This is a genomic window from Actinopolyspora alba, assembly GCF_900112765.1.
GTDB lineage: Bacteria > Actinomycetota > Actinomycetes > Mycobacteriales > Pseudonocardiaceae > Actinopolyspora > Actinopolyspora alba.
This window is the reverse complement of record NZ_FOMZ01000002.1, coordinates 287646-402988: the sequence shown is the minus strand read 5'-3', so window position 1 is coordinate 402988 and position 115343 is coordinate 287646. Positions and strand designations below refer to the sequence as shown.

General features: G+C 68.2%; 102 protein-coding genes, 2 pseudogenes and 2 riboswitches (2 of these 106 cut by a window edge). Of the genes and pseudogenes, 42 read left to right on the top strand and 62 right to left on the bottom strand.

The window, feature by feature from the left end:
* Positions 1-860: the 3' portion of an imidazolonepropionase gene (gene hutI, locus BM150_RS04420; RefSeq protein WP_092924211.1), read on the top strand. The gene continues 301 nt to the left of window position 1, outside the view; the window shows 860 of its 1161 coding nt (coding positions 302-1161); its start codon lies beyond the left edge, outside the window; its stop codon occupies positions 858-860.
* Positions 861-982: 122 nt separating this feature from the next.
* Here the strand turns inward: hutI and BM150_RS04415 are convergent, their stop codons facing one another.
* From BM150_RS04415 to BM150_RS04375, 9 genes are all read right to left on the bottom strand, one after another.
* A complete protein-coding gene (locus BM150_RS04415) occupies positions 983-2446 on the bottom strand; it encodes an aldehyde dehydrogenase family protein (RefSeq protein ID WP_092924208.1) in 1464 nt (487 codons plus the stop codon).
* A 135-nt stretch (positions 2447-2581) separates the two neighbouring features.
* Positions 2582-3055, bottom strand: coding sequence for an Asp23/Gls24 family envelope stress response protein (locus BM150_RS04410; RefSeq protein ID WP_092924205.1), 474 nt, complete (start codon positions 3053-3055; stop codon positions 2582-2584).
* Between the two features lie 366 nt (positions 3056-3421).
* Positions 3422-4321 (bottom strand): LysR family transcriptional regulator, encoded by a 900-nt coding sequence (locus BM150_RS04405; protein ID WP_092924202.1) that lies wholly within the window; start codon positions 4319-4321, stop codon positions 3422-3424.
* Complete coding sequence (locus BM150_RS04400; protein ID WP_092924199.1) at positions 4318-5520, bottom strand: glycine C-acetyltransferase; 1203 nt, start codon at positions 5518-5520, stop codon at positions 4318-4320. Before BM150_RS04400 ends, BM150_RS04405 begins: the two co-directional genes overlap by 4 nt.
* Before the next feature lie 3 nt (positions 5521-5523).
* Positions 5524-6555, bottom strand: a complete 1032-nt coding sequence (gene tdh, locus BM150_RS04395; RefSeq protein ID WP_092924196.1) for an L-threonine 3-dehydrogenase — start codon at positions 6553-6555, stop codon at positions 5524-5526.
* A gap of 193 nt (positions 6556-6748) precedes the next feature.
* The gene (locus BM150_RS04390; RefSeq protein ID WP_092629793.1) at positions 6749-6964 is read right to left on the bottom strand and encodes a DUF6104 family protein; all 216 of its coding nucleotides are present in this window, start codon (positions 6962-6964) and stop codon (positions 6749-6751) included.
* 309 nt (positions 6965-7273) lie between these two features.
* Positions 7274-11092 carry a multifunctional oxoglutarate decarboxylase/oxoglutarate dehydrogenase thiamine pyrophosphate-binding subunit/dihydrolipoyllysine-residue succinyltransferase subunit gene (locus BM150_RS04385; protein WP_092924193.1) on the bottom strand — a complete coding sequence of 1273 codons (3819 nt, stop codon included), beginning with the start codon at positions 11090-11092 and terminating at the stop codon, positions 7274-7276.
* Between the two features lie 468 nt (positions 11093-11560).
* On the bottom strand, positions 11561-12271 hold the full coding sequence (locus BM150_RS04380; protein WP_217641352.1) for a hypothetical protein: 711 nt from the start codon (positions 12269-12271) through the stop codon (positions 11561-11563).
* A 102-nt stretch (positions 12272-12373) separates the two neighbouring features.
* Positions 12374-16291 carry an ABC transporter ATP-binding protein gene (locus tag BM150_RS04375; protein WP_092924189.1) on the bottom strand — a complete coding sequence of 1306 codons (3918 nt, stop codon included), beginning with the start codon at positions 16289-16291 and terminating at the stop codon, positions 12374-12376.
* 548 nt (positions 16292-16839) lie between these two features.
* Here BM150_RS04375 and BM150_RS04370 point away from each other — a divergent pair.
* Positions 16840-17055: a hypothetical protein gene (locus tag BM150_RS04370; protein WP_092924186.1), complete on the top strand. Its 216-nt coding sequence runs from the start codon at positions 16840-16842 to the stop codon at positions 17053-17055.
* A gap of 120 nt (positions 17056-17175) precedes the next feature.
* On the opposite strand, the gene BM150_RS04365 is transcribed toward BM150_RS04370, so the two are convergent.
* The 17 genes from BM150_RS04365 to BM150_RS04285 form a co-directional block, all read right to left on the bottom strand.
* A complete protein-coding gene (locus BM150_RS04365) occupies positions 17176-18039 on the bottom strand; it encodes a phosphatase PAP2 family protein (RefSeq protein ID WP_092924183.1) in 864 nt (287 codons plus the stop codon).
* Positions 18040-18409: 370 nt separating this feature from the next.
* Positions 18410-18727 carry a hypothetical protein gene (locus BM150_RS04360; RefSeq protein WP_139219447.1) on the bottom strand — a complete coding sequence of 106 codons (318 nt, stop codon included), beginning with the start codon at positions 18725-18727 and terminating at the stop codon, positions 18410-18412.
* Positions 18708-19160 (bottom strand): MerR family transcriptional regulator, encoded by a 453-nt coding sequence (locus tag BM150_RS04355; protein ID WP_092924177.1) that lies wholly within the window; start codon positions 19158-19160, stop codon positions 18708-18710. Before BM150_RS04355 ends, BM150_RS04360 begins: the two co-directional genes overlap by 20 nt.
* Positions 19157-19627, bottom strand: coding sequence for a hypothetical protein (locus tag BM150_RS04350; protein ID WP_217641351.1), 471 nt, complete (start codon positions 19625-19627; stop codon positions 19157-19159). The genes BM150_RS04355 and BM150_RS04350 overlap by 4 nt, the downstream gene beginning before the upstream one ends.
* On the bottom strand, positions 19624-20139 hold the full coding sequence (locus tag BM150_RS04345; RefSeq protein ID WP_092924174.1) for a DUF6789 family protein: 516 nt from the start codon (positions 20137-20139) through the stop codon (positions 19624-19626). Before BM150_RS04345 ends, BM150_RS04350 begins: the two co-directional genes overlap by 4 nt.
* 120 nt (positions 20140-20259) lie before the next feature.
* The gene (locus BM150_RS04340; protein ID WP_092924171.1) at positions 20260-21228 is read right to left on the bottom strand and encodes an arsenic resistance protein; all 969 of its coding nucleotides are present in this window, start codon (positions 21226-21228) and stop codon (positions 20260-20262) included.
* 63 nt (positions 21229-21291) lie between these two features.
* A complete protein-coding gene (locus BM150_RS04335; protein ID WP_092924168.1) occupies positions 21292-22119 on the bottom strand; it encodes a hypothetical protein in 828 nt (275 codons plus the stop codon).
* On the bottom strand, positions 22119-23018 hold the full coding sequence (locus BM150_RS04330) for an ABC transporter ATP-binding protein (protein WP_092924165.1): 900 nt from the start codon (positions 23016-23018) through the stop codon (positions 22119-22121). Before BM150_RS04330 ends, BM150_RS04335 begins: the two co-directional genes overlap by 1 nt.
* A gap of 13 nt (positions 23019-23031) precedes the next feature.
* On the bottom strand, positions 23032-23790 hold the full coding sequence (locus BM150_RS04325; protein WP_245755249.1) for a hypothetical protein: 759 nt from the start codon (positions 23788-23790) through the stop codon (positions 23032-23034).
* A gap of 68 nt (positions 23791-23858) precedes the next feature.
* Positions 23859-24644 (bottom strand): ESX secretion-associated protein EspG, encoded by a 786-nt coding sequence (locus BM150_RS04320; protein WP_092924161.1) that lies wholly within the window; start codon positions 24642-24644, stop codon positions 23859-23861.
* Positions 24644-26182: a hypothetical protein gene (locus tag BM150_RS04315; RefSeq protein WP_092924158.1), complete on the bottom strand. Its 1539-nt coding sequence runs from the start codon at positions 26180-26182 to the stop codon at positions 24644-24646. The genes BM150_RS04320 and BM150_RS04315 overlap by 1 nt, the downstream gene beginning before the upstream one ends.
* A 16-nt stretch (positions 26183-26198) precedes the next feature.
* Entirely contained in the window at positions 26199-26687 is a 489-nt protein-coding gene (locus BM150_RS04310) for a DUF3558 family protein (RefSeq protein ID WP_217641350.1), read from the bottom strand.
* A 50-nt stretch (positions 26688-26737) separates the two neighbouring features.
* The gene (locus BM150_RS04305; RefSeq protein ID WP_092924152.1) at positions 26738-27133 is read right to left on the bottom strand and encodes a hypothetical protein; all 396 of its coding nucleotides are present in this window, start codon (positions 27131-27133) and stop codon (positions 26738-26740) included.
* A 117-nt stretch (positions 27134-27250) separates the two neighbouring features.
* Entirely contained in the window at positions 27251-27457 is a 207-nt protein-coding gene (locus BM150_RS04300; protein ID WP_092924149.1) for a DUF397 domain-containing protein, read from the bottom strand.
* Positions 27458-27737: 280 nt separating this feature from the next.
* Entirely contained in the window at positions 27738-27944 is a 207-nt protein-coding gene (locus BM150_RS04295; RefSeq protein ID WP_092924461.1) for a DUF397 domain-containing protein, read from the bottom strand.
* 113 nt (positions 27945-28057) lie between these two features.
* Positions 28058-28180, bottom strand: a complete 123-nt coding sequence (locus BM150_RS04290; RefSeq protein ID WP_245755248.1) for a DUF397 domain-containing protein — start codon at positions 28178-28180, stop codon at positions 28058-28060.
* A 31-nt stretch (positions 28181-28211) separates the two neighbouring features.
* Positions 28212-29084, bottom strand: a complete 873-nt coding sequence (locus BM150_RS04285) for a helix-turn-helix domain-containing protein (RefSeq protein ID WP_092924143.1) — start codon at positions 29082-29084, stop codon at positions 28212-28214.
* Positions 29085-29202: 118 nt separating this feature from the next.
* Between BM150_RS04285 and BM150_RS23615 the strand changes: the two genes are divergently transcribed.
* The 3 genes from BM150_RS23615 (at position 29203) to BM150_RS04275 (ending at position 30375) form a co-directional block, all read left to right on the top strand.
* A complete protein-coding gene (locus BM150_RS23615; protein WP_139219446.1) occupies positions 29203-29403 on the top strand; it encodes a hypothetical protein in 201 nt (66 codons plus the stop codon).
* A gap of 172 nt (positions 29404-29575) precedes the next feature.
* Positions 29576-29854: an HC3 family zinc finger protein gene (locus BM150_RS04280; RefSeq protein WP_092924140.1), complete on the top strand. Its 279-nt coding sequence runs from the start codon at positions 29576-29578 to the stop codon at positions 29852-29854.
* Positions 29854-30375: a hypothetical protein gene (locus tag BM150_RS04275; RefSeq protein WP_092924137.1), complete on the top strand. Its 522-nt coding sequence runs from the start codon at positions 29854-29856 to the stop codon at positions 30373-30375. The genes BM150_RS04280 and BM150_RS04275 overlap by 1 nt, the downstream gene beginning before the upstream one ends.
* A gap of 144 nt (positions 30376-30519) precedes the next feature.
* On the opposite strand, the gene BM150_RS04270 is transcribed toward BM150_RS04275, so the two are convergent.
* A complete protein-coding gene (locus BM150_RS04270) occupies positions 30520-31017 on the bottom strand; it encodes a GNAT family N-acetyltransferase (protein ID WP_092924459.1) in 498 nt (165 codons plus the stop codon).
* Positions 31018-31197: 180 nt separating this feature from the next.
* Between BM150_RS04270 and BM150_RS04265 the strand changes: the two genes are divergently transcribed.
* Positions 31198-31674 (top strand): hypothetical protein, encoded by a 477-nt coding sequence (locus BM150_RS04265; RefSeq protein ID WP_092924134.1) that lies wholly within the window; start codon positions 31198-31200, stop codon positions 31672-31674.
* A 126-nt stretch (positions 31675-31800) separates the two neighbouring features.
* Here the strand turns inward: BM150_RS04265 and BM150_RS04260 are convergent, their stop codons facing one another.
* From BM150_RS04260 to BM150_RS04220, 9 genes are all read right to left on the bottom strand, one after another.
* Entirely contained in the window at positions 31801-32565 is a 765-nt protein-coding gene (locus BM150_RS04260) for an aminoglycoside adenylyltransferase family protein (protein WP_092924457.1), read from the bottom strand.
* 108 nt (positions 32566-32673) lie between these two features.
* Positions 32674-33192, bottom strand: coding sequence for a GNAT family N-acetyltransferase (locus tag BM150_RS04255; protein ID WP_092924131.1), 519 nt, complete (start codon positions 33190-33192; stop codon positions 32674-32676).
* Positions 33193-33341: 149 nt separating this feature from the next.
* Entirely contained in the window at positions 33342-34139 is a 798-nt protein-coding gene (locus BM150_RS04250; protein WP_092924128.1) for an alpha/beta hydrolase family protein, read from the bottom strand.
* A 202-nt stretch (positions 34140-34341) separates the two neighbouring features.
* On the bottom strand, positions 34342-35775 hold the full coding sequence (locus BM150_RS04245) for an acyl-CoA carboxylase subunit beta (RefSeq protein ID WP_092924125.1): 1434 nt from the start codon (positions 35773-35775) through the stop codon (positions 34342-34344).
* A gap of 33 nt (positions 35776-35808) precedes the next feature.
* On the bottom strand, positions 35809-37029 hold the full coding sequence (locus BM150_RS04240; protein WP_092924122.1) for a beta-ketoacyl-[acyl-carrier-protein] synthase family protein: 1221 nt from the start codon (positions 37027-37029) through the stop codon (positions 35809-35811).
* Positions 37026-37268, bottom strand: a complete 243-nt coding sequence (locus BM150_RS04235) for an acyl carrier protein (RefSeq protein ID WP_092924119.1) — start codon at positions 37266-37268, stop codon at positions 37026-37028. The genes BM150_RS04240 and BM150_RS04235 overlap by 4 nt, the downstream gene beginning before the upstream one ends.
* Positions 37265-38296, bottom strand: coding sequence for a beta-ketoacyl-ACP synthase III (locus BM150_RS04230; RefSeq protein ID WP_092924116.1), 1032 nt, complete (start codon positions 38294-38296; stop codon positions 37265-37267). Before BM150_RS04230 ends, BM150_RS04235 begins: the two co-directional genes overlap by 4 nt.
* Entirely contained in the window at positions 38293-40158 is a 1866-nt protein-coding gene (locus tag BM150_RS04225) for an acyl-CoA dehydrogenase (RefSeq protein ID WP_092924113.1), read from the bottom strand. Before BM150_RS04225 ends, BM150_RS04230 begins: the two co-directional genes overlap by 4 nt.
* Before the next feature lie 48 nt (positions 40159-40206).
* Positions 40207-40413 carry a DUF5988 family protein gene (locus BM150_RS04220; RefSeq protein WP_139219445.1) on the bottom strand — a complete coding sequence of 69 codons (207 nt, stop codon included), beginning with the start codon at positions 40411-40413 and terminating at the stop codon, positions 40207-40209.
* 280 nt (positions 40414-40693) lie between these two features.
* Here BM150_RS04220 and BM150_RS04215 point away from each other — a divergent pair, with 280 nt between their 5' ends.
* Positions 40694-41209, top strand: a complete 516-nt coding sequence (locus tag BM150_RS04215; RefSeq protein ID WP_175496677.1) for a hypothetical protein — start codon at positions 40694-40696, stop codon at positions 41207-41209.
* Positions 41210-41340: 131 nt separating this feature from the next.
* On the opposite strand, the gene BM150_RS04210 is transcribed toward BM150_RS04215, so the two are convergent.
* A complete protein-coding gene (locus BM150_RS04210; protein WP_092924107.1) occupies positions 41341-42633 on the bottom strand; it encodes an erythromycin esterase family protein in 1293 nt (430 codons plus the stop codon).
* A 572-nt stretch (positions 42634-43205) separates the two neighbouring features.
* Here BM150_RS04210 and BM150_RS25220 point away from each other — a divergent pair.
* Positions 43206-43322: pseudogene (locus tag BM150_RS25220) on the top strand (DUF6653 family protein); the annotation flags it as partial.
* 69 nt (positions 43323-43391) lie between these two features.
* Here the strand turns inward: BM150_RS25220 and BM150_RS04200 are convergent.
* Positions 43392-44360, bottom strand: coding sequence for an alpha/beta hydrolase (locus BM150_RS04200; protein ID WP_217641348.1), 969 nt, complete (start codon positions 44358-44360; stop codon positions 43392-43394).
* A 607-nt stretch (positions 44361-44967) separates the two neighbouring features.
* Between BM150_RS04200 and BM150_RS04195 the strand changes: the two genes are divergently transcribed.
* The gene (locus tag BM150_RS04195) at positions 44968-45351 is read left to right on the top strand and encodes a helix-turn-helix domain-containing protein (RefSeq protein WP_092924101.1); all 384 of its coding nucleotides are present in this window, start codon (positions 44968-44970) and stop codon (positions 45349-45351) included.
* A 102-nt stretch (positions 45352-45453) separates the two neighbouring features.
* On the opposite strand, the gene BM150_RS04190 is transcribed toward BM150_RS04195, so the two are convergent.
* Positions 45454-45903, bottom strand: coding sequence for an Hsp20/alpha crystallin family protein (locus tag BM150_RS04190; protein WP_092924451.1), 450 nt, complete (start codon positions 45901-45903; stop codon positions 45454-45456).
* Positions 45904-46061: 158 nt separating this feature from the next.
* Between BM150_RS04190 and BM150_RS04185 the strand changes: the two genes are divergently transcribed.
* On the top strand, positions 46062-46703 hold the full coding sequence (locus tag BM150_RS04185; protein ID WP_092924098.1) for a hypothetical protein: 642 nt from the start codon (positions 46062-46064) through the stop codon (positions 46701-46703).
* A gap of 174 nt (positions 46704-46877) precedes the next feature.
* On the opposite strand, the gene BM150_RS04180 is transcribed toward BM150_RS04185, so the two are convergent.
* The 5 genes from BM150_RS04180 to BM150_RS04160 all read right to left on the bottom strand — a co-directional run bounded on the left by BM150_RS04180 (position 46878) and on the right by BM150_RS04160 (position 53331).
* Complete coding sequence (locus tag BM150_RS04180) at positions 46878-47738, bottom strand: ABC transporter permease (RefSeq protein WP_092924095.1); 861 nt, start codon at positions 47736-47738, stop codon at positions 46878-46880.
* Entirely contained in the window at positions 47735-49084 is a 1350-nt protein-coding gene (locus tag BM150_RS04175) for an ABC transporter ATP-binding protein (protein ID WP_092924092.1), read from the bottom strand. The genes BM150_RS04180 and BM150_RS04175 overlap by 4 nt, the downstream gene beginning before the upstream one ends.
* Positions 49085-49315: 231 nt before the next feature.
* A complete protein-coding gene (locus tag BM150_RS04170; protein ID WP_217641347.1) occupies positions 49316-50035 on the bottom strand; it encodes a hypothetical protein in 720 nt (239 codons plus the stop codon).
* Positions 50036-50405: 370 nt separating this feature from the next.
* Positions 50406-51524: an alanine dehydrogenase gene (ald, locus tag BM150_RS04165; protein WP_092924447.1), complete on the bottom strand. Its 1119-nt coding sequence runs from the start codon at positions 51522-51524 to the stop codon at positions 50406-50408.
* 220 nt (positions 51525-51744) lie between these two features.
* Positions 51745-53331, bottom strand: a complete 1587-nt coding sequence (locus BM150_RS04160) for a PucR family transcriptional regulator (protein ID WP_092924089.1) — start codon at positions 53329-53331, stop codon at positions 51745-51747.
* A gap of 222 nt (positions 53332-53553) precedes the next feature.
* A riboswitch (glycine riboswitch) is annotated at positions 53554-53668 on the top strand.
* Positions 53669-53905: 237 nt separating this feature from the next.
* Here BM150_RS04160 and gcvH point away from each other — a divergent pair.
* Positions 53906-54277, top strand: coding sequence for a glycine cleavage system protein GcvH (gene gcvH / locus BM150_RS04155; RefSeq protein WP_092924086.1), 372 nt, complete (start codon positions 53906-53908; stop codon positions 54275-54277).
* 105 nt (positions 54278-54382) lie between these two features.
* Positions 54383-55738 (top strand): L-serine ammonia-lyase, encoded by a 1356-nt coding sequence (locus BM150_RS04150; protein ID WP_092924083.1) that lies wholly within the window; start codon positions 54383-54385, stop codon positions 55736-55738.
* Positions 55739-56096: 358 nt separating this feature from the next.
* On the opposite strand, the gene BM150_RS04145 is transcribed toward BM150_RS04150, so the two are convergent.
* Together BM150_RS04145 and BM150_RS04140 are read right to left on the bottom strand one after the other, a co-directional pair.
* Positions 56097-56546 (bottom strand): SSI family serine proteinase inhibitor, encoded by a 450-nt coding sequence (locus tag BM150_RS04145; RefSeq protein WP_092924080.1) that lies wholly within the window; start codon positions 56544-56546, stop codon positions 56097-56099.
* Positions 56547-56837: 291 nt separating this feature from the next.
* Positions 56838-57572, bottom strand: a complete 735-nt coding sequence (locus tag BM150_RS04140) for a MerR family transcriptional regulator (RefSeq protein ID WP_092924076.1) — start codon at positions 57570-57572, stop codon at positions 56838-56840.
* A 110-nt stretch (positions 57573-57682) separates the two neighbouring features.
* On the opposite strand from BM150_RS04140, the gene BM150_RS04135 reads away from it, so the two are divergent.
* The 4 genes from BM150_RS04135 (at position 57683) to BM150_RS04120 (ending at position 62297) form a co-directional block, all read left to right on the top strand.
* Positions 57683-58849: a CaiB/BaiF CoA transferase family protein gene (locus tag BM150_RS04135; protein WP_092924073.1), complete on the top strand. Its 1167-nt coding sequence runs from the start codon at positions 57683-57685 to the stop codon at positions 58847-58849.
* Between the two features lie 64 nt (positions 58850-58913).
* Entirely contained in the window at positions 58914-60056 is a 1143-nt protein-coding gene (locus BM150_RS04130) for an acyl-CoA dehydrogenase family protein (protein WP_092924069.1), read from the top strand.
* Between the two features lie 198 nt (positions 60057-60254).
* Entirely contained in the window at positions 60255-61406 is a 1152-nt protein-coding gene (locus BM150_RS04125) for an alkaline phosphatase family protein (protein ID WP_092924066.1), read from the top strand.
* A gap of 6 nt (positions 61407-61412) precedes the next feature.
* Complete coding sequence (locus tag BM150_RS04120) at positions 61413-62297, top strand: oxygenase MpaB family protein (protein WP_217641346.1); 885 nt, start codon at positions 61413-61415, stop codon at positions 62295-62297.
* A 3-nt stretch (positions 62298-62300) separates the two neighbouring features.
* On the opposite strand, the gene BM150_RS04115 is transcribed toward BM150_RS04120, so the two are convergent.
* The 3 genes from BM150_RS04115 to BM150_RS04105 are packed head-to-tail and all read right to left on the bottom strand — an operon-like array spanning position 62301 to position 64544.
* Positions 62301-62897, bottom strand: coding sequence for a hypothetical protein (locus tag BM150_RS04115; RefSeq protein WP_139219444.1), 597 nt, complete (start codon positions 62895-62897; stop codon positions 62301-62303).
* Positions 62898-62938: 41 nt separating this feature from the next.
* Positions 62939-64036, bottom strand: coding sequence for a WXG100 family type VII secretion target (locus BM150_RS04110; RefSeq protein WP_092924060.1), 1098 nt, complete (start codon positions 64034-64036; stop codon positions 62939-62941).
* Between the two features lie 7 nt (positions 64037-64043).
* Positions 64044-64544, bottom strand: a complete 501-nt coding sequence (locus tag BM150_RS04105) for a YbaB/EbfC family nucleoid-associated protein (RefSeq protein WP_217641345.1) — start codon at positions 64542-64544, stop codon at positions 64044-64046.
* A gap of 229 nt (positions 64545-64773) precedes the next feature.
* On the opposite strand from BM150_RS04105, the gene BM150_RS04100 reads away from it, so the two are divergent.
* From BM150_RS04100 to BM150_RS25005, 6 genes and pseudogenes are all read left to right on the top strand, one after another.
* The gene (locus BM150_RS04100) at positions 64774-66297 is read left to right on the top strand and encodes an FAD-linked oxidase C-terminal domain-containing protein (RefSeq protein WP_092924057.1); all 1524 of its coding nucleotides are present in this window, start codon (positions 64774-64776) and stop codon (positions 66295-66297) included.
* Positions 66297-67583 carry an FAD-binding oxidoreductase gene (locus BM150_RS04095; protein ID WP_092924054.1) on the top strand — a complete coding sequence of 429 codons (1287 nt, stop codon included), beginning with the start codon at positions 66297-66299 and terminating at the stop codon, positions 67581-67583. Before BM150_RS04100 ends, BM150_RS04095 begins: the two co-directional genes overlap by 1 nt.
* A gap of 243 nt (positions 67584-67826) precedes the next feature.
* Positions 67827-69161, top strand: a complete 1335-nt coding sequence (locus BM150_RS04090) for a (Fe-S)-binding protein (protein ID WP_092924051.1) — start codon at positions 67827-67829, stop codon at positions 69159-69161.
* 186 nt (positions 69162-69347) lie between these two features.
* The gene (locus BM150_RS04085) at positions 69348-70565 is read left to right on the top strand and encodes an acetyl-CoA C-acetyltransferase (protein WP_092924048.1); all 1218 of its coding nucleotides are present in this window, start codon (positions 69348-69350) and stop codon (positions 70563-70565) included.
* 156 nt (positions 70566-70721) lie between these two features.
* Complete coding sequence (locus BM150_RS04080; protein WP_092924045.1) at positions 70722-72944, top strand: 3-hydroxyacyl-CoA dehydrogenase NAD-binding domain-containing protein; 2223 nt, start codon at positions 70722-70724, stop codon at positions 72942-72944.
* Between the two features lie 531 nt (positions 72945-73475).
* Positions 73476-74356: pseudogene (locus tag BM150_RS25005) on the top strand (DUF1996 domain-containing protein).
* A gap of 156 nt (positions 74357-74512) precedes the next feature.
* On the opposite strand, the gene BM150_RS04070 reads toward BM150_RS25005, so the two are convergent.
* Positions 74513-75358, bottom strand: a complete 846-nt coding sequence (locus BM150_RS04070) for a hypothetical protein (protein WP_245755246.1) — start codon at positions 75356-75358, stop codon at positions 74513-74515.
* A 171-nt stretch (positions 75359-75529) separates the two neighbouring features.
* On the bottom strand, positions 75530-76258 hold the full coding sequence (locus tag BM150_RS04065; RefSeq protein WP_245755245.1) for a TetR/AcrR family transcriptional regulator: 729 nt from the start codon (positions 76256-76258) through the stop codon (positions 75530-75532).
* Between the two features lie 85 nt (positions 76259-76343).
* Here BM150_RS04065 and BM150_RS04060 point away from each other — a divergent pair, with 85 nt between their 5' ends.
* The 3 genes from BM150_RS04060 to BM150_RS04050 all read left to right on the top strand — a co-directional run bounded on the left by BM150_RS04060 (position 76344) and on the right by BM150_RS04050 (position 79477).
* Positions 76344-77840: a flavin-containing monooxygenase gene (locus BM150_RS04060; RefSeq protein WP_092924039.1), complete on the top strand. Its 1497-nt coding sequence runs from the start codon at positions 76344-76346 to the stop codon at positions 77838-77840.
* A gap of 175 nt (positions 77841-78015) precedes the next feature.
* Complete coding sequence (locus BM150_RS04055) at positions 78016-78843, top strand: DUF6319 family protein (RefSeq protein ID WP_092924036.1); 828 nt, start codon at positions 78016-78018, stop codon at positions 78841-78843.
* Positions 78844-78994: 151 nt separating this feature from the next.
* Positions 78995-79477, top strand: coding sequence for a hypothetical protein (locus tag BM150_RS04050; protein WP_092924439.1), 483 nt, complete (start codon positions 78995-78997; stop codon positions 79475-79477).
* Between the two features lie 443 nt (positions 79478-79920).
* On the opposite strand, the gene BM150_RS04045 is transcribed toward BM150_RS04050, so the two are convergent.
* On the bottom strand, positions 79921-80301 hold the full coding sequence (locus BM150_RS04045) for a hypothetical protein (protein WP_092924034.1): 381 nt from the start codon (positions 80299-80301) through the stop codon (positions 79921-79923).
* 531 nt (positions 80302-80832) lie between these two features.
* Here BM150_RS04045 and BM150_RS04040 point away from each other — a divergent pair.
* A complete protein-coding gene (locus BM150_RS04040; protein ID WP_245755244.1) occupies positions 80833-82854 on the top strand; it encodes a transglycosylase domain-containing protein in 2022 nt (673 codons plus the stop codon).
* A 132-nt stretch (positions 82855-82986) separates the two neighbouring features.
* Here BM150_RS04040 and BM150_RS04035 read toward each other — a convergent pair whose 3' ends face one another.
* On the bottom strand, positions 82987-83949 hold the full coding sequence (locus BM150_RS04035) for a CPBP family intramembrane glutamic endopeptidase (RefSeq protein WP_175496676.1): 963 nt from the start codon (positions 83947-83949) through the stop codon (positions 82987-82989).
* Between the two features lie 276 nt (positions 83950-84225).
* On the bottom strand, positions 84226-86517 hold the full coding sequence (gene metE, locus BM150_RS04030) for a 5-methyltetrahydropteroyltriglutamate--homocysteine S-methyltransferase (protein WP_092924028.1): 2292 nt from the start codon (positions 86515-86517) through the stop codon (positions 84226-84228).
* Between the two features lie 139 nt (positions 86518-86656).
* Positions 86657-86913, bottom strand: a riboswitch (cobalamin riboswitch).
* 170 nt (positions 86914-87083) lie between these two features.
* Between metE and BM150_RS04025 the strand changes: the two genes are divergently transcribed.
* The 3 genes from BM150_RS04025 (at position 87084) to BM150_RS04015 (ending at position 91244) form a co-directional block, all read left to right on the top strand.
* Positions 87084-88436 (top strand): serine hydrolase domain-containing protein, encoded by a 1353-nt coding sequence (locus tag BM150_RS04025; protein ID WP_092924025.1) that lies wholly within the window; start codon positions 87084-87086, stop codon positions 88434-88436.
* A 526-nt stretch (positions 88437-88962) separates the two neighbouring features.
* Positions 88963-90630: a sodium:solute symporter family protein gene (locus tag BM150_RS04020; RefSeq protein ID WP_092924023.1), complete on the top strand. Its 1668-nt coding sequence runs from the start codon at positions 88963-88965 to the stop codon at positions 90628-90630.
* A gap of 326 nt (positions 90631-90956) precedes the next feature.
* The gene (locus BM150_RS04015) at positions 90957-91244 is read left to right on the top strand and encodes a hypothetical protein (protein ID WP_092924020.1); all 288 of its coding nucleotides are present in this window, start codon (positions 90957-90959) and stop codon (positions 91242-91244) included.
* Positions 91245-91306: 62 nt separating this feature from the next.
* On the opposite strand, the gene BM150_RS04010 is transcribed toward BM150_RS04015, so the two are convergent.
* Positions 91307-92068, bottom strand: a complete 762-nt coding sequence (locus BM150_RS04010) for an IclR family transcriptional regulator (protein ID WP_092924017.1) — start codon at positions 92066-92068, stop codon at positions 91307-91309.
* Positions 92069-92304: 236 nt separating this feature from the next.
* Here BM150_RS04010 and BM150_RS04005 point away from each other — a divergent pair, with 236 nt between their 5' ends.
* From BM150_RS04005 to BM150_RS03985, 5 genes are all read left to right on the top strand, one after another.
* On the top strand, positions 92305-93213 hold the full coding sequence (locus tag BM150_RS04005) for a U32 family peptidase (RefSeq protein WP_245755243.1): 909 nt from the start codon (positions 92305-92307) through the stop codon (positions 93211-93213).
* Positions 93210-94373 (top strand): galactonate dehydratase, encoded by a 1164-nt coding sequence (gene dgoD, locus BM150_RS04000; RefSeq protein ID WP_092924010.1) that lies wholly within the window; start codon positions 93210-93212, stop codon positions 94371-94373. The genes BM150_RS04005 and dgoD overlap by 4 nt, the downstream gene beginning before the upstream one ends.
* Complete coding sequence (locus BM150_RS03995) at positions 94370-95383, top strand: zinc-dependent alcohol dehydrogenase (RefSeq protein WP_092924007.1); 1014 nt, start codon at positions 94370-94372, stop codon at positions 95381-95383. Before dgoD ends, BM150_RS03995 begins: the two co-directional genes overlap by 4 nt.
* A gap of 50 nt (positions 95384-95433) precedes the next feature.
* Complete coding sequence (locus tag BM150_RS03990; RefSeq protein ID WP_092924004.1) at positions 95434-96915, top strand: aldehyde dehydrogenase (NADP(+)); 1482 nt, start codon at positions 95434-95436, stop codon at positions 96913-96915.
* Positions 96916-97132: 217 nt separating this feature from the next.
* Positions 97133-99436 carry a beta propeller repeat protein gene (locus tag BM150_RS03985; protein WP_092924001.1) on the top strand — a complete coding sequence of 768 codons (2304 nt, stop codon included), beginning with the start codon at positions 97133-97135 and terminating at the stop codon, positions 99434-99436.
* A gap of 483 nt (positions 99437-99919) precedes the next feature.
* On the opposite strand, the gene BM150_RS03980 is transcribed toward BM150_RS03985, so the two are convergent.
* Entirely contained in the window at positions 99920-101149 is a 1230-nt protein-coding gene (locus tag BM150_RS03980; protein ID WP_092923998.1) for a PQQ-dependent sugar dehydrogenase, read from the bottom strand.
* A 297-nt stretch (positions 101150-101446) separates the two neighbouring features.
* Between BM150_RS03980 and BM150_RS03975 the strand changes: the two genes are divergently transcribed.
* From BM150_RS03975 to BM150_RS03945, 7 genes are all read left to right on the top strand, one after another.
* On the top strand, positions 101447-102388 hold the full coding sequence (locus BM150_RS03975) for a patatin-like phospholipase family protein (protein WP_245755242.1): 942 nt from the start codon (positions 101447-101449) through the stop codon (positions 102386-102388).
* A 176-nt stretch (positions 102389-102564) separates the two neighbouring features.
* Complete coding sequence (locus tag BM150_RS03970; protein ID WP_092923995.1) at positions 102565-102867, top strand: urease subunit gamma; 303 nt, start codon at positions 102565-102567, stop codon at positions 102865-102867.
* A 28-nt stretch (positions 102868-102895) separates the two neighbouring features.
* On the top strand, positions 102896-103318 hold the full coding sequence (locus tag BM150_RS03965) for an urease subunit beta (RefSeq protein WP_092923992.1): 423 nt from the start codon (positions 102896-102898) through the stop codon (positions 103316-103318).
* Positions 103311-105050, top strand: coding sequence for an urease subunit alpha (locus tag BM150_RS03960; RefSeq protein WP_092923989.1), 1740 nt, complete (start codon positions 103311-103313; stop codon positions 105048-105050). Before BM150_RS03965 ends, BM150_RS03960 begins: the two co-directional genes overlap by 8 nt.
* 8 nt (positions 105051-105058) lie before the next feature.
* A complete protein-coding gene (locus BM150_RS03955; protein ID WP_092924433.1) occupies positions 105059-105757 on the top strand; it encodes an urease accessory protein UreF in 699 nt (232 codons plus the stop codon).
* Positions 105747-106487 carry an urease accessory protein UreG gene (ureG, locus tag BM150_RS03950; protein WP_092923987.1) on the top strand — a complete coding sequence of 247 codons (741 nt, stop codon included), beginning with the start codon at positions 105747-105749 and terminating at the stop codon, positions 106485-106487. The genes BM150_RS03955 and ureG overlap by 11 nt, the downstream gene beginning before the upstream one ends.
* Complete coding sequence (locus tag BM150_RS03945) at positions 106484-107251, top strand: urease accessory protein UreD (protein ID WP_092923984.1); 768 nt, start codon at positions 106484-106486, stop codon at positions 107249-107251. The genes ureG and BM150_RS03945 overlap by 4 nt, the downstream gene beginning before the upstream one ends.
* Before the next feature lie 11 nt (positions 107252-107262).
* On the opposite strand, the gene BM150_RS03940 is transcribed toward BM150_RS03945, so the two are convergent.
* Positions 107263-107859, bottom strand: a complete 597-nt coding sequence (locus tag BM150_RS03940; protein WP_175496675.1) for a DUF1707 SHOCT-like domain-containing protein — start codon at positions 107857-107859, stop codon at positions 107263-107265.
* A 135-nt stretch (positions 107860-107994) separates the two neighbouring features.
* Between BM150_RS03940 and BM150_RS03935 the strand changes: the two genes are divergently transcribed.
* On the top strand, positions 107995-108924 hold the full coding sequence (locus tag BM150_RS03935; RefSeq protein ID WP_175496674.1) for an exonuclease/endonuclease/phosphatase family protein: 930 nt from the start codon (positions 107995-107997) through the stop codon (positions 108922-108924).
* Positions 108925-109321: 397 nt separating this feature from the next.
* On the opposite strand, the gene BM150_RS03930 is transcribed toward BM150_RS03935, so the two are convergent.
* The 5 genes in view from BM150_RS03930 to BM150_RS03910 are tightly spaced (each overlapping or abutting the next) and all read right to left on the bottom strand, a layout consistent with a single transcriptional unit that may run on beyond the window.
* Positions 109322-110881 (bottom strand): ABC transporter ATP-binding protein, encoded by a 1560-nt coding sequence (locus BM150_RS03930; RefSeq protein WP_175496673.1) that lies wholly within the window; start codon positions 110879-110881, stop codon positions 109322-109324.
* Positions 110878-111690 carry an ABC transporter permease subunit gene (locus BM150_RS03925; protein ID WP_217641342.1) on the bottom strand — a complete coding sequence of 271 codons (813 nt, stop codon included), beginning with the start codon at positions 111688-111690 and terminating at the stop codon, positions 110878-110880. Before BM150_RS03925 ends, BM150_RS03930 begins: the two co-directional genes overlap by 4 nt.
* Entirely contained in the window at positions 111687-112637 is a 951-nt protein-coding gene (locus BM150_RS03920; protein WP_217641341.1) for an ABC transporter permease, read from the bottom strand. The genes BM150_RS03925 and BM150_RS03920 overlap by 4 nt, the downstream gene beginning before the upstream one ends.
* The gene (locus BM150_RS03915) at positions 112634-114166 is read right to left on the bottom strand and encodes an ABC transporter substrate-binding protein (protein WP_175496656.1); all 1533 of its coding nucleotides are present in this window, start codon (positions 114164-114166) and stop codon (positions 112634-112636) included. Before BM150_RS03915 ends, BM150_RS03920 begins: the two co-directional genes overlap by 4 nt.
* Positions 114163-115343: the 3' portion of an MFS transporter gene (locus tag BM150_RS03910; protein ID WP_217641340.1), read on the bottom strand. 106 nt of this gene lie beyond the right edge of the window; 1181 of the gene's 1287 nt are visible here — the last part of the coding sequence; its start codon lies beyond the right edge, outside the window — the gene reads right to left on this strand; it ends in the stop codon at positions 114163-114165. The genes BM150_RS03915 and BM150_RS03910 overlap by 4 nt, the downstream gene beginning before the upstream one ends.

The following is a 115343-nucleotide window of genomic DNA, read 5'->3' as shown; positions in this document are numbered from 1 at the left end:
CGGCCGACGACGAGCGGCTCGCCGCGAACCTGCGTGCCCACATCGCCGAGGCGGCCGCGCAGGGCACGACCTCGCTGGAGACCAAGACCGGCTACGGGCTGACCGTCGAGGACGAGCTGCGTGCCGCCCGCATCGCGGCGGCCGAGGTGGACGAGGTCACCTACCTCGGCGCTCATCTCGTGCCCCCCGAACGGGACGCCGAGGACTACCTGGACCTGGTGTGCGGGCCGATGCTCGACGCGGTCGCCGAGCACGTGTCCTGGTGTGACGTGTTCTGCGAACGCGGGGCGTTCGACGCCGAGCAGTCCCGCCGCGTGCTGCTGGCCGCTCGGGAACGCGGTCTCGGGCTGCGGGTGCACGGCAATCAGCTCGAACCCGGCCCGGGCGTGGCACTGGCGGTGGAGCTGGGAGCGGCCAGCGTGGACCACTGCACGCACCTCACCGGTTCCGACATCGCCGCGCTCGCCGGGTCGGGGACCGTGGCGACCCTGCTGCCCGCCTGCGACCTGTCCACGCGGCAACCGCTGCCGCCCGCGAGGGAGCTGCTCGACGCCGGGGCCACGGTGGCGCTGGCCACCAACTGCAACCCCGGCTCGTCCTACACCTCCTCCATGGCGTTCTGCGTCGCCACGGCGGTGCTGCAACTGCGGATGACCGTGTCCGAGGCGGTGTACGCGGCCACGCGGGGAGGTGCCCGGGCGCTGCGGCGTGACACCGGTTCGGGAGCGCTCGGCGTGCTGCGTCCGGGTGCCCGTGCCGATGTGCACGCGCTGGACGCCCCCGCCGCGTCCTGGCTGGCCTATCGTCCCGGGGTTCCACTGACCCACCGGGTGTGGCGGGCCGGACAGCCGGTACGTTGAGCGGACGCGCACCACTCGACCTCGGAGTGGGGAGGAGCGCTACTCAAGAGCGGGCCCAACGCGGCAGGGCGCCGACTCACGTGACGGCTATCCGGCCGGCTACGCGAAGTTCTCCCACAAGCCTAGAACGGGTACCGCGCCTGCCGTTCCCGGAAGGTGACCCAGCGGGTGTCGGTGAACGCCTCGACGCCGCTGCGCCCGCCGAAGTGGCCGAAACCGGAGTCCTTGATCCCGCCGAACGGCGCCTGCGGCTGATCGCCGACCGACTGGTCGTTGATGTGGAAGATGCCGGTCTCGACCCGCCGCGCGATCTCCCAGCCCTTCCGGGTGTCGGTGGTGATCACGCCACCGGTCAGCCCGTACGGCGTGTCGTTGACGATCCCGATCGCCTCCTCGACGGACTCGTACCCGAGCACCGTGGTGACCGGGCCGAAGATCTCCTCGGAGTGGATCCGGTGTTCCGGTGTGACCTCGCTCAGCACGGTCGGCCGGTACATCGCCCCCTCCGGCGGTTGCCCGCCGCAGTGCGCCACGGCTCCCCGAGCCAGTGCGTCGTCGACCAGCGAGGCGATCCGCCGCGCGGCCGGTTCGTCGATCACCGGGCCGATCACGGTGTCCCGCTCCCGGGGATCGCCGAAGGGGAGTCCGGCTACCTTCTTGCCCAGGCGTTCGCCGAACTCCGCCCGCATCGTCTCGGGCACCAGCACCCGGTCGGCCGACATGCAGATCTGGCCCGCGTTCATGAACGCGCCGAAGGTCACCGCGTCCACCGCGTAGTCCAGGTCGGCGTCGTCGAGCACCAGCACCGAGTTCTTGCCGCCCAGTTCCAGCACCGCGGGTTTGAGGTGGCGGGCGGCCTCGATACCGATGGAACGCCCGACCTCGGTGGATCCGGTGAAGTTGACCCGCCGGACCCTGCGGTCGGCGATCAGGGCGTTGCCGATCTCGGCGCCGTCCGCGCTGTCGTTGGTGACCACGTTGAGCACGCCGTCCGGCAGCCCGGCCTCCCGCAGGATCCCGGCCAGCCAGAGACCGGCCGCCAGCGGAGCCTGTTCGCTCGGTTTGAGCACCACCGTGTTGCCCATGGCCAGTGCGGTGGCGAACGAGCGGGTGCCGAGGATCAGCGGTGCGTTCCACGGCGCGAAGGCGGCGACCACTCCGGCGGGTTGACGCAGCGCGAAACTCCACTCGTCGGGGTCGGATGAGGTGAGCACCTCGCCGCGCGGTCCGGTGGTGGACGCGGCGGCCTCGCGCAGGATGTCGGCGGCCAGCTCCACGTTGAACATCGCCCACGGCCGGGTGCCGCCGACCTCGCCTGCCATCAGCTCGACGGCCTGTTCGGTGTACTGCCCCAGCAGGTCCGCGGCCCGCAGCAGGATCTCCCTGCGCCGCAGAGCCCCGGTGCGCGACCACTCGTCGAACGCGGCCGCGGCCGCGTCGACCGCCTCGGTGACATCGGAGACCGAGGCCGCCGCGACGGTGGCGAACACCTCGCCGGTCAGGGGGTCGTTGTCGGTGGTCCTTCGGCCGTCGGCCGCTTCCCGGAAGCCACCCCCGATGATCAGCTGTCGTTCCACAGGCGCCATTGCCGCTCGCTTTCGTCGAATCCTTCCTCCGCATCACACCACCGGTGGGCACCCGTGCGCATGCCCGGAGGTGGTATCGCTCCTCATTCGCAGCACGGTGTGCGCGCTCCGGCCGTGCTCACCGGGGTGCTCGACTCACTCGACCCGGGAGGACGCCGGTTCCGCCTCCTCGTCCTCGGAGGGCAGGTGGATGTCGTTGACGTCGATGTTGACCTCGATGACCTCCAGCCCGGTCATGCGTTCCACGGACTCGATCACGTTCCGCCGCACACTCCTGGTCAGCTCCACGATGGGCAGGCCGTACTCCACCACCACGTCCAGATCCACCGCCGTCTGCTTCTCGCCGACCTCGACCCGCACGCCCGAGACGGTCGAGGTGCCGCTGCCGCCGGGAATGCGTTCCCGCAGCGCGCCGAAAGCGCGGGAAACGCCGCCTCCCATCGCGTGAACCCCGGAGATCTCGCGCGCCGCGATCGCCGCGATCTTCTGCACCACCGTGGCGGCGATGCTGGTCCTGCCTTCCGAGGATTCGGCCGAAGTGCCCACCCGGACGGGCTGCCGGGACTCGGAGGAGTCGTTGTCGGCCCGCTCGCTGTCCTGCTGTGCCATGTGCCGTTCCTTTCGAGCCTGGCGTGATTCGCGGCTGCTCGCCGTCCTCCGCCGTGTGTCGGACGCCGGTCGTCGGACGTTTCCCCGACCCGCGGGTGTTCCGCGAGTATGCCGCATCTCACGCGCCGACGGCGCCGAACCGCCCCGCGCCGAACCGCCCCGCGCCGAACCACCCCGAGGGGGGATCCCCAACGCCTCGCTCCGAACCCCACCGCTCCCGCGGTCGGCACCGCCGTTCGGCTTCGGGGCGGCGTCGATTTCTCGCGAAATCGCCGCGCCGAAGCGACCGGCCCAACAACGCGGCGAGAGTCGGGTGAGAGGTTCCACCAGGCGACTACCCACGGAGACCGGGATGGCGAAATCCCGTCAGAGCTCTTCGGAGCAGGTGAGCAGGGCATCCAGCACCCGCCGGAGCAGCGGGTGCTCCTCCCTGCCGCGTCGCACGGCCGCGAAGACCCGCCTGGTGGGGACCCGGTCGCGCAACGGCCGCACCTCGGCGCCGTGCTCGGCGGGTATGGCGCTGCGCGGTACCAGCGCCATGCCCGTCCCGGCGGCCACCAGGGCCACCACCGCGTGGAAGTCGTCCGAGGTGTGGGTGATGGGTGGGGCGAATCCCGCGTCGGCGAAACAGGTCTGCGCCACCTCCCGGCAGGGGTTGCCCGGCAGCGGCGCGATCCAGTCGGACTCGCCGAGTTCGGTCACCGGCAGGCTCTCCCGCTCGCAGAGCGGATGGCGTGGTGGCAGCACCGCGTCGAACGGTTCGGCGTAGAGCGGATACCTGGTGAGCCGGTCCTCGTCGGACCGGACGGTCGCGCCGTACTCCATCGAGATCGCGATGTCGGTCTCGCCGGCCAGCAGCATGAGCAGGCTGTTGTGCGCCTCGGCGTCGCGCACCAGCACCGTCACCCCGGGCGCGGTGGCACGCAGCGCGGTGATGGACGGCGCCACCACGCGCGTGATGGCGGAGGCGAACGAGGCCACCTCGACGCGTCCGACGGTGCCCGCGGCGCAGGCCGCCATGCTGGCCTCGGCACGTTCCACCTCGGCCAGCACGGCCTTCGCGTGCTCGGTGAGCAGCTCCCCGGCCGCGGTCAGCTCGACCCGCCTGCCCCGGCGGATCAGCAGTGCCTGTCCCGCCTCCTGCTCCAGGGCGGTGAGCTGCTGCGAGACCGCGGACGGGGTGAGGTACAGCGTCTCGGCCGCCGCGCGCACCGTGCCGTGGTCGGCCAGTGCGCGCAGCACGGTCAGTCGACGCGGGTCAATCACCCGGCCAGCTTACCCGCCTTCTCCCGGGCACGGATGAACGCCGTGACGGCGTTCTCCACGTCCTCCGAGGTCAGCGCCGCGGACATCTGGGTGCGGATACGTGCCTTGCCGTGCGGCACGACCGGGTAGGAGAACCCGATCACGTAGACGCCCTCCTCCAGCAGCAGATCCGCCATCCGGCTGGCCTCGGCCGCGTCGCCGATCATCACCGGGATGATCGGGTGTTCCCCCGGGAGCAGGTCGAAACCCGCCTCGGTCATCCTGCGGCGGAACAACTCGCTGTTGGAGCGCAGCTGTTCCCGCATGCCCGGCTCCGAGGCCACCAGATCCAGCGCGGCCAGCGCGGAGGCCACGATCGGCGGGGCCAGCGAGTTGGAGAACAGGTAGGGCCGGGACCGCTGCCGCAGCAGCTCCACGATCTCCGGCCACGCCGCCACGTAACCACCGCTGGCGCCGCCCAGCGCCTTGCCGAGCGTGCCGGTGACGATGTCCACCCGATCGGTGACGCCGAACAGTTCGGGGGTTCCCGCGCCGTTGGGCCCGAGGAAGCCGACCGCGTGCGAGTCGTCGACCATGACCATCGCGTCGTGGCGCTCGGCCAGCTCGCAGATCTCGTCCAGCGGGGCCAGGTAGCCGTCCATGGAGAACACGCCGTCGGTGACGATCAACCGGTAGCGGGCGTCGGCGTGCTCGACCAGCTTTCGTTCCAGGTCGGCGGTGTCCCGGTTGCCGTAGCGCGCACGTCGCGCCTTGCACAGCCGGACACCGTCGATGATGCTCGCGTGGTTGAGCTCGTCGGAGATGATCACGTCCTGCTCGTCGAGCAGGCTCTCGAACAGCCCGGTGTTGGCGTCGAAGCACGAGCTGTACAGGATGGTGTCGCCGGTGCCCAGGAAGTCCGACAGGCGCCGTTCCAGCTCTTTGTGCGGGGCCTGGGTGCCGCAGATGAACCGCACCGAGGCCATCCCCAGTCCCCACTCGTCCAGGGAGTTCTTGGCGGCCTCGATCAGCTTCGGGTGATCGGCCAGCCCGAGGTAGTTGTTGGCGCAGAGGTTGAGCACCTCGCCGCTGCCCGCTTCCGAATCGACTCCCACGCGTGCCCGCTGCGGCGTTTCGAGGACGCGTTCCCGCTTGTACAGCCCGGCCGACCGGATCTCGTCCAGCCTGCCACGCAGTTCCTCGGCAGCTTTGCCGAACATCGGCTACTCCACCGTCCAATCCAGGATGATCTTGCCGCACTGGCCCTGTCGGGCAGTGTCGAAGGCTTTCTGGTAATCGCCGCTGGCGAAGCGGTGTGTGATCACCGGGCTCAGGTCCAGCCCCGATTCCAGCAGAACCGACATCGAGTACCAGGTCTCGAACATCTCCCTGCCGTAGATGCCCTTGATGGTCAGCATCTTCAGCACCACGGAGCTCCAGTCGATCCCGAAGCCCTCGGAGGGCAGGCCGAGCATGGCGATGTGACCACCGTGGGCCATGTTCGCGATCATGTCACGCAGCGCGACGGGCTGCCCGCACATCTCCATGCCGACGTCGAAACCCTCGGTCATGTCCAGCCGTTCCTGCACCTCGGTGAGGTCGTGCTCGGCGATGTTCATGGCGAGGTCGACGCCGATCCGGCGTGCCAGGTCCAGCCGGTACTCGCTGGCGTCGGTGATCACGATGTGCCGGGCGCCCGCGTGCCGGGCCACGCTCGCGGCCATCAGCCCGATGGGGCCCGCACCGGTGATGAGCACGTCCTCGCCCACAACGGGAAAGCTCAGCGCCGTGTGCACGGCGTTGCCGAACGGGTCGAAGATCGCGGCGACCTCGTGGTCGATGTGCTGGTGGTGCACCCAGCAGTTCGACTCGGGCAGCACGGCGTACTCGGCGAACGCGCCGTCGTAGTGCACGCCCAGGCCCTTGGTGTTGGCGCACAGGTGGCGCCTGCCCGCCAGGCAGTTGCGGCACCGGCCGCACACCACGTGCCCCTCGCCGCTGACCAGGTCGCCGACCTCCACCTGCCGCACACCGGCCCCGATCTCGACGACCTCGCCCACGAACTCGTGGCCCGCGATCAGCGGCGGGGTGATGTTCGCGGCGGCCCAGTCGTCCCAGCCGTCGATGTGCAGGTCGGTCCCGCAGATGCCGGTGCGCAGCACCCTGAGGACCACGTCTCGTGCGCCCGGCCTCGGGTCGGGGACATCGGTCATCTCGAGTCCCGGCCCGGCGGTGGGTTTCACCAGTGCTCGCACGGTTCCTCCAATTCCGCTGGCGATCCGGCGGGCTGTTGGCCCGTGGTTTGCCGCGGTCTGCCGCCGAAGCGCCGGTGAGCGCATCGGGATCGCCGATCCGGATTGTCTCCCCGTGTTCGGCGGCGGTCCAGCAGGACTTTCCGCACAGGCTGATAAGCGGGGCTGCACAGCGCGGTTCGGGAGCTGGGCGGGATCAGCTCTCCACGGCCTCGCTGACCTCTTCTTCCTCCGAATCGGCTTCGTCGCCCTCGTCCCTGGCGAGGAAGGTGGCCAGCCGGTCCACCGCGTCCTCGAACTCCGGGTTCGTGTCGACGAAGGCGCGCATCCTGTCGGCGAGCCAGGCCAGGTTCACCCGCTCGTCGCCGCGCTGTTCCTCCAGCTCCTCGAGACCACGATCGGTGAAATACACGTCGTCTCTCCTAACCGCTTCGCGTTCCCGATTTCGGGGTTCTCCGGCAGCGTAGGCAACCCGAGGTGGTTCGGCCCCACGGGGCGCTCGGGGTTCCTCCGGATTCCGCCGGAAGGGGGAAGGCGACCCGCCGCCCGAGCGAGCGGCCCTGCCGGTGTGCGGTACCGGGAACGGAAGCGGGCCGCCGATCCGTGTACGGATCGACGGCCCGCTCGAACTAACTACCCGATGTCGGGTCTCCCCGCGGCGAGAGCCGTGCGAGAGGTTCCGCCAAGCGACCAGCCGAGAAACCCGACCGGGAACGCCCGGTCAGTCGGCGAAGGCGTTGGTGATGACCTCCGCCTGCTCCACGTCGTGCACCTTCTTCAACCCGGTGGCCGGTGCGGCCATCGGACGGCGTCCGACGACCTTGAGCTTGCTCGCGAACTCGGGACCGAACTCGCGCGGCAGCGCCAGCCCGAGGAACGGCCAGGCACCCTGGTTGCGCGGCTCCTCCTGGGTCCAGCGGATCTCCTCGACGTTGGGGTAGCGCTCCAGCAGCCTGCCGAGCTTGCGGTGCGGCAGCGGGTAGAGCTGCTCCAGTCGGACCACGGCCGTGTCCTTCGCCTCCCGCTTGGCCTGCTCGGCCGCCAGCTCGTAGTACAGCTTGCCGGTGCACAGCACGAGCTTGCGAACCCCGGACGGGTCCGGCTCGCTCGGGTCGTCGATCACCGAGGCGAACTTGCCGTTGGTGAAGTGCTCGATCGGGCTGGTGGCCTCCTTGAGCCGCAGCATCGACTTGGGCGTGAACACCACCAGCGGCCGGTCGATGCCGTCCATCGCGTGCCTGCGCAGCAGGTGGAAGTAGTTCGCGGGAGTGGAGGGCATCGCCACCGTCATCGACCCCTCGGCGCACAGCTGCAACCACCGCTCGATGCGGGCCGAGCTGTGGTCCGGGCCCTGCCCCTCGTGGCCGTGCGGCAGCAGCATCACCACGTCGGAGCGCTGGCCCCACTTGGCCTCGCCGGAGGAGATGAACTCGTCGATGATCGACTGGGCGCCGTTGAAGAAGTCACCGAACTGCGCCTCCCACAGCACCATGGCGTCCTGGTGCGCCACCGAGTAGCCGTACTCGAAGCCCACCGCCGCGAACTCGGACAGCGCCGAGTCGTAGGTCAGGAACTTGGCCTGGTCGGGGGAGAGGTGCTGCAGCGGGGTGTACTCCGCACCGCTCTTGCGGTCGATGACCACCGCGTGCCGCTGGCCGAACGTCCCGCGCCTGGTGTCCTGCCCGGTCAACCGCACCGGGTAGCCCGAGGTGGTCAGCGACCCGAGCGCCAGCAGCTCGCCGAACGCCCAGTCGATGCCGCCTTCCTTGCCCATCTTGGCGCGCCGCTCCAGCACCGGCTTCACGCGCGAGTGCGGGGTGAAGCCCTCCGGCAGGTCGATCTGCGCCTCGGCGATCCTGCGCAGCTCGTCCTCGGATATGCCGGTCTCCAGCTTGGCCGGGATCTGCTGCTCCGACTCCACCGAGGGGCTCGGCTCGGGCGGGTGGTTCTCCAGCTCGCGCACCTCGTTGAACACGTGCTCCAGCTGGTTGGCGTAGTCCTTGAGCGCCTTCTCCGCCTCGTCGACGGTGATGTCGCCGCGTCCGATCAGCGACTCGGTGTAGGTCTTGCGGACGCTGCGCATCTTGTCGATCGCGTCGTACATCGCCGGCTGCGTCATCGACGGGTCGTCACCCTCGTTGTGCCCGCGGCGGCGGTAGCACACCATGTCGATGACCACGTCCTTGCCGAAGGTGTTGCGGTACTCCACGGCCAGCTTGGCGACCCAGACGCACGCCTCGGGGTCGTCGCCGTTGACGTGGAACACCGGCGAACCGGTCATCTTCGCCACGTCGGTGGAGTACTTGCTCGACCGCCCCGACTCGGGGGTGGTGGTGTAGCCGACCTGGTTGTTGATGATGACGTGCACGGTGCCGCCGGTGCGGTAGCCGCGCAGCTGCGAGAGGTTCAGGGTCTCGGCGACCACGCCCTGCCCGGCGAACGCGGCGTCGCCGTGCAGCAGCACCGGCAGCACGGTGAAGCCCTCCTGACCCTTGTCCAGGATGTCCTGCTTGGCGCGGACGATGCCCTCGAGCACCGGGTCCACCGCCTCCAGGTGGGAGGGGTTGGAGGTCAGCGACACCTTGGTCTCGCCGTCGCCGAACATGCGGAAGTACTTGCCCTCGGCGCCGAGGTGGTACTTCACGTCGCCGGAGCCGTGCGCCTGGCCCGGGTCGAGGTTGCCCTCGAACTCCTGGAAGATCTGCGCGATCGGCTTGCCGACGATGTTGGCCAGCACGTTGAGCCTGCCGCGGTGCGGCATGCCGATGACGACCTCGTCCAGCTCGGAGGTCGCCGAGGAGTCCAGCACCGCGTCCAGCAGCGGGACCACCGTCTCGGCGCCCTCCAGCGAGAACCGCTTCTGGCCGACGTACTTGGTCTGCAGGAAGGTCTCGAACGCCTCGGCGGCGTTGAGCTTGGACAGGATGTACTTCTGCTCGGACTGGACCGGCTTCTCGTGCGGCTTCTCGACCCGGTGCTGCAGCCACTCGCGCTCGTCCGGCTCGAGGATGTGCATGTACTCCACGCCGACCGTGCGGCAGTAGGAGTCCCGCAGGACCCCGAGCACGTCGCGCAGCGACATGTGCTCCTGGCCCGCGAAGCCGCCGACCGGGAACTCCCGGTCCAGGTCCCACAGCGTGAGGCTGTGCGAGAGGACGTCGAGGTCCTCGTGGCGCCGCTGCCGGTAGTTCAGCGGGTCGATGTCGGCCATCAGGTGACCGCGGGTGCGGTAGGCGTCGATGAGCTCCAGCACCCGGGCGGTCTTGTCGACCGCGCCCTCCGGGATGTCGGTCGACCAGCGGACCGGCTCGTAGGGGATGCGCAGCGAGGAGAAGATGTCGTCGAAGAAGTTGTCCTCGCCCAGCAGCAGCTGGTGCACCTTGCGCAGGAACTCGCCGGACTCCGCGCCCTGGATGACCCGGTGGTCGTAGGTGGAGGTCAGCGTGACGATCTTGCTGACGCCCATCTCGGTCAGGGCCTTCTCACTGGCCCCCTGGAACTCGGCCGGGTACTCCATGGCGCCGACGCCGATGATGGCGCTCTGGCCCTGGGTGAGCCGCGGCACCGAGTGGTTCGTCCCGCTGGGACCGGGGTTGGTCAGCGAGATCGTGGTGCCGGCGAAGTCCTCGGCGGTGAGCGCGTTGTTGCGCGCCTTGCGGATGATGTCCTCGTACGCCTGCCAGAACTGGTAGAAGTTCATGTTCTCGCAGGCCTTGATGGAGGCAACCACAAGATTGCGGGAGCCGTCCTTGCCGGGCAGGTCGATGGCCAGCCCGAGGTTGATGTGCTCCGGCGTCACCACGGCGGGCTTGCCCTTGGCGTCCTCGCCGTAGTGGCGGTTCATGCCGGGGAAGTCCCGCAGCGCCCGAACGAGGGCGTACCCGATCAGGTGGGTGAACGAGATCTTGCCGCCCTTGTTCCGCTTCAGGTGATTGTTGATCACGATGCGGTTGTCGAACAGCAGTTTGGCCGGGACCGCGCGGACGCTGGTGGCGGTCGGCACGGTCAGCGACTGCTCCATGTTCTTGGCGATCGCAGCGGCGGGCCCGCGCAGCGTCTTGGTCTCCTCGCCGCCGGACTCCTCCTTGACGGGAGCGGCCTTGGCTGCCTCCTGCGGGGAGGGCTTGGCGGACTGCTGCGCCCCGGACGGTTGTGAAGTGGCCGAGCGGCCGCCTCCGTCCTGCTGCGTTCCCGCCTGCCCGGAGGTGGTGCGCTGCTGGTCTCCGTTCGCTCCCTGCCGGGTGGCGGTCTGCTGCGCGTCACTCGCCGGTGGAGTCGTCGTGGTCGTGCGGGCACCATCGTCGTGCACCTGACCATTTCGCTCACCGGACTTGGTGGCGGTCGCGGTCTTCTGGCCTGTTGTTGCGCCTGTCGCCGCAGCGGCGGACTCGGTTGCCGAGTGCCCCGCCGGACGGTAGTCCGCGAAGAACTCGTGCCAGGCGGAGTCTACCGATGAGGGGTCGTTGAGGTACTGCTCGTACATTTCCTCGATCAACCACTCGTTGGGGCCGAACTGTGACGCAGGGCTGCTGCTGGACACGGCTGGCGTTCGCCTCGATCCATCTGCTCGTGGTTTTTCAACGCTCGCAACCCAGGCTAACGCTTCCGGGGTGTTCGGTTGGGTATGTCCCGTGCACTCCGGTCGGGTTCCGTGCCGTTCCGAATCGATCAGGTCGTTAATGCGGCTGCTTTTCCGGCGCGTTTTCCGGCGGACGAGCTCAACGGTTTCCGGTAGTATGTGGGGTTTTGGTTTTTGTGATCTTGCTTTCTCGGAGGTTCGGGACGTCGAAACGGAACCCGAATGTGAGGTTTCACGCAAAAGTGAACAATCCCGTATCCTGAGCCGTTCGGACCACATCACGGGAAATTGTGCGGAGCTCGAGCAACGCGCCCCACACCGTTGGCAGCCCGGTGCCAACTCGGCCGCGTTCCGGGTGGTCGAGCGCTGCCGTCCGTGGCGTGGAGCGCCCCGGTACTCCGGGAGGGTGCGCACCGGGTCCGGGCCCGCTCAGGTGACACCCGCGGGGTCGGCGTCACCGCTCCTGCCGGAGTGTGCTCGCGTGTCGCGGCGGAGACGGCGGGACCGTGCTATCGGGTAGGCGAGCACAAGCAGCAGCGAGCCCAACGGGAACGGGAACCCGAGGACCCCGATGCTCAGGGCGTACTCCGCGATCGGGACCAGTGTCGCCACGAGGAACAGCCATCCCGGGCCGGACGGGACCCTGCGCGGGGCGCGGGCTGAGCGCGTCCACGGCGTTCGCCCCCAAGGTTTCGCCACCGAAGCCCAGGTCTGGAAGGCCATGGCCGAAGCCATCAGCAGCGCACCCGCGGCCACACCGGGCGGGAGGGCTCTTCCTTGCTCAGCCGTCCGCACCGCCGCCTGCAGGTTCGGGCCGAGGACGAGGATTCCCGCGTACAGCTGGACGATCGTGATGACGAACTTGGTGAGTACCCACCAGTGCCGGAAATAGCCCCACGGGGTCAGCGCCGACAGCATCAACCCGGTGAACGCCGAGGCGTTGGCCAGGTACAGCAGCAGGTGTTCGTCGAGCACCTCAGCCATCGTCACCGCGCTCAGCCGCGCCTCCGGATCACCGGTGCTCAGCCCGAACGTGAGCAGTGTGGCCAACGCCAGGGCCTGGCTCATCCACCCCACGGAGGTGAGGACGTGCATCCAGACGAGCAGGTCGCGGGAGCGTGGGGAACCGCGCTTGGACATGTTCGTCAAGTTCGCACGGTTTCGGCTCCGGGAACTCCGGCGGCGCCCCGGATACGTCCCTGAATCCGCGAACGCTCTCCCCGGATCTGCGGGAACCTTCGCTCATCGGTTGGCCGGAGCCGAGTCGGGCTCCTCGCGCCCGGCCCCGAGCTCGCCCCCCGCGCCGGGCACCGCCACGTCCGCGTCGTCGGCGGAACCACCGTTGGCCCAGAGCCGCGCGTAGACCCCGCCCGCGGCCAGCAGCTCCCCGTGCTCGCCCTGCTCGACGATGCTGCCGCCGCCCAGCACCACGATCCGGTCCGCACGGGCGGCCGTGGCCAGCCGGTGCGCCACCACGAACGTCGTCCGGTTCCGGGCCAGCTCGGCGTGTGCCGCGGCCACCATCGCCTCGGTCGCCGGATCCAGCGCGGCCGTCGCCTCGTCCAGCAGCAGGATGTCCGGGTCAACCAGCTCCGCGCGGGCCAGCGCCACCAGCTGCCGCTGCCCGGCCGACAGCGACTTGCCGCCTTCCCCGGTCCGCTGCCGGAAACCGTCCGGCAGCGCGGCGATACCCGGCAGCGCACCCACCCGGCGAGCGGCCCGCTCGATCTCGGCCGGACCGGCACCGGGGCTGCCGTAGGCGATGTTGTCCGCCACGTCCCCCGCGAACAGGTGCCCCTCCTGCGGCACGACGGCCAGGTGGGAGTGGTACTCGGCCAGCGGGTAGTCGCGCACGTCCACCCCGTCCACCAGCACGCAGCCGCCCGAGACGTCGTAGAACCGCGCCAGCAGCTTGACCAGGGTCGACTTGCCCGCACCCGTGGCGCCCACCAGGGCGACCGTCTCACCCGGGGCGACGCGCAGCGACACCTCGGACAACGCGGGATCGTCTGTGGCCGGGTAGCTGAACGACACCGAGCGCAGCTCCACCTCGCCGTCGAGTTCGCTCGGCACCGTGGCCGGGCGATCGGTCTCCGGCACCGAGGTGCGGGTACGCAGCAGTTCCCCGATCCGGCGCAGCCCGACCCTGGCCTGCTGGTAGGCGTCGAACACGCCGGAGAGCTGCTGCACCGGGCTGAAGAACAGCCCCAGGTACAGCAGGAACGCCGCCAGCACGCCCGCGGTGAGCTCCCCCTGGGCCACCCGCAGCGCGCCGACGCCGAGCACCACCGCCTGCGCCACTTCGGACAGCAGCGACACGAACGGGAAGTAGGTGGCGATGTAGCGCTGCGCCCGCAGCCGGGAACGCCGGTAGGCGTCGCTGCGCGCCGCGAACTTCTCGGCCGCCAGCCGCTCCCTGCGGTTGGCCTGCGACACGCGCAACCCGGAGACGTTCTCCTGCATCTCGGCGTTGACGGTGCTGACCCGTTCCCTGGCCTCGGCGTAGGCGCTCGACGAGACCCTGCGGAAGATCATCGTCGCCACCACCAGCAGCGGCGTCACCGACAGCGCCACCAGCGCCAGCGAGAGATCGGTGATCAGCAGCGCCACCGCCACGCCGATGATGGTGGACACGCTGACCACCGCCGTGGCCAACCCCGTCTGCAGGAACGAGGACAGCGCGTCCACATCGGTGGTCATCCGGGTCATGATCCGGCCCGCGCGTTCGCGCTCGTAGTAGTCCAACCCCAGCCGCTGCAGCTGGGCGAAGCTGCGCAGCCGCAGCAGGTACAGCAGTGTCTCGCCCGTGCGCGCGGCGATCACCGTCTGCCAGCGCATGGTGACCCAGCCGATCAGCACCGTGCCCGCGCCCACCGCCGTGGCGGTGAACAGCGCGTCGGGGTCGCCCGCTCCCACCCCGCCGTCCACGCCCCAGCGGATCAGCGACGGCATGCTCACCGACACGGCCGCGGTCGCCGCGACCAGCAGCACCGTCAGCGCCACGCCCCACCGGATCGGGCGGAACAGTTTCGCCAGCCGGAAGCCCGGGTCCGGTGCGGTGGGGTCGGTGCCGTTGAGCTCGGGTTCGTCCTCGGCGGGCGGTAGCCGGTCGATCGCGGTGGTCAGCTCCTCGCTCGGCGGGGTGGCGGCCACGGTCGAACCTTTCGGGCGCCCCGCGCCCGCCGTGCCAGGGGCCCCGGCAGCCGGTTTCGCCGTGCCCGCGCTCCGGCTCGCCGCCCCCACGGCCGCGAACGAGCTCTCGGTGCTCGTGGCGGTACCGGTCCAGTAGCCGTGCCGCTGTCCGCGCTCCTCTCCCGGCCACAGCTCCGGGGTGGGTTCCTCGCCGGGTTCGCACACCGGGTGCCCGCCGGGGTGCTCGGACGTTCCGGAGGTGTCCGGCAGCAGTTCACGGAACAGCTCGGAGCGCCGCTCCAGCTCCCGCTGCGTGCCGATGTCGACGACCTCGCCCTCGTCCAGCAGCGCGACCCGGTCCGCGAGTGCGAGGGTGGAGCGGCGGTGCGCCACCAGCAGCGTGGTCCGCTCGGCGGTGACCGAGTCCAGCGTGGCGTGGATCGCGGCCTCGGTGCTCGGGTCCACCGCGGAGGTCGCGTCGTCCAGCACCAGAATGCGGGGGTCGGTCAGCAGCGCGCGGGCCAGCGCGATCCGCTGCCGCTGGCCGCCCGACAGGGTCAGGCCACGTTCGCCCACCAGCGTGTCGTAGCCCTGCGAGAGCTCGGTGATGAACTCGTGGGCCTCGGCCGCGCGGGCGGCGGCGACGATCTCCTCCTCGGAGGCGTTCGGGTGCCCGTAGGCGATGTTGCCGCGCACGGTGTCGGAGAACAGGAACGCCTCCTCGAACACCACCCCCACGGCCGAACGCAGCGAGTCCAGCCGCACACCCCGGATGTCCAGGGCACCGTCCCCGTCGGCCCCCTCGTCACCGCCGTCGGGGGCGATCCGGACGCTGCCGGAGTGCACGTCGTAGAACCGGGGCAGCAGCAGCGAGATCGTGGACTTGCCCGAGCCCGCCGAGCCCACCAGGGCCAGCGTCTCGCCGGAACGCACCTCCAGGGAGGTGCCCCGCAGCACCGGCTGTTCGCCGCCGTAGCCGAACCGCACGTCGTCCAGCTCCACCCGCAGCGGCCCCTCGGGCAGGCTCACCGCGTCCGGCGCGTCGGTGACCTCCGGCTGCGAGTCGATCACGTCGTAAAGCCGCTCCAGCCCCGCACGGGCGTGCTGGGCCTGGATCAGCACGTTGGACAGCATTCGCGCCGGGGCGGCGAGCATGGTCAGATAGCTCGCGAAGGCGATGAACGTGCCCACGCTGACCTGGCCCCGCAGCGCGAGCCAACCGCCCAGCCCCAGCACGCAGACCTGGCCCGCCAGCGGCAGCGCCGTGAGGTGCGCGGTCGGCGGGGCCGTGACCCGTGCCGCCCGCATCCGTTCGGCGAACAGCCTGCGGGCGCGGCCGATCATCCCGCTGACCTCCCGGGACTCCTGCCCGAAGCCCTTGACCACGCGGACACCGCTGATCGTTTCCTCGACCTGCTCGGCCACGTCGGCGGCGCGCTGCTGCGCGCTCCAGGTCGCCGGGAACAGCTTCTTGCGGCTGCGGGCGGTGACCACCCCGATCAGTGGCCCCACGACCAGCGCGATCACGGTCAGCAGCGGGGACAGCCACAGCATCGCCGCCAGCGAGAACACCGCCAGCATCAGCGTGCCCGCCGCCATCGGCAGCATGGACAGCAGCCCGTTGACCAGCTGCAGGTCGCTGATCGAGCGCGAGACCACCTGGCCGGTGCGCAGCGAGTCCTGCTTGCCGCCGTCGAGGCGCTGCACCGAGCCGAACACGGCGCGGCGCAGGTCGTGCTGCACGTTCACGGCGAGCTTGCCCGCGGTGTAGCGGCGGACGAACGCGGCGCCGAACCGGAACAGGCCCAGCCCGAGCATCGCCGCGACGATCCAGCCGAGCCCCTCGGTGCTGCCCGCCATCGCGTCGTCCACCGCCACCTTGGTGAACACCGGCACGGCCGCCTCCATCCCGACCGCCGTGACGGCGGCCCCCATGGACAGCAGCACGGCGGCGGGATGCCGCCAGCACGCGGCGCTCAGGCGGCGGATCCAGCCGGGTTTGGTACGAGCTTCTCCGGATTCGGGCACCCCGTCAGGTTAGGACCCCACTCCGACGCCTCGCTTTCCTGACGCGGCTTTCCTGACGCGGGTGCTCGGCTCGGGTTGTGCGGGTGCTCACTCGGCGGAACATCCGGCACGGCTCTCGCCCCGGGAGGGCGCGGCGATTTCGCGAGAAATTGACGCCAGCCGAAGGCCGCCCCGCCGCATTGGGGCATCGATTTCGCGAGAAATTGACGTTGCCGCGACGAGGCTTCGCGGCGGGAAGAAGCTGTCGCGGCTTTCGAGGTCACCTTCCGGGTGAAGGGTGAGTGACGGAGCGGCGCAGACGTGGACAACGTTGTGTGACTCCCGGACGACCTCGCTGGTCGTCACGGGTGACGGGGGTGCTGTTTCCGAGTGCCGTGCCGTTAGGATCGCTGGTCGCGCGTACTGGGTTCGTGGTTCCCTGGGGTGTCTGGTTCTCGTGCAGTTCGCAGCTGGCCGACCGCTGTCGGCCGCCACAACCGTCCGACCGAGTACAACAGCGGAATTTCCATGTCTGAGGTGTTTTCCTAGCGGCGTTATCGGAGAGTGCCATGAAGTACGTTTGGTTCGGCGTGCTGCTTCTGCTGGGCCAGCTGGTGCCGGAACTGCTGTTCCCACCGGAGGGCGTCACGGTGGAGATGGGCCGCTTCGCGGCCATGGCGGGTACCGCGGTGTTGGCCGCGGTGATTCTTTACACCTGGGAGCGATGGTCACTGGGGCACAGCCTCTGGCCGCGTCGAACCCGAGCGTACGAAACCGAGGCGTGATCGGCACTCGATCCGTCGAGCCGCGAGCCTTTCCGAGTCGGCTCCCGTACGTCGCCGCGATGCCGCGTCGGCCACGGGAGCCGCTCCGGTCCGCCTTCGTGGCAGTGCGTCGCCGCTGAATCAGCGCGTGCTGTTCGAGTAGGTCTCCTGTCGCCGTTCGGTGGTTCGCTGTCCTGCGATTCGCTGCTCGGCGTTCCGCTGGACGGCGATGGGCTGTGTCGGGAGCTCGACGGGTTGCGTCGGCGGGTCGACGGGCTGCGTCTCGATGGGCTGTGTCAGGAGCTCCGGGGACGAATCCACCGTCCGGTGCTCGATCCGATCCCCCTTGGTCAGCAGCTTCCCTATCCTCGGGGTCTCCCGCAGTTTCTCGACCGCCCGGGTCGCCGGGTACACACCGAGCGGCATCACCAGCAGCACCACGCTCGCTCCGACCAGGAATCCCACGACCACGTCGTGCGGGAAGTGCGCTCCCACGAACACTCGGGAGGCCGCGGTCGAGATCCCGACCAGCAGTGCCGGAACACCGAGCCTGCGCCACGCGAACACGATCGCGACGGCCGTGGCCCCCGCGACGGCGGAGTGGTTGCTGGGGAAGGACCAGTCACCGGGCGGGTCGCACACCGCTATCGTGTTGATGTCGGATAACAACCGGCACGGTCGTCCCACCTCGAACAGTCCCTTGATGGTGTCGTTGACGAGGTAGGCCGCGATCATGCCGAACGGCGCCAGCAGCGCGAACGCCATCGCGCGCGCTGGGAGGCCGCGTGCCCGCCACATGCCCCAGGCGAGGACGGCGGCCATGACGAACAGCGAGCCGTCGGTGAACAGGATCGCCAGCAGGTGCACGAAATCCGGCGTCGAGTTCGCGAACTCTATGATGTGGAGGTACCAGTTGGCGCTGACGTCCGGGACGTCCTCGATGCCCGAGACCGCCAGGTTGGCCGTTGACGTGGTCAGTTCGTCCGTCGGGCCCGTTTCGTGCATGCGGTCCTCGTCAGGGGTCGTGTCTCACGAGATCACCGGACTCCCTCGGGGAGTGGCGAGCACTCCACTGTGGGAGGTGGGGATCCCGACTCGGTTCGGGTGGTCGTCCTGCGGTGGGGAATCCGGCACGTGCGCGACGAACACCCGCTTCGGCGAGAGCTGTTCACGCTCGGTACCGCCAAGGTTTCTCCACTGTTTACCATGAGGACACCCGTTGTTCCCGACGAGACCTTTCGCTTCCGACGAGCCCGAGTCCCCGAACGATCCCGGAGTCGAGTGGACCGCGACCGACCGCCGCGCGGGTAAGGCGAGCCGGATTCGCGGCCCGGTGATCTGTTCCGGGCCGCGCGGTGTGGCCGCTCGGCCGTGGTCACTCGGCTCGGTGTGACCTGCGGCGCGGCGTTGTGAGGTGGGCGGCGCAACCAGCTGCCGAGTCGCGGGTCTCGTCGCAGCCACACCGGTGCGCGCGGGACCGGTGTGCTTTCCACGTCACGACCGCCGACAGCACCAGTACCGCGGCGACCGCGGGTAGCCAGGCCACCAGACCGGCGGCGAGGGCACCACCGAGCAGGCCGGCAGTGATGAGTGCGGGCAGGAGGCAGCAGGCCAGGCAGGCCGCTCCGGCCAGCCCGGCCAAACCGACCGATGTTCGGCTCCGACGAGCGGGGTCAGCAGCAGGGTCGGTCATGGTGGTCCTCTTCGGCGATGTCGGCGAACGGCAGTGGACAGTCCGAGCTGGTGGCGCAGGAGGCCAGGTCGTCACAGCCTGCCTCGACCGCTTCGAGCAGCGTGGCGCGAATGGTCCGCAGGTCGGCGATGCGGGCCTCGACCTCGGCCAGCTTGGCCCGGGCACGCTCCCGCAATCCCGGATCGGAGCTGCCTGCCCGGCGCGGGCGTCCCGCTTCGAGCAGGTCGGCTACCTCGTCGAGGGTGAAGCCCAACCGTTGTGCGGCCTTGATGACCCGCAGCGTGGTTACCGCCGCCGGTGGATACAGACGATGGCCGCCCAGGCTGCGCTCGGGCTGGGCCAGCAGCCCGCGCCGCTCGTAGTAGCGCAGGGTCTGCGGATTCACCCCGGCGGCTTCGGCGACCTGCCCACTGCGCAGCCTCGTGTCGCTCATGGGGATCCCTCCGGCGTGGTCGCTGCCGCGTGCCGGGCCAGCGCCTCCAGCACCGGTCGCTGGTCCGCGGGAACCGTGATGTCGAGCCACAGCTCGTCGTCGCGCTGTTGGAGGACGAAGGTGAACAACGAGCAGCACTGGTTTTCCCGTTCCGCCAGGTCCCGCGCGGTGTCTCGCCAGGCCGGATCCAACACCAGTCGCAGCCGGGTCGGTTCCGGTTCGTGGAAGCTCCGCAGTGCGGCGGTGAACAGCGCATCGAACTCGGCCGCTCGCTCCGGCTGCCGCGACGGCGGCAACTCACACGATGGCGGGACCCACCCGAGCAGCGAGTCACTGCCCTCGGTGCTGCCGGTCTCCGCTCCCTCGTGACGGGGCTCCAGAACCACGCTGTCCGTGCGTGCCGGAGGCGTGTTGTCTCCTACGGTTGGGCCGCGGCAGGCGCACCCGACGCTCTCGTCGTTCCTCATCGCGCTTCCCCTCCGATTCCAGTGGTACGCCGCCGCGGCGCGTGATGTCGGTCGAGCACGAGCCCCAGCGTGAGGCCGTAGACCAGGTGCGGGAGCAACGTCGCCACCGCGATGCGCGGTGTCACGGCGATCCCGAACAAACCCCAGGACAGGTAGGGCAGCCACACCAGCCCGAGCAACCCCCACAGCAGCACGCCGTAGCCGAGCCCGATCCATACCGAAACCCGGCGAACCAACCCGGCCAACACCGCCGCGGCCACGGCCCCGTAAGCCAGATGGGCCAGCACCGCCAGTCCCACCAGCACCGGCTGCGGCAGCGCCCCCACGGTCCGGGCCACCAGTGCTACCGGGACGGGGTTCGGCAACGGTGCCACGCCTGTGAGCATGCCGAAGAGCATCACCACGCTCATGAGCACCGTCGCGACCGCACCCCAGCCCGCCCCGGACACCAACCGGCCCGGGACGACTCCCGTCCCACCGGTACGGGCCGGTCCGTCCGAATCCACCGCCATCGTGAGTACCTCTCAACCGCGCCGTACGCGCTGCGACAACCTCGTGCCGTCGACGGTAAGCCCGTACCCAGGTACAGGATGCAACCACGATTCGGCCGATCGGCGGCCGAGCCGTACGCCTCAGCTCTGCGGTCGTGACCGGACCAGTCGGGGGATGGTGTGGACGTAGCCGATCATGCCGAGCAGCTCCACCAGCGTCTGGGTGACCACGATCACCGGGGTGATCGCGTAACCGGCAGGCAGGGCCAGCGCCAGCGGCAGCACGACCAGGGAGTTGCGGGTGGCACCGCTGAAGATCAGCGCGCGAGAGCGACCCGGGTCGAGCCGGAACCCTCGCGCCACCCCGTAACCGACTCCGGCCATGATGACCAGGAAGGCGACGTACAGCGGAACCACGGCCACGACCCGGCCGAGCCGGTGGCTGATCGCGGGAACCTGGCCCGCGACGACCACCAGCAACGTCGCCGCCATGAGCGGCACCATCGCCGCGCCGACGGCCGAGGAGAGCACCTGACCGGTGCGGTGCCGGGCGGCCAGCGCCTCGGTGGCCCAGGCCAGCCCCAGCGGGGCGACGATCAGGATTCCGAAGGCTTCCAGGAACGGCCCCACCGCGACGATGTCGGCCAGCCCCGGACCGAGGAACAGCCACAGCAGCGGCGGCAGCGCCGCCATCTGGGCCAACATCAGCAGCGGCGAGGCGGCCAGCAGGCGGTGACTGTCCCCGCCCGCCAGCCCGGTGAACACGATCACGTAGTCGATGCACGGGGTCAGCAGCACCAGCAGCACCCCGAGCAGCACCGCCCGCGGCAAGGCCACCACGGCGGTCAACGCGGCCACGATCAGCGGCACCACCGCGAAGTTCAGCAGCAGCGCCGCCGCCAGGAACCGTCCGTCGCGGAACGCACGGGTCAGCCGGGTGAAGGGAACCCGCAGAAACGTCGCGTACAGCAGCGTTCCCAGCACCGGGTAGATCGAGCGCTCCCAGATGGGCGCGCTCGCGGGCAGCGCCAGGCCCACGACGGCACCGGCGGCCAGCCCGCCGAGGTAGATCGGGATCTGGTGGCGTTCCAGCCACTGGGTCGCGGACACGCGCGTGCGGTCTCCTTTCCGTGCGCGCCGGTCCTTCTCCGAGCGGGGAGGGCTGATCACCACTCAGCTCGGTGCGGCCAGCAGCGCGGCGTTGTGGCGCGGGCGGCGCAGCAGCCACCCGCACAACCCACCCCACACCAGCAGGTTCGCGGCGAGTTTCACCGCGAGCACGGTGCCGCTCTGGGCGTAGAGCACAGGGTATGCCGTGAGCACCAGGAACGGATCGGCCAGTTCGACCCAGCGCAGCCCGATGCCGGTCGAGGTGAGCGGCACCTGGACCAGCAGCGCCCCGGCGATCAGCAGGGTGGCCGTCCGCTGGTTCCGCAGCCCGTTGACGACGGCGGCCGTGAGCAGTCCGGTCAGCACCAGCGCGGCCCAGTCGAGCAGCAGCGCCAGCAGCACGAAACCGATCCCCGGTTGGATCACCGGGGCCAGTCCTTCCACGGCCTGGGCGGTGAGCAGCAGGCTTCGCGGGCCGGAACCGAACTGGTAGGTCATGTAGACCAACAGCAGCAGCCAGGCCGCGAGGAAGGCCGTGGCGGTGAGCACCACGGAGCCGATCACCGAAGTGATCCAGCGCCCGGAGCCGAGCACCAGCTGCGCGTGGGTGTGCAGGCCGTTCGAGCGGGAGGCCGCCTGCGTTACCGCCGTCAGCAGCGCGTAGAAAATCACCAGTTCCATCGCCAGGGTCCGTGGCTCCAGCGAGGACAGCACGATCCAGTCCCCGTAGGTCGGCTCGTGAGGCAGACCGGCCGGGGTGGAGCTGGTGCCGACGAGGAACCAGGCCAGCAGGATCACCGGGGTGGCCCAGCGCAGCGCGGGCAGCGTGGCCAGCAGCACCGCCAGCCGTGCCGTGCCGCCGCGCCGAACCGGATTCGGGTGTCGTGGCATCACCAGCTGTCCAATCCGCGGAAGGGTTGTTCGATGTCGCGGCCCAGGTCCTCGACGTTTCCCAGCGGCAGCTCCGCCCGCGAGAGCAGCGCCAGCAGTTCGTGCAGCGGCGCGGACTGCTCGGCGAGCACCCCGATGTAGGGGTCGATCCGGTGTGTCCAGTCGTGTTCCTTCAGCACCGTGGCGGCGGCGTGCCGGGTGGCTTCCGCGTCCTCGTCCTCGGCCGCGAAGCGCAGTCGCCACCAGCGGGGGCTGTCCTCGGGCCAGCGGGTGACGACCTCACCGCCGGAGATGTAGACGATCTCGTCGCTCATCTCGTCGACGTCGGCGATCGAGTGGCTGCTGAAGATCACCCCGGTTCCGGCACGTGCCCGCTCGCCGATCAGCTCCTTGAGCCGGATGATCCCGGCGGGGTCCAACCCGTTGCCGGGCTCGTCGAGCACCAGCACCTCGGGATCGCCCAGCAGCGCCCGCGCCAGGCACAACCGGCGCCGCATTCCCAGCGAGTAGGTGCCGACCCGCTTGCGCGCCGCCTGGCGCATCCCCACCGCGTCGAGGCACTCGTCCACCTCGTTCGACGTGACGCCGCCCAGCATCCCGGCCCACTGGTCGAGGTTGCGGCGCCCGGAGACGCTGTTGATCAGTCCGTCCTGGTCGAGCACCGCGCCGAAGCTCGGCCGCGTGCCCCCTACGGTGTGGTGGTGCAGCTTTCCCGCGCTCGGTTCGATCAGGCCGAGCAGCGCGGCCAGCAGCGTGGTCTTGCCCGCGCCGTTGGGGCCGACGATGCCGACGGTTCGGCCACTTCGGACGGCGAGGTCGACGTCGCTGACCGCCCAGTGGTTGCCGAAGCGTTTGCCCAGTTTCTCGGTTTCCAGCAGTGCCCGGTTCGGGGTTTCCATGTGGTTGTGCGACCTAGCGTTCGGCTCGGGGGGCGAGTAGGGCGATGACGGTGATCAGTGCCGCGTCGACGAGCAGCCACAGCGCGGGACCGATCGTCCAGTTCAGCGGGTTGTGCGGGAAAAGGTGGGCCCCGTGTCCTGGGGTGAGCATCAGCCTTATCGGCGTGAGCCCGAGCTCATCGCCCACAAGGGCACCGAGCAGCACCGCCAGCGGCGCGCAGACCAGCGCGACCAGCCGGGGCGTGCGGTAGACGGCGAGCAGGTGCGCCACCAGCAGCACGCCCACCGAGACCAGGCAGCACCACAGCAGCATGACCAGGTCCACGACCGGCCCCATGGCGTGCATCCCGGGCCACAGCAGCACGCTTTCATCGACGGTGCGCAGCGGGTAGACGAACAGCGCCAGCACGTCGACGAAGACCACCATCGTGGCCGTCGTCACCACTGTCCGACCCGCCGCCACGCGTATCGAGCCGAGCACGTGCTCGCGCGGCCCGACTCCCGCGATCCGCAGGTACGGACTGCGTCCGGTCTCCTGGTCGGTCACGAACACCGGCGCGGTGGCCAGCACTCCGACGAACAGCGCGAGGATCACGGGTATCGGATCCGAGTACGCGAAGTAGCCGATCGCTGCTTCCTTCAGCGAGATCCGGTGCTGCAGTTCCACGACGAACAGCGCGATTCCGAGCAGCAGCCCGGCACCGATGTTCACCAACGGTTGGCCGGGCCAGTACCCGGCCGAACGATGCGCGATGGATGAATCCCGTTGCATGAACGAATTTCCTGTATTAGCCGGACAGTCATTTTCGTGGGTTACAACCTCGTTGTGTCTGACCGGGATCATCCACTCCCCAGCGCGTTGAGCTGTTCGGTGAGGTAACCGGCGAGTCGCTGCTTGTCGGCGGGGGCGAAGGTGTTCCAGTCGGCACCGTCGTTGTTGCGCCGGGACGTGATGCTGTAGCGACCGTCCTCGGTGTCGCGCCAGCCGATCGCCGGTAGTCGTGGCGTCTCGCCGTTGTCCGGGCTGCCGCTGACGAAGAAGTAGCCGATCCGCTCGGTGGGCAGCGTCAGGATCCGCTGCGCCGCCCGCAGCTGCCGATCGCTGCTCCGTGCGGGTGGTTTGTGCTCCGCACCGGTCAGCCACGAGTCCCCGCCGGTTTCCGAGCCGCCGCCGGGTCCTGCGGTGGTGTTGACGGTGGCAGTCTCCAGCGTGCCCGCCGCAACTTCGGGCAGCAGGTCGGTGCAACCACGGACCAGGCTCCGGGTGTCGACGAACCGGACCCGGAGACCGTCGGTGCCCTGCACCGCCTGCGCACCGAGCCTGCCGGAAACCGCCGTGCGAGCGCGGAACACCTCCTCGGTGGCGGTTTCCAGCCAGGTGACCGCGATGTCCACCTTCGGGGAGTGCAGCAGCCGCAGGGCCGCTTCCACGTCCTGGTCCGGCTCCCGATCATCGGCCAGCCCACGGTTGGCGAGCTCCCGCCACACCTCCTGGCGGACGCGGGAGCGCTCGTCGGTGGTTCCGCCGTGGTAATCCAGCTCGAACGGGAATCTCCGGAGGTCGACACCGAGGTCCTCGCAGAGGATGTCGGCCGCACGTGTCGAGAGCGTGAACGATCTCGGCATCAGTTACGGCCGCCCTCCTCTGCCGGCGTGGCGCCGATGACCGGGGGAGCCACCCGGGGCAGTCCGAGGTCGTCGCCGACCTCGTCGGTTTCGAGCACGTACTTGCGCTCGTGCTCCTCCTCGTCCTCGCCCTGGCCTCGGCCCGCGCCCGCTCCGGCACCGCCCATCGGCATCCTGCCGCCGCCGCGTCCCGAGGAGTTCGCGGGCGTGCCGCTGGTGGGACCACCGGTCGGTGCGCCACCGACCCCGGCGCGTCCGCCGGAGCCCAGTCCCGAGCCTGAACCGCCGGCACCGTAACCACCGGAGCCGTAACCTCCCGCGCCGTAGCCACCGGCTCGGCCGCCGGAGTAACCCCCTCGTCCGCCGGTCATGCCGCCCGCGCGGCCACCGCCAGGCACCTGCTGGCCGGGCGGGACGGGTGCCCACCTGCCGTTGGCGGAGTTCTGCCGCTGCCACTGGCCGGTCCTGGGGTCCTGCCGGTAGTTCGTGCCGTCCGGGCCACGCACCGCTCCCGGTGACAGGCCGGAGTTGCCCGCGCTGCCGCCGGAGTTCCAGGCGGGCGCGGTGGTGGAGGGCTGCTGCGATTGACCGTAGTAGCCGCCCGGCGCGTTCGACACGCCCGAGGAGGGCGGTGCCGTGGTGCCGCTCGGGGTGGAGGCCGCGTAGGTGCTCGACGGGGTGGTGCCACCGACGGTCGCGAAACCGCTGCCGCCGGATCCGGTGCCGTTGTAGCCGGTGCCGGAGTCACCCGCGTTCTCGTCGGTGGACTGCGGGGGAGGGGCGAAGCGCGGGGTGTTCTCGGCGGCACCGCCGAAGTCGTTCTCCATCGTGGACACCACACGGGCGGCTTCCTGGTGGGCCTGCTTGGCCTCGTCGGCGCGCTGGCGGATCTCAGCCGCGCGCTGCACGATCGTGGCCGGGTTCGGGTCCGAGGCCAGCGCGGACAGCTCATGCATCAGGCTGAACTGCGGGTCCTCCGGCATCGAGTTGCGGGCCTGCTCACCGGCCTCGGCCTGCAAGCCGATCTGGTTCGCCGTCAGCTGCGCTGCCTCGCCGGAATGTCCCATGTGCTCGGAGACGGTGTTCATCTGCGCGCGCATGGCGTCACCCGCGCGGCCCTGCCAGTTCTGCTCCGTCTTCGCGGCGGCCCGCTTGATGCGGTCGGAGAAGTCGACGAAGTCCGTGCCGACCTGGTGGTAGTAGCGGCCCATGTCGTGTACCGACACCGGGTCGAACTTGTCCCGCACGAACTTCTCGAGTTCCGCGTGCGGGTAGGACTCGTAAGCGGTGCACCCCAGTGCGGTGGGGCGACCGCGCAGCGACTGGTCGCCCGACATGGCCTTGGCCTGCTGGGTGCCGTAGTGCTCGGCGGCGTTCGCGGCGACTTCCTTCGCGCGTTGCACGCTCATGTCGCCGTTGCCGACCGGCACGTGTCCGCCGCCCTGGTACTCGAAGTCACCCCTGGCGCGGTTGTACGCCTCGCGTTCCCGGTCGGCGATGTATTCGTGGCTGCGGTAGCCCTGGTCCCCCTCGGACACGAAATCCCCCTGGTTCTCAGCTGTCCGAAATGTTCTGCTCTACCATCGGTGCGGCCTTCTTCACGAGGTCGCAAGCCGTCTCGGTGTCTCCTGGCGTATCGGCCATACTGTTCACGGATATCGACGAACTGTCAGTTACCGCGAAGGCCAGCGAGCACATTCCTGACCCGGTATTATTTTTGACCAGAAGTGCTTCGCGGTTGTTGACTTCGGTTTTATTTTTTTCTTCGGCGTCGGAAAATTTTATTTCTTTTAGGGGTTTGTCGCTATATACGGATATTCCGAAGTCGCTGCCGTTTGCTTTCCAGTCGCATGACTGGTCATCCAGTTCGTTTGTTTCGCCTGGAGTTGTTATGTTGAGTTGTTTCTTTTGTTGCTCGTTCAGACTGGAGCAGGGTTTGAAGTCGGCCAGGGGGGCGTTGCTTTTTTCTTCGGATTCTTGCGACTGTGTCTGCCCTGCCCCTGGGGAGCAAGACATCACAGGGAAGGCGCAGATAGCTGCCACTATACCAATGATAGTGCGGCTCTGGGTTTCGGTTAAAATTTTCATGTTAATCACTCAATGTTATCCAAGTTTTGCTTGCTTTGGTTGTCAGATTCTTGGTAAGAATCTATACCTTTGCGAATTGCTTCGACCACTTTGGGGGCTTGCTGGCGCATCGTACTGAGTAAATGTTCGAATGATTCTTCGTCGCCGCTGGCTACCTGTTTGTTGAAGGCTGAGATGGATTCTCCGGCTGGGCTGTGTCCAAGCGGGGTGTCACGCTTTACGTAGTCGATGTTGTACAGCTTCTCGCCGAGATAGTCTTCCAGCTCCTGGAAGATCTGTATGAGTTCGTCGCCCGCGTTAGGCGTGATGACGAACTGGCCGTTGTTGGCGGCGGTGATGATGCCCTGCATGGCGTCGTTGGTGGCCGACAGGTTGCCGGTCAGATTTTGCTCGTCGCTCATGGTGACTCGTTGATTCCCCCATCGTTGGCGTGTGCCCTACGAAATTGCGAGCCTACTGATCTTGCTCGATGAGGGTCAACGGCGTTGCGCTGACGGGGTATACGTCACCCCGATGGTTCACCCGGATGTCGGAGTGCTGCCTTTGAGGGTGCTGAGGAAGCTCTGCCAGGCGGTGGGAGTGAGGGCGAGCGTGCCGCCTTCGCGATCCTTGGTGTCGCGCACCAGCACGGTCGATGTTGCGAAACCAACTTCTACGCAGGTGCCGTTGTTTCCGCTGTAGCTGCTCGTATGCCAGATAACCGGATTCTTGTCGCGGAATAACATGGGTACTCCTGGGGCTAAGCTTTCAGCATGTCTTCGATCAGATCTCCCGAGTGGTCCGGGATGAGCGCGACCTGTTGAAGACTCTCCGCAGCCATCGTATACGAGTCAACCTCTTGGCTGTCCTGCATGTGCAACTTTCGCCCTGTAGTTCGTTGTGGCCTATCGAGCTAACCTGCTCGAAATCGAGCACAATGAACTACCAGGCTGATGCCATGTGCAGGCCATCCTCAGGACGAACGATCTGCAAGGGGTGCTCCGTTTTTCGGAAATTCGAGAAAGTTCACCCGGATGTCGGAGCACTGCCTTTGAGGGTGCTGAGGAAGCTCTGCCAGGTGGTGGGAGTGAGGGCGAGCGTGCCGCCTTCGCGGTTCTTGGTGTCGCGGACCAGCACGGTCGAGGTGGAGAAACCGACCTCGATGCAGTTGTTCGCACCCCCACTGCTGCGAGTGCTTTTCCGCCACTCGATGGATGCTGGGCTATCGCTCATAGTGATGTTGTTCCCCATCATCGGCGTGTGCCTGCGAACCACCAAATCTACCGATTTTGTTCGCTGTAGGCAACGCTTGACGATGAGAGGGGGAACGTCACCTTACCTCGATATCAGGTGCTTTTCAGGGTGGTGAGGAAGCTTTGCCAGGCTGTGGGGGAAACAGTGATGGCCCCCCTGTGGCGGTTCTTGGTGTCGCGGATCAGCACGGTCGAGGTGGCGAAACCGACCTCCACACAGTTACCTCCGCCAGTGCTACGCGAAGACTTACGCCATTGGAGTTCCCGCATGCTCAGCTCTCCCGTCGGCTCGGGTCTGTAGTACCCGTAGTGATTCTGCCGGATCGAGCGCGTGAGCACGAAGATGATCCATGACACGAGAGTATCGTGCTGTCTGGTGTGGCTCTTCCAAGTAGTGTCCTCCGACCTGGGACTCCAGGTACACCACCTCGGGATGCTGCACTTGTGGAAAGCCAAGGATGGTGAATGAGCCCGTAGCGGGATGCTCGCCGGCTTCCAGCGGCATGATCTGAACGGTTACATCGCTCCTTTCGGCCAGTTTGGCGATGTGTTGAAGCTGTTCGCGCATCACGTGGTGACCGCCTACCGGGCGTCTGACAGCCGCTTCGCCTACCACCGCCCACAGGGATAACGGCGACTCGTCGTACAGCCGTCGTTGTCGTTGCAAGCGCAGTTCCACTCGTTGCTCAAGGTTCTCCTCGGTCTCGTCGAGGACCGTGGCACGAGTGTCCGCGCGAGCGTATGCCTCGGTCTGCAACAAGCCCGGAACAACGTCCACTTCGTAAGTGCGGATGGTGTCCGCTTCGGCCTCCAGGCCGACATATGTCTCGAACCAGGACGGAAGTGCATCGGCGTACGAGTGCCACCAGCCTTTTCGACTTGCCTGCCTGGCCAGGTTGGTCAACAGCTCTCTCGTCGCGGAATCCGCGTCGTAGATGGTGAGCATGGCGAGTAGGTCCGAGACGCGGACTCCTTGATGGCAGTCCTCGATACGACTGATTTTGCTCTGCTTCCAATCGAGCGAACGAGCTGTCTCGGTCTGAGTGAGCTCCGCCTGCTCACGTAGTTCACGCAGCTTCCTCGCCAGTATGCGTCGTCGCACTGTCGGACTGATCGCCATGTGACCAGTTTTCACGAGCGCATAGTGCTCTCACAAGATCCTCACCTGATCGTGTACTTACAAAATCGCATTATGCGATGGCAGCCTATGCTTAATGATCTCACCGGAGAGGAGCCAAATGTCCTGGTGGTGGTTTCGGTGGCGGGAGGGTGTGGCGGCCGAGTCCGAGCGGTTGGCGCACGCCGTGGACGTCGCGGTGGGGCGCGACTACCTGATCTCGCCGTGCGGCGGCAGTTCTCCCGCCGCGACACCGAGTGGGTCACCGATCCACGGCACGCCCCACGCGGCGCGGCGGGTGAGCCCTGCGCGGCGTGCGTGATGCGGGTGCTGCTGAGCGCGCCCGCCGGTGGCGGACCCGGTGGTGGACAACGCCATTCGCGCGAGCAACGTCCTCCGTACGGGTGAGCGCAGCGCGCTCGCCGTCGACTCCGAACCCCTACTCGTCTCGAACCCCGAGTTCGAGCTTTCGTCCCGATGGAAGGGAGACCCACGTGTTCAGCATTGGTTGGCGCGGTCCGGTGGTGTGGTGGAACCCGATCGCCGGATACCGACACGCCTTCGGTCCCGACACCCCGCCGCGCCCCGAACAGCACCGCGACACCCTGTGCGGCGTCTCGGTGACGCTCACCGAATCGTCCGATGCGGACTGGCTGCTGCCCACCTGCGACTCCTGCATGAGCGAAGCCCTCATCCGCAGTGAGAACCGCGAACAACGCCACCGCGACGCCCGCCGCAGACTGCACGACCAATTCGGCACGGAGTTCCTGTGATGCCACTCCACGAACCGTTCGGCCCGCTCTGGCTCCTCGGAGCCGTGCTCGCTGTGGTGCTCTGCGCCTTCCTGCCGCTGCGCGGCGGCAACGGGCAGCACGCCGACGCCGGGCCGGGCGCGCTCACCGTACGCGATCTCATCGAACGCGGCCTCACCGAGCACCACGCACTCGCCGCGCCGTCGTCCCCGCCGGAAGCCCGGGAATTCGCACCCCGGCTCGTGCCCGAACCACGAACACCGCCGACCCGCACGGTGCCCGAACACCCCGAAGTGACCACCGAGCGAACCACCGAGATTCACTCGCCACTGGACGACCCGGACCATTCGCGGTGGTTCTCCGCGTGCGAGGTTCCCCGCGAGCCCAAGCCGTTTCCGCCGGTCAGCCCCGGCAGGCACCGCAACGGCCCCAGCCTGGTGGAGCAGGACATCGCCGAACTGCTCGGCTGCCGCCCGCATCCCGACAGCCTCGGACCGGAGTCCGGCTACATCGGACGCCATCGACTCCTGGCACCCGGCTGACCGTTGCCACGGAGTCGGACTGCTGCGTACTCATTAATAATAGCGAGAGATGCGCCGCTGGTGACCGTTCCGGCTCGGTGCCGAATCGAGAACGAATGGCAGGGTCGACGGCCACCGGCGGATCCGGCATCGGCATCGAGCGTGTCAGGAGACGCGTGGCAGTGCGAGCCACTCCTGCCAGGTGATGTCACGCCCCAGCAACCGGGGGTTTCGGAAGGGCCATTCGGTGGCGATCCACCGCGGCACCAGTGCGTCGAGCGCCTCTTCGGGCTCACTGTCGACGAGTTCGTCCACCACCCACCAGGACACCTCGCCGTCGGCACCGATGCGTTCGGGAGGATCGACGTAGACGCAACCGAGGATCGCCGTCTCCGCCTCGTCCAGCAGCGCGTAGTTGAACGAGCGGTGCGCGGCTGCCTCGTTCTCGTGCCGCAGCAGTTCGACGCGGTCCTCCTCGTACGTCATCGTCTCCCGGGGCCAACCCCAGGCCGGGCCGAAGATTTCCCACAAGCGCTCCTGGGAGCCCATCACTGCGGGGTAGTCGAGGGCGGTGTCCGCCTCCCGGATCGGCCGCAGGTGAAGCGCGGTGCCGGGCACGGGCGTGTAGCCAGGGTGGACGAAGTCGTCGGGTAACCAACTCACGATGACCGAGCTTACAGTCGCTCCCACGGGCGAGCCGCGAATGCGCTGCGGTATCCCGCTGCTGTCGCCGCTGGAGTGGTGATCGCTACGCTGCCGAGGCATCGCGAACGGTTGAGCACGACGGCAGGCGCACTCCTCGGGGAGTTTCGCGCCGTTTTTCTCCGCTGCCACCCTGTTCCCGTGGACACCGAGGAAGTGCGGCGCTTGGCCGAGTTGGAGAACGCCGAGTGGGGCGCCCAACCGGAGCGCGACCCCGCCGAGGTTCCCCGTCCCACGCCGCCGCTGCCGTCCGAGGTCGTGGACGAGGCACTGCGGTCGGGAAGGGGAGAGTGGGTGGCCTACGCCCCGCTGGGCTCGGATCCGAACGAGGTGGCCGAGCGTGCCGGTGTGCTGGACAACATCGTCGGGTTCCACGCCGTAGCAGTGGGCAGCGTTCTCGTGGTGCGGTTCCGCTGGCTCGCCGACACAGAACCGCACTACTACCTGCTGCACCTCGATCTCACCGATCTCACCGACGAGGAACCGGGCAACCTCCTCGGTGCGTCCACGCTGCTGCTGGAGCGACTGCACGGCCTGGCCCACCGCTGGCCCGAGTGCGAAACCACCCCGCTGTCCGGGAACGTGTCCATCGTGCGGCCACCCCGGACATCGCGTTGAACTCGGACGGCCACCCGAAACCGGCTGGACATCCGGCCACCCGGCGATCCTTTCCGCGCCCGGTAGGTCGCGTCCGGCACCCATCGGCCTGTCCGCCCGCTTCGAGGGTTTCCACAGCACCGCTCGTCATCCGGCATCCGCTCGGATCGCCGCCGCCATGCGTGCGGCGAAATCGTCGAGCTCGGGAAGCTCAGCGGGCAGCGCCTCCTGCTCGCCCGCGTGCACGGCGCGGGCGTGTGCCAGGACGTTCCCGTCGCCGTCGGAGAGTCGTGGAAGTACCAGCTCGGCCGCTTCCGGCTTCGGCACGATCCGCCCGGTCCGTACGGTCACCAGCATTCGGGCCAGGGTCAGCACCACGTTGCGGGTGTCGGTGCGCAGCTCGGCGAGCAGTCCCGGCAGCCCGTCGAGCACGGCCCGCACCAAATCTTCGTGCGGCATCGGGTCCAGCAGCTCCGTGGCTAACGGTCCTGCCAGTGCGACACCACGCTCGCGTACCGATGCCAGCAGCACCGCCAGGTCGGGATCCGGGCCCGAGGGCGGTTCGGCGCCGGTGGACAACTCGGCGCGCAACCACTCGCCGTACTGCAGATCCACGCGGGGCGGATATCGCCAGGGCCGCACCTCACCGGCGACCACGGCGGTCAGCTCCACCGGGCGTGGCCGCGCACCGGGATCGGGCCCGGAAATCCGGAGCAAACCCTCCACCAGCGCCCGCCGTCGAACAGGCCCGATCGTTCGCCGGGTGACGACGAGCAGGTCGAGATCGCTGAAACGTCGCAGCCCGCCGTGCACCGCCGATCCGTAACGCTGTACGCCGATCACGTCCTCGTCGAGTACCGACCGCACCAGCTCGACCACCGCGGCTTCCTGCGCCGCGTCCGAAGCAGACATGGACACGGCGTCAGCCTGCCGCACGCCTCCGGCGAACAGCCACTGGAAATCCTCCGATGGAGTGCGGTCCCGCATCGGCCGGCCGGGCGGTGTCGCACCGACGATCGTTCAGCGCGGCAGGTCGGTGACAACCCGGCGCATGGCGACGCGCGGCCAGTTGGCCAAGCCCCGCGCGGACTCCTCCTCACGGATGGCCCGCAGTCCGCTCGTGAGCTGCTCGTCGGGCAGGACGTGAAAGCCGAGTCGTTCGTAGTAGGGCGCGTTCCAGGGCACCCGGGCGAAGCTGGTCAACGTCACCCCGGGCAGACCACGGCCGCGTGCCCACCCGACGACGACCTCGATCATCGCCCGCCCCAGCCCTCGGCGCGCGTGGTCGGGGTGGACCGACACCTGGTCGATGTGGGCGTCGCCGTCCACGAGGCTCACCAGCAGATAACCGACGGGACGATCCGTGGCGTCGACGGCGACCCACGCGCGACCGTCCGCTTGGAAGGCGGCGAGCTCGACGGTAGTGGGTGGTTCGTCGTCGGCGATCTCGTGCATACAGATCTCACGAAAGGCCGTCCCCGCGGCGGTCTCGATCTCACGGAGCTTCGGAAGCTCATCGGCTCGCGCGTTGCGGATCATGTCCAACTTATACCGACCCTGTACCTCTCGCCGCTCCGAAGCCACGCTCCTGCCACGACTTCCTACCGCGTCCTCTCCGCAGGCGCCCGACTGGCTTCACGGGCACGGCTCACAGCCGGGCCTCGCTTTCAAGAGGTGAGCCGTCTTACCTAGCCCCGATCCGGAAGGTGGCGTCGAAACCACGCGGTCAGGCCGAGGTCCACCTCACGCGCCAGCGGTTGCTGCGGGGCGGGTTCGATGCCGGGTTCCTCGGCGAGCGGGTGGGCCAGCTCGGGAACCGACAGCAGTTCGGCCCGTTGCCCCGCGGTGTCGACCAGGTCCAACGCGTCGGCACGCAGCGCCGGGTGGTCCCGCTCGCCGCTGACGACCAGCAGCGGCGCGCGATCGGCGATCCTGTCCGCCTTGGTGACGAAGTCCAGCTCGTCGGCGATCTCGTTGGACTCGGCGTCATAGAGGTAGTCGCCGGGGAACAGCTCCACTGCGGACCTTATCCGGATGGCGGCGTTCACCACGGCCCCGGCGAAGACCGGTGTGTCGGTGTCGGCCAGTATCCGCAGCGCGACGGCCCCACCCAGCGAGCCACCGAGCACCCCTATGGGGCCGTCCTCCACCGGAAGTCGCGCACGGATCGACCTCAGCGCTGCCGGAAACTCCTCGCTCGCCTTCCGGACGAACGGGTGCAGAAAGGACATCAGCGCGTCCTCGCGGGCGAGCTCCACGACGGCGTCGGTGCTGCCGTCGACCATGCGCGCCCCGCACATCGGCATGCCCAGGTGCACCCGCCAGGCGGGCAGGTCGTTCATCGGCAACGCGGCGGCGAACGCGGCGTCCGACCTCGGCGCGTCCAGCATGTGCCAGGTGACGATCAGCGGCGCGAAGCCCTCGTCCACCGGTGGCAGGGCGGTGAACGGCACCCCGGCGGCCGTGCCCGTGATCGGTGAGTTCATGCGGCCACGGTAGGCCCACGGCCGTACGCGCGGAATCGGTTACGCCGGTGGCGGAATCGACCCGAAAGTGTCCCCCGTATTTCTCCTGCGGTGGGGACGAGACGCTCTACCGAATGATTCTTACCGAGTGGTTCTCATCGACCCCGCACCGGTCATCGTCGACCCCGAGCAAGAACTCACACGAACAGGTGGCGACGAACCGTCACAACGGAATGTTGGAGTGGGTGCCGCTGCGCTCGGGGACCGCGGCCAGTACCTCGGCCAGCCTGCGTCGGCTCTCGGCCGGATCGACGATCTCGTCCACGAACCCGAGCTCCACCGCGCGCTCCACGCCGCCGGAGGCGCGTTCGTGCTCCGCTGCCAGTTCGTCCCGCAGTGCCTCGCGCTCCTCCTCGGGTGCGGCGGCCAGCCGCTTCCGATGCAGGACGCCCACCGCCGCCTTCGCTCCCATCACGGCGATCTCCGCCTCGGGCCAAGCGAGAACGTGATCCGCTCCGAGCGCACGGGAGTTCATCGCGATGTAAGCGCCGCCGTAGGACTTGCGCAGTACCAGGGTGGCGCGTGGCACCACGGCCTCCCCGAAGGCGTGCAGCAGCTTGGCACCACGACGTACCACCCCGTTCCACTCCTGGCTGACTCCCGGCAGATACCCGGGTACATCGACCAGCACCACCAGCGGAACGCCGAAGCAGTCGCACAGCCGCACGAAACGGGCGGCCTTCTCCGCCGAGAGCGAGTCCAGGCAACCTCCCAACCTGATCGGGTTGTTGGCCAGCACCCCGACCGAACGTCCGGCCAGCCTCCCCAGCCCCGTGATCATGTTCGGCGCCCACCGGGGCTGGAACTCCTCGAAGCCGTTCCGCCCCGTCCCATCGTCGTCCAGGATGTGACTGATGATCGGATGCGTGTCGTAGGCCCGCTGTGGCCGGTCCGGCAGCAGCGCTTTCAACTCCGGCCGTTCGGCAGTGGTTCGAGGCGCGAACTCGCCCGGCCGGGCTAGTAGCCCGGTCACCCGACGGGCGCGAGCGTAGGCGTCGGATTCGTCATCGGCGACGAGGTGGACCACACCGGACTTTCCGCCGTGCGCGTCGGTCCCGCCGAGCCCCTCCATGTCGATTTCTTCCCCGGTGACGCTTCTGACCACTTCCGGACCGGTGACGAACATCTTGCCCGAAGGGCTCATGACGACCACGTCGGTCAGCGCGGGCCCGTAGACCGCGCCTCCGGCCGCCGGGCCCACTATCACCGAGATCTGCGGAACACGACCGGAAGCACGGATCATGGCGGAGAACATCCTCCCCATACCGTCGAGGGAGAGCACACCCTCCGGCAACCGCGCTCCACCGGAGTGCCACACGCCGATCACGGGGCAGCGCTCGCGCACCGCCAGGTCGATCGCTTCCACGATGCGCCCGCAACCCGCCGAGCCCATCGCCCCGCCCATCCTCGTCCCGTCGGAGCAGTAGGTCACCACCCGAGTGCCGTCCACTCGTCCGCGCGCGGTGAGCACGCCGCTGTCGTCCCGCTCGTGCAACGGGTCCAGCGTTCCCGGATCGACCAGACGTTCCAACCGCGCGCTCGGATCCCTCGGATCCGTATCCGACGGGTTCTCCCGCTGATCGGTGGCAGTGCTCATCGAACGCTCCTCTCACTCGCGATCGTCCGAGCATCACGGGCATGTGAGCACGAGTGCTGTGTTGTGTCCGCCGAAACCGAAGGAGTTGCTGAGGGCGGCTCGACCCGGGGCGGAGCGGGCTGTGGTCGCGAGTTCGGTGCCGATTCCCGGATCAGGTTCCGTCAGGTTGGCCGTGGGCGGGACCGTGCCGTGCTGGAGAGCCAGTGCGGTGTAGGCGGCCTCCAGCGCGCCCGCGGCGCCGAGGGTGTGGCCGGTGACCCCCTTGGTGGAGGTGACCAGGGCCTCGTCCCCCAGCACCCGTTGAACGACATCGGCTTCGAGGGCGTCGTTGAGCCGCGTCGATGTGCCGTGTGCGTTGACGTGGGAGATGTCCGCCCCGGCGATGTCGGCGTCGGTCAGGGCCGCGCGCATCGCGGCTTCGGCTCCTGCGCCGTCGGGAGCGGGGGCGGTCGGGTGATGCGCGTCCGCGGTCGCTCCGTAACCGGCGAGGTGCGCCCACCTCGGAGCGTCCCGGCCGCGAGCGTGCTCGCTCCGTTCCAGCACGAGCATCCCCGCTCCCTCACCGATGACGAATCCGTCCCGCCCGACGGAGAACGGGCGGGAGGCCTCCCGCGGCTCGTGGATGTGCCGCGAGAGGGCCCTGATGCGGTGGAACCCGGTCACGAACAGCGGTGTGATGACGGCTTCGGTACCACCGGCCAGGGCGAGGTCGACCGTTCCCGAACGCAGCAGATCCCGCGCGACACCGATGGCCGTGGCGCCCGAAGCGCAGGCGGTGGAGGTCGTGAGCACGGGGCCCCGGAAGCCGAACTCGATCGCGATCTCCCCCGACGCCATGTTGGGCAGCCCCATCGGCAGTGTGCGGGGTGAGACCGCACCCGCACCGTCCCGCGTCAACGCGGTTTGCTGGTTCTCCATGGTGGTCGTGCCGCCGGCGCCGGTGCCGAGCACCACGGCCACTCGCGCCGGATCGACCTCACCCGGGATTACCCCCGCTGTTTCGAGGGCTTCCTTCGCGGCGACGAGTGCCAGCTGGGCATAGCGATCCAGCCGCCATGCGCGGTGCTGTCCCAACAGGGCGTCCGGATCGAACTCCGGGACCCGGCAGGAGATGTCGACGGGCAGACCGGCCAGCACCGGATCGTGCGCGGTGGCCGGTACCGCCTCCGTGATCCGCTGCCAGTTCCGGTCCACGCCGATTCCCGCCGGGCTGACCAACCCGATTCCGGTGACCAGGGGAGCGGTATCGCTCATCGCGGGCTCCCGACTCGTTCGGCGATGAGGGCTGTGATGTCGTCGAAGCTGTTGAGATCGAGCATCTCCTCATCGGTCAGAGCGACCCCGAAGCGCTCGTTGATCAACTCACCCAGTTCGACCTGGGCCAACGAGTCCAGTTCGAGATCCTCGAACGAGGCTTCGCCTCGCACGGCTTCAGCGGCGACGTTGAACTTGTTCGTCAGGATCTCGGTGAGTGTTTCCGCGATCCGGTTCATGTGGTTTCCTCCTCTGCGGATAGATCAACCGGCTGAACGAAAAGATCAGGCCAGGTCAGCAGCGTCGAACCCCAGGAGAGACCGGCGCCGAAGGCGGTGATGAGCACACGGTCGCCAGGGATCAGATTTCCGTTGGTCGCGGTGTCCAGCAGCAGTGGTATCGAGGCAGCCAGGGTGTTGCCGACACGGTCGATGTTGCTGACAATCCGATCCCCGGGAAGGCCGAGCCGTTCCGCGAGCGCCTCCAGAATCCTGATGTTGGCCTGATGCCCGGCCAGGACGTCGACGTCGGATGCCGAACACCCGGTTCGTTCCAGCACCCGCCGCGTCGAGTCCCGCATTCTGGCGACGGCTTGCTGATAGACCGCCCGGCCGGCCATGTGCAGGTACCAGTCGGCCTCGTCTCCGTGTCCGAGGCCCGTAGCCGAGCGTTGCCGCGAGCCCCCGGCGGGAATCGCGAGCAGGTCACTGTGCTCCCCGTCCGCGCCGAGGTCGAACGCATCCAGTGAGCCGGGCTCGTCCGGGCGGCCCCGTCGCAGCACGAGAGCTCCGGCGCCGTCACCGAAGACCGTGGCGGTCGTGCGATCGGCCGGATTGACCAGCGTGGAGAACGCTTCCGCGCCGATGAGCAGCACACTGTCGCTGACACCGGCCGAGATCAGTCCGACGCCGGTGGCCAGTCCGTACACGAAACCACTGCACGCCGAGTCCACGTCGAAAGCCGGGGTTTCGACAAGCCCCAGGCGAGTGGCGACTTCCGGCCCGCTCGCCGGGCACAGTCTGTCGGGCGAGGTGGTCGCGAGTACCACCGCTCCAACGGTGGAGAACCCCGCGGATCGCAGTGCCCGGCGCCCCGCTTCCACGGCGAGGTCGCTCGTGGCGGTACCCGACGAGACGACGCGACGTTCGATTATCCCCGTGCGACTCCGGATCCACTCCGGGGTGGTGTCCAGCCGGTCGCACAGTTCCTCGTTCGTCACGATGGTCGGTGGAAGCCACCCACCCAGACCGCAAACCACCGCGCTCATACCCGCTCCTCTTCGGGTGCTTCCGTGCCGTCCGTCGCACCGCGCTTCTCCGAGGCGAACCGTTGCATCGCGGCGATGTGGTCATCGCCGGCGATGGGGGCGCGCAACAGCTCTGCCGGAATCGCGAATCCTTCGGTGAGCAGCTCGGCATCCGGTGCGATGCGGGAGCACAGGCCGTCCACCATGTCGGGCAGGGCATCGGTCTGCTCCGGCGTGAGTGCCCGGTTGGCCAGGTACCAGTCGGCGTTCCCGCGTACCGTGAGCAGTCCGTACAGGCTCGCCAAGCGCCGCAGCGCCGCACGTGCTCGCGGGTGCGGCGACGCGTCGGCGGCGTCGTGGAAGCATTCCAACGCGATACGTGCGGCGCGGGTGTGGGCCATGTCGATCGCGAGGGTGGAACTGTCGTTCCAGGCTTCCAGCAGAGTCGCCTCACCGCGCAGCCGGTCGCGCATCCGCTCACGTGCGCGCTGCCGCAGTCGTCGTTCCCGGAACCGCAACAGCCGGATGTGCCAGGACGGATCTTCCGAATCCCGAGGCGGCGCGGGAGTGGATTCCTCCGCTTGTTCCTCGTGTTGCAGAAGCTGATAGGCCGTGGTGGACAGCAGCGGCAGATTGTCCCCCTCGGCGGTCACCACCCCCTGGGCCATCGCCACGTAGTCGGGGATCCGGTTGATCCGCAACATGCCCTGTGCACCGCAGCGTTCCCGGCACGCATGGAGGACTTCCGACATCTCGGAGCCGCACAGCGCCTTGGTCAGCGCTACGAGTCGTTGCAGCTCGGCATCCGCTTCTCCGCCGGCGTCGAACCAGCGTTTGACGTGGTTCACCAGGAAGGTGGTGGCATACACCTTGGCGAGGGAGGTCAGGACCTCGCGCTGATGACTTCGGTAGGCCATGACGGCAACGGAGCCGTGCCCCGGTGCCGCGGTCAGTCGTCGTTGTCCGTACGTGACGGTCAGGCTGATCGCCGCTCGACCGGCGGCGACAACCGCTCCTGCCAGACACAACCGTCCGAGATGTACGCGTTCCAACGCGCGCAGGAAACGTGCCCGTTTGCCGGTGATCGCGGCTCGAAACGTCCCGTCCGCTTCCAGCGTCGCCATGTCGCCTGCCAGCAGATTGCGCCGCGGGATCCGCACGTGGTCGAACCAGGTGATGCCGTTGTCCAGAGCGAGTCCGGCTTTCTCCGGGCACTTGACGGCATGGATGCCCGGCCGTAAACCGTTCTCGTCGCTGACGCGTACGAGAAACGGGAACACCCCGCGGTCTTTGTTTTCGGTTACCAATCTGGCCAGGACGACAGCCAATTTCGGGATGTCGGGGATACCGGTATAGGGCATGAACTTCCGCGCTCGCGGTGCGGGTGTGTTGAGCACGAACTCTCGTCGCTCGGGATCGTAGACGGCCTCGGTCTCGAGCGCGGACGCGTTGTTGCCGTAACCGAGCTCACTCACCATCAACACGCCGACCGAGGACATCTCACGCAGCTCAGCCAGGTGATCTTCCAGATCGTCGCGCTCACGTCCGTGCGTGAGAATCGTGCCCAGGCACAGGTTGTAGTGACTCATCAGCAACGGCAGCGTGGTCGTGTCCAACAGGCACGACCACTCGCCAGCGGCTGTCAGCCTGAGCGGATCCCGCGCCGTCTTTTCCGCCGGTCCCATCCGATGGTGCACCGTGCGGGTGCGTTCATAAGCCAATCTTCCTTCCTGCTCGGCAGTCAGCCCGTCACGATGGTCGAAAACGGGATGGCGCAGGATGTCACGAGCTTCTCTGTGCACGGTTTCGAAAGTGCCGTCGTAAACCAGCCGCGTCAGCTCATCGGCGGCGCCGTCGCCCGGTTCGTGATCCTGAGATACCATTGCGCTTTCCTGCGTGGTCGGTTCTGTCGGGAAACGAATCGAGCCGATTCACTCGGCGCTCTGCGTGCGATAGGACCACTGAAACACTGCTATGACCTCTCCCGACTGTTCCTGGTAACTTCCGGAGAACGAGTAGTGCTCATAGCCGTTGCGGCGTGGAACTTTTATCTCTTCCTGGGGAGGTTCGGGAATCGGGTGTCTGCTTCTCAGATCCGAGGGGCCGCCTTGCAGTTCGGCCTCGTGTTTCTTTTGCATCGCGGTCACCTTCGAAAGTCGTCGAGACGTCGGTTTTTCCTGCCGCACCTGACCCTGCTGCGTGGTGTAGCTCCGTATAGTTGGCATGGTCAGCGCGGTGGATGGTCGATGTCCAAGCTTTGTTTCGCCGTGCGAAACACGTTGCCGGGCTTGTGCGGGCACGTCGCTTTGTCGACCGCTCGGTGTTCCGACCGCCGGCGCTGCCGAGACGCGGACTCGGCTCGGACCCGCGCGAGGAAACCGCTGGACGCCGGGAACACCGAAACTGGACGATCGAGGGATGTCTTCGCCCGAAACGGCAGCGCGGGAGTTGCAGGAGAACGCCGCGCTGTGGAGCATGCGTGAGGTCCACGCCGAGGAACTCGTCCGCGTCGCCTGCGACGCGCTCGTCGCCGGTCTCGACAGTCCCACGCTGCGCGTTCTCGCCGCGTGCACCCGGGCGGAGGCAGCGGAAAGAGTGCCCGCGCTGCTACCCGTCGCGCTCGACGAGCTCGGGCTCGTCTTCCACCCGCTCGACAGCGAGGCAGGATGGGTGGCCGCCGCGCGGATACTCGCACAGCGCGTGCTGGCCGGGGAGCTGACGGTCCGCGAGTTCGCGTGGCGTATCCACCTGGCCCACGGGCACGAACTGGAGTTGACCGAACTGGTCGCCGGCCTCGACGACCAGTACACCACTGTCGGCTACGACGTAAGTACTCCCGACGAAGCGTGGATCGACGCCGAGGTCATCGCCGAGGCACGTCGAATCGCCGCTTACCCCCACGAGCCGATGGAGTCGCCCAGTACCTCCGACTGACTCTCCGGAACGCCCGAGAGTTCGCGCCGGATGAGCTTCGACGTCGCCGTACCGGGGCGAGTGCCCCGGCTCGGGAGGCGGTTCGTTCCCCGGGAAAACGCGTTTTCCCGGGGAACGAACCCGGTTTCCCGCTACTCCTCTCGCAGACCGGTCGTGTAGTAGGTGGTGGCCGTGGGGACGGTCAGCACTCCGTCGAACGCCTCCACCACCGGAGTGAGTTGCGTCGCGCTCTGGGTGCGGATGCGGTCCAGCCTCCCCACGGGTGCCTCCCGGAGGTTGGTGAGGCTGATGTCCTCGCCGTAACCGGCCTCGATGGCGGCGGCCTCGACGCTTCCGGGCTCAGGGGCGTCGAGGGGCTCCTCGGCCACCGTCAGCCCGGAATCGGCTCTCTCGTCCGGGTGCATCTCCGCCACGTGTTCGGCGGTGTGCGTCTGGGCGAGCGCCCGGTAGTCCTCGCCGAGCACGCGGTCGAGGTAGTAACCCATGGGCAGGGCCGCGAGTTCACCGTCGAAGTACACGGGTGTCTTCTGGATGTGGTTGTTGTGGGCGGCCAGCACGATGCGCGTGTCCGGCCCGGCGTTGGCGAGGTGCCAACGCACCGATTCGGCCATGTGGTGGTCCCGGACGGAAGTGTCACCTTCCAGCCCCTGACCGGTGAAGACGTCGCGCATGGCACCGAACATGTAGTCGGTGTGCAGGGCCGCCTCCAGGTGGCGCAGCGCCACATCGTAAGCGGATCTACCACCACGCGAGACGTACAACGGCTCCATCGAGCGGAACCGCAGTGACAACCGTGCCAGCGAGGCGGTCAGTGCGTCCTGTTCGGCCGTTTCCAACCTCGCCCATCCCGGTGCTGCCACGGCCACCGAATCACCGGTGAACCGGTCGACGATGCCCAGCGCCCGGTCGATCAGGCCGACCACCGCGGGGTCGACCTCGCGGAGGTACTCGACCAGTGGTTCCAGATCCGGGCGAAGTCGGCCACCGGCCATGGGGGTGTCGATCCCGACGAAGCGCAGCGGATGGGAACTGGTGCGGTTGTGCCGACGCAGCCAGCGCACCATGCGCGGGTTGACCCCGGCGTTCGTGGTTCCGCCCATCGCGGCGAGCTCGGCGTCGTCACCCTCGCCGCCCAGCCAGTTGTCCAGGGCGATTCCCTCTCCGAATCCGAACTCGAAGGCCAGCACCGTGAACCCGCAGCGTTCGGCGAGGAAACGCAGCACCCGCTGGCGGGTGCTGGTGAACTCGCCGACGAAATGGGCGCCTTCACCCACGGCGACCACACGTGCGTCGCCGATGACGTCGCGCAACGGTTCGAGGTCGTCCAGCGGGGCGTCGATGTCCAAACCGCTCAGGCGGCTGGTGTGCTCGCGGAACCAGTCGATGTTCGGGGTGTTCGACACGGAAACGTGGTCAGTCGTCATGACTCGCTCAACTCTCGTCGTGTAACCGAAAACGGGATCACCGAAGGGGACGCCGATGCGGAAACGAGCCGAAAGGGCACGATGAGTGAAGTGATGCGGGCACCGCCCGGCATCACAGCACCGGAGGAGAACTCACTCCGGCCTTCCGCATCCATCCGAGGAGCGGGTCAGAGAAACAGACTTCCCGTAGGCACGCCGTGCAAGGTAGCAGAGCCGGGGCGTCCGGTGCCAGTCGGAACCGCGGGGCTTGTCTCGGCCGTCCGGGGTGACCGCATCGCCATTCGCGCGGCTCGAAGCTGCCAGCGATGCGTGTCGTCCCGACCGTCACCGGTCGACAGCGGTGCGCGGCCGGGGGCGCGAGTTGCTTCTTCGCTGATCTCGGCGAGTGACGGTGTTTCGTCGTCAGGTTCCCGAGGCGGCCGTGGTGATCCATCTCCGGTCGATCCGGTGTCGGGCTACGCGCAGTCCGCGCGCCGCTGCCGATGGGGCTGTCGCCGGAGTAGGTTACTTCCTGGAGCGCCGGGAAATCCGGTCGGCGTTGACGAGGCGACGTTCCAGGACGGCGGACGCGCATGACTTCCAACTCACCGAGCGGACTCGTGCGGCTTCGCCGTGCGGTTTTCGCCCGACACGCCGATCCGTGGAGTGCGTGGAGCCGCTGGGCGAGCACACCGCTGCCGCTGGTTCCGCGTCGTTTTCTCGTGAAATCCACGCTGCGGGTCAACGCACGATCCCCGAAGCAGCTGGCGAACCCCGCCTCAGGCCAACGACGTTGCCCACTCGGTGACGGTGCGCGCGTAGAACTCGGGGGCCGTGCCGTGCATCGAGTGCGGCATCTCGGGTAACGACCGGTAGGTGACCGGCTGTCCCGCCGCCTCGATCAGCCGACGGGCCCGCTGCGCCTGCACGTCGGCGACCGCGCCGAGCAGGTGGCCGGTGTCCGGGTCGATCCGTCGGAAGTGGTGGGTCAGCAGCACCGGTGCACGCACGCGGGAGAGCATGGTGGCCTGATCGCAGCCCGCCGTGACGCTGCCGGAGACGAAGGCCCGGGCCCACTCCGGGTCGTACTCCCGCAGGTTCTGCGGTGGTCCGGCGACGGATTCGCCCTCCGAGTCGTTCGGGCGCATTCCCGGCAGACCCTCCAGCAGCACGGACGGGAGCTCGTCGGGCAGCGCCCGCCGCAGTCCGCGCCAGTCGCCGATCGACCACTGGTCGCCGAGCCACTTGTGCCACGCCGCGAACACCGCCCCCATTCCCTGCCGGATCGACGGGCCGCAGGCCGGTTCCGTCTCCGAGGAGAACAGCGGCGGATCCTCGTAGACGGCCCCTCGGACCTGGCCGGGTCTCGCGTAGGCGGACAACCACGCCGCCAGTACACCGCCGGAGGAATGACCGGCCACGAGTGTGGGGCGCCCGATGACGAGGTCGATGAACCGCACGAGATCGTTGCCGAAGTTGTCGAGGGTGTAGCGCCCCGGCGTCCACGTGGAGCGGCCCTGCCCCCGCAGGTCCACCGCGAAGGTGCGGAAGTGCTCGGCGAGTGGTTCCAACACGGGTTCGTAGCCCCACCACGACTCGCTCTGCCCGGGGATCAGCAGCAGCGCCGGGGAGTCCGGCTCGCCCGCGACCGCGTAGTTCATGCGGACTTCCCCGAGGTCGACGGTCCACTCGGGATGGTCGTGCGGTACGAAGGTGTCGGCCCGGTCCTCGGCTTCGGATACGTTCACGATCGCTGACTCCTGTCGAGGTGCGTGTCGTCGAGCGCGAGAGCTCCGGCTCCGATTGTCGTGGAGTCGGCAGGGCCTGGGTATCGCGAACACGGATGTATTTCTCGTCCACGAGGGGGAACGGGCGGCCCGGCCACCGCCCACTCGCGGAAGACGGTCCGGCCCCATTCGGCCGCGCTCGGTTACGAGGTCAGCGCCGAGGCCCGCCCGCACGAGTCCACCGATGCCACTGGCCGACGCCTCGCCGCGTTCCCAGACTTCCCGCGGAAAGGGGTACGCTTCGGAGAAAATCTGTATTCGTGACCATAGACATCTTTCTTTTTCACAGTTAATCTCTTGGAAGTACGGAAATGACAGGAGAGGTCGTCGGCCAGTCGTGGTGCGTGCGCTGTAGGGGCGCGGTTCGACGGGAGTTCCGGGTTGACACGATCGGCGGAGCGGACCGGGGCCGGGGAAGGAGACATCGTTCGTATCCGGTCGCGGCTCGTCCTTCTCGCGCGGGCGGATCGGTCACTGTGCTGAGGTAGTCGAGTGAATTCTCCGAGCCCCCGGCGCATTCCGGGACGCGCCGGGGGCCTGTCGATGTGCGCACGGAAAAGGTAGTGCGATGAGCGGTGACCCGTCGCGGTCGGTGAGCAAGTTCGACGATGAGGACTATCCCGCTTTCACGATGGGACGTGCGGCGGAGATGGTGGGAGTCGCACAGCCGTTCCTGCGTTCACTCGAGGAAGCGGGACTGGTCGTTCCGGAGCGTTCGGCCGGTGGGCATCGTCGGTACTCGCGGCGGCAACTGCGCAAGGCGGAGCGGGCGCGTCGCCTGGTGGACCAGGGTACTCCGGTGGCGGCGGCCTGCCGCATCATCAGCCTGGAGGACCAGCTCGCCGAGTACACCGACGAGGATCCCTCCGGGGGGGGGGGCAGGCGAATGACTCCTCCGCCTGATCGCTCTCCGAACTGGGAGAACGAGATATCGGACGAGCGGCGAGCGTGACGTGATCACGGCCCATCGGGGCACGCGGTGGCCGGGTGCCCCGATGGGCCGGTTCCGATCGGTTCGGCTCGGCGGAATGCCGCACGGGCTCCCGCCGGTGGTTCACTCGTTGCCGCTTTCGATGACCCGCTGGCCACCCTTGCCGCGCTCGACGTTGATCTGGCGCGGTTTGGCCTGGTCGGCCACGGGGAGCGTCACGGTCAGCACTCCGTCCGTGTAGTCGGCCGTGATGTTGTCGACGTCGAGGCCGTCTCCGAGGGATAGCTGGCGGGAGAACGTTCCGCGCGGACGTTCCGCGGCCACGTAGTTGACTTCGCCATCACTCTGCGTGCTCCTGCGTCCGGACCGCTCGGCCCGCACGGTCAGCGTGTTGTTCTCCGCGCGCACGTCCAGCGACTCCGGGGCGACACCGGGCAGGTCGAACTCGACGATGTAGCTCTCCCCGGACCGGTAGGCGTCCATGGGCATGCTCTGCGGGGCCCTGCTGGATCCGAACACCTCGGTGGCCAGCCGGTTCAGGTCACGAAACAGCGGGTCGAAAGCCACGGTCATGGCGAGTTCCTCCTTATCGGTATCCAACTGTTCTCGTTGAGCCCTGTTTCGTTGTGCTCCTGCCGTGACATCCCTTATTTTGCTACGGCGAGCATAAATTTTCAACCCTGACGATCAGTGCCTAGTTCCATTTGCGGAAGGAGACATGTGGAGGAGTGATGAGCGGTCTGCATGTGGTCCATCGCTGTGTCACCGGGCCCGAGCCTCGATGGGAGGGGTACCTCGTCGGCCGCGAGGCAGTGGTCACCGCGCGGTCCCTGCCACATGTGCGGCGCGACCTGGAGAAGATCCTGGTGGACCGGTTGGCCGAATGGCCCTCCGAGGGGCTGGTCGAGCACACCGAGCACGACCTCGGCGACGGGGTGTGGGTGCGCGAATCCCTCGACGAACACACGCTACGGCGGGCGCACACTACGCGGGTCGTGCTGGACGCCCTGGCCGATTCGAGGCTGCGCGAACAGTTGACCGCGCTGCCGGAGACACTCGCGGGCGGGGTGGTCGTGCTCTCCACCGTCGGTGGGGACACCCTCGACTGGATCCGTGACCAGCACGACGGGTACGGCACTCTGGTCGTTGCCAACGCACTGACCAATCACCGCCTGTGGTGGAACGCCCTCACACCACCCGGGGGCGAGAGCACCACCGCTTCGCCCGGGGCGGTCAGCCTGACCGACCTGGAACTGTCCACCGCCGAGGGCAGCATCGACGAGTGGATCGCCGCCAGTGAGTGCGGCCGCGCCATCGTCGCCGACACGCTGCCCACAGAGCCGACAACGGGTGGACCCGGGTGGGGTCGGTGACTGTTTCCGCCCCTGTGTAACCGTGGCCGCGTGGCGATACGACGGCTCAGGAACACGTTTCCGAACGGAGAACTGAACCGCGAAGAGCACACCCGCACCGCGACGGGAGCCCCGTTCCGGGGAGGTGAGAGAACTGGACGGTCCTCGTCACGTTCCCGACGGGGCTCGTTCGCCTCAGTTGATCTCGCGGTTACGGACGAGCAGCATCGCCCCGACGCAGAGCAGCGCGGCATAGCCCGCGAACACCAGCAGGCTGCCCCACCAGGCGAAGCCGTAGTCCCCACCGAAGACGGCGTGCAGCTGCTCGAAGGCCTGCGCCGGAACTATCGACTCGCGTGGCCCCGCGAACTCCGAGATGAACATCGGCACCGCCAGATTGCCCACGATCCCGTTCGAGGCCGCGCCGGGCAGATAACCGCTCAGCCAGGCGAACTGGCTGCTCGCGAGCCATATGGAGGCGATCACGTCGACCATGAACTTGTAGAACACCAGCACCAGCACGGCGGCCACGGAGTTGTTGACCAGCGCGCCGAACCCGAATCCCACCAACGCCCACAGCACCGTGGCCAGCACACCCGCACCGCCGATGATCAGCCACTGGTCCAGGCCGCCGACACCGCCCGTGGCGTTACCGAGCGAGCCGCCCAGATAACCGCCCAGCAACCCGAAGACGGCGTTGACGATCCCGTAGACCACCGACAGTGCCAGGCACAGCACCAGTTTCGCGCCCAGCACCGAGCTGCGCGGGTTCGCGGTCAGGAAAGTGGTCGTGATGGTCTTGTTCCACGACTCCCGGGTCATGATCAACGCTCCCAGCAGGGCGGCGAAGATGGTGCTGTAGTTCGTGGCCAGTGACATCGCCAGCAGTCCGGTGGGCAGCGCTTGCCCGGTGACCTCCTGGAGCACCTCCACCTGGCCGATCGCCGTGCCGTACCAGGCGACCAGCAGACTCCACGGTGCCACCGGTATCAGCAGTGCCCACCACAGCGGCGTGGGCAGCATCTTGCGGAGCTCGGCTCTGATCAGTCCCTTCACCGGTTCTCACCCCCGTACGCGTCCTCGTCGGCCCCGGCGTGCTCGGCCTCGTGTCGTTCCGGTTCCCGCTGTTCCGGTTGATCCGTTCGGGGGCGGTAGCCACCCCCCAGGCCGGGTGGGTCCGATTCGGGCGGGGAACTCTCGGACAACCGCTGCCCGGCACCGTCCGGTGCCCACGGGCTCGGTGCCGCGGCATCCGGCGAAGGCTGTGGGGGAGCCGGTTGCTGGTACGGCGACTGCTGGGACCGCTGCCACTGTTGGGGTGGTTGCTGGAACGGCTGTTGCGGTGGCGGCTGCTGTTGTGACGGTTGCTGACCCGGCTGCACGAACCCCTGCTGCCCGTATCCCTGTTGCCGCGCGGGCTGCGGTTGCCACTGTTGCTGTTGCTGTCCGGCCGCGCCGGGAGTCGCCCCCTGACCGGGGCCGAACGGTTGGTCGGATCCTGCGAACTGCCCCTCGGTGAGCTGGAAGAACAGCTGCTCCAGATCACCGGAGGACTCCTGTAACTCCTGGATCGCCACTCCGGCGCGTAACGCCAGGTCGGCGATGCCGCGTGTGTCCACACCCGTGACCGCGAGCTTGCCGTCCCACAGGTACTCCGTGCTCACACCGCTCTCCCGCAGCATCGAGCTCAGCGTCATCGGATCCGACACGCGAACCAGCACCCGGGACTGCCTGTCGGCGCGCAGCTGTTCCAGGCTGCCGTTGTAGACCGACCGGCCGCGGCTGACTATCACCACGTGATCCACGGTGTGCTCCATCTCGCGGAGCAGGTGGCTGGAGACCAGCACCGTGCGCCCGGTGGATGCGTATGCCTTCAGGAAGCCCCGCAGCCAGGCGATCCCCTCCGGATCCATCCCGTTGGCGGGCTCGTCGAGCACCAGGATCCGGGGATCCCCCAGCAGTGCGGTGGCGAGTGCCAGCCGCTGCCGCATGCCCAGCGAGAAGCCCTTGGTCTTGCGACGCGCGGCGTTGCCGAGTCCCACCAGTTCCAACACCTGATCGGCCTGCTCGTCCGGTAATCCCAGGGCGGCCGTGTAGCAGCGCAGATGCCCGCGCGCGGTGTGTCCGGGGTGAAAGGACTGCGAGTCCAGCACCGCTCCCACGATCCTCGCGGGGTTCCGAAGCCTGGTGAACGGAACGCCCTCGACGTAGGCGGCACCGGAGGTCGGTTTCATCAACCCCAGGATCATGCGCAGGGTGGTGGTCTTGCCAGAGCCGTTGGGGCCGAGGAAACCGGTCACCGAACCGGGCTCGACCGCGAAATCGAGGTTCTGGACCGCGGTCAGGGGCCCGAAGCTTTTGTGCAGCTGTTGCACCAGGATGCGGCCGCTGCCGTCGTGCACTCGTTCCTCCCGTTCACGGGGACACCCCGATCCTCGCGGTCCGTGCGGCGCCACGCGGTCACCACGGAACGGGTCCGTGGCTGATCGTTGGACGCTGCACCCAATCCTGCCTCATGTGTGACCGGATCGGTCCCGGTGTCCGCGAGGATCTTTCGTGTCGGCGCCCACACCAGCCGGAGCGGTGTGTGGTTGACCCGTGGACCTCGCCGCGGAACGGTGCTCCTCGAGTGGTTACACGGGGCTCTCCCTGGGGGCTATGCCGGCGCGGTGGATCCGGTTGCGGTCGGTTTCCAGGTGGCCGCCGACGGGCGGGACGGCGGGCAGTTCCTCGGTGGCCTCGTCGTTCGGCGTGTCGTTGTCCGGCGCGTTCGTCGGGTCCGGGAGCGTGAACTCACCCGTGTTCCAATCGCCGGGGCCGCGAGCGCCACCGGAGACGACGGCCGTGCCTGCCACCGGGATCTTCGGAGTGCGAGTGGCGCGTTGTTGTCCGAAGGGGTTGCGGGGGGCCTTCTCCCGGAGCCGGGCCAGCTTGGACCGGTTGGCGCTGCCGACCGGGTCGGGATCCTCGCCGATCAGCTGGGCGTGCGCGGTGGTCCAGACCTCACACGGCCAGCGGCGCGCGCGCAGTCCGCCCGGACAGACCGGGCACCGCCCGCTCTCGTCCGGGCCGTGCTCCTCCAGCAGCGCACGCAGTCCTTCCGTCAACCGGTGCAGTTCCGAGCGGGCCAGCGGCAGCACCGCCTCCGCGGGACCCTCGTCGGCCAGCTGTTCCAGTCGGTCGAGCTGCCGCTGTAAGGACTCGTGATCTTCCGCCGCGGTGATGCCCTCGAAGCCGTCCCGGGCCTCCTCGGCATCGGGTCGCGGCCGTTCGACGGTGGTTTCGCTCAGATCGCCACCCAGTGCCGTCGTGGGGTTGCTCGGACGGGTCGGCCGACGAGTCCCGATCTCCATACGGATCCTCCCGAACTGCTCGTTGCGTGGGAGCGGTGGAGTGGTACCGCACCTGACTGGACCATCGACGTTCACCCGTAAGGACTTCAGGTTTTGCTCGCTTCATCACACTTTCGTGTGAAACACGGGTGAAGGCTGATAGCGCAGCGAGAAGAAAATCAGCTGAACATCCGGTCGCAGGGCTTCGGTAACCGGGCATTCGTGTTCTACACTGAGAGTCGGCGGCCAGCTCCCGGTGACCCCCAGGCTGGTTGAGCAGGCCGCCTCGAACGAAACGGGGCCTCTCTCGCGAGAGAGGCCCCGTTTCTCATCGGACACCGCTTCCCGTGGTGCTTCGTCCACTCGGCTCCCCGGCGAGACGACTCGGCCGTCACGCTCCGAGCACGCTCGCCACGTCGTCGTGCGACAGGCCGTGCGCGGCGGCGACCGGTTCGTTGACGAGCGTTCCGTCGTGGGTGTTGAGCCCCGCGGCCAGCGCCGCGTCCTCGCGGCAGGCCTCCCGCCAGCCCCGCTCGGCGATCCGCAGCGCGTACGGCAGCGTCACGTTGGTCAGCGCGTGCGTGGAGGTGTTCGGCACCGCCCCCGGCATGTTGGCCACGCAGTAGAACACCGAGTCGTGCACCCGGTAGGTCGGGTCGTCGTGCGTGGTGGGTTGGGAGTCCGCGAAGCACCCGCCCTGGTCGATGGCGATGTCCACCAGCACACTGCCCGGCTTGAGTCGCGCGACGAGTTCGTTGGAGACCAGCTTCGGCGCTTTCGCGCCGGGGATCAGCACCGCACCGATGATCAGATCGGCCGCGCGAACCGCCTGCTCGACGCTGTAGCGGTTCGAGGTGACCGTGCGGATGCGCCCGTCGAAGTCCCGGTCGATCTCACGCAGCTTGTCCACATTGGTGTCCAGCAGTTCCACGTCGGCTCCCATGCCGAGCGCGACCCGCGCGGCGTTCAGCCCCGCGACACCGCCGCCGATCACCACGACCCGTGCCGGGTGCACGCCGGGAACACCGCCGGGCAGCATCCCGCGTCCACCGCTCGGGCGCATCAGCGAGTAGGCCCCCACCTGCGGAGCCAGCCGACCGGCCACCTCGCTCATCGGGGCCAGCAGCGGCAGCGCACCGTCGGCGGTCTGCACCGTCTCGTAGGCGATACCGGTGACCCCGGAGTCCAGCAGCGCGTTGGTGAGTCCGCTCGACGCCGCCAGGTGCAGGTAGGTGAACAGCACCTGGTCCCGCCGCAGTCGCGGGTACTCCTCCTCGATCGGCTCCTTGACCTTGAGCACCAGCTCGCCCTCGGACCACACCTCGTCGGCGCCGGGAAGAACCTTCGCCCCCGCCGCGAGGAACTCCTCGTCGGGGATGGACGAGCCCGCGCCCGCGTTCGCCTCCACGAACACCTCGTGGCCTCTGCCGACGAACTCGTGCACCCCCGCTGGTGTGAGCGCGACGCGGTATTCGTTGTTCTTGATCTCGCGGGGTACGGCGATCTTCACTGCGATTTCCTTCCGAGGGGTGGTGTCCGATTCCGTTCGGGTGATCACCGAACCGGCGGGTGTGCCGGGGGCTTTCTCCGCACCGCGCCGCCCGTCCGCCCCGGTGTGCGGGAGTGACGGCGCGGCGCTGTCGCGCACCACGATGCTCCGTCACCGGCCCGGCCGCATCATTCCCGCACGATGAGATCGCACCGGTACTCTTGTGCTGTCGGCACAACAGTCAGCCGTGCGGGTTCCACCGCTCGGCCAGCAACTGCACCAGCAGTGCCGAACGCACGTCCGCGTCGTCGAGATCCACGTCCAGCAGGGCGCCCACTCGCTTCATCCGGTACCGGAAGGTGTTCGGGTGCACCCGCAGCTCCCGGCTCGCGGCACGCGGATCCCCCGGGTGGCGCAGCCAGGCGTGCAGGGTGCGCAGGTAGTCGGTCCCCTGGGCGTGGTCGTTGTCGCGCAGCCGCCGCAGCGGACCGAGCGATTCCACGCCCGCGTCGCTGGCGGCACCGGCCGCCCTCGCCAGAACCAGGGCGTGCCAGAGCTGCTCGTGGACCGCGACCTCGCGTTCCACCATGCCCGTGCGCAGCAGCGCCAGCACCTCATCGGCCCTGCCGCGGGAGTCCGGCAGTTCCGCCACCGGGGAGGCGGTGCCCACCGCCACCAGTGGGCGCGGATCGGCCGCGTCCATCTCGTGGATGTGCGCCAGCAACGCCTCCCGCAGGGCGGGCCAGCCACCCGCGCCGGAACGGTCGGGCACCACCGCGTACAGCACCCCACCCGACTCGGCGACCATCGGACCGCGGCCGATTCCCCGGGTGATCCACTCCCACATCGCGAGCCGGTGCCCCTCGTCGGTACCGTCACTGGCGCGCACGTCGATCGCGACCACCCGGTGCGGTTCGGCACGTACCCCCAACTCGTTGGCAGCCGCGCGCCAGCCCTCGGAGCCCTCCAGCAGCGACCGCACCAGCCCGGCCGAACGCTGCCGCTCCGAGTCGGTCATCACCCGCCAGCGAAGCAGTTGCAGCGCCACCAGCGCGGCGGTGTCGGCGAACGCCGAGGCGCGCTGCTCGGACACCTCGCCGGTGACCACGGCCCACATCGATCCGAGCAGCTCACCGCCCATCCGGATCGGCACCACCAACCGGGGCAGCGTGCCGTCCGGCTGTTCCGGGACGTAGACGGCCGAGCCGCCGCGGCTCAGCTGTCGGAACGTGCCCCGCGCCCGGAACTTCGCCAGCACGTCGTCCGGCTGCCTACGCCCCATGATCGTCGAAACCCGGGCGGGATCGGTCACGTCCTGCCGCGCCGAGTAGGCCAGCACCTGCGAGTGCGCGTCCTCGATGGTCACAGGGGCGTCGACCACCTCGGCCACCGCGTCCGCCAGTCGGAACAGATCGCCCAGTCCCGCCGAGCCCACCTGCTGCGGGGAGCCGACCGCCGATCCCGGGTCCGTTCCCGCCAGCGCGCCCCGCAGCAACCACACCAGCTGTGCCCAGGCCGCGCCCCGCCGGACCTCGATCAGCGCGAGTCCCGCGTCCTTCGCCTCCGAGATCACCGACTCCTCGGCGCACACCGGCGGTTTCAGCAGCACGGCCGCCGCATGCCGCACACCGCACTCACGCACCAGCTCCGCGGCCCACGCCCGGTCGGTACCCCCCACGCCGAGCACCACGTCGGCCGTTCCGATCCCGCCGGGTTCCTCGGGTTCGGCGATGACGACGTCCCCCACGCCGCCGGTCTCGTCCGGTATCACCACCGGACGCAGCAGTGTGGGGCCGACTCGCTCGACCAGGCCCCGTATGTCGACCATCACCCCTCCCGGGATCGTTCACGACGGATCAGATCAGAAGGGAGTTCTCCCGCCCGATCACGTGAGGTCCGCGGCGACCTCCGGCGGTGATCGTGGGCACACCGCGCGAGCTTCGACGCCCCATTCGGGGCCCGTACTCGCCGCTTCGCGATATCCGGGGTTGGATACGCCCACCCCTCGGGTTATCGTTGCCGAACACAGCGACAATCGCATATCGGCCCACGACACCGGGCGGGAGAGTCCCGCGGGTGAGCACCGTGCACACGGTGTCACCGAACGGGCGCCGAAGGAGCAAAACTCCCCGTAAACTCTCAGGCATCCGTACCGTCCGATCGAGGCAACTCTGGAAAGCGCCGCCGCGACGAAGGCGTGCGCACCCACGGTGCAAACCGCGACGTCGCGGTGAAGCTCTCAGGTTCCGCAACAGAGGGGGAGGCCACCAAGTACGCGGACTCCGGTGTTCGCGGCATGCCGCCCGGCCGGGTGGAGTCGCGGCACGCGAGAATGCTCGTGTCCGACGGCCCCACGGGACGTCGGGTACCGGTGTCCAAACGACAGCAATGGAGCCTCCCCCATGAGTCTGCCCACGGACCTCAAGTACACCCAGGAGCACGAGTGGCTGGCCGAGCGCGGCGACGTCGTGCGTGTCGGGGTCACCCCCTACGCGGCCAACGCGCTCGGTGACATCGTCTACGTGGACCTGCCCGAGGTGGGCAAGCAGATCACCGCCGGTGAGGCCTGCGGCGAGCTGGAGTCCACCAAGTCGGTCAGCGACCTCTACGCCCCCGCCACCGGTGAGGTCGTCTCGGTAAACGAGGCCGTCGTCGACGACCCCGCCCAGATCAACGACGACCCCTTCGGCGAGGGCTGGCTGCTGGAGCTGCGCGTCAGCGAGTACGGTCCGCTGCTGGACGCCACGCAGTACGCCGAACTCACGGGTGAGTGACTCCCCACCGCCTAGTGACTCCCGCCGCCGCTGATTGACGGCCCCCGCCACGACGAGGTGGCGGGGCAGGCGAACCACACCTCACGTACGAAGAAGAGACGATCAATGGCGATCAGTGTCTTCGATCTTTTCTCGGTGGGGATCGGTCCCTCCAGTTCGCACACCGTGGGCCCCATGCGCGCCGCCGCGCGGTTCGTGGCGCGGTTGCGCGAGCGGGATCTGCTGTCGCGTGCCGCACGGGTGCGGGCCGAACTGTTCGGCTCGCTCGGCGCGACCGGACATGGACACGGCAGTCCCAAGGCGGTACTGCTCGGCCTGGAGGGCCACCTACCGGAATCGGTCGATCCGATCGCGGTTTCCGGCAGAGTCGACGAGATCCGATCGACCGGCCGGTTGCTGCTGAACGGTACCAACGGAATCCGATTCGACTACGACGACGATCTCGTGCTGTATCGGCGCGAGACGTTACCGGTGCATCCCAACGGCATGCGGTTCACCGCGCTCGACGAGGCGGGGGAACAGCTGTGCGGTGCGGTGTACTACTCCGTCGGCGGCGGTTTCGTCGTCGACGAGGAGGCCGCGGGCACCGACCGGATCGAACAGGACAGCACCGAACTGCCCCACCGGTTCCGCACCGGGACCGAGTTGTTGCGGCACTGCGCCGAGACCGGCTACTCGGTCAGCGATCTCATGCTCGCCAACGAGTTGGTCTGGCGCGACGAACAGCGGGTGCACGACGAACTGCTGTCGATCTGGCACGTCATGCGCGAGTGCGTGCACAACGGCTGCAACAGCGAGGGTTCGCTGCCGGGTGGTCTGCGGGTCGAACGACGCGCCGCCGAACTGCGTGCCAAACTCGGCGACACCGACGACCCGATGGAGTGGGTGACGGTCTACGCGCTGGCGGTCAACGAGGAGAACGCCGCCGGTGGGCGGGTCGTGACAGCGCCGACCAACGGTGCCGCGGGCATCGTTCCGGCCGTGCTGCACTACTACATGCGTTTCCTGCCCGGTGCGGACGGGAACGGAGTGGCACGGTTCCTGCTCGCCGCGGGCGCGGTGGGGGTGTTGTTCAAGGAGAACGCCTCGATCTCCGGTGCCGAGGTCGGGTGCCAGGGCGAGGTGGGTTCGGCTTGTTCCATGGCCGCGGCCGGGCTGGCCGAAGTGCTCGGTGGCACCCCTGCCCAGGTGGAGAACGCCGCCGAGATCGCCATGGAGCACAACCTCGGCCTCACCTGCGACCCGATCGGCGGGTTGGTGCAGATTCCCTGCATCGAGCGCAACGCCGTGGCCTCGGTCAAGGCGATCACCGCCGCCAGGATGGCGCTGCGCGGTAACGGCAGTCACTTCGTCTCGCTGGACAAGGTCATCAAGACGATGCGCGCCACCGGTGAGGACATGAAGGACAAGTACAAGGAAACCGCACGCGGTGGGCTCGCCGTGAACGTCATCGAATGCTGACGGCCGATGGCGCAGTCGCCTCCGTAGGAGGTTCCGTGGCGGAACCTCTCGCACGGCTCTCGCTGCGGGTGCCCCGACATCGGGTAGGCACTACACAACGTCGGGGCCGTCCTCGCGAGGCACTCGCCGGAGAACCCGCGGTCGGTCCTGCCGCAAGGGTGGTGGGGGTCGGCTTGCGGGAGTGGTGGGAGTGCGGCTGTTCGTCGGGGCTGGTGGCCCGGCGATTTCGTGGGAAATTGACGGAGTTCGGGGCCACACCGCCATAGCGGGACGTCGATTTCTCGCGAAATTGACGCCCGCCCGGGGCATCTCCCCGCACCGGGGCGTCGATTTCTCGCGAAATCGCGCCGGTGCGACATCAGAACTCGAAGAGCTCACCGGTCTTCGCCCGCATCTCGCACTCGTTGGAGAACGTCTCGCGGTGGTCGACGGCGTGGTTTCGCCACATCCCGGTGGCGTGGACGGTGACCGGACGGTACACCAGCGGGCACATCGGATTCCGCTGCTCCTGGAGCGCGCCGAACTCGCCCTCGTTGCTCGCCAGCTGTTCGCACGCCTGCTCGGCCCGGGGGTGAGTCCCGCCTGCCGGTTCGCAGCGCAGCGTCACCGATCGCGTCCCCTCCGCGCGGTTCGTCGGAATGACCCGCAGACTGAGGACGCTGATCGCCGGCTGGACCTCGTTCACCGAGGTCGTGGTCGTGGCGGAAGCCCGCTCGACGCCCGCGTGCGGTACCAGCGGCAACAGCATGCCCGTGACTACCGCGCAGGCGGTGAACAGAGTGCGGCCGAGCGGTCCGGAAAAGCTCATGTTGTGCTTCCTCCGTGTCGATAGGGATCACCTCGGGAAATACTTACCCGGTTGGAGTAGCACCGCGCCGCAATCACGGGCCAGTATCACCGGATCGAGTTTCCGTCGATCGTGGAAGCAACTTGGACTGTGAGTTCCCCGTGCACGGAGTTCCCCGTGCACGGAGTTCCCCGTGCACGGAGCTCCCCGTGCACGGAGGTCACAGCACACGTGCACGACGAGAACTCGGCTCACGAGACAGCGGCGGATCCCGTCGGGAAGGTTCAGGAGAACCGGTCCCGAACACCCCGGTCAGACATGATTGCGGATCACGTCGTTGACGGCACGCTGGAACCCGTTGACCAGTACCTGAATCGTGAGCGGACGCAGCTGGTCGGCCGCGGTCCTGACCCGTTCCCGCTCGGATTCCGGCCGGCCCCGTTCCACGTAGGGGCGCAGCACGTTGGCCGCGAACAGCTCGCGCAGCTCGCTCGCCATCTGCGAGGTGTGCTGCTCCACGATGTGCTTGGCCTGCAGCAGCATTTCCCGGGGCAGCCGCAGCTCGGTGATCTGTAATCCCACGTTGAGCATGGACGAGCTGGTCAGGCGAAGCCGCTGCTCGTCGTTGTCGTCCGGCCCGTCGGTGATCCGTTCCAGGATTCCCAGCGTCAGCAGCTGCTCGGTCTCCTCGTCGGAAAGGGCACGACCGGCGCGCCGGTCCAGTTCTTCCCGGTCGATCTCCTCGGCCTGATCGCTCGTCCAGGGAGCGAGCAGCGCGCGTTGCAGCGCCAGTTCCTCCGGTGGAGCGTCGTCGGGAATCCGTTCCAGATGCCCCTCGATGGCCGTCAGCGTGAAACCGAGGTTCTGCAGTTCCCGGATCAGGTCCAGGCGTGCCAGGTGGTCGGCCCCGTACAACCCGACGCGACCGCGCAGTCGAGGTGGTGGCAGCAGACCACGTGACGCGTAGAAGCGCACCGTACGCACGGTCACGCCCGCCCTGGCTGCCAGCTCGTCGATCGTGAGCTCTTCGTCGGCTGTTCGGAGCATGTACAGCAGGATACTACTTGACCAATGTGACACCAGAAATGTAACACTAACTCCGTCGAATTAGGGGTGGTCGCGATCACCTTCCGGTGGGAACGAGGGAGTGTGCTCCAGTGGCGTCATCGGATGAGCGAGCGGTCGGATCGGGGCCGTTGGCCGGAGTGCGGGTCGTCGAACTCGCCGGACTCGGTCCCGCGCCGTTCTGCGCCATGCTGTTGGCGGACCTGGGGGCCGACGTGGTGCGCGTCGAGCGTCCCACCGGCGGCAGCGGCAAGGAGGACCTGCTCAACCGGGGCAAGCGGTCCGTGCGCGTCGACCTCAAGCACGAACGCGGTCCCGAGACGGTGCTGGCCCTGGCGGAACGCGCCGACATCCTGCTCGAGGGCTTCCGTCCCGGCGTCGCCGAACGGCTCGGCGTGGGGCCCGAGCCCTGTTTCGAGCGCAATCCCGATCTCGTCTACGGCCGCATGACCGGGTGGGGCCAGGACGGTCCGCTGGCCGACACCGCGGGCCACGACATCGACTACATCGCGATCAGCGGGGTGCTGCACACCATCGGCGAGGCGGACGGACCACCCCGCATCCCGGTGAACCTGCTCGGGGACTTCGGCGGCGGTGCGATGTACCTGGCAGTGGGCGTCCTCGCCGCCCAACTGCGTGCCCGCGCCGGTGGTGGCGGGCAGGTGGTCGATGCGTCCATAGTGGATGGATCGGCGCATCTGGCCACCATGTTGCACGGCATGCTCGCTACCGGCGGGTGGGACACCCGCCGAGGCGCCAACCTGCTGGACGGCGGTGCACCGTTCTACGACGTCTACGCCACTTCCGACGGGGAGTACATGGCGGTCGGCGCGCTGGAACCGCGGTTCTACGAGCAGCTGCTGGCGGGACTGGGGCTGTCGGGTGAGCTGCCCGACCGCGACGATCCCGTCAACTGGCCGCGGATCCGCGAACGGCTCACCGAGGCGTTCGCGAGTGGCACCAAGCAGCACTGGACCGAGGTCTTCGACGGCACCGACGCCTGCGTGAGCCCGGTGCTGTCTATGACCGAGTCGTCCCGCCACCCGCACGTGCTCGCGAGGAGGACCCTCGTCGAATCCGAGGGAGTGGTGCAGCCCGCCGCCGCACCCAGGTTCTCGCGCACCCCCAACCCGGAGCCCGGCCCGGTCGCGGAGTCGGGTGCCCACAGCGGGCGGGTACTCCGGGAATGGCGGGTCGCCGACCACGACGGGCTGCTGTCCTCCGGCGCGGTGCACGGCGAACTCGACGATCCCTCCTGATCCGTCGACCCATCCCGGACGGGAACCGGCGCGGTTCCCGCACAGTGAAAGGAACGTGAGGCCAATGCGCAGGGAACTGTTCGAAGCGGAGCACGAGGCCTTCCGCGAGACCTGCCGGACCTTCGTCGTCAAGGAACTCGTCCCGCGCCAGCAGGAGTGGGAAGAGGCCGGTGTCGTCAGCAAGGACGCCTGGCGCAAGGCCGGTGCGCAGGGGCTGCTCGGCACCGCCGTCGAGGAGCGCTTCGGTGGGGGAGGTATCGACGACTTCCGCTTCAACATCGTCCTCGACGAGGAACTGATCGCGGCCGGGGTCACCGGGTTCGGCGCCCCCGTGCACAACGACATCAACGTGCCCTACCTGAGCAAACTGGCCACCGAGGAGCAGAAGAGCCGCTGGCTGCCCGGTTTCTGCAGCGGTGAGACCGTGACCGCCATCGCCATGACCGAGCCGGAGGCGGGCAGCGATCTGCAGGGCATCCGTACCACGGCGACGCGCGACGGCGACGAGTTCGTGATCAACGGGCAGAAGACCTTCATCAGCAACGGCATCAACGCCGACCTGGTGATCGTGGTCGCCCGTACCGATCCCGACGCCGGGCACGAGGGCATCAGCCTGCTGGTCGTGGAGAGCGACCGTCCCGGCTTCCAGCGTGGACGCAACCTGGAGAAGATCGGCCAGAAGTCGCAGGACACCGCCGAGCTGTTCTTCAACGACGTGCGCGTGCCCGCCACGAATCTGCTGGGCGAGGAGGGACAGGGCTTCATCTACCTGATGCAGAACCTGCCCCAGGAACGGCTCTCCATCGCGGTCGCCTCGGCCGCGGGCGCGGCCAAGGCCCTGGAGATGACCAAGGAGTACTGCCGGGAGCGCACCGCCTTCGGCAGGCCCATCGGCAAGTTCCAGAACACCCGCTTCGAACTGGCCGAGATCGCCACCGAAGTGGAGATCGGCCAGGTGTTCGTCGATCGCTGCGTCCGCGAGCACCTCAAGGGCGAGCTCAGCATCGAGAACGCCGCCATGGCCAAGTGGTGGGTCACCGAGATGAACAAGCGCGTGGTGGACAGGTGCCTGCAGCTGCACGGCGGTTACGGGTACATGCTCGAGTACCCCATCGCCAAGGCGTTCCTCGACACCCGGGTGCAGACCATCTACGGCGGCACCACCGAGATCATGAAGGAGATCGTGGGGCGGCAGCTGGACATCTGATCGCTCACCACGCCCGGCGATTTCGCGAGGAATCGACGCCGAGTGCGCCGAAGAACACCACCGCGGGCCGTAGCACCGCGGACCGCATCGGTGAGAGGCTGTTACCGAGATTTCGGTTCCCCGCACCCCGGGTACCCGGGTGTGGAGTCCGTCTATCGGCAAACCGGCTCGTGAGCAGGCACCGACGGAGGTTCGGCCATGGACTGGATCGTCGCCCCGGACGCGGCCGAGTGGCAGCTGGCGGACACGCTGCCCTCGGCACTGGGAGCGATGGGAAAGCCGGGATTCACCGACCGGATGGGACTGTCCGAGTGCTCCTCGGCCGCGGTGCTGCTCGTCGACGGTCTCGGCTGGCGGCTGCTTCGCGAGTACGCCGCCGATGCCCCGGTGCTGGCCGAACTGGACACCGGCAGGCCGGGTGCTGCCGGTTTTCCCACCACCACCGCCACCAGCATCGCCTCGCTGGGGACCGGTCGCTGCTCGGGGGAGCACGGCGTGGTCGGTTACTCCTTCGCCGAACCCGGTGGAGCGCTGCTGCGGCCGTTGTCCTGGAGCAGGCGGGACGATTCCGGCAAGGACACGAGCTTGCTCGACGCATGGCCTCCCGAGACGGTTCAACCGAAGGAGACCGTGCCGCAGCGTGCCGTGGCGGCCGGGGTCGACACCCGGTTGGTGGTACCGGCCGAGTTCGCGGGGACCGGGTTGACCAGGGCAGCACTACGAGGTGGCGAACTGCGAGGCGTCAACGCGCTCGGGGACCTGGCAGCGCAGCTGCTCGCGGGGATGGAGGCCCCGTCCCCCGTGCTGTGCTACGGCTACCACGGGCAGCTGGACATGCTCGGACACGTTCACGGGCCGGGCTCGCAGCCGTGGCGGATGCACCTGCGCCAGGTGGATCGACTGGTCGAGTCGATCGCCGAACGGCTCCCCGCCGGGACCCAACTGCTGGTGGTGGCCGATCACGGCATGGTCCCCTTCGAGCCGGGCAGCTCGCCGGACGCCGACACCGACCCCGAGCTTTCCGAGGGGGTACGGCTGGTCGGCGGCGAGGTGCGTGTTCGGCACGTCTACACCGAGCCCGGAGCCACCGAGCACGTGCTGGCCACGTGGCGGAGCAGGCTCGGTTCCGACGCGACGGTGCTCACCGCGGAGGAGGCCATCGCGGCCGGTTGGTTCGGATCGGTGATCTCCGAGGGAGTTCTTGCCCGGATAGGTGACGTGATCGCTGTCGCACGCCACAATGGAGTGATCCGCTCGTCGGCCGAGCCCCACGCCGCCGCACTGCTCGGGCAGCACGGCTCGCTGACCGCCGACGAGCAGTACATTCCACTGCTGGTCGCGCGAGGGTGATTTTCGGTGTCCCGTACCGCTGGTGAACGCGGGTTCGATCCGCTGGGCAAGTACGCACGGCTGCGGCTGATCCGACGGCTGGACCCGGAGCGCGAACACACGCTGGTGTACCGGATCTCGGCCGGTCTGGAGTTCCCCTGGGACTACACGCGGGCGTTGGAACTCGCGCTGTTCCGCACCTTCTGCGTACCCAGCATCTCCGAACTGCTGCGTCACACGGGGGAGTTCGAGTGCAGGGCCCAGCAGCGCTACGACGACACCTCGATCCTGATGGAGGAGATGGGCAGGCACGGTTACGACTCGCAGCGGGGCAAGCAGGCGCTGCGCATGGTCAACCGGATGCACGGCCGCTACGACATCAGCAACGACGACATGCTCTACGTGCTGTCCACCTTCATCTACGAACCGATCAGGTGGATCGACGCCTACGGTTGGCGACCCCTGAGCGACCACGAGCGGACGGCGGCGTACTGGCACTACCACCAGATCGGCGTTCGAATGGGGATACGCGGGATTCCCGGCTACGAGGAGTTCGACCGGTTCAACCGCGATTACGAGGCCGAGCACTTCAGGTACGCCGATAGCAACCACGAGGTCGGCCGCTACAACCTCGCGATGGTCTGCGCCTGGTTCCCGAAGCCGTTGCGGGGGCTCGCCCGCCGTGGCTTCATCGCCGGATTGGAACCGGCGATGCGCACGGCGTTCGGCTTTCCGGAACCGAAGAGCTGGGAGACGAGTGCGGTCACCGCCGCGCTGCGGCTGCACGGTGCGCTCGAACGCCTGCGTCCCGCGCGACAGGTCAGCAGGCTGGGACGCGGCAAGAAGCTCAGCTACCCCGGATATCCGAACGGCTACCGGCTCGGTGATCTCGGGGCACTGCCGGACCGGTGAGCCCTACCAGATCGCGATGAGGTTGAGCGGCATGATGAGCAGGTAGGCGCCTCCGAACAGGATCATGACCACCTTCAGCAGGTCCTTGGCGAGGTTGGCCAGGATGTTGTCGGAGTTCCCCGAGATTTCGCCCGCGTTCAGATAGCCGATCAGGAACAGCAGGTCGAACACCCATGCCGCCGTCAGCGCGGCGTTGAATACGGGCGTCCAGGTGGAACCGTTCGTGCCGTGGTCGAGGTTCAGCTCCCCGATAGCGGCTGCGATGGGTTGGTAGGTCTTGATGTTGCCGGTCCAGGACGTCCGAACAGTGCCGTCGTTCTTGTAACTGGTCTCCGGGTCCGCCTCCCGGTCCTTCATGAACCGGTTCGGGGTGGTGGAGGCGGTGTTGATCTCGCCGTAGCGCTTTTGTGCGTCTCGTACCTCTTGTCGCAGCAATCTTTGCTGTTCTTCGGGAAGCGAACCGCTGTTGTCGAGTCTTTCCTGGGCATTCGACAAAGCCGTCTTCGCGTTGCGGACCTCGGTGGCGTTGTCGGAGCCCCGCGTGACGAGCTTCGTGACCGGATTCGAATCCAGCTGCCGCCCCGCCCACCGTTGGATCATGTTCCCGTTGCGAAGGTGGTTCATTTTCTCCACGAGTTCGTTCAACGCCCCTTGCGCAGGCTCTGCACCAGGTCCTCGAGCTTGGTGACGATGGGCTTGAGCTTGTGGAACAGGTTGGCGACCTTGCTGCCCAAGCGGGTGCCGGTGATGGCGACCTGGGCGGCGGTCATCCCGGAGGCCGCGCCGACCGAAGCACCAGCCGTGATCCAGGAGGCGGCCAGTGCCGCCAGCCACTCGACGATCAGCCCGATCACGAGTTCCTGGATGATGTCGATGCACATCTCCACGAACGCGTCGAACAGATCAGCCGCGAGGTCCAGCGACTCCTTCATCCCCCGGATGTCGGTCGCCAGTGCTTTGGCTCCCGAGCCGAACTCGTCCATCTGCTTGCGGAAGGAGTCCGCCGCCTGCCCCTCCCAGACGGGCTCGGTCGCCTGTGCGCGATCGCCCTCGTGCTCGGCGAGCCGGTCCACCCGGTCCGCGACCTCGGCCCAGCCCTTGCCGGTGCCGCGCATCTGGGTCGGATCTCCCACGGCCGGTTCCAGGATCAGCTCCACCAGCGGGCTGATCGCGATCGAGATGAGAAAGCCCAGCCCGTTGTCGATGAACGCCTGGCCCGGGCTGGTCAGCGCGTTGAGCTGCTCGGAACGCGCGTTGACCGTGGCGATCGCGATGCTCGGCGGATCACCGGCCCGTTCCAGGCTCTGGGATGCCGAGGCCCAGGAGCTGCCGTAACTCGCGATCCGCTCCATCTCGTTGCGTGCCTCGTTCGCGCCAGCGCTGTTCACATCGGACAGGTTGCCCGGCCCTGATCCACTCGGTCGCATGGCACTCAGGTCGATCTTGGCGATCTTGCCGGACTCGGCCTCGTCCGTGTCGGTGTAGTTCTGGGCGCACTCGGCGACGGCCTTGCCGGTGCTGTCCATGAATTGGCCGGCCTTCGAGGCCGAGTCCCGGCACTCCTGCAGTGAGTTGAAGTAGTCCCGCGCCAGCATGTAGCCGATCGGTCCGAAGCAGTCATGGCTGACCCTGGCCTGCTCAATTACCTCGGAAAGTTGTTCCAGATGCCTCGCGACCTGCTGCGAACCGTCGCGGTAGGCGTAGAGCGCCTCGGTTCGCACCCCCAGTTTCGTCGACACCGGAAGATCACTTCGGAAAAGAACCGTCGGAGAAGTCGTCGTCCTCGTCGTCCCCCTCCGGGCGGCTGCCACCCGCGCCGGAGGACCCTCGCGGAGCGTTCGTCGAACCGGTGGAGGCGGTGCCCGTGCCGCCTCCGGCCGCGTCACCACCCGACTCCGGAGTCACCGGCCGCGCGCCGTGCGAGTCGAACGCCTGCTTGAACTGCTCCGCCCGGTCACCGAGGAGCGGCTGTACCGTTTCGTCCAGTCGCGCGGCGGCGTCCTGCGTCGCCTGCCGGACGGTGTCCAACAGGGACTGTTGCAGTGCGGTGTGGGACTGCCGCACGGCCCCCGATTCGAGCCGCAGATCCAGTACCGCTCCCGAGGGAGCGACCGTGACCTCGATGTCGCCGTCCTCACTGCGTGCCGTGCCGCGCAGCTCGCTCATCCGGTCCTTGACCTCGGCTGCCTTGGCGGCCTGCTGTTCGAAGTCGGACATCATCCGCTGGACGCGGTCCGAAACGTCCACGATGTTCCCCCGAAAGATCGACTTCGTCCGCGGCGGACTTTATCGCGCTCCCGCGGGATTTCGTGCCCTGTTCACAAAATCAGGAGTCGGTTACTACGCGTAGACTCTCGTTGTGGTGTCGAACACACCCGGTTGATCTGTTGTGGTCGGTGTCAACGCGGGCCTATGGTCCACGTCACGCCATTGCCAGGTGCGCTCCGTGTTGCACGGCCAGGTGAGGAGTCCGCCGATGTCCGCCACCGATATCCCCCGGCAAGGGGAGACGACGTCCCCGTCGCGCGAGGGGACGGGCCCACCGGATGTCGAGGGGTGCGTCGCGCGGCTGCGCGCGTCGCTGCCCGAGGGAGCGGTGATCACCGACCGGCAGAAGCTGCGCACCTACGAGTGCGACGGACTCTCATCCCACCGCTCGGTTCCCGCCGTGGTGGTGTTGCCGGAAGACGCCGAGCAGGTGGCCACGACGGTGGCGACCTGCTCCGAGCACGGGGTGCCCTTCGTGGCGCGTGGTTCCGGTACCGGGCTCTCGGCGGGGGCGCTGCCCCGCTCCGACGGGGTGCTGGTGGTCACCTCCAGGATGCGTCGGATTCTGGAGGTCGACATCGACAACGAACGGGCCGTCGTCGAGCCCGGCGTGATCAACCTCGACGTCACCAAGGCCGCCGCGCCCTACGGCTACTACTTCGCCCCAGATCCATCCAGCCAACAGGTCTGCTCGGTGGGCGGCAACGTGGCCGAGAACTCCGGGGGAGCACACTGCCTGAAGTACGGCTTCACCACCAACCACGTGCTGTCGATGACCGTGGTGACCCCGGACGGGGCGACCGTCGAACTGGGTGGGGCCGCCAGGGACGCACCCGGTTACGACCTGCTCGGAGCCTTCGTCGGCAGCGAGGGAACGCTGGGCGTGGTCACCTCGATCACCGTGCGACTGCTGCGGCAACCGGAGAGGGTGCGAACCCTGCTGGCCGGGTTCTCCTCCACCGACGAGGCAGGGGAGGCGGTATCGGCCATCATCGCCGCCGGAGTCACCCCCGCCGCCATCGAGATGATGGACGAGCTCTCCATCGCCGCCGCGGAACAGGCCGTGCGGTGCGGCTATCCCGAAGGTGCGGGGGCGGTGCTCATCGTGGAGCTGGACGGCCCCGAAGCCGAGGTGGAGCACACCTTCACCGAGGTCAGGAGGTACTGCACCGAGCGCGGCGCCTTCGAGGTCCGGAGCGCGGCGGACGAAGCCGAACGAGCCCTGATCTGGAAGGGCCGCAAGTCCGCCTTCGCCGCTGTCGGCAGGATCAGCCCCGACTACATCGTGCAGGACGGGGTGATTCCCCGGACGGCGCTTCCCGAGGTGCTGCGCCGGATCGCGGAGTTGTCGGCACGATCCGGGGTCCGGGTGGCCAACGTCTTCCACGCGGGTGACGGGAACCTGCACCCGTTGGTGCTGTTCGACAGCTCCGTTCCCGGCGCGTCCGAGCGGGCCGAGGAGGTCTCCGGCGCGATCCTGGACCTGTGCGTCGAGCACGGTGGCTCCATAACCGGTGAGCACGGCGTCGGAGCGGACAAGGTCCGTTACATGGGGCGCATGTTCACCCCGCAGGACCTGGACACCATGCAGTACGTGCGCTGCGCGTTCGATCCGGCCGGGATGTGCAATCCCGGCAAGGTCTTCCCGACTCCCAGGCTCTGTGGCGAGGTGCCGGGACCGCGGCGCGGCGCGCACCCACTCGCCGAGGCCGGATTGGCGGACGAATTCTGATGACTTCTCGGACCGTGGACTCCGCACGCACCGAACTGGCGGACGTGCTGGGCACCGACGATCTGCACGACGCCACGGAGGCCGACGCGGTGCGGGGAGTGCCCCCGCGCTGGGTGGCGCGGGTGAACAGCACGGAGCAGATATCGGAGGTACTGCGCGTGGCCGCCGCGCACCGGCTGCGGGTAGTGCCGCGCGGCGGGGGCAGCAAGCTGGACTGGGGTGCGGCGCCCAGCGGTGTGGACCTGGTTCTCGACACCTCGGGAACCGAGGGTGTGCTGGAGCACGCCTCGGGCGACCTGGTGCTGCGTGCCACGGCGGGCACCCCGCTTTCCCTGGTCCGGCGGACCGTCGCGGCGGCGGGGCAGCAGCTTTCCGTGGATCACCCGTTGCCCGGCGCCACTCTCGGCGGAATCGTCGCCACCGCCTCCGCCGGCCCCTGCCGTCAGCTGTTCGGCACGGTGCGGGACCTGCTCATCGGTGTCCGGGTGGTTCGTGCCGACGGTGAGATCACCGCTTCCGGCGGCAAGGTGGTCAAGAACGTAGCCGGTTACGACCTCGGCAAGCTCTACACCGGTTCCTACGGCACCCTCGGTGTGATCGCCGAGACGACCTTCCGGTTGCACCCGTTGGCGGCCGAGTACCGGTGGGTCACGCTGCGCGTGCCCCGTGCCGACGCGGCGGCGGCAGCGGTGCGCTCGCTGCGCTCCTCGCAGGCCGCGCCCACCGGAATCGAGCTCGACCGGCCGGACTCTGATTCCCCCTTCGAGGTCTGCGCGCAGTTGGAGGGCATGCCGGGAGCGACCGAGCAGCGTGCGTGGCAGCTGGCCGAGTGGCTCGGTACGGAACTGGACGTCACCGCCGGTGTGGAACGCGCCGCACCGTCGTGGTGGGGCGAGTATCCGTTCGACCCCGGCACGGCGACCGGGCTGCGCTTCGCCGCGGAACCGGCCGAGCTCGCGTCGCTGCTGGACCACGCCGAGCGGTCGGCGCGGGAGGCCGGGGTGCCGCTGGCCGTGCGCGGGTCGGCGGGTGCCGGAGTGCTGCTGGGGGGTGTCCCGGCCGAAGCCGGAGCCGCCCGGACCGCTGCTGCGGTTTCCCGGTTGCGGGCCGCGAGCGCTCGGCTGCACGGTCACACCACGGTGTTGCGCGCGCCGGTCGCGGTGCTGGAGCTGGTCGATCCCTGGGAGACACCGGAGCCGGGAGTGTTCAACCTGCTGCGCCGGGTCAAGGAGCAGTTCGACCCGGAGTACCGGCTAGCACCCGGGCGTTTCGTGGGAGGCCTCTGATGTCGCACTGCCGGCTCGGTCGCCGTAGGTGGTCGTTCGGCGGAACCTCTCGGGCGGCGCTCGCTCCGGGTGCCCGACCTCGAGTAGCGGCCTACGCCACGTCGGGCCTTCCTCACGAGCACCACCCGAGAGAACCCGCGGCGGTGCCGACGCCGGGAGTGGTGGGAGTTTGGCCTGCGTGAGTGCGGGAGCGGTGGTTCGACACCACGGTGTCTACAGTAGATAGCTGACCAGGGGGCAGTGATGAGTGAGGGCTCGGAGCGTTCCGGTCCGGACGGTGCGTTCGACGTGTTCAACCCGCCCGAGCGGGGACTGATCGACGACTGTGTGCACTGTGGATTCTGTCTGCCCACCTGCCCCACCTACGAGCTGTGGGGCGAGGAGATGGATTCGCCGCGTGGACGCATTCACCTGATGGAAGCGGGCCTCGACGGGGAGCCCCTCTCGGAGAGCATGGTCGAGCACTTCGACAACTGCCTGGGTTGCATGGCCTGCGTGACTGCCTGTCCGTCGGGGGTGCAGTACGGCACGCTGCTCAGCCAGACCCGTGCGCAGGTGGAACGTAACCATCCCCGCGGGAGGTGGCAGCGCTGGTGGCGCGCGGCGATCTTCGCGCTCTTTCCCCACCGACGCCGCCTGCGCCTGCTGCGCGGCCCACTGGCGCTGTACCAGCGCCTCGGGATCGGAGCTCTGCTGCGGCGCAGCGGACTGCTGAACAAGCTGCCCGCCGAGGTGCGCACGATGGAGTCGCTCGCACCCCCGATAAGGCGCGCCGCGCCGCTTCCCGACCGGGTGCCCGCCGCCGGTCCGCGTCGAGCCGTCGTGGGCATGCTCACCGGCTGCGTGCAGCACGCCTTCTTCCCGGACGTCAACGCGGCGACCGCGAGGGTGCTCGCCGCGGAGGGCTGCGAGGTGGTGATTCCGCCCGCCCAGGGATGTTGCGGTGCGTTGAGTGAGCACTCCGGTCGCGAGCGGGAGGCCGAACGGTTCGCGCGGGCAACCCTGGACGCGTTCGACACCGCCGGGGTGGACTACGTGGTGGTCAACTCGGCGGGTTGCGGTTCGGCGATGAAGGAGTACCCGCGATTGCTCGCGGGGGACCCGTTGTACTCCCCGCGCGCGGCGGAGTTCGCCGAGCGGGTGCGCGACGTCTCCGAAGTGCTCGTCGAACTGGGGCCGGTGGCGACGCGCGGTTCGCTGCCGGTGCGGATCGCCTATCACGACGCCTGCCACCTCAGTCACGGTCAGGGTGTCCGTGCCCAACCCCGTGAACTGCTGCGGACGATTCCCGGACTCGAACTGCGTGAGATCAACCGTGGCGAGCTGTGCTGTGGGTCGGCCGGGGTCTACAACCTGCTGCGTCCCGTGGCCGCGGCCGAGCTCGGTGCGCGCAAGGCCGACAACGTGCTCGACACCGGGGCCGACCTGCTGGTGACCGCCAACCCGGGTTGCTCGATGCAGATCCGGACGGCGCTGCGCGCCAAGGGGGAGCGAATGCCGATGGCACACACGGTGCAGCTGCTCGACGCCGCGATCCGCGGCCGTTCGGTCGAGTCGCTGCTGCGCGACTCCGCCTGAGCGGGGCCCGTCGGCTCGTCGGGATGCCCGTTCGGTGGAACTTTCCGCCGGTTCTCGTTCCGGGCGGCCCGACATCGAGCAGGTACTGCACCCCACCGGTTCCGGGAGAATATATCCTATTGACTGTGACAGTCTTGGTGTCACACTCTCCCTGGAGGACAGCCGCAACGAGGAGGCACCCCACACATGTCCGAGGCCTTTGTCTACGACGCGATCCGCACTCCGCGCGGTCGCGGCAAGAAATCCGGCGCGCTGTACGGGACGAAGCCGATCAGCCTCGTCGTCGGGCTGGTGGAGGAGCTGCGCCGCCGTCACCCCAACCTGGACCCGGAAGTTCTCGACGACCTGGTGCTCGGCGTCGTCACACCGGTAGGTGACCAGGGCGGTGACATCGCCAAGGCAGCCGCGCTCGCGGCAGGACTTCCCGAAACCGTCAGCGGCGTGCAGCTCAACCGGTTCTGCGCCTCCGGGCTGGAAGCCGTGAACACCGCCGCCCAGAAGATCCGTTCCGGTTGGGAGGACGCCGTGCTGGCCGGCGGGGTCGAGTCCATGTCCCGCGTACCCATGGGAACCGACGGCGGAGCCTGGGCGATGGACCCCGAGACGAACCTGGAAACGTCCTTCGTCCCGCAGGGAATCGGTGCCGATCTGATCGCCACCCTGGAAGGCTTCGACCGGGACGCGGTCGACGCCTTCGCCGCCGAGTCGCAGACGCGCGCCGCCAAGGCGTGGGCCGACGGCCGCTTCTCCGAATCCGTCGTCGGGGTGAGCGACCGCAACGGCATGACCGTCCTGGAGCGCGACGAACACGTCAGGCCCAACACCACCGTCGAGGGGCTGGCCGGTCTGGAACCCTCGTTCGCGGGCATCGGCGACATGGGCGGTTTCGACGCCGTCGCCCAGCAGAAGTACCACTGGGTCGAGAAGATCAACCACGTGCACACGCCCGGCAACTCCTCGGGCATCGTGGACGGAGCCGCACTCACCCTGATCGGTGGTGAGCGGTTCGGCGAGCGCAGCGGGATGCGACCGCGCGCCCGCGTCGTCTCCGCCGCCCTCAGCGGCGCGGACCCGACGATCATGCTCACCGGCCCGGGGCCCGCCGTCCGCAAGGCGCTGGGCAAGGCGGAGCTCGACATCTCCGACATCGACCTCGTCGAGATCAACGAGGCGTTCGCGGCCGTGCCGCTGAAGTTCATGAAGGACTTCGGCGTCCCGCACGAGAAGGTCAACGTCAACGGCGGCGCGATCGCGATGGGACACCCCCTCGGTGCGACCGGGGCGATGATCCTGGGCACGCTCGTCGACGAACTCGAACGACGCGGCCAGCGCTACGGCCTGGCGACGCTGTGCATCGGGGGCGGAATGGGAATCGCGACGATCGTCGAACGAGTGACCGAGTAGAACCCGGAGCCGCCGGGTAGAACCCGGAGCCACCGGATCCCGGCTGCCGAGCCGCGACCGGTTCGGCCACTCCGGCCGAATTTCGGGCCGCGCGGTTCATTCACTCCACCCAGGCCACCCGACCAACTTCCGAAACCAGCTTCCAAGGACGGATCAATGAGCGAACAGAGCACCATCCGCTGGGAGGGTCCCGACGCCGACGGCGTCGTCGTTCTCACCCTCGACGACCCGGAGCAGCAGGCCAACACCATGAACGAGCGCTACCTGCGTTCCATGGAACAAACCGTGCAGCGGCTGGAGAGCGAACGCGAGAGCATCAGCGGGGTGATCCTCACCTCGGGAAAGAGCACCTTCTTCGCCGGTGGTGACCTGCGGGAGCTGATCAAGGCGCGTCCCGAGAACGTGACGCGTGCCGCCGAGAGCAGCACCGCCGCCAAGCAGCAGCTCCGCAGGTTGGAAACCCTCGGCGTGCCGGTCGTCGCCGCCCTCAACGGTACGGCGCTCGGCGGTGGGCTGGAGATCGCGCTGGCCTGCCATCACCGCGTCGCGCTGGACTCGCCCAAGGCCAGGTTCGGTTTTCCCGAGGTGAGCCTCGGCCTGTTGCCCGGCGGTGGTGGTGTCGTTCGTACCGTGCGGATGCTCGGCATAGCCGACGCGCTGCTCGGGGTGCTCACGCAGGGCCAGCGGCTGCGCCCGGAGAAGGCGCGCGAGATCGGGCTGATCGACGAGGTAGTCGACGACCGGGACGCCATGCTAAGGCGCGCCAGGGAATGGATCAGGGAGAACCCGGAAGCGAGCCAGCCCTGGGATCGCAAGGGTTTCCGGATCCCCGGCGGCACCCCCTCCGATCCGAAGTTCGCGGCCAATCTGCCCGCGTTCCCCGCCAACGTGCGCAAACAGCTCAAGGGCGCCGACCTGCCCGCTCCCAAGAACATCCTCTGCGCCGCGGTGGAGGGCGCACAGGTCGACGTGGACACCGCCTTCACCATCGAGGGGCGCTACTTCGTCGAGTTGATGTGCGGGCAGACCTCGAAGAACATGAGCAAGGCGTTCTTCTTCGACCTGGAGCACATCAACTCCGGTGGTAGCAGGCCGGACGGACAGCCGCAGTGGTCGGCCGAGAAGGTCGGTGTGCTCGGTGGCGGCATGATGGGGGCGGGCATCGCCTACGTCTGTGCCAAGGCGGGAATGCGGGTCGTGCTCAAGGACGTCTCCGCCGAGTCCGCGGAGAAGGGCAAGCAGTACTCGGCCAAGGTGCTGGACAAGGCACTGCACAAGGGCAGGATCACCGAGCGGGAACGCGATGACGTGCTCGCCAGGATCACCGCCACCGACCAGGCGCGAGAGCTGGAGGGTTGCGACCTCGTCATCGAGGCGGTCTTCGAGGACCCCGAGGTCAAGCACCGGGTCTACGCCGAGGCCGAGCAGTACATCGACAGTGACGCGCTGCTCACCTCGAACACCTCCACACTGCCGATCACCGACCTCGCGGAGGGGGCGAGCAGGCCGGAGGACTTCATCGGGCTGCACTTCTTCTCGCCGGTGGACAAAATGCCGCTGGTCGAGATCATTCGCGGCGAGCGCACCAGTGACCGTGCGCTGGCAAGGGCCTTCGACGTGGTCCGTCAGATCAACAAGACACCGATCGTGGTGCAGGACAGTCGGGGCTTTTTCACCAGCCGCGTGATCGGCACCTTCCTCAACGAGGGAGTGGCGATGCTGGGCGAGGGGATACCTGCCCCCTCGATCGAGCAGGCCGCCTCGCAGGCGGGCTTTCCCGCCCCGGTGCTGCAGCTGTACGACGAGCTCACCCTCACGCTGCCCCGCAAGATCCGGGAGGAGACTCGCAAGGCGGTCGAGGCCGCGGGCGGCAGCTGGAGCGACCACCCGGCGGATCCCATCCTGGATCGGATGGTCGAGGAGTTCGGCCGCGAGGGACGTTCCTCCGGTGCCGGTTTCTACGAGTACTCCGAGGACGGCAGTCGGTTGGGGTTGTGGAGCGGACTGGGCGAACACTTCGGTACCGACGGGGTCGACCCGGCACGGATCGTGCTGCACGACCTGCGGGAACGCATGCTGTTCGTGCAGGCACTGGAAACGGTGCGCTGCCTGGACGAGGGGGTGCTCACCTCCGTGCCGGACGCCAACATCGGCTCGATCTTCGGGATCGGTTTCCCGCCCGGAACCGGCGGCGTGGTGCAGTACATGAACGGTTACGAGGGCGGACTGCGCGGTTTCGTGGCACGTGCCCGGCAGCTGGCCGAACAGTACGGTGCCCGGTTCGAGCCCCCCGCCTCCCTGGTTGCCAGGGCCGAATCCGGTGAGGTCTTCGAGATCGGGGAACCGGACAGGGAGATCGTGGCCGCCGCCGCGGCCTGATCCACCTGTCCGATGTCGGGCCACCCGGAGCGAGAGCCGACGGGAGGTTCCGCCGGGTGGCGCGTCCCGACAACCCGACCGGAAAACTTCAACGAGACGTGAGCGGGTCGCCTCCCTGGGCGGGGGAGGCGGCCCGCTCACTTCGTTTCCGGCCCCGCTTCGAGGGATCCGGCCGTTGTCGGGGCGAAAAACCGGATTGGATCCGAGTGGGGCAACGTCGCTGAGCCCCGGAGAGCAAATTTCCCGCATTCCGGTTGCGCTGAACAATTCTTTCCCGGGAAAAGCGGGGAAAGGAATTTCGGTTCGCCCGTGGAACGGGGGTATTCGGTTGACACTGGCGACTGGAATTGCGCAATCTGCTGCGGCAGCGTTCCCGAGCGGGGTGCACGAGTGGTCGCCCGGTTCGTGGCCGGATTCGCGTTTTCGTGCTCCGTTCCGGGAACGCGATTGTTCCGTTCCCCGGCAGGATCCGTGTTACGCAGCATCGTGAAGCCCCTGTGCGGCGGTGTGGCCACGGTTGTCGCCGCGGCGCTGCTCGCCGCGGCACCCCAGGCGGAGACGAGTGCCACGCCGCTGGTCACGCACCACGAGTTCCAGGTCGACTGCTCGTTCTCCCATCGTGCCAAGGACGACCCCATCGTCTTCCCCGGTGAGTCGGGGACATCGCACGACCACACTTTCCCGGGCAACACCGGAACCGATGCCGAGTCCACGACGGACTCGTTGTCGGACGCCGGCGTCGGATCGACCACCTGCCTCAATCCGGACGATCTCTCCGCCTACTGGTTCCCGACGCTCTACAAGAACGACGAGCCGATCGAGCCCATCGGAAACGGGTAATCTACTACAAATCCGGAATAATCGACTATCAGAGCGTTCAGTCCTTCCCGCAGGGACTGCGCTTCATAGCGGGCAATCCTTCCAACACCGAGGAGGAGTTCCGGAACTCGCCCGGCGCGGTGGAGGGATGGGAGTGCGGCAACGACACGCACAACTGGAACTTTCCCGCCAGCGGCTGCCCGGAGGGCAGTCAGCTCAACATCCGTTTCCAGGCGCCCAGCTGCTGGGACGGGGTGCATCTCGACTCAGTGGACCATCGCAGCCACATGGCCTACCCGACCGACGGGGCCTGCCCCGACACGCATCCGGTCGCGGTGCCGATGCTGGAGTTCAAGATGGCTTTCCCGGTGGACGGGGACATGTCCGATGTCCGGCTTGCCAGCGGTGAGGGCTATTCCTGGCACTACGACTTCATCAACGCGTGGGATCCGCGGACCTTGTAGGCGTTGGTGAGCCACTGCATCAACGGCGGCCTGCAGTGCGATCCCCGCGGTTTCGACCAGTACAAGCCGGACCGGGGCGCGGCGCTCGGGGAGAACTACCGACTTCCCGGACGCCCTGACGTCGAATGACCGATTCGGCCACCGGTGCCGTCCCGGTCGTCGTGGTGCTCGTTGTCCCGAAAGCCGTGCGGTTCCGGCTGCCCGTGTGGTTCCGGCTGTCCGTGTGGTTCGAGAGCGCCCGTACGGCTCGGGCGCGGGAGAGGAGACCCCGCGCCCGAGCGGCGGTCAGTTCAGCGCCGCGTTGCGGAGCACTTCACCGACGGGCAGGGTCCTTCCCTCGTTGAGGCTGGTTCCCTTGCCCAGTGACAGTGTTTCCGAAGGGTTCTCGACCAGGCCGGTCGCCGCGTCCCGCACCGCTCCGGAGGGGTTGTCGTCCAGCCTGCGAACCGTCGGAACCTGCTTCGTCGCGGGAACCACGTGTTCCACCTGGGGTAGCTCGACCGGCTTGCCGGACATCCGCAGCGGATTGTTCTCGGCCACCTTGCCCACAGCCCCGACCGGGTTGGTCAGCGGCTTGGTGTCGTAGCCCTGCGCGACGGTGGCGTCCACAGCGGTGTCCACTGTGGAAAAACCTTCGTGGTTCTCGCCGCGCGGCCCGACCTCGGCGTCGAGCAACTCGGCGTTATCGGTCTTCTCCCGCAACACACCGGTGTGGTCGGGCCGGACGTTGACGCCGATCTCCGGCCGGGTCTTGGTCCACTGCTCGGCTCGCGCGGTGGTGGTCGCCACCTGACCGAGCAACCTGGTCGCCTCACCGGACTGCAGTGTCGGTTCGCCGTCACGGACCTCGTCGGCGACACCGTGGCCGAGCCTGGCGATCTCGGTGCCGACCTCCTTGACGAGGTTGGGGGCGTTCGTGCGCAGCGTGGTGTCAGCGCAGGGCATCTTCTCCCGTCCGGGGACACCACCCGGGTTCTTGCAGGTGTCCAGCGGGGCGGTGAAGTCGATCTCGTCGGGAACCTGGGAGAGGTCCGGCTTGGTGAGGTCCGGCGTCGTTGCTTCGGGGGAGTCGGCGGCTGCCACTCCCGTTCCGGCTGCGGCGAACCCCGCGGCCACAACAACAGCGTTCAACGTGCGCGTGGTCCAGGGGCGCAAGATCAGTACTCCTTGAATCCGAGTTCACGGGCGTGGGTCGTGACACGCCGGGCGCCGCGTCCTTTCGGAGGACGCGCGTACACGTGACAATCGACCTACGCGATCGCATCGGAAGGGCACTCGTGGATCTTGAGGCTTGAGCTTCCACTACCCCTGATCGTGTGAAGACGATTCCGGTGGCCGGGTTGTTCGACCGGGCGGTTCCCGCGTGGAGGACGCCTGCCTCGAGAGTTCCTGTTCGGAAGGCGCCGGTTCGGAGAACGAGCGTGCCTCGCCGGACAGACTCGGGCCGATCAGTGCCATCAGGTGCTCGGCGGCCATCTCCGGGGTGACCTCCGGGTGGTTCTCCCGCCAAAGTGCCATGCGCTCGCAGGCCCCGATGATCGCCTCGGCGAAGGCCTCCATGCGGTACTCGTCGGTCTCCGGCAGCGACATGCGCAGCATGTCCGAGGTGAAACTCACCTGCTGCCTGCGGATCCCCTCCAGCTCGGTGTCCAGCTCCATGCCGGGTACGGCCGACTCGTTGCGCAGCAGCGCCCAGGACTGCTTGTGGTCCTCGCCGAACCGGAAGAAGGCCAGCAGTCCGTCGTGCAGCAGCTGCTCGGGACTCTCGGCACTGGCCGCCGCGGCGGAGGTGCACTCCAGCAGTTCGCGTTTGGCCCGTTCCAGGCAGGCCAGCAGCAGCCCTTCCTTGGAACCGAAGTACTCGTACAGCATCGGTTTGGACAGGCCGACGCGACGCGCGATGTCGTCCATGGCCGCGGCCTGGTAGCCGCGCTCGGCGAACACTTCCTCCGCGATCCCCAGGATCTGCTGTTCCCGTTCGGCTCTCGACATCCGTTTGCGGCCCGAGCCCGCCCGCTGTGCGATCTCCACGAAATCAACCCTACCGCAAGTAACTTACTCGTAGTAACCTACTGCTTGGTAAGCTCACGTCACTTCGTTCGGGAGGTACCGGGGGATGGGTAACGAACCGCGGGAACAACACAGGTACGACGCCTCCGTGGTCATCGTCGGTAGCGGTTTCTCGGGATTGGGAACCGCCATCCGGCTGAAGATGGAGGGTGTCGAGGATTTCGTCCTGCTGGAGAAGTCCCGGGATCTGGGCGGAACCTGGCGGGACAACACCTACCCCGGGTGCGCCTGTGACGTCCCCTCGCTGATGTACTCGTTCTCCTTCGAGCAGAACCCCGACTGGTCGAGGATGTTCGCCGAGCAGGGCGAGATCGAGCGGTACCTGCGCCACTGCGCCGAGAAGTACGACGTCGAAAAGCACATCCACTACGGGGTGGAGTTCACCGGCGCTGAGTGGGACGAGCAGGCCCACCGATGGCACGTCTCCACAGCCGAGGGCACCGAGTACGTGGGCAGGGCGCTGGTTTCCGGGGTGGGCGCACTGCACATCCCGAACTACCCGGACCTGCCGGGGCTGGAGCGGTTCCGGGGCGAGGCCTTTCACTCGGCCGACTGGAATCACGACTACGACCTCACCGGCAAACGGGTCGCGGTGGTGGGGACCGGGGCCAGCGCGATCCAGTTCGTCCCGCAGGTCGCCAAGCAGGCGTCGAAGCTGAACCTGTTCCAGCGCACGCCGCCGTGGATCCAGCCGAAGCCGGATCGCCCGATCCCGGCGAAACTGCGCCGCGCCTTCCGCTACGTTCCCTTCCTGCAGCGCGCCGTGCGGTTCGCCATCTACATGACGCTGGAGATACGTTCGGTGGCCGTGCTGCGCGAGCCCCGGCTGCAGCGCGTCTCGCAGTGGTTGGCCAAGCGGTTCATCCGCAAACAGGTGCACGACAAGCGCGTCCGTGAGGCGGTCACCCCGGACTACTCGATGGGGTGCAAGCGGATCCTGCTCTCCAGCGACTTCTACCCCGCCCTGAACCGGTCCAATGTGGATCTCAACACGAGCGGTGTGGCCGAGGTGCGCGAGAACTCGGTGATCGACGGCGAGGGGGTCGAACACCCGGTGGACGCGATCGTCTTCGGCACCGGATTCCACGTCACCGACGCGTTCGACCACCTGGAGATCGTCGGCAGGGGTGGCCGCAAGCTGCGGGACGCGTGGAAGGACGGCATGGAGGCGCACAAGGGGATAACGGTCTCCGGCTTCCCCAACCTGTACTTCCTGCTCGGACCGAACACCGGACTGGGGCACAACTCGGTGGTGTTCATGATCGAGTCGCAGATCAACTACGTGCTCAGCATCCTGCGCCCGCTGCTCCGGGGCGAGTTCACCCAGGCCGACGTGCGCCAGTCGGCCCAGGACGAGTTCAACGAGCGGATCCAGTCGCACCTCGCCGATGCCGTGTGGTCGGACGGCGGCTGCCAGAGCTGGTACCTGGACGCCAACGGGGTCAACCGCACCCTCTGGCCCGGTTTCACCTGGAACTACTGGTGGCAGACCCGCAAGGCCGATCCGAAGGACTACGAGCTCCAGCGCGCCGGGGCGCGTTGAGGATTCGCACGGACGTTCGATACGCTGCGGCGGTCAGGTCGTGTGAGCCCATCCCGGCAAGCCTCCCGACCGCCGCGCGTCGGAGCGCCTCCCGCGGATTCCGCGCGGGTACGGCCGGTGTCCGATACGCCGAGCGGCGAGGCGGGCGGCTGCCGTTGTCCACTCGGGAGCGTAAATGTCCGAGGCCCGTGCGCTGTCCTCCGAACAGATCAGCGGCCTTCGTGAGGAACTGGACAACGGAACCACACCCACCGTGTGGTTCACCGGTTCGGCGGTCGGCGTCGACGCCGGGCGCTCCGGCAAGGTCGTCGCCATGGACGAGCCCGCGGAAGGAGAGTTCCTGCAGGTCAAACCGGCAGGATCCAAGGACGTGCTGTCCTTCTCCGCGGCCGAGGTGACCCTGGACAAGCCGGCGCCGAAACGCAAGGAGACCGGTCGGACCGCCAAGAAGAAGGGTGCCGACGACGCTCAGCCGGCCACCCACGCCGAGCCGGCTCCCACCGGCCCGACTGCCACCGCGTCCGCGGCTACGGGCGATCCGGGCGACACGACGAACACGGCGAAGGACTCCGGGGCGACCGAACGCGGCACCGCCGGGACGTCGAAACGATCCGGTGGTTCACCGTCCTCCTCGAGTGCGGGGGAACAGTCGAACAAGACCGAGTCGACCGGTTCCAAGCGCAACGGTACTTCCCGTACGAGCGGGAACACGACCAAGAACAACTCGCCACGTCGTCCCGCGGGCGCGACCATCATTCTCACCGCGGGCGAGGACGGGCATTGGAGCGTCGAGGTCAGCAACGGCAGGAAGCGGGTGCTGCGTCCGACCGACGTCCCGGCCTCCGCCGTGGGGCAGGCGGCGAAAGCGCTGCACGACGACGTCGCGCAGGCGGTTGAGCCCTTGCTGGAGGCGGAGCGGGAACACCAGCGCGCCAGGGTGGAGCAGCTGCAGCGCGAGCTCGACGAGGCCCAGCGCAGGCTGGAGGAACTCGGCACCCGGTGACGGCGCCGGTCGCTTACCGGGCGGCGAGTGGTGTGTTCGTCACTCGCCGCGCGGTACGCCGCACGCCGATTCGGTCGTGCACGGGCGGGAAGCCTGACTCGCGGGCGGGCAGTCGCGGCGGCGACGGGCACTCGAACCTACAATGGTTCGCGTGAAGGGCCGTCTGCTTTCGCCGGGTTGGGTACTGCTGCACCTGGTGTTCCTCGCCGCCGTCGTCGCCACCGGCTGGCTGGGCTGGTGGCAGTGGGAACGTGCCCACGACGCGGGGGGCAGCTTCCAGAATCTCGGCTACGCACTGCAGTGGCCGCTGTTCGGTGCGTTCACCGTGTTCCTGTGGTACCAGGTGATCCGGATGTCGCTCGGCAGCGTGGCGGAGGAAGCGGCCGAACCGGTCATGGATCCCACGCTCTCTGACGCCGTCCCCGACACTTTCGGTGATGACGGGTCGGACGAAGCGGAACAGCCTCCACCGGATACCGCGAAAAGCACCGCCGAGAAGGGCGAGTCCGAGCGCCTGAGACGTTCCCCGGTTCCGGAGCGCGCGCCCTCGGTCACCGAGGAGGAGGACCCGCAGCTCGCCGAGTACAACCGCTATCTCGCCGAGCTCAACGCCGTCGACTCACGACGCCGCTGATCCTCGCCCGCGTCGATTCCTCGGTGGCGTCGATTTCGCGAGAAATTGACACCACCCGGGCCGGACCACCTCACCACCGGGGCTCCTTCCCCAGCCGCGCGTCGATTTCTCGCGAAATCGACGGCCCGGTACGGTGGCGCGCCCCGAGCTTCGTCAATTTCTCGCGAAATCGTCGAGCCCACGGCGTGGTGCCGAACTCCGACCACCCTCGCGATCGGCACCGCCGCGGGTTCTCCGGTGCGGCTCTCGTGAAATCGCGGGTCCCCTCGGCACACGACCGTGAGCGAGGCAGCGCAGGGAACCCCGGTGCGTGAGTCGGATGCATTGCGAGGCCGGGCCGCTCGCCGCGCAGGTCGCTACCCGAGGTCGGGCCTACCCGCAGCGAGAGCCGTGCGAGAGGTTCCGCCACCCGCGTGCCTACGACGGTCAGCCGGAAAGTTCAACTAGCCGTTGAACTCGATCCGGTCGAACGTTTCGCCCTGCACCACGTTGTGCGCGTTGCCGTTGAACTGGTTGACCGTCCGGTTGCCGGTGGCCCGCAGCTGCTGGTGTACGGGTTCACCCGCCTCGCGCAATCGTGCGCCGAACTCGGGATCGTCGTGTTCCAGCTGTTCGAGCCGTTCGGCCAGCGCACTGACTTTCGGGTGATCGGCGGGACGGTCCTCGGCGGCCTCCAGCGCCGCCTCGGTTCGCGGGTCCGCTTCGGACTTGCCTCGCACGAGCTCCCGCACCTTCGCCAGTGCCGCCGAGCCCGCGCTGCCGAGCGCCGCCGCGGCCTGCCCGGCCAGTGCCGCGGCGATGGAGTCCAGAAAGGGATCGGTCATTCGCCCAGTGTAGCCATTCGGGTATCCACTGTGTTCGCGATTCGTGCGTGACACCGGTGCGAATCATGCGTGACGCCGGGGCGTGCCGTTCCGCTTCGGGCTCGTGTCCGCGAGGTTCACCGGTGCTCGGGCAGGGGCTTTCCGGGATTCGCGGCGGTCTTCGCGGATTACCGAGCGTCGCCGCTCGATTCCGGTTGCTTTTCGGTGACATCACTCACCCGGACGCCTGCGTTCGAGTGGTTTTCCCCGGTGAAGTCCACTTTTTCCGGTGGAACCCGGTTACTGACCACGTGCGGTGTGATATCAAGTAAGCGAGCGACGACGGGGGATCCGGGATCGGTGCCCGGTCCGACCCGGCGCCACGTTTCCCTCGTGGGTTCCGGATCTATCAGCGCCGTTGAAACGCGGCACGCGCGCCGGAGCCCGATGTCGATGCTCTGCTCGGTGGACACGAGTGTGATTGGGGCTTGCGTGCGGCGCGGTGGCGTGCTGTTAAAACTCTTCGGTCTTTGTGTGCTTTCAGGTGTGCTGGTGGCCAGTCTGATGCTGCCCGCCGCCATCGGTGCCGGTGCCATGGTGAACGAGACGACCTCGGCCATGTCCCGGATGTCGGATTCGTTGGAGGAGGCGCGAATGCCGCTGACCACCGACGTGCTCGACCGCAACGGCGATCCGATCGCCCATTTCTACGACGACTACCGGATTCCCACCTCCTCCGACGAGATCGCCGACACCATGCGCTCGGCGATCACCGCGATCGAGGACAAGCGGTTCTGGGACCACAACGGTGTCGACTGGCAGGGCACCATGCGCGCGCTGGCCACCAACATCAGCAGTGGTTCCGTGCAGGAGGGCGCCTCCACGATCACCCAGCAGTACGTGAAGAACTACCTGGTGCACGTGGCGGCCGACAACAAGGTGGAGCGTCACGACGCCCAGGCCACCACCATCGCCCGCAAGCTGCGCGAGGCACGGTTGGCCGTGGAGCTCGAACGCACCATGAGCAAGGACGAGATCCTCACCTCCTACCTGAACGTGGTGCCGTTCGGTAACCAGACGTTCGGGGTCGGTGCCGCCGCCCAGACCTACTTCGGCATCAGCTCGGACCAGCTGAACATTCAGCAGGCCGCGCTGCTGGCCGCGATCGTCAACGCGCCCGGCGCGCTCAATCCGAACAGCAACCCGGACGCGGCGCGGGAGCGGCGCAACGAGGTCATCGATCGGATGGCCCAGCCGAACAACAACTTCCGGATCACGAAGGAGGACGCCGAGCGTGCCAAGCAGCAGCCGCTGGGCGTGCTGCACCCGCTGGGGCGGCCGCCGAGCAGCTGCGTGAGCGCGGGCGGCAGCGCCACCAACGGATTCTTCTGCTCCTACTTGCGGGACTACCTCAACGAGGCCGGTTTCAGTGACAAGGAGCTGGAGAACGGCGGTTACACCATCCACACCACGATGGATCCCGAGGCCACCAAGTCGGCCAAGAAGGCGGCCGAGGCGCAGGTCCCCAAGGACTCCGACAACATCGCCAACCCGATGGCGATCGTGGAGCCGGGCCAGAACAGCCACAAGGTCAGGGCGCTGGTCGCCAACCGCGACTACGGCAACGACGCCAGCAAGGGGCAGACGGCCTACAACATCACCACCGAAGTGATTCCCTACGGATCAGGCTCGGTGTTCAAGATCTTCACCGCCGCCGCCGCGATCCAGCAGGGGTGGAGCCCGAACGACACGATTCCGGTTCCGTCCGCTTACACGACGCACCAGTTCGGACACGGGCAGCAGTGGACCGTGCACAACGCCGAGGGCGTCTCCTCCGGCAGCAGAAGCCTGCGGGACGCGCTGGCCACTTCTCCGAACACCGGGTTCGTCTGGCTGCTGGAGCGGGTCGGACTGAACAACGCCGTGGACATGGCCGAGAAACTGGGGCTGCGCCACAGTCTCAGTCGGAAGGTGGACGCCGACGGGGATCCCGAGACGGACAAGAAGGTCACGAAGGCGAAGGACATCAAGCAGAGCAGGCAGGGATCGTTCACGCTCGGTGTCACACCGGTGAGCGTGCTGGAGCTGTCCAACGTCATGGCCACCATCGCCAGCGACGGCAAGTGGTGCCCGCCCACTCCGGTGGAGTCGATCACCGACCGCGACGGCAACCCGGTCCAGGTCAACGAGAAGTCCTGCTCACAGGTGGTGTCCCCGCGCACCGCGCACGGACTGGCGCAGGGGCTCTCCGACGACCACAAGGCGGGCGGTACCTCGCACGCCGCCGCCGAGTCCGCGGGCTGGACCAGGCCGTTGATGGCGAAGACGGGAACCACGCAGTACTACCAGTCCGCCGTGCTGGTCGGTGCCACTCCGCAGATGGCGGGCGCCGTGATGACCTACACCGACGGCCCGCCCTACGAGGGGATCTGCGTCAACGGCAGCGCGGCGCCCTACCAGTGCAGTGACACGGGCGGGAACCTCTACGGGGGCACCATTCCGGCGCGGACGTTCTACCCGGCCATGAACACGGTGCACGAGGGGCTCCCGGTCAAGCAGCTGCCCGAGTTCTGAGGCGTGCGACGGCCCGGCCGGTCGAATCCCAGGTGACCGGCCGGGCCGTTTTCGTTCGGTGTGTCCGGTCCACAGCGGCACCGGCTCGAACGGGGGGCACGGGCGTGCCCCTCCTCGACGGGACGCGGAGGATCAGCGGTGGTGGAACCGGGAGACACCGCTGGTGATGCCCTCTTCCTCCACCTGTTCCCGTGAGATGCGCACCGGCAGCCGGTGCAGCGCCACCAGCAGCAGGATCAGCAACCCCAGCACGATCCAGCCCGTCCAGCCGAGCAGACCCACCGAGACGTTGGAGAACGTCTCCTCCGGTGCGTTGAACACGGCGGGGAGCACGGCCGCGGCGTTGAGGAAACCGTGCGCGACCACGGCGGGCCACACGCTGCGCGAAGCCAGCCTGAGCCAGCCGAGCAGCACGCTGACCAGCACGCAGAAAATGATCATCATGATGAAGGCGGCCACCACGGGCACGGTCGGGTAGTTGTACCCCAGCACCAGCAGCGGAGCGTGCCAGAGTCCCCACAGCACTCCGGTGATCAGGAACGCGGCCGGTTGGCCGAGCGGCAGCAGAGCGGGGGTGAGGTAACCCCGCCAGCCCCATTCCTCACCGGCGGCGGGAATCACGTTCAGCCAGCCGAACACGAACACGTGCGACAGCAGCAGCAGACCCCCGGCGAACGCGGAGTCCGGGGCCTGGTCGGTCAGCGCGAAGCGGAGCTGTCCCGGCAGCCCGGTGAAGTCGAACCAGCTCGCGTCGTAGACGGTCAGTGCCCAGCCGACCAACAGCGCCAGCAGCATCGCCACCGGCGCACCGATCCAGCCGAGCAGCCCGTACCGCCACCAGCCGCGTATCCCGTTCGGATGGGTCACACCGGTCTCGCGGAGTATCCGGCCTCGCGGGCTGATCCAGCGGTTCGTCACGAACGTCGCGACTGCGGGCATGAACATCATCGCGATCAGCAGTGGCGGGTACCAGGCCCAGGACAGACCCTTGCCGGAAAGCCACAGCGGCAGGGTCAGCAACCATGCCGGTATGTAGGCGATCAGCACGAAGCCGACCACCCCGCGAACGTCCACTCGGTCGTACTCGGAGCTCATCCCGGTAATTCTGCCAACCCGAGTCGCACACATACAGCGGGTGATCGCCGATATTCACCACGGAAACTCCGCTTCCCGGGTGTCCCGGGGTCGATCGGCGGAACCTCTCACCGTTCCGGCGGTCCGGAGCCTCGGCCGAACACGAACGGGGCGCCCCGGGCTCCGTGAACCCCGGGGCGACCCGTTCCACGCCGTGCGCGTGTCGTTCCCGCGCGGGAACTCATGGCTGGTGAACGCGCACGACGCGAGTCCGACGATCCGACCCCTCAGGTGCGCTCAGCTCCGCGACGAGCCGCGCACCCGCTCGGTCGCGACACGCATGTTCTCCAGAGCGGTCCGCACCTCCTCGTAGCCACGGGTCTTGAGCCCGCAGTCGGGGTTGACCCACAGCCGCTCGGCGGGCACCGCTTCCAGGGCCGCGCTGAGCAGCTTCTCGATCTCGTCGGAATCCGGTACACGTGGTGAGTGGATGTCGTAGACACCCGGGCCGACGCCCCTGGCGAACCCGACCTCGTTGAGGTCGTCCAGCACCTCCATCCGGGAACGAGCGGCCTCCAGGCTCGTCACGTCCGCGTCGAGATCCACGATCGCGTTGATGACCTCGCCGAACTCGGAGTAGCACAGGTGGGTGTGGATCTGCGTGGCGTCGGTTACGCCCGCCGTGGCCAGCCGGAACGAGCGCACCGCCCACTCCAGGTAGTGCCCGTGCCGTTCGGAACGCAGCGGTAGCAGCTCGCGCAGTGCGGGCTCGTCGACCTGCACCACGCCGATACCGGCCGATTCGAGGTCGCCCACCTCGTCCCGGATCGCCAGCGCCACCTGGTTGGCCGTGTCCCCGAGCGGCTGGTCGTCCCGGACGAAGGACCAGGCCAGGATGGTGACCGGACCGGTGAGCATGCCCTTGACCGGCTTGCTGGTCATGCTCTGGGCCTTCTTGGCCCACTCGACCGTGATGGGCTCGGGCCGCGAGACGTCGCCGAACAGGATCGGCGGGCGCACGCAGCGCGAGCCGTAGGACTGCACCCAGCCGTTCAGCGTGCTCACGAAGCCGTTCATGTACTCCGAGAAGTACTGCACCATGTCGTTGCGCTCGGGCTCGCCGTGCACGAGCACGTCGAGGCCGAGATCCTCCTGCATGGTGATCACGCGCTGGATCTCGTCGACCATCCTGGTGTTGTAGGTGGCCTCGTCGATCTTGCCGTCCCGGAGCTGGGCGCGCGCCTTGCGCACGTCCGTGGTCTGCGGGAAAGAACCGATCGTCGTGGTCGGCAGCGGCGGAAGTCCCAGTGCCCGTTGCTGATCCGCACGCCGCTTGGTGTACTCACCGCGATCCGCGTCCCGCGGGCGCAGTTTCGAGATACGATCACGCACCGCCTTGTCGTGCAGCCTTGCCGCGTTTCGCCGGTCCTCGATCGGAGCGCGGGCCTTGTCCAGTCGGCCGCGTACCGCCTCGCGCCCCTCGTGCAGGGCGCGGTCGAGCAGCACGACCTCCTCGACCTTCTGCCGCGCGAACGCCAGCCAGGACTTGACCTGCGGGTCGATGTCCTGCTCGGCCTCGACGTCGTAGGGCACGTGCAGCAGCGAGCACGAGGTGCCCACCGATACCTCACCGGCGAGACCGAGCAGCGTCGCCGCCTTGGCCAGCGCGTCGTCGAGGTCGGTCCGCCAGATGTTGCGGCCTTCCACGAGACCGGCCACCAGCGTCTTGTTCCGCAGGCCGGTCAGGCCGGACAGCACCTCCATCGTGGTCGATCCCGCCACGAGGTCGACCCCGACCGCCTCGATCGGTGAGGAGGCCAGCACGCCGAGGGCCTCGCCCGGATCGCCGAAGTAGGTGGGCACGAACAGTTTCGGCCGTGCGGTGAGCTCACCGAGCCTGCGGTAGGCGCCGCGCAGCTTCTCCAGTTCCGCCGGTTCGCGGTCGGCCGCGAACGCCGGCTCGTCGAGCTGCACCCACTCCACACCGGCGCGGTGGAGCTCGCCCAGCAGCTCGGCGTAAACCTCCAGCAGGTCGTCCAACCGGTGCAGCGGCGCGAAGGAGGACGGTGCCCCCTCGGCGCTCTTGGACAGCAGCAGGAAGGTCAGCGGCCCCACCAGCACGGGGCGGGTGGTTATCCCGAGTTCCCGCGCCTCCTGGAACCGCTCCACCGGGGTGCGGTCGGCGAGACCGAACCCGGTGTCCGGGCCGATCTCGGGAACGAGGTAGTGGTAGTTGGTGTCGAACCACTTCGTCATCTCCAGCGGCGGGGTGGATTCCACACCGCGTGCCATGGCGAAGTAGGTGTCCAACGGGTCCAGCCCCAGCTCGCGGTAGCGCTCCGGCACGGCGCCGAAGGTCACCGCGGTGTCCAGGACCTGGTCGTAATAGGAGAACGTGTTGCTGGGAACGGATCCCAGACCCGCCTCGTGCAGTTCCCGCCAGCTCTGGGTACGCAGCGTGCGGGCGGTCTCGCGCAGCTGTTCCTCACCGCTCCTGCCCGCCCAGTAGCTCTCCAGGGCCCGCTTGAGTTCCCGCTGCGGGCCGATGCGGGGGTATCCGAGTACGGTGGATCCGATTTCGCTGGTCAAAGCTCTCTCCTCGCGAGCTCGACGACATGGTCGACCGAGCACCTCGAGGAATGAGGGCACACGTGTCCACGGTCGCGTGGGAGCTCGCGACGTGACCGCCCTGCCGACCTTCCCTCGAGGTCCCGGACTCGCGCACCGCTCGCGGTGCGCACCGACGGCAGGTCTTCGGACTCGCGGGCACCGCCGGCTGTAGCCGGTTCTCCTACTGGTCGTCGGCTTCCCGGACCCCTGGTCCAGTGCCGTGTTCCGCTCGCGATCCCGGGCGGGGAGCGCGGCGGTGACGACGTTCGTTCCCACTCACCGCTGCGGGGCAGTTCCGGATTCGCACCGGATTCCCTCTTGCCTCAGCGCCGAGGCCTGTGCCCTCGCCGCTGAACCATCGGCGCTCGTATGGTTGCGTGCCCCGCCCGGTTTGGCAAGCCCCGTCCGTCTTTCACGGCGGTTGATCGACACGCTCGTACCGCCGCTCGGCTGCCGTTTCGCCGTTCGGTGTATCAGCGGTCACACCGCGTTCCGGCGCGTGGCGAACTTGCCAACGACGGTGGCCGCGCGAAAGTATGTGCTGCATGGCCGGTGAACTTCTGCCCGCGACCCGACGTGCACTGCTGCGCCGACTGGCACTGGAACAGTCGGGGAACCGTGTTCCCTCGATCATCGCCGGATTGGTGCGCGACGGTGAGACGATCTGGGTGGATTCCCGGGGGTGGGTGGGCGATCGACGGCCCGATTCCGATACGCAGTACCGCATCGGGTCCATCACCAAGACCTTCGTGGCTGTGCTGGTGCTGCGACTGCGGGACGAGGGACTGCTGTCGTTGTCCGACCGGTTCGGGGACCACGTGCCGGGCACGGCCGTCGACGACCGGCAGATCTGGCAGTTGCTCGCGCACAACAGTGGGCTCAGCTCCGAGCCGGCCGGGCAGTGGTGGGAGCGGACCAAGGGCGAGGCCGCCGGGGACTTCCTCGCGGGCGTGGACAGCGACCAGCTGCGTCCCGAACCGCAGCACGTGTTCCACTACTCCAACACCGCTTTCGGGCTGTTGGGGCAGTTGATCGAGCGCGTACGCGGCAAGGACTTCGCGACGGTGCTGCACGAGGAGATCCTGGAACCGCTCGGGATGCACCGCACCACGGAGAGTCCCGTACCGCCGTACGCGCCCGGTCTGGCGGTGCACCCCTGGGCCGACGTGCTGCAACCCGAACCGTTCGAGGACGCGGTCGCGATGGCTCCGGCAGGTCAGCTCTGGTCCACGGTGGACGACATGATCCGCTGGTTGCGTTTCCTGGCTGGTGAGACCGGGGAGGTGCTGCACCCCGACACGCTCGACGAGATGCGCAAACCGGCCAGTGTGGACGACGGGCCGCAGTGGACCAGGGGAGCCGGGCTGGGGCTGCAACTGGCACGGCACAACGGGCGTGCGCTCGTCGGGCACAGTGGCTCCATGCCGGGGTTTCTGGCCAACATGCTGGCCGAGCCCGCCGAGTCCACCGGTGTGATCTTTCTCGCCAACACGACCGCGGGAGCGAACGGCGCGCTCGCGGTCGATCTGCTCGAGATCCTCGCCGAGCACGAACCCCGCATTCCTCCGGAGTGGGTTCCCGAGGGAGGGGTCTCCGAGGATCTGCTGGAACTGACCGGGTTGTGGTACTGGGGTCCGGTGCCGCAGCTGCTCCGAGTGCTGCCCGACGGCATGCTCGATCTCTCGGCCTGGCAGGGGCCGGGGCGGCAGTCACGCTTCCGGCCGGACGGGCCGGACAACTGGATCGGATTGGACGGCTATCACCGCGGTGAGCGGCTGCGCGTCGTCCGGGCGACCGACGGGTCCGTCACGCATCTGGATCTCAACACCTTCGTCTTCACCAGAAGGCCCTACGATCCCTCGGCCCCCGTTCCGGGTGGGACGCTGCCCTGGGAGTGAGAAACCCGGTGCGAGTCCGCGCGGAGCCTCGTCATTCCCCGCGCGGAGGGAAACGGCCGCCACCTCGGGACACGAGCCGACGTGTGACCGCGCCTCGGCGGAACCCGACACCCGAGAGCCCCGCCCCGCGGAACCGTCCCGGTTTCCCGGGGCGGATCGCTGTCGGAGGTGGTCGCCCGGCATCCCGCGGTGGGCGTTTCGGGCCGCGGGGGACCACTCCGTGAGACGTCGGTTCCCGGTGTGCCGGACCGTGCGCCGTCTCTCGCGGACGAGCGACGCTGTGTGAGCGCTCTCGAAGGAACTCCGCGCTCGCGGGTGTTCGCTGTGCACAAAGTGTTTCGTCGGTTTTCTCCGGTGCTGCCGTACGCATCGGACGGCTGGCGCTGGTACTCCGTTCGAGGGAGAACCTGCCGTCTCGTATGTGTTGACCGTCACCCGATCGTGTCGTACGTTGTCGAACAACGTTCGGTATTCCGGACATGCGATTGGAGAGCCAACTCGCGGACGGCGACAGGATCGGACGACAATGCACACTCTGGCCGATGGGCTACGGCTGTCCATGAACTGGATGGACAGCCTCATTCTTGTCATTTACTTCGTGGTCGTGCTAGGTATCGCGTTCGCCGCGAAACGAAGCGTCCACTCCACGCTCGACTTCTTCCTGTCCGGGCGTTCACTACCCGCGTGGGTGACGGGACTGGCGTTCGTCTCGGCGAATCTGGGAGCCACCGAGATTCTCGGCATGGCCGCCAACGGCGCGCAGTACGGCGCCTACACCGTGCACTGGTATCTGATCGGCGCGATTCCGGCCATGGTTTTCCTCGGCCTGGTCATGATGCCGTTCTATTACAACTCGAAGGTGCGCAGTGTTCCCGAATTCCTGCTGCGGCGGTTCAGCAGTTCCTCGCACCTGTTGAGCGCGGTCATATTCGCGGTGGCCTCGGTTCTGATAGCCGGTGTGAATCTCTACGCGCTGGCCATCGTGCTGCAGGCACTGCTCGGCTGGCCGATCCCGCTGTCCATCGTCATAGCTGGTGTGTTCGTGCTGATCTACATCACCGTCGGTGGACTCACCTCGGCCATCTACAACGAGGTGCTGCAGTTCTTCGTCATCGTGGCGGCGCTGGTGCCGCTCACCGTGCTCGGGCTGATCCGGGTCGGCGGTGTCAGCGGTGTCATCGACAAGGTGACCGCCTCCGAAGGAGCACAGTTCCTGAGCGCCTGGGGCGGCACCGGATTCGGGCAGGACAACCCGCTCGGGGCCAATTGGCTCACCATCTCGCTCGGCCTCGGCTTCGCGATCTCCTTCGGGTACTGGACCACCAACTTCGCGGAGGTGCAGCGCTCCCTGTCCGCCAAGAACCTCTCGGCGGCCCGGCGCACTCCGCTGATCGCTGCGTTCCCCAAGATGTTCATCCCGCTGGTCGTGGTGCTGCCCGGTCTGATCGCGTTGATCATGCAGCCCAACATCGGGCAACCCGGCAGTCAGTACGACTACAACTCGGCGATTCCGCTGCTCATGGCGCAATTGTTGCCGAACGGCGTGCTGGGGCTGGCGGTCACGGGTCTGATGGCCTCGTTCATGGCCGGTATGGCGGCCAACGTCTCCAGTTTCAACACCGTGTTCACCGCGGATATCTGGGAGCCGTACATAAAACCGAACATGCCGGATTCGCACTACCTCACGGTCGGGCGTGTCATCACCGCCATCGGTGTGGTGATCGGTATCGGAACGGCGTTCATCGCGGCTTCCTTCAGCAACATCATGAACTACATGCAGACGTTGTTCTCGTTCTTCAACGTCCCGTTGTTCGCCACGTTCATTCTGGCGTTGTTCTGGAAACGCATGACCGCCAAGGCGGGATTCTGGGGACTGCTGCTCGGCACCCTCGCGCCGATCGCTTTCTACAGCATGTACCGGGTCGGAATAGTGGACATGGACAGCGCGCAGGGCGTGAACATGATCGCGGCCATCATCGCTCTCGTGACCGACCTCGCGGTCAGCGTCCCGATCGCGCTGGCGACGACACCGAAACCGGAGGCCGAGCTCGCGGGGCTGGTCTACACCCGGGCCGATGCCACGGACTCCGGAGAGATGCAGCGGGGCGATGACGCCTGGTACCGCAAACCGGCCCTGCTCGGTTGGGGGGCGATCGTGCTCGCCGTGCTGTGCTACGTCCCCTTCTCCCTCTAGTTTTGGACAGAGTCTTTGGCCGGGCTGCCGGGGTGGTCCCGTGGCGGAACCTCTCGCACGGCTCTCGCTGCGGGTCCGGAGACATCGGGTAGGCACTACACAACATCTCCGGCGTCCTCGCGAGAGCCGCACGGGAGAACCCGCGGCGGTGCCGACTGGGTGCGTCGTTTTTTCGGCACTGCCGTGCCGAAGAGGAACGTCGCACCTCGGCCTGGCCGATCGGGGAGTTCGATGTGGAGTTGTTTCACGGCGCACGAGGGTGTTGCCCGATGAGAGGAATCATGGGTTTGGATCAAGAAGGACAGCAGGTTCGGTGGAGGTGAGCGATGTCGGAGTCACGTGAACCGGGAAGCGAGCAGTCGGACGCCGCACGGCGGGAGCGATCGGCGAAGCTGTTCGACGTGCGGACGGTGATAGGCGGCCTGTTCGTGGTCTACGGCCTGTTGGTCGGTTCGGCCGGGCTGTTTCCCACCGAGGAGGGGTTGGCCAAGGCCCAGGGGGTAAACATCAATCTCTGGACGGGACTGTCGATGTTGGTCCTGGGAGCGCTTTTCCTGCTGTGGGTGCGGTTGCGTCCGCTGGAAACCCCTACGCGGGGCGACGAGGGCGACTGATCGGGTTTACGTCGCGGAAACCCGCCGACGGGGCTTTCGTTCCGGCCGGAACGAAAGCCCCGTCACGCGCGGTAGCCCAACCGTTCCGAGAGGTTCTCCGCTCCCCGCATCACGGTTCCGGTGAGTTCGCTCTCCGAGGTGTCGCTCCAGCGCAGGATGGGAACCGCGATGCTCATCGCGGCCACGACGACTCCGTAGTGATCGTGCACCGGGGCCGCCACACAGGCGACCGCGTCGTTGGACTCGCAGTACTCCCGTGACCGGCCGTGCTCGGCAACGCTGTCGAGCTCCGTGCGCAGGTTCGTGAGGTCGGTGATGCTGTTGTCCGTCATCGCGCGCAGCGCTTCCGAACCGTAGAGCTCGTCGAGCTCCGCCTTCGAGAGCGAGGCGAGCAGGGCCTTGCCGACAGCGGTGCAGTGGGCAGGCAACCGCCTACCCACGGCCGAGACCATCCGCACCGGGTGTCCACTGTCGACCTTGGCGATGTAGAGCACCTCGGTTCCCTCGCGGATGCCGATGTGCACGGTCTCGTTGCACTCGGCGGCCACTTCCTCGGCCACCAGCTGCCCCTCGCGAGCGAGGTCGAGGCGGTCGGCGTAGGCGGAGCCGAGTTGGAAACCCCGCACCCCCAGTCGGTAGCGAGCGCCGCCCCGGACCGAGGGGACGAGATACCCGCGTTCCACGAGCGTGCTGAGCAGCTCGTGCACCGTTGTGCGCGGCAGTCCCAGCTTTCCCGTGATCTCCGGAGCGCTGAGCTCCGGTTCGTCCAGGAAAAGTTCCAGGATGTCGAATGCCCGCTGCAGTGCGGGTACCGCTCGTGCCACCGGATTCGTCCTCCCGTCGTCGAGCCGGGACGCGCTGTGACCCGGCCCGCGATACCTGCCGGTTGTAACTCGGTATTTGACCGGTATTTCGAACAGCCTACCGAACGGTGTAGCCGGTTGCTCGCGGCGCCGTCTATTGACCTCGCGGAACTTCCGCGACTAAGTTGTCCGAACAACGTCCGATATTTCGAACGGAGTAGGCGTTGGAAGCACGAACGTTCTTGCGATCCCAAGGATTGCCATCCGGGGACGCCGAGTCACCGCCGGACAGCTCGAAGCGTTTCCCGGACGGTGCTCGTTACCGGGTGGAGATCCCCAGCACCGAGGGGCCGGAAGTGCTCGACGCGGTGCTTGCCGAGGCCGATGAGCGCGATGTTCCGGTGCACCGGATCTCCCAGGGAAGCGGGGTGATGCTGCTCACCGACGACGAACTCGCGCGCATGGCGGGCACCGCCGCCCGCAACCACGTCGAGTTGAGCCTGTTCGCCCGCCCACAAGCCGGCTGGCACACCGGTGCGATGGCCTCGTCCCCGACCGGAGGCGCGGTCGCGTCCCAGGCGCGCGGCACCGAGCAGCTTGTTCACGTGCTCGAGGACATCCGCAGAAGCGCGGCGGCCGGAGTGCGCAGCGTGCTGATCACCGATCTGGGAGTGCTCTCCGTGGCTGCCAGAATGCGTGCCCAGCGGGAACTCCCCCCGGACATGCGCTTCAAAATCAGTGTCCAAATGGCACTGTCCAATCCGGCCTCGATACGTATCGCGGAGGAGTTCGGCGCCGACACCTACAACGTGCCGACCGATCTCTCCACGGCACAACTGGCCGCGATCCGAGCGGCCACGGACCTTCCGCTCGACGTCTACATCGAGTCCCCCGACGATCTCGGCGGATTCGTCCGGCATTACGAGATAGCCGAGATAGTGCGGGTGGCCGCCCCGGTCTACGTCAAGTTCGGGCTGCGCAACGCACCCAACATCTATCCGAGCGGAAGCCATCTCACCGACACGGCCGTCGGCCTCGGCAAGGAACGCGTGCGCCGCGCCCGCATCGGGCTGGACATGCTGCACCGCTACATGCCCGAGGCGGAGACATCCGAGTTGCCCGTCGCCGATCTGGCCGTCCCGACCGAAGTGGGTGAACACCGATGAAGATCACGAAACTCGAACCCCTGGTACTCGGCACCCCTTGGCGCGATCTGACCTATCTGCGGGTGCACACCGACGACGGCATCGTCGGTGTGGGGGAGACCCGCATGCTGGGTCACACCGAGGCGCTGCTCGGCTACTTCAACGAGGCCGCGCGCAACCACGTGATCGGCGCCGATCCCTTCAACATCGAAGCGCTGGTGTGGCGCATGAAGCGCGGGGACTACGGCCGCGCCGGTGAGGTCGTCATGTCCGGCATCGCCTGCGTGGAGATGGCCTGCTGGGACATCATCGGCAAGGCGCTCGGGCAACCCGTCTGGCGGTTGCTGGGCGGGAACGTCCGGGACGGCATCAAGGCCTACGCCAACGGCTGGTACACCGTCGAGCGGACCACCGAGGAATTCCACCAAGCGGCCCGCGCCGTGGTCGACAGGGGGTACCGGGCGCTCAAGTTCGATCCGTTCGGCCCGGGGCGGTGGGAACTGGAGCCCGCCGAGTCGCGGCGTTCCGTGGAACTCGTCTCCGCGGTGCGGGACGCGGTCGGACCCGACGTCGAGATCCTTGTCGAGATGCACGGCCGGTTCACCCCCGCCGAGGCCACCCGCATCGCCAAGGAGCTCGAACCGTTCGATCCCAGCTGGATCGAGGAACCGGTGCCACCGGAGAACCAGGAGGCGTTGGCCAAGGTCTCGCGGAACACCACGCTGCCGGTGGCCACCGGTGAGCGTATCCACGACCGCATCGAGTTCCGCGAGCTGTTCGCACACCAGTCCGCCGACATCATCCAACCCGACATCGGGCACTTCGGCGGAATAACGGAGACTCGGAAGGTCGCCGCCACCGCCGAGACCCACTACGTGCTGCTCGCCCCGCACAACGTCGGCGGTCCGGTGCTCACCGCCGCCAACCTGCACCTCGCGGCGGTGACCGAGAACTTCAAGATCCAGGAGCACTTCAACGACTTCGCCGACTCCCACGTGAAGCGGGCCGCTCCCGGAGTCCCCGAGGTGGAGGACGGCTACTTCGCGCTGCCCACGGGCCCCGGCCTGGGGGTGGAGCTCGACGTCGACTTCGTGCGGGAGTACCCGGCACGAAGTGCCAGGTTCGACCTCTACGCCGAGGACTGGCAGTTTCGGGGCACGAAGGGAGCGAGCGCCTCGTGAGCGATGCCAGAGCGGTACGCATCGACGAACCCGGCAGTATTCGCGTCGTCCCCACCGAACCCACCGAACCCGGCCCCGGGGAGGCACTCGTCGAGATCGCCCGCAGCGGCATCTGCGGATCCGACCGCGAGGTCTTCACCGGCAACCGGCCCGCGGACTTCGTGAGCTACCCCGTGATCCCCGGTCACGAATGGTCCGGCACCGTCGTCGAGGTGGGTTCGGACGTCACGGCTGATCTCCGTGGCCGGTTGGTCGTGGGGGAGGGATTCTGTGGTTGCGGGGTCTGCCCCGCGTGTCGCAGAGGCGACAACAATCTCTGCGCCACGCAGTACGAGGAAACCGGTTTCACCCGGCCCGGCGCCTGGTCGAACTACCTGACCCTACCCGCGAGACTGCTGCACGTACTGCCCGACGACGCCGATCCGCGCGGTGCGGCGGTGCTGGAGCCGGCCGCGTGCGCGGCCGCGGCCACCCTCAAGCTCGCGGTGGTCCCTGGAGAGCGAGTCGCGGTGGTCGGCGGCGGGAGTCTCGGGCTGTTGTCCACCCAGCTGATCGCCGCTGCCTCCCCCGCGGAGCTGTCCGTGGTGGAGCCCGGCGAGCGGGCCGGGGTCGCCACCGCCTGCGGTGCCACCGGTCTCCACGATCCCGCGGCGGTCGAGCAGCTGGCGGGAAGCTACGACGCCGTGCTGGAGGCTGCGGGAGCACCGGGCACGGCCGCGCTCGCCACCCGGTTGGCACGACCCGGCGGCAGAGTGGTGCTCACCGGAGTGGCCGCCGACGATCCGGAACCACCGGATCCGGCACGCCTGGTGCTCTCGCAGCTCACGGTGCACACCGTCTTCGGCGCTCCCTCCCGCGCGTGGGGGCACGCCGTATCGGCGTTCACCAGCGGTGTGCTGGATCCGGCGCTGCTCGTTACCCGCGAGCTGGAACTGGACGAGGCTTCCGAAGCGCTGCGCCTGCTCGGCGAGCAGCGGGGTGCGGACGTGAAGATCCTGCTGCGCCCGTGACCCCGGCAGTCCGAACGCAGAACTCCGATCAGAGGAGGAAACCGAGTCACATGACAACGTCCCGAGTCGTTTCCACCGGTGAAGACCACGAAACCGTGCTGGACAACGCCACCACCGCCGCCGAGAAGCTCGCCGCGACGAGTCCGGCGGACATCGCGGGACTGCTCCGTGGAGTGGCGGCCGAGCTGGACGCCCACACCGAGGAGCTCGTGCCGCTGGCGCAGCGGGAGTCCCACCTGCCGGAGGGACGGCTGCGCGGCGAGCTCGTGCGCACCACGTTCCAACTGCGGTTGTTCGCGGACACCGTCGAGGAAGGCGCACACCTGAAGGCCACCATCGACACCCCGGATCCGGACTGGCCGACCGGTGCCCGCCCCGATCTGCGTCGTACCGTGCTGCCGCTCGGCCCGGTTCTGGTGTTCGCGGCCAGCAACTTCCCGTTCGCCTTCAGCGTGGCGGGGGGCGACACCGCCTCGGCATTGGCCGCGGGCTGTCCCGTGGTGGTGAAGGCGCATCCGGGCCATCCCGAGCTGTCCCGTCGAACCGCCGAGATCGTGGCGGGGGCGTTGACGAGTGCCGGGGCCCCCGAGGGGACCTTCGCGCTCGTGGAGGGGACCGAGCAGGCCAAGGCCGTTCTGCTGGACGAGCGGGTCCGGGCCGGTGCGTTCACCGGTTCGAACACGGCGGGCCGCGCGCTGTTCGATCTCGCCTGCTCCCGGAACTCGCCCATCCCGTTCTACGCCGAGATGGGCAGCGTGAACCCCGCTTTCGTGACTCCCGAGGCCGCCGCCGGTCGGGGCGCGGAGATCGCGCGGGGGTATCTCGACTCCTACACGCTGGGAGTCGGGCAGTTCTGCACGAAGCCCGGTCTGCTGCTGGTGCCGTCCAGCGCGGCGCAGCGGTTCCGCGACGTTCTCATCCCGGAGGTGGAACAGCGCGCCGCCGCTCCCATGCTCAACGACGGCATCGAGAACGCGTTCCGGGAAACCCTCGGTGCGTTGGGCGACCACGCGGCAGTGGAAACCCTGGTCTCCGGGCGCCGCTCCGAGGGAGAGGTCGGCCCGAGCCTGCTCTACACCAGCGCGCGCGAGCTCGTCGACAACCGGGAGGAGCTCACGGCCGAGTGCTTCGGGCCGGCCTCGTTGTTGGTGGGCTACTCCGACACCGACGAGTTGCTGGAAGCGGCCGGTGTCTTCACCGGGGAGCTGACTGCGACCGTGCACGGCAACGAGGAGGAGAGCATCGTCGCGCCGCTGTACCGGACACTGCGCGCGCGCGTGGGCAGGTTGGTCTGGAACGGCTGGCCCACCGGGGTCAGCGTCAGCCACGGCATGCAGCACGGTGGGCCGTACCCCGCCACCACGGCGCCGATACACACCTCGGTCGGTACGGCGGGCATCGAGCGATTCCTGCGTCCGGTGTCGTTCCAGAACGCCCCGCGGGAGGTGCTGCCCGAGGCGGTCCGGGACGGCAACCCGCTGGGAGTGCCGCGTCGCGTGAACGGGCGGATGGAGACGCCCGAGCAGGGCTGACCGGAACATCGCGTCGAAGGCCCGGCGATTTCGCGAGAAATTGACGCCGCACAGTGCCGTGCCGGGACCTCCGGCCGACTCTCGCCGTGGACTCCGGACGCACGCCCGCGTCCGGAGTCCACACTGGTCCATTCCGGCGTTTCCGTGAGTCGCCTCGTTGACAGCGATGTGAAGCGCTTCGATTCTGGGAGCGCTCCCAAAACTTCGGAGGTAGCTCATGTGGCGACGGTTACCCGTACTGCTGGCGGCCACGCTGTTGGCTGCCGTGCCGCTCACGAGCCCGGCGAGCACGGCACCCTCGGCGGAGGCCGAGTCCACGGCCGACAGCGAACAGTACGACTGGCGCAACGCGCAAATCGGCGGCGGCGGATTCGTGCCGGGGATCGTGTTCAACCGGACCGAGCCGGGACTGGTCTACGCGAGAACCGACATCGGTGGTGCCTATCGACGTGACTCCGGTACCGACGGTCGCTGGGTACCCCTGCTGGACTGGGTGGGCCAGGACAACTGGGGTTACAACGGTGTGGCGAGCCTGGCGACCGACCCGGTGAACCCGGATCGGGTCTACGCCGCGGTCGGCATGTACACCAACAGCTGGGACCCCAACAACGGCGCCATCCTGCGCTCGAAGGACCGCGGCGAGAGCTGGAAGATCACCGAACTGCCGTTCAAACTCGGCGGGAACATGCCCGGCCGCGGCATGGGAGAACGGCTGGCGATCGATCCCAACGACAACAGCGTGCTCTACCTGGGCACTCCCAGCGGAAACGGTCTGTGGCGCAGCACCGACCACGGCAAGACCTGGTCCGAGGTGGGGAACTTCCCGAACCCCGGTAACTACGTCGCCGACCCGAGCGACACCACCGGACTGTACTCGGACAACCAGGGGGTCACCTGGGTCGCCTTCGACCGAGGCAGCGGATCCAGCGGTTCCCCCACCAGCGACATCTACGTCGGGGTGGCCGACAAGCAGAACACGATCTACCGCAGCACCGACGCCGGAGCCACCTGGGAACGCGTGCCGAACCAGCCGACCGGCCACCTCGCCCACAAGGCAGTGATCGACAGCCGGAACGGCTATCTCTACATGGCCACCAGCGACACCGGCGGCCCGTACGACGGCAGCTCGGGCGACGTGTGGAAACTCGACACCGAAACCGGTGCGTGGACCCGCATCAGCCCGGTGCCCTCGACCAGCTCCGACAACTACTACGGCTACAGCGGGCTGACCATCGACCGGCAGAACCCGGACACGCTCATGGTCGCCACCCAGGTCTCGTGGTATCCGGACGTGATCCTCTTCCGCAGTACCGACGGCGGCCAGACCTGGAGCCGCATCTGGGACTGGGACGCCTACCCGAACCGGGAACTGAACTACGAGATGGACATCTCCTCGGTTCCCTGGCTGACCTTCGGAACCGAGCAACCCGCCCCGCCGGAGACCTCGCCGAAGCTCGGTTGGATGACCGAATCGGTGGAGATAGACCCGTTCGACTCCGATCACATGCTCTACGGCACCGGTGCGACCATCTACGGCACCGACAACCTCACCGAGTGGGACGAGGGCAACAAGATCACCATCGAACCACGGGTAGCCGGACTGGAGGAGACCGCGGTGTTCGACCTGATCAGCCCACCGGGCGGCGCTCCGGTGCTGTCCGCCCTCGGCGACCTCGGTGGTTTCCGGCACGAGCGGCTGGACGAGGTCCCGGACTCGATTTACGAGAACCCCGTCTTCACCAGCACCACGAGCATGGACTACGCGGGTACCTCGCCCGACACGATCGTCCGGGTGGGTGAGTTCGACAAGTCGAGCAGGCCCGATGACAGCCGGGTGGCGTTCTCCCACGACGGTGGGAAGAGCTGGTTCCAGAACACCGAGCCGTCCGGTGTGACCGGCGGCGGTACGGTCGCTGCCGCCGCGGACGGCAGCGGCTTCGTCTGGAGCCCGGAAGGTACCGGGGTGCACTACACGACCGACCAGGGCGCGAGCTGGCAGTCCGCCAGCGGTATTCCCAGCGGTGCGCGCGTGGAGTCCGACCGCGTCGACCCGAACAAGTTCTACGGTTTCCACCGGGGAACCTTCTACGTCAGCACCGACGGTGGGGCCACCTTCACGGCTTCGTCCGCTTCCGAGCTTCCGAGCGGCAGCGGTTACTTCAAGGCCGTTCCCGGACGCGCCGGCGAGATCTGGCTGACCGGCGAAGGCGGGCTCTGGCACTCGACCGACTCGGGAGAGTCCTTCAGCAGGATCTCCGGAGTGGCCGGTTCCGACAACATCGGATTCGGCAAGTCCGCACCGGGAAGCGACTACCCAGCCATGTACTCGATCGCCACCGTCGACGGTGTGACCGGCGTGTTCCGCTCCGACGACGCGGGGCAGAGCTGGACTCGCATCAACGACGACCAGCATCAGTACGGCAACATCGGCGACGCCATCACCGGTGACCCCGATGTCTACGGGCGGGTATACCTCGGTACCAACGGACGAGGGGTCATATACGCCGACCCTTCGAACTAGGTGTGTCGGTCGGTTTGCGTGGCGGTGCGGGTGGCGGAACCTCCCGCACGGCTCTCGCTCCGGGAGGCCCGACATTGGGTAGTTACTACACGACGTCGGGCCTTCCTCGCGAGAGCCGCACCGGAGAACCCGCGGTTGGTCGGGCTGCTTAGGTGTTCGTTTCGGCGCTGGGAGCGCCGAAGCGGACGTGAGGCGGCGTTGGGCCGGCTCTTGAGTAGCGGCCTACGCGGCGAGCGGCCCGGCCTCGCGATGCATCCGACTCACGCACCGGGGTTCCATGCGCTGCTTACCCGCGTGGTCCTGTTCCGAGGAGCGGCGCGGCGATTTCGCGAGAAATCGACGCCACCGAAAGCGGCGATGCGGGTGGGGTAGGGACGCGCCGCGCTTCTCGTGGTGAGAGCTCACTCCGCTGAGCGGATGAACCGGCCGGGTGGAAGGGCTCCACCCGGCCGGTTCATCGCGTTCACGAGCCGCGTCGGAGTATCAGGAGTCGGTCGAGAAGGACAGCCGATACAGCCTGCCGGGCAGGTCGTTGACCACGTACAGCTCACCGGAACTGTCCGCTCCGAAGGCGGTGACCTGGATGGGCAGCTTCCCTAGCTTGGCGCTCTGATAGGTGTGCCCGCCGTCGTCGCTGCGGATGCCCCACACGTTGGCCGAGCAGTAGTCCGCCGCCAGGTAGGTGCCGTCCGCGATGTCCGAGTACCGCTCTCCCCGGTAGACCCGTCCGCCGATCACGGCGCAACCCTCCACCGAGGTCTCGTAGGTGAACACCGGCTCCACGTAGTCGGCGGCCGGGTCGCACCGGTCCGGGGCGAATTGCTCCGTCCCCTCCATGCAGGACCAGCCGAAGTTCTGATCGCGCACTCCTTGCGGGATCCGGTTCACCTCCTCGAGGGACCCCTGTCCCACATCGGCGATCCACAGCGATCTGCCCTCCGGGTCGAAGGAGATCCGCCACGGATTGCGCAGTCCGTAACTCCAGATCTCGTCACGTGCTCCGGGGGTGTGCGCGTACGGGTTGTCCGGCGGTACGCAGTACGACAGATCACCGCACTTCCTGCTGACGTCGATCCGCAGCACCTTGCCGAGCAGCGTGCCGAGGTCCTGTCCGCTGCGCAGCGGGTCCCCCGCGCCTCCGCCGTCGCCGATTCCCATGTAGAGAAACCCGTCCGGGCCGAAGGCGATGTCGCCACCGTTGTGGTTGGTGTGCTCGGCGTGTGGCTGGTTGAGCAGGACTTCCTCGCTGGTGGCGGGGTCCTCCGCCGCCAGCGAGAACCGTGACAGGGTCACGGCGGCGTCGGAGGCCCGAGTGTAGGCGGCGTAGAGGGTGTTGCTCTCGGTGTCCTCGGGGGAGGGGGCTATGCCGAGCAGCCCCTGCTCGTTACCCGCGTTCTCCACCCGGTTCGTTATGTCGAGTACCGGCTGCCCCATGGTGCCGCTCGCGGGGTCGTAGGCGCGTACCGTGCCCGGTTTCTCGGCTATGAGCATTCGGCCGGTGCCGTCCGAAGCGGACGTGATGTCGGTGGGGCGCCGCAGTCGATCCGTGTCCACCCGTGTGGCCGTGACGTTCAGGTCCGTCAGCGCCGGTCGCTGCGCTCGGGCGGTGGTGGCCCCGGTGGTTCCGGTGGGGGATTCCGCCACGGCCGGTGCGCCCAGGGTTACCGCGCTCAGGACCAGTGACAGGAGTATCGTGCCGGTTCTTCGTCGCATTTCGCTCTCCCTGTCGGGTGCGGTTGCTGATCGGTTCCGTTTCGCCGGTCGATCCAGCGGGAAATAGCCGCTCGCCACGGCTTTCCCGGGGAGCCCGGTTCGGGGCGTGGAGCAACGCCGCTGTCGCCGTGGCTGGGAAGTATGCTATGGGAGCGCTCCCAAAAAGAGTAGGGTGCGTTCGGGGGAGTTGGTGCTCGCGCGCTCGGGCGCAGTCGAGGGGCTCCCGGCCGAGCATGGTGATGTGATCCGCCGCTCCGGTTCCCGGCGATCGCGGCGTACCGCGGATATCTTGGGATCGTGACTATCGGGAGGGAAACGACGAGAACCACCGCGTGGGTGCTGCCGGGGGGATCCACGTTCGGCGCGGTGCAGGCAGGTCTGATCAGTGCACTGTTCGAGGGCGGTGTCACCCCCGACATGTTGGTCGGCACCTCCGCCGGAGCGCTGAACTCGGCCTGGCTGGCAGCGGATCCGACCTCGCGCGGCGCCGAGCGGCTTCGGGAGCTGTGGACGGGGATGCGGCGCCGCGACGTGTTTCCCGTCGACCCGCTGCGCGTCCTGGCGGGCAAGCTGGGGATGTCGAACCACCTGATGAGCAACCGTGGTCTGGCGACGTGGCTGTACCGAACCCTGCCCTTTCGGAGGTTGGAGGAGGCGCGGTTGCCGCTCACGGTCACCACGACCGATGTGGACACCAGTGAGGCGGTGTTCCTGGAAAGCGGTCCGGCGTTGCCCGCCCTGGTGGCCTCGTGCGCCATTCCCGGCGTGTTCCCGCCCGTCGAGCTGGCTGGGCGTTCGCTGATCGACGGTGGTCCGGCGGCGTTCATGCCGATCAGTCGTGCGGTGGCACAGGGCGCGGAACGCGTGTACGTACTGCCCTGCAGCGGCACCCGTTCCCTGGAATCGGACGAGGCGCGGTTCGGGGTGCTGCCGCCACCGAGGAGACCGGCCAAGTCGATCAGCGGTATCAGCGGTGCCGCGCTGAGCGCGGCCATGTTCGCGGCCTCGACACTGGACATGCAGCTCAACGCGGCGCACTGCGAACTCTACGTCCTGCCCTCGCCGAAGGTGGAGCGGCTTTCGCCCTACTCGTTCCGCCACGCAACCGCACTGATCGACTGGGCCTGGCGCACGGCGCGCGACTGGTTGCCCACCGCGCGACCCGTTTCCGCCGGTCCGGTGGACATCGCGGGAGAGGCCCGTGCGCCGCGCGGGACGCTCGAAACCACCGATTCGTGACGAAATCCCTCGTTCCTCGTCTCATCGGCCGATCGATTGAACGTGGCGAGAGGGGGTGACTCGGTGTTTCGCCGTCCGCCTTCGGCGGATGAACGTTTTGAGTAGTTCTGTTTCGTCGTGATGAATTCCGTGGTGGCACTGATGTGGAAAGTCATTCGCGATGCTAAAAATGTGCCATGCACCTTGCACCGCAGGAACGCGACAAGCTGCTCGTCTACGTCGCGGCCCAGCTCGCCCGCAGCAGGTTGGAACGCGGGCTGCGGATGAACCATCCCGAGGCGATCGCGTTGATCACCGATCACGTGGTCGAGGGGGCGCGCGAGGGGCGCAGCGTCTCCGAACTGATGTCCAGTGGCCGACACGTGTTGACCAGGGAGCAGGTCATGGAGGGTGTGGCCGAGATGATCGACGACGTTCAGGTGGAGGCGACTTTCCCGGACGGAACCAAGCTCGTCACGGTGCACTCGCCGATCCAGTAGGGCACTCGCCGAACCAGCAGGAGTCCGCGTGTATCCCGGAGAGATCATTCCCGCCGCCGAGCCCGTGCCCCTCAACCCGGGACGGACTCGGGTGCGGCTGACCGTCCGCAACCTTGCCGACCGTCCGGTGCAGGTCGGCTCGCACTACCACTTCGCCGTGGCCAACCCGGGGCTCGAGTTCGACCGGGACGCCGCATGGGGTCAGCGGCTGGACATCGCCGCGGGCACCGCGGTGCGTTTCGAACCGGGGATCGAACGCGAGGTCGAGCTGGTTCCGATCGGGGGTGCGCGCACCGTGCCGGGGCTTCGTCCCGAGTTCGCGGGCTCCCTCGACTCCGTGTCTTTCGATGCCGCCCGTCTCGACCCCATCCGTCTCGATCCCGGCCGTTTCCGGGACGGCAGCTCCGAGACCGAGGATCCGGAGCGATCCGGAAAGGACCCGCATGACTGACCACAGCGATCCCAAGGAGATCGACCGGGAGCGCTACCTGGAACTGTTCGGGCCCACCACCGGTGACCGGATCCGGCTCGCCGACACCGAGCTGCTCGTGGAGATCACCGAGGATTTGGCGACCGGTCCGCACGGATCCGGCGAGGAGGCGGTGTTCGGCGGTGGCAAGGTCGTGCGCGAGTCCATGGGGCAGTCGACCGCCACCAGGGCCGAGGGGGCACCGGACCTGGTCATCACCGGAGCGGTGATCCTCGACCACTGGGGTGTGGTCAAGGCCGACGTGGCCGTGCGTGACGGGCGGATCGTCGGCATCGGCAAGGCGGGCAATCCGGACACCGCCGACGGGGTCGATCCCGCGATGGTGATCGGCCCGGCGACCGAGATCGTCGCGGGCAACGGCAGGATTCTCACCGCCGGCGCCATCGACTGCCACGTGCACTTCATCTGCCCGCAGGAGATCGAGGCCGCGCTGGCTTCCGGCGTCACCACCCTCATCGGAGGTGGCACCGGCCCGGCCGAGGGGTCCAAGGCCACCACGGTCACGCCCGGCGAGTGGAACCTCTCCCGGATGCTGCTCGCGCTGGAGACCGCGCCGGTGAACACCCTGCTGCTGGGAAAGGGGAACACGGCGAGCCAGGAGGCGCTGACCGAGCAGCTGCGTGGCGGTGCCGGAGGGCTCAAGCTGCACGAGGACTGGGGCGTCACCCCCGCGGCCATCGACGCCGCGCTGCGCGCCGCTGATCGCAGTGGGGTCCAGGTGGCCATCCACACCGACACGCTCAACGAGGCCGGTTTCCTGGAGTCCACTCTGGATTCCGTGGCGGGCAGGTCGATCAACGCCTACCACGCGGAGGGAGCCGGCGGCGGGCACGCACCGGACATCATCAAGGTGGCGGGCCACTCCCACGTGCTGCCCTCCTCGACCAATCCGACCAGGCCGCACACGGTCAACACCATCGACGAGCACCTGGACATGTTGATGGTCTGCCACCACCTGAACCCCTCGGTCCCGGAGGACCTGGCCTTCGCGGAGAGCCGCATCCGACCGACCACCATCGCGGCCGAGGACGTGCTGCACGACCTCGGCGCGATTTCCATGATCGGTTCGGACGCGCAGGCCATGGGCAGGATCGGTGAGGTGGTCACCCGCACCTGGCAGACGGCGCACGTCATGAAACGCGGCAGGGGAACTCTGCCGGGCGACGACACCGCGGACAACCGACGCGCCCGCCGCTACATCGCCAAGTACACCGTCAACCCGGCGATCGCGCACGGTATCGACGGCTCCGTCGGATCCGTCGAGGTGGGCAAGCTCGCCGACCTCGTGCTGTGGGAGCCGAAGTTCTTCGGAGTCCGACCGCACGCGGTGTTCAAGAGTGGATTCGCGGTGCGGGCAGCGATGGGCGACGCCAACGCCTCCATACCCACACCGCAGCCGGTGCTGTCCCGCCCGATGTTCGGTGCGGAACCGCGAGCGGCCGCAGCGGGATCGGTGTCCTTCGTGGCCCCCGAGACGCTCGGAACGGGGTTGGCGGAACGGTTGGGGCTGCGTCGAGAGCTCGTCGCGACCTCCGACACGCGCGCTGTGACGAAGCAGGACATGCGGCACAACGAGGCCACCCCGGACGTGCGGGTCGATCCGGACAGTTTCGCGGTGCGGGTGGACGGTGAACTCGTCGAGCCCCGGCCGGTATCCGAGGTTCCCATGGCGCAGCGCTACTTCCTGTTCTGATGACCGCGATGCCCACGGTCTCACTCGCGACGCTCGCGCTCGCCGACTCACGGTTCCCCGGCGGTGGTCACGCGCACTCCGGTGGTCTGGAGGAGGCGGTGCACCGCGGCACCGTGTCCGGACCGGAGCAGTTGGCCGAGTTCCTCCACGGCAGGTTGCACGGAGCCGGTGCGCAGACGGCGGTCTTCGCCGCTGCCGCCGCACACGCCGCCGCCAGGGGAGTGCGTCCGGACCACTGGTCGCTGTTGGACGCCGAACTCGAGGCGAGAACACCGTCGCCCGCCCAGCGCGCGGCGAGCCGTGCGCAGGGCCGGGGCACGCTTCGCTCGGGCCGGGCGGCGTGGCCCTCGCGGGCCCTCGACGAGCTACTCGCCACAACTGGCAGTCCACATCATCCGATCGTGGTCGGTGTGCTGCTCGGGGCGGGCGCGTCCGCTTCACCGACCGATGCCGCTTCCGTGGTGGCCTATCTGTCGGTCAGCGGTCCGGCGTCCGCCGCGGTTCGGCTGCTGGGGCTGGACCCGTTCGCGGCCAACGCGGCGGTCACCGCGTTGCGGGCCGATACCGAGCGCATCGCGGCGGAAGCGGCACGGACGGCGGGCCACCGGCCCGAGAACCTTCCTGGTGCCAGTTCTCCGGCACTCGATCTGCTCGCCGAACAACACCAACGACACCACCGGGAAGAGGTGCGGCTCTTTGCAAGCTGAACACCAGCATCACGTACACGGCCAGAACGGCCACCGCCATCCGGTCGATTTCGACCCGACCGCGGCGGGCCCCGATCCGTTCGCGCCCGCGGCCTCGGGCAGCAGGCCGGTGCGGATCGGCATCGGAGGTCCGGTCGGCAGCGGCAAGACCGCGTTGACCGCGGCGCTGTGCCGCACCCTCGGGAGCGAACTCGAACTCGCCGTGGTAACCAACGACATCTACACCACCGAGGACGCGGACTTCCTGCGGCAGGCGGGAGTGCTGGATCCCGGTCGGATCGAGGCGGTGCAGACCGGTGCCTGCCCGCACACCGCCATCAGGGACGACATCACCGCGAACCTGGACGCGGTGGAGCGGCTGCAACAGCGCTACGCCTCGCTGGATCTCGTGCTCGTCGAGAGCGGCGGCGACAACCTCACCGCGGTGTTCAGCCGCGGGTTGGCGGACGTGCAGGTCTTCGTGGTCGACGTGGCAGGCGGTGACAAGGTTCCCCGCAAGGGCGGACCGGGCGTGACCACCGCCGATCTGCTGGTCGTCAACAAGGTGGATCTGGCCGAACGGGTCGGTGCGGACATGGCGGTCATGCTCGCCGACGCCCACCGGATGCGTGGTGAGCTGGCCGTGCTCGCGCAGTCGCTGACCGAGGATCCGGCAGCCTCGGCGACTGCCGACTGGGTCAGGCGGCAGGTCGCGGAGCACCGAGCCGCCGTGGGGCCGAGCGCGGAATGAAGTCGGTCGCTTCGTTGACCGTCGAGCTCGACGGTGCGGGCAACACGGTGGTGCGGCAGCTGCGCTCGATGGCACCGCTGACCCTGGTGCCGCGCCGTCGTGGCACCCCAGCGACGGGAGGGGCGGTCGTGCACCTGGTGGGCTCGGCCACCTCGCCGCTGGGCGGGGACGACCTCACGCTGCGGGTCCGGGTCGGTGCCGGTGCCCGGCTGCTGTTGCGCGGCATCGCGGCTTCGCTGGCGTTGCCGGGGCACGGTCCCGGTGGCAGCCGCGGCTCGATCAGCGTCGACGTGGAGGAGGGCGGCACCGTCGAGTACCTGCCCGAGCCCACGGTGGTGACCTCCCGCGCCGAGCACCGTGCCGACCTCTCGGTGCGACTGGCCGACTCGGCGCGGGCCTGCTTCCGGGAGACGTTGGTGCTGGGGCGCACCGGGGAGACACCGGGCGGATTGGTGACCAGCACGAGCCTGGAGCGCGCGGGCAGACCGCTGTTGCGACACACCTTCGAGCCCGGGCGGCAGCGGTTGCGTGCCAGCCACGCCCACCTCGGAGGCGCCCGGGTGCTGGCCAACGAGGTCGTGGTCTGGGACCGGGATCCCGAGCCGCGTTCGGAGGTGGACTGGGCACTGCAGCCGTTGGCGGGTGGGGGATCGCTGACCACTGTGCTCACGGCCGACACGGTGACGGCTCGGCGGCGGTTGGCCGAAGCCCGGGCGGTGCATCCGGCAGGGGACGATCTCACCCCGGTCGGGACGGCCGGTTGAATCCGCACCGCTCAGTCGGCTCGCTCACCGGGCTCTTTGCTGTAGACGCTCACTCCGCCACAGAACGCGAAACCAGTTATGAGTACTTTGATCTCGCTCTGCGCGGCCGCGCCGCGCACCTCTCGCTCCACACCGCCCATGATCGCGGCGCACCGGTCCTCGATCCTGGTGCCCGGGGGCACGATGACCTCGATTCCGCCCATGATCGCGTAGCAGCGGATCTCGACCTCGTCCGCGTCGAGGTAGGCATCCCGGAGGTCGATGCTGCCACCGCCCCAGAAGGCGAACGTGGCGAAACGCGGCGGCACGTGCCAGGGTCCGGCGCGCTCGGTGTAGCTCATGATCCCCACCGCCGTCCTGCCCGGAGTCGAGTCCGAGGTCGAGTCACGGGAGGACGTGCCGGTCCCCGCCGCGTTGCCGGTCTCGTCGGGCAGATCGCTGATCAGCGGTGCCAGCTCGCTGTAGGTTCGCGCGCGGTACGCCTCGGCGACCCGCTCGTCGAACTCGTTCAGCGTCAACCGACCTTCCTGCTGTGCCTGTCGCAGCAGGGTCGCGATCTGTTCCCTGTCGTCGTCTGACGCACGCAAGTCGGGCGATTCGCTCGGCATGGCACAGAGCATACTTCCGACGGCCGTTTCCGGGTGCTCCTGTCGCGGGTTGAGGTGCCGGGCGCCCGACCGTACCTTCAATGCGAGTTGTTTTCGTATTCGTTTGGTGATCGCCGTCTCATTCGGAGTAACGACATGCCTCGACGCAGCGCCCTCCGCTCGGTCGCAGCCCTCTGCTCGGCCGCGGCCCTCTGCTCGATCACGTTGGCCGTGCCGCTGGTCACCGGTTCCGGGGCCGCGCACGCGGCCGAACAGCCCCGAACCGACGGGAGCTTCTCCGCACTGACCTACAACGTGGCCGGACTGCCCGATTTTATCTCCGGCAGCGACCCGGCGACCAACACACCGTTGATCAGTGAGCGGCTGCCGCACTACGACCTGGTCAACGTTCAGGAGGACTTCAACTACCACGACGAGCTGTACGCCGCCGACGACCACCGGTATCGCACCGAGACCAGTGGTCCCGCCGTCTTCGGCGACGGACTCAACACGCTCTCCCGTGATCCGATCACCGACTTCCGACGGATCACCTGGGACGACTGCTACGGAACCGACTGTCTGACGCCGAAAGGCTTCAGCCACGCCCGGATAGAACTCGCCGCGGGAACCGGGTTCGACCTGTACAACGTGCACGCCAACGCGGGAACCGACTCCGGCGATCTCGCGGCCCGTCGGTCCAACCTGACCCAGCTCTCCGAGTACATCCAGCGGAACTCGCGGGACAGGGCCGTGATCGTCATGGGCGACACCAACACCCGATACACCAGGGAGGGCGACAACATTCGCCAACTGGTCGACGCCAACGGGCTCACCGACCCCTGGGTGCGGCTCGAACGGGGTGGGAACCGTCCCGCCGCCGGTGCCGCTCCGCTGGAGTGCGACCCCGACGCGCCGAGCGACTCCTGCGAGGTGGTGGACAAGATTCTGTACCGCGACGGCGGTGGTCTCGACCTCACGGCGATCGAGTACGGCAACGAGCACACCGCTTTCCTGGACGAATCCGGCGAGCCGCTGTCCGACCACTTCCCGCACCGCGTCCACTTCGAATGGACCTCCACCGAGTAGGGGTTCGCCGCTCGGTTCGTCGAGGTGGCCGGGTGGCGGAACCTCTCGTGCGGCTCTCGCTGCGGGTGCCCCGACATCGGGTAGCGACTACACAACGTCGGAGCCGTCCTCGCGAGAGCCGCACGAGAGAACCCGCGGCGGTGCGGGCTGCGTGCGTGGGTGTTTCGGCGCCGCGCGCCGAAGAACGACGCGCGAGCAACGAACCACACGCAGAATCCGCGGCGGTGCCGACCGCGAGGGTGGTCGGGGTTCGGCCTGCGAGGGTGGTGGGAGTTCGGTGGTGCCGGTGCGCAGCGTCGGTGGTGTCGATTTCTCGCGAAATCGCCGTGCGGCTGAGGCGCATGGCCCTGGGGGCGTCGATTTCTCGCGAAATCGCCGCCGCCGGGCAGGTCGAGTGCTACCGCCGCGCGGCGGTGACGAGACGGGTTGCCACGGTCGATCGGGGCGATCCCAGCAACCTTCCGGTAGGAGCCCGTTCCACGCAGCGCCCCTCCGCCATCACCAGCACCTCGTCGGCCAACGGTGCCACCGCTGCCAGGTCGTGACTGATCAGCACGAGTCCGATCGCGGAACGTTCGGTGATCTCGCGCAGCAGCCCGAGCAGTTCGGACTGGTTGACCACGTCCTGCGCGGCCGTGATCTCGTCGCAGATCAGCACGGCCGGTTCGGCCAGCAACGCCCGGGCCAGTGCCGCGCGTTGCAGCTGTCCTCCCGAGAGCTCGGCCGGACGCCGCTCGTGCGTGGCCTCGTCCAACCCCACGGAGCGGAGCGCACGTGCCGTCGCCTCCCGCGCCGACCGTCGGGTGCCACCCCGGTTCAGCCGGACGGTGCGGGCCAGTTGCCCTCCGACGGTGCGGAACTCGTCGAAGGAGGCCCTGGCGTCCTGGTGTACGTACTGCACCGCGCCGCGCTGCCGTCTGCTCCGTCGGTGGATGTCGTTGTCCAGTACGGCGCCGTCGAGCTCGATCCGACCGGAATCGGCCGGGGTGAGCCCGGCGAGACAGCGTGCCAGCGTGGTCTTGCCCGCCCCGGAACGTCCCACGACGGCAACGCGGTGTCCCGGGGGCACGGCCAGTTCGGCCTCGTGCAGCAGCGGGACACCGGTGGGACTCGTACTGCGGAGACCGTCCGCCCGCAGACCACCCACCGAGGGCGACGGATCCGGTTCGGCGATTCCGTGTCCGGACACCGGGAGCCGTGGTTCGGCCGCGAGCAGCGCACCGGTGTACTCGTGCGCCGGCTCGCGCATCACCCTTCCGGTGGCTCCCCGCTCCACGACCTCCCCGCCGCGCAGCACCGTCACCCCGTCCGCCAGTTCCCGCGCCAACCCGAGGTCGTGCGTCAGCAGCAGCACCCCGGTCCCCGCGCCGGTGAGCTCGCGCAGCGTGTCGACGGTTTCGGCCCGGGTCACCGTGTCCAGGCCACTGGTGGGTTCGTCCAGTATCAACAGTTCGGGCTCGGTGATCAGCGCGTGGGCCAGGGCCACGCGCTGTTGCTGTCCCCCGGAGAGCTGGTGCGGAAACCGCCGCAGCAGGCGCTCGTCCGGGGGCAGGTGCGCCGATTCGAGCGCCCGGCGAACCGCGTCGCGGCGTCGCTCGCGGGTCCGGTGGCTCGGCGGGGCCAGTTCACCGAGCACACTGCCGATCCGCCGCGCCGGATTGAGCACCGCGGCCGGGTGCTGGGGCAGGTAACCGATCCTCCGGGAGCGCGCGGCTCGCCGTCGCCGTTCACGCGGCGAGAGCAGATCCAGCCCGCGTAGCCGTACGCTGCCGGACAGCTCGACACCGGTGCCGTGCTCGCCCTGTGCGGCCAGCCCCAGTGTTGTCTTGCCGCTGCCGGACTCCCCGAGCACGCAAAGTGTTTCCCCGGGATTCACGCCCAGCGTCACGTCGTCGAGCAGGCGGGTTCCCACCGCGTTCGCCGCCAGGCCGGTGATTTCGAGAAGTGGTCGGTTCAACGTCGTACCGTCCGTCGGTTCGACAGGCTCCGGTCCACCACGAGATTGACCCCCGTACACAGCGACACCAGTAGCAGTGCGGGAACGGTCACCGCCCACGGCTGGATGAACAGCGCGTCCCGGTTCAGTTCGATCAACACCGCCCAGTCGGTGGCCGACGAGGCCAGACCGAGCCCCAGGAAGTTCGCCGAGGCCATCAGGTACAGCACCAGGCTGAGCCGGGACGCCGCGTCCACCAGCACCGGCCCGAGCACCGAGCGGCCGAGATAGCCCAGCCTGATCCGGGCACGCCCCTCGCCCTGCATGAGCATCGACTCCACCGCGGTGCTGGTCCCGGGACTCAGCGCGGCGGTGCGCGCTATCCGAACCACGGCGGGCAGCTGCAGCGTGGCTATCGCGAGTACCAGTGTCGTGGTGCCCCGCCAGCCGGTCGCCGCCAGCACAAGCAGCACCAGCAGTCCGGGCAGCGCCAGCAGGAAGTCCAGCAGCCGCAGCACCAGTCGGTCCGCCCACCGCCGTCGTCCCCCGGCGATTACCAGCGCGATCGGAACCCCGATCAGGTAGGACAGCAGCAGCGCGGCCGCGGCCATGGTCACGATGGAGGTGCCGCCGCTGAGCGCCAGCGCCAGCACGTCACGCCCGAGCTCGTCGGTGCCCAGCGGATGTTCGGGGCCGGGAGGTGAGAGCGAACCACCCTCCGAGCGCGTCGAACCGGCCACCAGCGGTCCGAGGAACGCCGTCAGCACCGGCACCAGCAGCAGGAGCCAGCCGATCGGCGTGATCGGGAAACGGTGCCGTGATCGGTTCAAGACGCACTCCGGTGTCGCGGTACCAGTCGGTACGCGGCGATGTCGGCGAGCAGGTTGACCGTCACCGTCGTACCCGCGAACACCAGCGCGTAGCCCTGCACCGTGGGCAGGTCGCGAGCCATCACCGCGTCGACGAAACCCGAACCCAGTCCGGGAAGGGCGAACAGCGCTTCCACGACCACCACGCCTCCCAGCAGGCCGTCCACGGTGCGCGCGAGCTGCTGCACCGATGGTCCTGCCGCGTTCGGCAGCACGTGCTTGAACAGCACGGTGCTTTCCCGCAGTCCGTGCGTACGGACGTGCCGGGTGTACTCCGCGGTGTTGGCCTCGGCCACCCCGATCCGGATCTGCCGGGCCAGCGCGCAGAGTTGTTTGCACACCAGCACGACCACCGGAAGCACCAGCACCGCGGGGTGCGTCGCCAGCGAGGTCCCGGAAAGCCCGGCCGCGGTGGCGGGCAACCAGCCCAGCCGCAGTGAGAACAGCGCCACCAGCAGCAGTCCCAGCGCGAACTCCGGTATCGAGTCGAGCACCACGATGACGGAGTTGACCGCCCTGTCCAACCGTGAGCCCTGGCGCAGCCCGGTGGTGACTCCGATGAGCAGCGCCAGCGGTACGATCACCGCCAGCGCGACACCGGTGAGCACGGCGGTGGTGGCCAGTCCGTCGGCGAGCTCGGCGGTGACCGGCGCGCCGGTCAGCAGCGAGGTGCCGAGATCGCCGTGCGCCAGACCTCCGAACCAGGTCAGCAGGCGCCGCACGAACGGTTCGTCCAGGCCCAGCCGCTGCCGCAGCGCCTCGATCTGCTCCGGGGTGCCGTGCTTGCCCAGGATCACCACCGCGGTGTCGCCGGGCAGCAGCGCGCTCAGCGCGAAGACCGCCACGGCGACACCGAGGATCTGCAGTACCGCGACCGCCACCCGTCTCGGTACGTACGCGAGTGTCAACCCAGTTCGGCCTCGTCGAACCTGGCCCAGCGCGTCGAGTTCGGCGTGGCCGCGCGCAGACCGCTGACCCGCTTGGACACTCCGACGTTCCAGTCGCTGAACCCCCAGACCATCATGCCGCCGTGGTCGCGTGCGTGCCGCTGTGCCTCGGTGAGCAGCTCGTCGCGCTTCCGCTCGTCCGGCGTGGCGACGGCCTGGTCGTAGCGGTTGTCGAACTCGGACGAGTCGTAGCCGGTGTAGTTGGCGCTGACCGACGCCTCGCGCAGTCGTTTGGACAGGTAGCTGGTGATCGGCAGCGTCGCCGTTCTGGTGTGCCCGGCTACGCCCTTCTTCTTGATGTCCGAGTAGTAGGTCTCGGAGGGGCCGACCCGGGGAGTGACCTTCAGCCCGATCTCGCCGAGCTGCTCGGCGATCAGGTTCGCGGCCGGTTCGAAGTAGGGGTCGGCGGAGCTGGTGTGCAGTTCGAAGTCGAGCCCCTCCGCCCCGGCCTCGCGCAGCAGCCCGCGGGCGTGGTCCACATCGCGTTCGCGCTGCGGAATCTCCTCCGGGTAGTACTTGAGTCCCCTGCCGAACAGGTCGTTGCCGAGCTTGCCGCGCTCGTTGAGCACGACCTTGACCAGCGCCTCGCGGTCGACGCCCGAGAGCACCGCGCGCAGGACCCGGTTGTCGTCGAACGGTGGCCTGTCCACCTTGAACGCCACCGCCTGCATGGTGCTGTACGGCGCGGCCAGGATCCTCGCCCCGCTGTCGTTGTCCACGGTCGACACCGAGTTGGCACCGATGTCGTGCGAGTAGTGCACCTGCCCGGACAGCAGTGCCGACACCCGTGCGTCCTCCTCGTTGACGGACACGAATTCCAGTTCGGCCGGTTTCGGGGCGCCGTTCCAGTGGTCGGCGAACTTCTCGAACACCGCCGATCCACCGGTCTCGAACGAGACGAACCGGAAGGGGCCGCTGCCGACCGGCTTGCCGAAGTCCGTGGTGCCCGCGGGCACGATCTCGGTGGCGGGGGCGCCCATAGCGGCGGGAAAGGTGAAGTCCGGTTCGGACAGCACCAGGACGAGTTCGCGGTCCGAGCTCGCCTTGCTGGCCTCGAAATCCACTCCCGACAACTGGGGTTGGGCGGGTGACCCGGTGGCGGGATCGGCGATGCGTCGGTAACTGTAGAGCACGTCCTCGGCGGTCACCGGCTTGTTGTCGTGGAACCTGGCCTCGCGTAACCGGATCCGCCACCGTTTGCCGGTATCGTCGGGTTCCCACGACTCGGCGAGGCGGGGGATGAGGCTCATGTCCTGGTCGTAACCGAGCAGGGTGTCGAAAAGTGCCTTCGACCGGGCCTGGTCGACGAACAGGGTGCTGGTGTGCGGATCCAGTGATTCCCGGTCCCCGGAGGTGGAGAACGCCACCCGCAGCCGGTTCTCGCTCGAACTCGCGCCCGTGTTCGCGCCGCAGGCCGCGAGTGGGCCGAGTGCCAGGGCGCCCAGTGTCGTCGACAGCACCCGTCTTCTGCTGATACCTCCCGCGTTCACGCCGAGGTCTCCTTTCCTTCCGATCGATTCGGCTCGCTCGACCGAGCGAGCAGCCCGCGCCGCCGCATCGCCGCGGCGCCGCTGCCGCCGGCGATCCCCACCAGGAGCAGCGCCAGCCAGGGCAGCCATCCCAGTGCCGAGCCGCTGAAGCCGTCGAGCAGGCTGCCCGCCAGCCAGCTCACCGCCGCGGCCACGACGCTGGAAACGAGGTAGTAGAAGCCGTAGTACGTGCCCGCCAGCCGTTCGCTGCCCACGATGGGCAGCAGTTCCATGGCGAAGGGGTTGGTGACGGCCATGCCCACGGTGAACAGCACCGTGCCCAGCAGTACCGGCAGACAGGCCAGCGCGATCCCGGCCCAGGAGCCGTCGCCCGCGCCCGAGTGCGTCGGGATGAACGGGTTCGTGAGCAGGACCGGTAGGAAGGACGCACCCATGCAGAACAGCCCGGTCGAGACCGAGCGTCCCGCGCCCCAGTTGCGACGGCACCAGTCGGTGATCCGCACCTGCCCGAACACCCCGATCAGCGTGGAGACCACGAACACGGCGGCGATCGACCAGGACAGTCCGGAGACGCGTTGAATCTCCAACGGCATCGTCAGGTACAGCTGGTTGTACAGCGCGAAGTACGCCGACAGCGACAGCGTGAAGGCCACGAAACGGCGGTTGGCGATCACCTCCCGCCAGCTGCCCAGCACACCGTTCTCCTGCCGCTCGATGTCCCGGTGTGGCAGTACCGCCAGCTGCGCGACCGTCAGCACCGCGAAGGCGAAGCAGGCCGAGGTGGCGATCAGCCGGAAGTCGACGCTGAGCAGCGCCGCACCGAGCAGCGGTCCGACCAGGGTGCCCGCGTGGGCGAACACGTTGAACACCGCGAACGCCTCCGCCCTGCGCTCGCCCGCCTCGTGGATGAGGTAGGTGCGCACAGCGGGGTTGAACAGCGCACCGGCGAGCCCGGTGAGCACGGCGGCGACGATCAGCCCGGGCAGCGAGGTGAACAGCCCGAACGAGCCGAACGCCACCACGCGCAACGCGCAGCCCGTGATGATCATCGGTCTGCATCCCAGCCGGTCGGCCGCGGTGCCGCCGACGAGGAACATGCCCTGCTGGCTGAGGTTGCGGATTCCCAGCACCAGCCCGATCACGGCCGCGCCGTACCCCAGCTGCCCGCTCATGTACG

Excerpts from the sequence above, each read along its gene's own strand:
- BM150_RS04255 (WP_092924131.1), bottom strand. The coding sequence starts at position 33,192 with ATGATCCGCAACGCGCGAGCCGATGAGCTTCCGAAGCTCCGTGAGATC.
- BM150_RS03955 (WP_092924433.1), top strand. The coding sequence starts at position 105,059 with ATGCCCACGGTCTCACTCGCGACGCTCGCGCTCGCCGACTCACGGTTC.
- BM150_RS04150 (WP_092924083.1), top strand. The coding sequence starts at position 54,383 with ATGGCGATCAGTGTCTTCGATCTTTTCTCGGTGGGGATCGGTCCCTCC.
- BM150_RS04295 (WP_092924461.1), bottom strand. The coding sequence starts at position 27,944 with ATGAGCGATAGCCCAGCATCCATCGAGTGGCGGAAAAGCACTCGCAGC.
- BM150_RS04320 (WP_092924161.1), bottom strand. The coding sequence starts at position 24,644 with ATGCCGAGATCGTTCACGCTCTCGACACGTGCGGCCGACATCCTCTGC.
- BM150_RS04090 (WP_092924051.1), top strand. The coding sequence starts at position 67,827 with ATGAGTGAGGGCTCGGAGCGTTCCGGTCCGGACGGTGCGTTCGACGTG.
- BM150_RS04305 (WP_092924152.1), bottom strand. The coding sequence starts at position 27,133 with ATGAGCGACGAGCAAAATCTGACCGGCAACCTGTCGGCCACCAACGAC.
- BM150_RS04250 (WP_092924128.1), bottom strand. The coding sequence starts at position 34,139 with ATGAACTCACCGATCACGGGCACGGCCGCCGGGGTGCCGTTCACCGCC.
- BM150_RS04115 (WP_139219444.1), bottom strand. The coding sequence starts at position 62,897 with ATGATCCAACGGTGGGCGGGGCGGCAGCTGGATTCGAATCCGGTCACG.
- BM150_RS04350 (WP_217641351.1), bottom strand. The coding sequence starts at position 19,627 with ATGAGGAACGACGAGAGCGTCGGGTGCGCCTGCCGCGGCCCAACCGTA.
- BM150_RS04055 (WP_092924036.1), top strand. The coding sequence starts at position 78,016 with ATGTCCGAGGCCCGTGCGCTGTCCTCCGAACAGATCAGCGGCCTTCGT.
- BM150_RS04245 (WP_092924125.1), bottom strand. The coding sequence starts at position 35,775 with ATGAGCACTGCCACCGATCAGCGGGAGAACCCGTCGGATACGGATCCG.
- BM150_RS23615 (WP_139219446.1), top strand. The coding sequence starts at position 29,203 with ATGTCCTGGTGGTGGTTTCGGTGGCGGGAGGGTGTGGCGGCCGAGTCC.
- BM150_RS04230 (WP_092924116.1), bottom strand. The coding sequence starts at position 38,296 with ATGAGCGCGGTGGTTTGCGGTCTGGGTGGGTGGCTTCCACCGACCATC.
- BM150_RS03970 (WP_092923995.1), top strand. The coding sequence starts at position 102,565 with ATGCACCTTGCACCGCAGGAACGCGACAAGCTGCTCGTCTACGTCGCG.
- BM150_RS04370 (WP_092924186.1), top strand. The coding sequence starts at position 16,840 with ATGAAGTACGTTTGGTTCGGCGTGCTGCTTCTGCTGGGCCAGCTGGTG.
- BM150_RS03985 (WP_092924001.1), top strand. The coding sequence starts at position 97,133 with ATGTGGCGACGGTTACCCGTACTGCTGGCGGCCACGCTGTTGGCTGCC.
- BM150_RS03945 (WP_092923984.1), top strand. The coding sequence starts at position 106,484 with ATGAAGTCGGTCGCTTCGTTGACCGTCGAGCTCGACGGTGCGGGCAAC.
- BM150_RS04095 (WP_092924054.1), top strand. The coding sequence starts at position 66,297 with ATGACTTCTCGGACCGTGGACTCCGCACGCACCGAACTGGCGGACGTG.
- BM150_RS04225 (WP_092924113.1), bottom strand. The coding sequence starts at position 40,158 with ATGGTATCTCAGGATCACGAACCGGGCGACGGCGCCGCCGATGAGCTG.
- BM150_RS03960 (WP_092923989.1), top strand. The coding sequence starts at position 103,311 with ATGACTGACCACAGCGATCCCAAGGAGATCGACCGGGAGCGCTACCTG.
- BM150_RS04025 (WP_092924025.1), top strand. The coding sequence starts at position 87,084 with ATGGCCGGTGAACTTCTGCCCGCGACCCGACGTGCACTGCTGCGCCGA.
- BM150_RS03990 (WP_092924004.1), top strand. The coding sequence starts at position 95,434 with ATGACAACGTCCCGAGTCGTTTCCACCGGTGAAGACCACGAAACCGTG.
- BM150_RS04235 (WP_092924119.1), bottom strand. The coding sequence starts at position 37,268 with ATGAACCGGATCGCGGAAACACTCACCGAGATCCTGACGAACAAGTTC.
- BM150_RS04195 (WP_092924101.1), top strand. The coding sequence starts at position 44,968 with ATGAGCGGTGACCCGTCGCGGTCGGTGAGCAAGTTCGACGATGAGGAC.
- BM150_RS04410 (WP_092924205.1), bottom strand. The coding sequence starts at position 3,055 with ATGGCACAGCAGGACAGCGAGCGGGCCGACAACGACTCCTCCGAGTCC.
- dgoD (WP_092924010.1), top strand. The coding sequence starts at position 93,210 with ATGAAGATCACGAAACTCGAACCCCTGGTACTCGGCACCCCTTGGCGC.
- BM150_RS04240 (WP_092924122.1), bottom strand. The coding sequence starts at position 37,029 with ATGAGCGATACCGCTCCCCTGGTCACCGGAATCGGGTTGGTCAGCCCG.
- BM150_RS04145 (WP_092924080.1), bottom strand. The coding sequence starts at position 56,546 with ATGAGCTTTTCCGGACCGCTCGGCCGCACTCTGTTCACCGCCTGCGCG.
- BM150_RS04300 (WP_092924149.1), bottom strand. The coding sequence starts at position 27,457 with ATGTTATTCCGCGACAAGAATCCGGTTATCTGGCATACGAGCAGCTAC.
- BM150_RS03940 (WP_175496675.1), bottom strand. The coding sequence starts at position 107,859 with ATGCCGAGCGAATCGCCCGACTTGCGTGCGTCAGACGACGACAGGGAA.
- BM150_RS04285 (WP_092924143.1), bottom strand. The coding sequence starts at position 29,084 with ATGGCGATCAGTCCGACAGTGCGACGACGCATACTGGCGAGGAAGCTG.
- BM150_RS04220 (WP_139219445.1), bottom strand. The coding sequence starts at position 40,413 with ATGCAAAAGAAACACGAGGCCGAACTGCAAGGCGGCCCCTCGGATCTG.
- BM150_RS04100 (WP_092924057.1), top strand. The coding sequence starts at position 64,774 with ATGTCCGCCACCGATATCCCCCGGCAAGGGGAGACGACGTCCCCGTCG.
- BM150_RS04345 (WP_092924174.1), bottom strand. The coding sequence starts at position 20,139 with ATGGCGGTGGATTCGGACGGACCGGCCCGTACCGGTGGGACGGGAGTC.
- BM150_RS04085 (WP_092924048.1), top strand. The coding sequence starts at position 69,348 with ATGTCCGAGGCCTTTGTCTACGACGCGATCCGCACTCCGCGCGGTCGC.
- BM150_RS04325 (WP_245755249.1), bottom strand. The coding sequence starts at position 23,790 with ATGCAACGGGATTCATCCATCGCGCATCGTTCGGCCGGGTACTGGCCC.
- BM150_RS03980 (WP_092923998.1), bottom strand. The coding sequence starts at position 101,149 with ATGCGACGAAGAACCGGCACGATACTCCTGTCACTGGTCCTGAGCGCG.
- BM150_RS04215 (WP_175496677.1), top strand. The coding sequence starts at position 40,694 with ATGTCTTCGCCCGAAACGGCAGCGCGGGAGTTGCAGGAGAACGCCGCG.
- gcvH (WP_092924086.1), top strand. The coding sequence starts at position 53,906 with ATGAGTCTGCCCACGGACCTCAAGTACACCCAGGAGCACGAGTGGCTG.
- BM150_RS04160 (WP_092924089.1), bottom strand. The coding sequence starts at position 53,331 with ATGGTCGACATACGGGGCCTGGTCGAGCGAGTCGGCCCCACACTGCTG.
- BM150_RS04360 (WP_139219447.1), bottom strand. The coding sequence starts at position 18,727 with ATGACCGACCCTGCTGCTGACCCCGCTCGTCGGAGCCGAACATCGGTC.
- BM150_RS04330 (WP_092924165.1), bottom strand. The coding sequence starts at position 23,018 with ATGGAAACCCCGAACCGGGCACTGCTGGAAACCGAGAAACTGGGCAAA.
- BM150_RS04125 (WP_092924066.1), top strand. The coding sequence starts at position 60,255 with ATGGACTGGATCGTCGCCCCGGACGCGGCCGAGTGGCAGCTGGCGGAC.
- BM150_RS04020 (WP_092924023.1), top strand. The coding sequence starts at position 88,963 with ATGCACACTCTGGCCGATGGGCTACGGCTGTCCATGAACTGGATGGAC.
- BM150_RS04140 (WP_092924076.1), bottom strand. The coding sequence starts at position 57,572 with ATGCTCCGAACAGCCGACGAAGAGCTCACGATCGACGAGCTGGCAGCC.
- BM150_RS04060 (WP_092924039.1), top strand. The coding sequence starts at position 76,344 with ATGGGTAACGAACCGCGGGAACAACACAGGTACGACGCCTCCGTGGTC.
- BM150_RS04045 (WP_092924034.1), bottom strand. The coding sequence starts at position 80,301 with ATGACCGATCCCTTTCTGGACTCCATCGCCGCGGCACTGGCCGGGCAG.
- BM150_RS04380 (WP_217641352.1), bottom strand. The coding sequence starts at position 12,271 with ATGTCCAAGCGCGGTTCCCCACGCTCCCGCGACCTGCTCGTCTGGATG.
- BM150_RS03935 (WP_175496674.1), top strand. The coding sequence starts at position 107,995 with ATGCCTCGACGCAGCGCCCTCCGCTCGGTCGCAGCCCTCTGCTCGGCC.
- BM150_RS04275 (WP_092924137.1), top strand. The coding sequence starts at position 29,854 with ATGCCACTCCACGAACCGTTCGGCCCGCTCTGGCTCCTCGGAGCCGTG.
- BM150_RS04400 (WP_092924199.1), bottom strand. The coding sequence starts at position 5,520 with ATGTTCGGCAAAGCTGCCGAGGAACTGCGTGGCAGGCTGGACGAGATC.
- BM150_RS04130 (WP_092924069.1), top strand. The coding sequence starts at position 58,914 with ATGCGCAGGGAACTGTTCGAAGCGGAGCACGAGGCCTTCCGCGAGACC.
- BM150_RS04335 (WP_092924168.1), bottom strand. The coding sequence starts at position 22,119 with ATGCCACGACACCCGAATCCGGTTCGGCGCGGCGGCACGGCACGGCTG.
- BM150_RS04355 (WP_092924177.1), bottom strand. The coding sequence starts at position 19,160 with ATGAGCGACACGAGGCTGCGCAGTGGGCAGGTCGCCGAAGCCGCCGGG.
- BM150_RS04210 (WP_092924107.1), bottom strand. The coding sequence starts at position 42,633 with ATGACGACTGACCACGTTTCCGTGTCGAACACCCCGAACATCGACTGG.
- BM150_RS04190 (WP_092924451.1), bottom strand. The coding sequence starts at position 45,903 with ATGACCGTGGCTTTCGACCCGCTGTTTCGTGACCTGAACCGGCTGGCC.
- BM150_RS04185 (WP_092924098.1), top strand. The coding sequence starts at position 46,062 with ATGAGCGGTCTGCATGTGGTCCATCGCTGTGTCACCGGGCCCGAGCCT.
- BM150_RS04015 (WP_092924020.1), top strand. The coding sequence starts at position 90,957 with ATGTCGGAGTCACGTGAACCGGGAAGCGAGCAGTCGGACGCCGCACGG.
- BM150_RS04365 (WP_092924183.1), bottom strand. The coding sequence starts at position 18,039 with ATGCACGAAACGGGCCCGACGGACGAACTGACCACGTCAACGGCCAAC.
- BM150_RS04035 (WP_175496676.1), bottom strand. The coding sequence starts at position 83,949 with ATGAGCTCCGAGTACGACCGAGTGGACGTTCGCGGGGTGGTCGGCTTC.
- BM150_RS04080 (WP_092924045.1), top strand. The coding sequence starts at position 70,722 with ATGAGCGAACAGAGCACCATCCGCTGGGAGGGTCCCGACGCCGACGGC.
- BM150_RS04415 (WP_092924208.1), bottom strand. The coding sequence starts at position 2,446 with ATGGCGCCTGTGGAACGACAGCTGATCATCGGGGGTGGCTTCCGGGAA.
- BM150_RS04260 (WP_092924457.1), bottom strand. The coding sequence starts at position 32,565 with ATGTCTGCTTCGGACGCGGCGCAGGAAGCCGCGGTGGTCGAGCTGGTG.
- BM150_RS04170 (WP_217641347.1), bottom strand. The coding sequence starts at position 50,035 with ATGGAGATCGGGACTCGTCGGCCGACCCGTCCGAGCAACCCCACGACG.